Annotated in this window: 83 protein-coding genes, 3 tRNA genes and 1 riboswitch (1 of these 87 cut by a window edge); of the genes, 20 read left to right on the forward strand and 66 right to left on the reverse strand. The window is 66.1% G+C overall.

Annotated features, from left to right (window positions below; all coding sequences use genetic code 11):
- Positions 1–720, reverse strand: the start of a protein-coding gene (locus tag LOC57_RS14570; RefSeq protein WP_229960615.1) for an ATP-binding protein. Its footprint begins 1440 nt before the window's first position; only the first 720 of its 2160 coding nucleotides appear in the window; it begins with the start codon at positions 718–720; its stop codon lies off the left edge, out of view.
- 6 nt (positions 721–726) lie between these two features.
- On the reverse strand, positions 727–2331 hold the full coding sequence (locus LOC57_RS14575; protein ID WP_229960617.1) for a carboxyl transferase domain-containing protein: 1605 nt from the start codon (positions 2329–2331) through the stop codon (positions 727–729).
- A gap of 133 nt (positions 2332–2464) precedes the next feature.
- Here LOC57_RS14575 and LOC57_RS14580 point away from each other — a divergent pair, with 133 nt between their 5' ends.
- Entirely contained in the window at positions 2465–3094 is a 630-nt protein-coding gene (locus tag LOC57_RS14580; protein WP_227913961.1) for a TetR/AcrR family transcriptional regulator, read from the forward strand.
- Positions 3095–3154: 60 nt separating this feature from the next.
- Entirely contained in the window at positions 3155–3622 is a 468-nt protein-coding gene (locus tag LOC57_RS14585; protein ID WP_227913960.1) for a GNAT family N-acetyltransferase, read from the forward strand.
- 93 nt (positions 3623–3715) lie between these two features.
- Here LOC57_RS14585 and LOC57_RS14590 read toward each other — a convergent pair whose 3' ends face one another.
- Genes LOC57_RS14590 through pdhA form a run of 3 tightly spaced genes read right to left on the reverse strand, consistent with a single transcriptional unit; the run spans position 3716 to position 7208 of the window.
- A complete protein-coding gene (locus tag LOC57_RS14590) occupies positions 3716–5041 on the reverse strand; it encodes a dihydrolipoamide acetyltransferase family protein (protein ID WP_229960620.1) in 1326 nt (441 codons plus the stop codon).
- Positions 5041–6066, reverse strand: coding sequence for an alpha-ketoacid dehydrogenase subunit beta (locus tag LOC57_RS14595; protein ID WP_227913958.1), 1026 nt, complete (start codon positions 6064–6066; stop codon positions 5041–5043). Before LOC57_RS14595 ends, LOC57_RS14590 begins: the two co-directional genes overlap by 1 nt.
- The gene (gene pdhA, locus LOC57_RS14600) at positions 6063–7208 is read right to left on the reverse strand and encodes a pyruvate dehydrogenase (acetyl-transferring) E1 component subunit alpha (protein ID WP_442860190.1); all 1146 of its coding nucleotides are present in this window, start codon (positions 7206–7208) and stop codon (positions 6063–6065) included. The genes LOC57_RS14595 and pdhA overlap by 4 nt, the downstream gene beginning before the upstream one ends.
- Before the next feature lie 161 nt (positions 7209–7369).
- Here pdhA and LOC57_RS14605 point away from each other — a divergent pair, with 161 nt between their 5' ends.
- A complete protein-coding gene (locus tag LOC57_RS14605; RefSeq protein WP_227913957.1) occupies positions 7370–7849 on the forward strand; it encodes an Lrp/AsnC family transcriptional regulator in 480 nt (159 codons plus the stop codon).
- 76 nt (positions 7850–7925) lie between these two features.
- On the opposite strand, the gene LOC57_RS14610 is transcribed toward LOC57_RS14605, so the two are convergent.
- Both LOC57_RS14610 and LOC57_RS14615 read right to left on the reverse strand, forming a co-directional pair.
- On the reverse strand, positions 7926–9482 hold the full coding sequence (locus LOC57_RS14610) for a solute symporter family protein (protein ID WP_227914058.1): 1557 nt from the start codon (positions 9480–9482) through the stop codon (positions 7926–7928).
- Between the two features lie 65 nt (positions 9483–9547).
- Complete coding sequence (locus LOC57_RS14615; RefSeq protein WP_227913956.1) at positions 9548–9919, reverse strand: DUF485 domain-containing protein; 372 nt, start codon at positions 9917–9919, stop codon at positions 9548–9550.
- A gap of 278 nt (positions 9920–10197) precedes the next feature.
- Between LOC57_RS14615 and LOC57_RS14620 the strand changes: the two genes are divergently transcribed.
- From LOC57_RS14620 to LOC57_RS14635, 4 genes are read left to right on the forward strand one after another with little or no spacing between them, the layout of a single operon-like run.
- A complete protein-coding gene (locus tag LOC57_RS14620; RefSeq protein WP_227913955.1) occupies positions 10198–11409 on the forward strand; it encodes a sensor histidine kinase in 1212 nt (403 codons plus the stop codon).
- Positions 11410–11419: 10 nt separating this feature from the next.
- The gene (locus LOC57_RS14625; protein ID WP_227913954.1) at positions 11420–12157 is read left to right on the forward strand and encodes a LytR/AlgR family response regulator transcription factor; all 738 of its coding nucleotides are present in this window, start codon (positions 11420–11422) and stop codon (positions 12155–12157) included.
- 26 nt (positions 12158–12183) lie between these two features.
- Entirely contained in the window at positions 12184–12609 is a 426-nt protein-coding gene (locus LOC57_RS14630) for a hypothetical protein (protein WP_227913953.1), read from the forward strand.
- A 20-nt stretch (positions 12610–12629) separates the two neighbouring features.
- Positions 12630–14129 carry a sodium/solute symporter gene (locus LOC57_RS14635; protein WP_227914057.1) on the forward strand — a complete coding sequence of 500 codons (1500 nt, stop codon included), beginning with the start codon at positions 12630–12632 and terminating at the stop codon, positions 14127–14129.
- A gap of 60 nt (positions 14130–14189) precedes the next feature.
- On the opposite strand, the gene LOC57_RS14640 is transcribed toward LOC57_RS14635, so the two are convergent.
- The 6 genes from LOC57_RS14640 to rpsB form a co-directional block, all read right to left on the reverse strand.
- Positions 14190–14768 carry a DivIVA domain-containing protein gene (locus tag LOC57_RS14640; protein ID WP_227913952.1) on the reverse strand — a complete coding sequence of 193 codons (579 nt, stop codon included), beginning with the start codon at positions 14766–14768 and terminating at the stop codon, positions 14190–14192.
- Between the two features lie 234 nt (positions 14769–15002).
- Entirely contained in the window at positions 15003–15890 is an 888-nt protein-coding gene (locus tag LOC57_RS14645; protein ID WP_227913951.1) for a phosphatidate cytidylyltransferase, read from the reverse strand.
- A 77-nt stretch (positions 15891–15967) separates the two neighbouring features.
- Complete coding sequence (frr, locus tag LOC57_RS14650) at positions 15968–16525, reverse strand: ribosome recycling factor (protein ID WP_227913950.1); 558 nt, start codon at positions 16523–16525, stop codon at positions 15968–15970.
- Between the two features lie 532 nt (positions 16526–17057).
- On the reverse strand, positions 17058–17789 hold the full coding sequence (gene pyrH, locus LOC57_RS14655) for a UMP kinase (protein WP_227913949.1): 732 nt from the start codon (positions 17787–17789) through the stop codon (positions 17058–17060).
- Between the two features lie 137 nt (positions 17790–17926).
- Positions 17927–18766, reverse strand: coding sequence for a translation elongation factor Ts (gene tsf / locus LOC57_RS14660; RefSeq protein WP_227913948.1), 840 nt, complete (start codon positions 18764–18766; stop codon positions 17927–17929).
- A 129-nt stretch (positions 18767–18895) separates the two neighbouring features.
- Positions 18896–19765 (reverse strand): 30S ribosomal protein S2, encoded by an 870-nt coding sequence (gene rpsB, locus LOC57_RS14665; protein ID WP_227913945.1) that lies wholly within the window; start codon positions 19763–19765, stop codon positions 18896–18898.
- A 466-nt stretch (positions 19766–20231) separates the two neighbouring features.
- Here rpsB and LOC57_RS14670 point away from each other — a divergent pair, with 466 nt between their 5' ends.
- Positions 20232–20801 carry a M23 family metallopeptidase gene (locus tag LOC57_RS14670; RefSeq protein WP_229960622.1) on the forward strand — a complete coding sequence of 190 codons (570 nt, stop codon included), beginning with the start codon at positions 20232–20234 and terminating at the stop codon, positions 20799–20801.
- Between the two features lie 76 nt (positions 20802–20877).
- Here the strand turns inward: LOC57_RS14670 and LOC57_RS14675 are convergent, their stop codons facing one another.
- The 15 genes from LOC57_RS14675 to dusB form a co-directional block, all read right to left on the reverse strand.
- Positions 20878–22062: an acyl-CoA dehydrogenase family protein gene (locus LOC57_RS14675; protein WP_227927319.1), complete on the reverse strand. Its 1185-nt coding sequence runs from the start codon at positions 22060–22062 to the stop codon at positions 20878–20880.
- A 179-nt stretch (positions 22063–22241) separates the two neighbouring features.
- A tRNA-Ile gene (locus tag LOC57_RS14680) sits at positions 22242–22315 on the reverse strand.
- Positions 22316–22387: 72 nt separating this feature from the next.
- Complete coding sequence (locus LOC57_RS14685; RefSeq protein ID WP_227913942.1) at positions 22388–23584, reverse strand: glycosyltransferase; 1197 nt, start codon at positions 23582–23584, stop codon at positions 22388–22390.
- Entirely contained in the window at positions 23581–24513 is a 933-nt protein-coding gene (locus tag LOC57_RS14690; RefSeq protein WP_227913941.1) for a DMT family transporter, read from the reverse strand. The genes LOC57_RS14685 and LOC57_RS14690 overlap by 4 nt, the downstream gene beginning before the upstream one ends.
- Before the next feature lie 39 nt (positions 24514–24552).
- Positions 24553–25197 carry a CDP-alcohol phosphatidyltransferase family protein gene (locus LOC57_RS14695; protein ID WP_229960624.1) on the reverse strand — a complete coding sequence of 215 codons (645 nt, stop codon included), beginning with the start codon at positions 25195–25197 and terminating at the stop codon, positions 24553–24555.
- A 36-nt stretch (positions 25198–25233) separates the two neighbouring features.
- Positions 25234–26016, reverse strand: a complete 783-nt coding sequence (locus LOC57_RS14700) for a phage holin family protein (RefSeq protein ID WP_227913939.1) — start codon at positions 26014–26016, stop codon at positions 25234–25236.
- A 101-nt stretch (positions 26017–26117) separates the two neighbouring features.
- Positions 26118–27554 (reverse strand): sugar porter family MFS transporter, encoded by a 1437-nt coding sequence (locus LOC57_RS14705; RefSeq protein WP_227913938.1) that lies wholly within the window; start codon positions 27552–27554, stop codon positions 26118–26120.
- A 129-nt stretch (positions 27555–27683) separates the two neighbouring features.
- Entirely contained in the window at positions 27684–29114 is a 1431-nt protein-coding gene (locus LOC57_RS14710) for a sugar porter family MFS transporter (protein ID WP_227913937.1), read from the reverse strand.
- A gap of 152 nt (positions 29115–29266) precedes the next feature.
- Positions 29267–30439, reverse strand: a complete 1173-nt coding sequence (locus LOC57_RS14715; protein ID WP_229960625.1) for an NAD(P)-dependent malic enzyme — start codon at positions 30437–30439, stop codon at positions 29267–29269.
- Positions 30440–30776: 337 nt separating this feature from the next.
- Positions 30777–30852 (reverse strand) — tRNA-Asn (locus LOC57_RS14720).
- A 138-nt stretch (positions 30853–30990) separates the two neighbouring features.
- Positions 30991–31066: transfer RNA gene (locus LOC57_RS14725), tRNA-Asn, on the reverse strand.
- A 72-nt stretch (positions 31067–31138) separates the two neighbouring features.
- Complete coding sequence (dnaG, locus tag LOC57_RS14730) at positions 31139–33130, reverse strand: DNA primase (protein WP_229960627.1); 1992 nt, start codon at positions 33128–33130, stop codon at positions 31139–31141.
- A 150-nt stretch (positions 33131–33280) separates the two neighbouring features.
- On the reverse strand, positions 33281–36670 hold the full coding sequence (locus LOC57_RS14735) for a thioester domain-containing protein (protein WP_229960629.1): 3390 nt from the start codon (positions 36668–36670) through the stop codon (positions 33281–33283).
- A 146-nt stretch (positions 36671–36816) separates the two neighbouring features.
- The gene (locus LOC57_RS14740) at positions 36817–38100 is read right to left on the reverse strand and encodes a deoxyguanosinetriphosphate triphosphohydrolase (protein ID WP_229960631.1); all 1284 of its coding nucleotides are present in this window, start codon (positions 38098–38100) and stop codon (positions 36817–36819) included.
- Positions 38101–38108: 8 nt separating this feature from the next.
- Complete coding sequence (dusB, locus tag LOC57_RS14745) at positions 38109–39281, reverse strand: tRNA dihydrouridine synthase DusB (RefSeq protein WP_227913932.1); 1173 nt, start codon at positions 39279–39281, stop codon at positions 38109–38111.
- A 131-nt stretch (positions 39282–39412) separates the two neighbouring features.
- Here dusB and LOC57_RS14750 point away from each other — a divergent pair, with 131 nt between their 5' ends.
- Entirely contained in the window at positions 39413–39991 is a 579-nt protein-coding gene (locus LOC57_RS14750; RefSeq protein WP_229960633.1) for a TetR/AcrR family transcriptional regulator, read from the forward strand.
- A gap of 101 nt (positions 39992–40092) precedes the next feature.
- Here LOC57_RS14750 and LOC57_RS14755 read toward each other — a convergent pair whose 3' ends face one another.
- The 3 genes from LOC57_RS14755 to LOC57_RS14765 all read right to left on the reverse strand — a co-directional run bounded on the left by LOC57_RS14755 (position 40093) and on the right by LOC57_RS14765 (position 43587).
- Complete coding sequence (locus LOC57_RS14755; RefSeq protein WP_227913930.1) at positions 40093–40998, reverse strand: GNAT family N-acetyltransferase; 906 nt, start codon at positions 40996–40998, stop codon at positions 40093–40095.
- Entirely contained in the window at positions 40998–42386 is a 1389-nt protein-coding gene (locus LOC57_RS14760; protein WP_227913929.1) for a glycine--tRNA ligase, read from the reverse strand. Before LOC57_RS14760 ends, LOC57_RS14755 begins: the two co-directional genes overlap by 1 nt.
- Positions 42387–42573: 187 nt before the next feature.
- Positions 42574–43587, reverse strand: coding sequence for a DMT family transporter (locus tag LOC57_RS14765; RefSeq protein ID WP_442860188.1), 1014 nt, complete (start codon positions 43585–43587; stop codon positions 42574–42576).
- Positions 43588–43662: 75 nt separating this feature from the next.
- Between LOC57_RS14765 and LOC57_RS14770 the strand changes: the two genes are divergently transcribed.
- On the forward strand, positions 43663–43893 hold the full coding sequence (locus tag LOC57_RS14770) for an RNA-binding S4 domain-containing protein (RefSeq protein ID WP_227913928.1): 231 nt from the start codon (positions 43663–43665) through the stop codon (positions 43891–43893).
- Positions 43894–43929: 36 nt separating this feature from the next.
- On the opposite strand, the gene LOC57_RS14775 is transcribed toward LOC57_RS14770, so the two are convergent.
- Positions 43930–44583 carry an alpha/beta hydrolase gene (locus LOC57_RS14775; RefSeq protein WP_229960635.1) on the reverse strand — a complete coding sequence of 218 codons (654 nt, stop codon included), beginning with the start codon at positions 44581–44583 and terminating at the stop codon, positions 43930–43932.
- 74 nt (positions 44584–44657) lie between these two features.
- Here LOC57_RS14775 and LOC57_RS14780 point away from each other — a divergent pair, with 74 nt between their 5' ends.
- Positions 44658–45521 (forward strand): SGNH/GDSL hydrolase family protein, encoded by an 864-nt coding sequence (locus LOC57_RS14780; protein ID WP_442860187.1) that lies wholly within the window; start codon positions 44658–44660, stop codon positions 45519–45521.
- Here the strand turns inward: LOC57_RS14780 and LOC57_RS14785 are convergent.
- On the reverse strand, positions 45518–45838 hold the full coding sequence (locus LOC57_RS14785) for a hypothetical protein (protein ID WP_229960637.1): 321 nt from the start codon (positions 45836–45838) through the stop codon (positions 45518–45520). The two genes, LOC57_RS14780 and LOC57_RS14785, sit on opposite strands and share 4 nt — an antisense overlap.
- A 30-nt stretch (positions 45839–45868) precedes the next feature.
- The gene (locus tag LOC57_RS14790) at positions 45869–46291 is read right to left on the reverse strand and encodes an SRPBCC family protein (protein WP_227927330.1); all 423 of its coding nucleotides are present in this window, start codon (positions 46289–46291) and stop codon (positions 45869–45871) included.
- A 111-nt stretch (positions 46292–46402) separates the two neighbouring features.
- On the opposite strand from LOC57_RS14790, the gene LOC57_RS14795 reads away from it, so the two are divergent.
- Positions 46403–47176 carry a VOC family protein gene (locus LOC57_RS14795; RefSeq protein WP_229960639.1) on the forward strand — a complete coding sequence of 258 codons (774 nt, stop codon included), beginning with the start codon at positions 46403–46405 and terminating at the stop codon, positions 47174–47176.
- A 13-nt stretch (positions 47177–47189) separates the two neighbouring features.
- Here LOC57_RS14795 and metX read toward each other — a convergent pair whose 3' ends face one another.
- Both metX and LOC57_RS14805 read right to left on the reverse strand, forming a co-directional pair.
- Positions 47190–48314, reverse strand: coding sequence for a homoserine O-acetyltransferase MetX (gene metX, locus LOC57_RS14800; RefSeq protein WP_442860733.1), 1125 nt, complete (start codon positions 48312–48314; stop codon positions 47190–47192).
- A gap of 7 nt (positions 48315–48321) precedes the next feature.
- Positions 48322–49638 (reverse strand): bifunctional o-acetylhomoserine/o-acetylserine sulfhydrylase, encoded by a 1317-nt coding sequence (locus LOC57_RS14805; protein ID WP_229960643.1) that lies wholly within the window; start codon positions 49636–49638, stop codon positions 48322–48324.
- A gap of 89 nt (positions 49639–49727) precedes the next feature.
- Positions 49728–49844, reverse strand: a riboswitch (SAM riboswitch).
- 161 nt (positions 49845–50005) lie between these two features.
- Between LOC57_RS14805 and LOC57_RS14810 the strand changes: the two genes are divergently transcribed.
- The 3 genes from LOC57_RS14810 to LOC57_RS14820 all read left to right on the forward strand — a co-directional run bounded on the left by LOC57_RS14810 (position 50006) and on the right by LOC57_RS14820 (position 52742).
- On the forward strand, positions 50006–50656 hold the full coding sequence (locus tag LOC57_RS14810) for a VOC family protein (protein WP_227913921.1): 651 nt from the start codon (positions 50006–50008) through the stop codon (positions 50654–50656).
- Positions 50657–50806: 150 nt separating this feature from the next.
- Complete coding sequence (locus LOC57_RS14815) at positions 50807–51781, forward strand: endonuclease domain-containing protein (RefSeq protein ID WP_229960645.1); 975 nt, start codon at positions 50807–50809, stop codon at positions 51779–51781.
- Positions 51782–51911: 130 nt separating this feature from the next.
- Positions 51912–52742 (forward strand): alpha/beta fold hydrolase, encoded by an 831-nt coding sequence (locus LOC57_RS14820; protein WP_229960647.1) that lies wholly within the window; start codon positions 51912–51914, stop codon positions 52740–52742.
- A 75-nt stretch (positions 52743–52817) separates the two neighbouring features.
- Here the strand turns inward: LOC57_RS14820 and LOC57_RS14825 are convergent, their stop codons facing one another.
- The 7 genes from LOC57_RS14825 to LOC57_RS14855 all read right to left on the reverse strand — a co-directional run bounded on the left by LOC57_RS14825 (position 52818) and on the right by LOC57_RS14855 (position 62038).
- Positions 52818–54659: a glycoside hydrolase family 2 protein gene (locus LOC57_RS14825; RefSeq protein ID WP_229960649.1), complete on the reverse strand. Its 1842-nt coding sequence runs from the start codon at positions 54657–54659 to the stop codon at positions 52818–52820.
- 26 nt (positions 54660–54685) lie between these two features.
- Positions 54686–55474 (reverse strand): CPBP family intramembrane glutamic endopeptidase, encoded by a 789-nt coding sequence (locus LOC57_RS14830; protein ID WP_442860185.1) that lies wholly within the window; start codon positions 55472–55474, stop codon positions 54686–54688.
- Between the two features lie 43 nt (positions 55475–55517).
- Positions 55518–56771 carry an amidohydrolase family protein gene (locus LOC57_RS14835; protein ID WP_229960651.1) on the reverse strand — a complete coding sequence of 418 codons (1254 nt, stop codon included), beginning with the start codon at positions 56769–56771 and terminating at the stop codon, positions 55518–55520.
- Positions 56768–58165: a formimidoylglutamate deiminase gene (locus LOC57_RS14840; protein ID WP_229960653.1), complete on the reverse strand. Its 1398-nt coding sequence runs from the start codon at positions 58163–58165 to the stop codon at positions 56768–56770. Before LOC57_RS14840 ends, LOC57_RS14835 begins: the two co-directional genes overlap by 4 nt.
- On the reverse strand, positions 58162–59388 hold the full coding sequence (locus LOC57_RS14845; protein ID WP_229960654.1) for an allantoate amidohydrolase: 1227 nt from the start codon (positions 59386–59388) through the stop codon (positions 58162–58164). The genes LOC57_RS14840 and LOC57_RS14845 overlap by 4 nt, the downstream gene beginning before the upstream one ends.
- A 9-nt stretch (positions 59389–59397) precedes the next feature.
- Positions 59398–61083, reverse strand: coding sequence for a urocanate hydratase (gene hutU, locus LOC57_RS14850; RefSeq protein WP_229960656.1), 1686 nt, complete (start codon positions 61081–61083; stop codon positions 59398–59400).
- 130 nt (positions 61084–61213) lie between these two features.
- Positions 61214–62038, reverse strand: a complete 825-nt coding sequence (locus tag LOC57_RS14855) for an IclR family transcriptional regulator (protein WP_227913912.1) — start codon at positions 62036–62038, stop codon at positions 61214–61216.
- 181 nt (positions 62039–62219) lie between these two features.
- Between LOC57_RS14855 and hutH the strand changes: the two genes are divergently transcribed.
- Both hutH and LOC57_RS14865 read left to right on the forward strand, forming a co-directional pair.
- Positions 62220–63788, forward strand: coding sequence for a histidine ammonia-lyase (hutH, locus tag LOC57_RS14860; RefSeq protein ID WP_227913911.1), 1569 nt, complete (start codon positions 62220–62222; stop codon positions 63786–63788).
- 28 nt (positions 63789–63816) lie between these two features.
- A complete protein-coding gene (locus LOC57_RS14865; RefSeq protein ID WP_229960658.1) occupies positions 63817–64107 on the forward strand; it encodes an acylphosphatase in 291 nt (96 codons plus the stop codon).
- A gap of 256 nt (positions 64108–64363) precedes the next feature.
- On the opposite strand, the gene LOC57_RS14870 is transcribed toward LOC57_RS14865, so the two are convergent.
- From LOC57_RS14870 to LOC57_RS14910, 9 genes are all read right to left on the reverse strand, one after another.
- Complete coding sequence (locus tag LOC57_RS14870; RefSeq protein ID WP_227913909.1) at positions 64364–65257, reverse strand: hypothetical protein; 894 nt, start codon at positions 65255–65257, stop codon at positions 64364–64366.
- 185 nt (positions 65258–65442) lie between these two features.
- Positions 65443–66546 carry an NAD(P)/FAD-dependent oxidoreductase gene (locus LOC57_RS14875; protein WP_229960660.1) on the reverse strand — a complete coding sequence of 368 codons (1104 nt, stop codon included), beginning with the start codon at positions 66544–66546 and terminating at the stop codon, positions 65443–65445.
- Positions 66543–67349 (reverse strand): hypothetical protein, encoded by an 807-nt coding sequence (locus LOC57_RS14880; RefSeq protein ID WP_229960662.1) that lies wholly within the window; start codon positions 67347–67349, stop codon positions 66543–66545. The genes LOC57_RS14875 and LOC57_RS14880 overlap by 4 nt, the downstream gene beginning before the upstream one ends.
- The gene (locus tag LOC57_RS14885) at positions 67350–68252 is read right to left on the reverse strand and encodes an aminoglycoside phosphotransferase family protein (RefSeq protein WP_227913906.1); all 903 of its coding nucleotides are present in this window, start codon (positions 68250–68252) and stop codon (positions 67350–67352) included.
- A 130-nt stretch (positions 68253–68382) separates the two neighbouring features.
- Positions 68383–69900 carry an Asp-tRNA(Asn)/Glu-tRNA(Gln) amidotransferase subunit GatB gene (gene gatB / locus LOC57_RS14890; protein ID WP_227927348.1) on the reverse strand — a complete coding sequence of 506 codons (1518 nt, stop codon included), beginning with the start codon at positions 69898–69900 and terminating at the stop codon, positions 68383–68385.
- A complete protein-coding gene (gene gatA, locus LOC57_RS14895) occupies positions 69901–71403 on the reverse strand; it encodes an Asp-tRNA(Asn)/Glu-tRNA(Gln) amidotransferase subunit GatA (RefSeq protein WP_227927349.1) in 1503 nt (500 codons plus the stop codon).
- Between the two features lie 8 nt (positions 71404–71411).
- On the reverse strand, positions 71412–71708 hold the full coding sequence (gatC, locus tag LOC57_RS14900; RefSeq protein ID WP_227913903.1) for an Asp-tRNA(Asn)/Glu-tRNA(Gln) amidotransferase subunit GatC: 297 nt from the start codon (positions 71706–71708) through the stop codon (positions 71412–71414).
- 330 nt (positions 71709–72038) lie between these two features.
- The gene (locus LOC57_RS14905) at positions 72039–72533 is read right to left on the reverse strand and encodes a GNAT family N-acetyltransferase (RefSeq protein ID WP_227913902.1); all 495 of its coding nucleotides are present in this window, start codon (positions 72531–72533) and stop codon (positions 72039–72041) included.
- Positions 72534–72692: 159 nt separating this feature from the next.
- Positions 72693–73139: a TraR/DksA family transcriptional regulator gene (locus LOC57_RS14910; RefSeq protein ID WP_227913901.1), complete on the reverse strand. Its 447-nt coding sequence runs from the start codon at positions 73137–73139 to the stop codon at positions 72693–72695.
- Positions 73140–73289: 150 nt separating this feature from the next.
- On the opposite strand from LOC57_RS14910, the gene LOC57_RS14915 reads away from it, so the two are divergent.
- Both LOC57_RS14915 and LOC57_RS14920 read left to right on the forward strand, forming a co-directional pair.
- On the forward strand, positions 73290–73535 hold the full coding sequence (locus tag LOC57_RS14915) for a hypothetical protein (RefSeq protein ID WP_229960664.1): 246 nt from the start codon (positions 73290–73292) through the stop codon (positions 73533–73535).
- 14 nt (positions 73536–73549) lie between these two features.
- Positions 73550–74164: a GNAT family N-acetyltransferase gene (locus tag LOC57_RS14920; RefSeq protein ID WP_229960666.1), complete on the forward strand. Its 615-nt coding sequence runs from the start codon at positions 73550–73552 to the stop codon at positions 74162–74164.
- A gap of 14 nt (positions 74165–74178) precedes the next feature.
- On the opposite strand, the gene LOC57_RS14925 is transcribed toward LOC57_RS14920, so the two are convergent.
- From LOC57_RS14925 to LOC57_RS14975, 12 genes are all read right to left on the reverse strand, one after another.
- On the reverse strand, positions 74179–74973 hold the full coding sequence (locus LOC57_RS14925) for an inositol monophosphatase family protein (protein ID WP_229960668.1): 795 nt from the start codon (positions 74971–74973) through the stop codon (positions 74179–74181).
- A complete protein-coding gene (gene ligA / locus LOC57_RS14930) occupies positions 74970–77159 on the reverse strand; it encodes an NAD-dependent DNA ligase LigA (RefSeq protein ID WP_231700881.1) in 2190 nt (729 codons plus the stop codon). Before ligA ends, LOC57_RS14925 begins: the two co-directional genes overlap by 4 nt.
- Positions 77160–77357: 198 nt before the next feature.
- On the reverse strand, positions 77358–77840 hold the full coding sequence (locus tag LOC57_RS14935) for a hypothetical protein (RefSeq protein WP_229960672.1): 483 nt from the start codon (positions 77838–77840) through the stop codon (positions 77358–77360).
- A 661-nt stretch (positions 77841–78501) separates the two neighbouring features.
- Positions 78502–79005, reverse strand: a complete 504-nt coding sequence (locus tag LOC57_RS14940) for a hypothetical protein (RefSeq protein WP_229960674.1) — start codon at positions 79003–79005, stop codon at positions 78502–78504.
- 106 nt (positions 79006–79111) lie between these two features.
- Positions 79112–79585 carry a hypothetical protein gene (locus LOC57_RS14945; protein ID WP_229960676.1) on the reverse strand — a complete coding sequence of 158 codons (474 nt, stop codon included), beginning with the start codon at positions 79583–79585 and terminating at the stop codon, positions 79112–79114.
- Positions 79586–79594: 9 nt separating this feature from the next.
- The gene (locus LOC57_RS16460) at positions 79595–79729 is read right to left on the reverse strand and encodes a hypothetical protein (protein WP_269439747.1); all 135 of its coding nucleotides are present in this window, start codon (positions 79727–79729) and stop codon (positions 79595–79597) included.
- Between the two features lie 154 nt (positions 79730–79883).
- Complete coding sequence (locus LOC57_RS14950) at positions 79884–80762, reverse strand: hypothetical protein (protein WP_229960678.1); 879 nt, start codon at positions 80760–80762, stop codon at positions 79884–79886.
- A 49-nt stretch (positions 80763–80811) separates the two neighbouring features.
- Positions 80812–81066, reverse strand: a complete 255-nt coding sequence (locus tag LOC57_RS14955; protein WP_229960680.1) for a hypothetical protein — start codon at positions 81064–81066, stop codon at positions 80812–80814.
- A gap of 260 nt (positions 81067–81326) precedes the next feature.
- Complete coding sequence (locus LOC57_RS14960; protein WP_229960682.1) at positions 81327–83675, reverse strand: hypothetical protein; 2349 nt, start codon at positions 83673–83675, stop codon at positions 81327–81329.
- A gap of 84 nt (positions 83676–83759) precedes the next feature.
- Positions 83760–84149: a DUF6507 family protein gene (locus LOC57_RS14965; RefSeq protein ID WP_227927358.1), complete on the reverse strand. Its 390-nt coding sequence runs from the start codon at positions 84147–84149 to the stop codon at positions 83760–83762.
- A 7-nt stretch (positions 84150–84156) separates the two neighbouring features.
- Positions 84157–84462, reverse strand: coding sequence for a pore-forming ESAT-6 family protein (locus LOC57_RS14970; RefSeq protein ID WP_227913888.1), 306 nt, complete (start codon positions 84460–84462; stop codon positions 84157–84159).
- An 80-nt stretch (positions 84463–84542) separates the two neighbouring features.
- A complete protein-coding gene (locus tag LOC57_RS14975) occupies positions 84543–84878 on the reverse strand; it encodes a hypothetical protein (RefSeq protein WP_227913887.1) in 336 nt (111 codons plus the stop codon).
- 250 nt (positions 84879–85128) lie between these two features.
- Between LOC57_RS14975 and LOC57_RS14980 the strand changes: the two genes are divergently transcribed.
- Positions 85129–85908 carry a glycosyltransferase gene (locus tag LOC57_RS14980; RefSeq protein WP_229960685.1) on the forward strand — a complete coding sequence of 260 codons (780 nt, stop codon included), beginning with the start codon at positions 85129–85131 and terminating at the stop codon, positions 85906–85908.
- A gap of 50 nt (positions 85909–85958) precedes the next feature.
- On the opposite strand, the gene LOC57_RS14985 is transcribed toward LOC57_RS14980, so the two are convergent.
- Positions 85959–86264 carry a pore-forming ESAT-6 family protein gene (locus LOC57_RS14985; RefSeq protein WP_227913888.1) on the reverse strand — a complete coding sequence of 102 codons (306 nt, stop codon included), beginning with the start codon at positions 86262–86264 and terminating at the stop codon, positions 85959–85961.
- Positions 86265–86344: 80 nt separating this feature from the next.
- Positions 86345–86680, reverse strand: a complete 336-nt coding sequence (locus LOC57_RS14990) for a hypothetical protein (RefSeq protein ID WP_227913887.1) — start codon at positions 86678–86680, stop codon at positions 86345–86347.
- Between the last annotated feature and the right edge of the window lie 181 nt (positions 86681–86861).

The following is an 86861-nucleotide window of genomic DNA, read 5'->3' on the forward strand; positions in this document are numbered from 1 at the left end:
GCGCTGCAGGGAGCATTCCCGCTCCCCCAGGTGGACCACGTTCCCGTGCGTGTCCGCGAGGACCTGCACCTCGATGTGCCGGGGTGAGGACACCAGGCGCTCAAGGAACAGGGTGTCGTCTCCGAACGCCGAGGCGGCCACGCGCCGGGCGGTCTGCAGTGCCGCAGCGAGGTCTTCTGGCCGTTCGACGGCGTGCATGCCCTTTCCGCCGCCGCCGGCGGAAGGCTTGATCAGGATGGGATAACCGATCCCCTCCGCGGCTGCCTGCAGCCGGGCATCGTCCAGGCCCGGTTCGGCAATGCCCGGCACCACGGGCACCCCGTGGGCCTGGACGTGGTTCTTGGCCCGGATCTTGTCCCCCATCAGGTCCAGGGAGGTTACCCCCGGGCCAATGAAGGTGATGCCGGCGTTGGCCAGAGCACGGGCGAAAGCGGCGTTCTCGCTGAGGAAACCGTACCCGGGGTGCACTGCCTGCGCGCCGGTGCTGCGGCACGCGGCCAGGACGGCGTCCACGGACAGGTAGCTCTGCCTCGCCGGTGCCGGGCCCAGCCGGACGGCGGTGTCGGCTTCGCGCACGTGCCGCGCCCCGGCGTCGTCGTCGCTGTAGACCGCCACCGAGCGGATCCCCAGCTCGCGGAGGGTGCGGATGACCCGGCAGGCGATTTCACCGCGGTTGGCCACCAGCACGGTGTGGAACAGCGGAGCGTCAAAGGGTGTCATGGGGGCTCACATCCGGAACAGGCCGAAGGAGGTCTCCGGCAGGGGTGCGTTGGCGCAGACGTCCAGGGCCAGGCCCAGGACGTTGCGGGTGTCGAGGGGGTCGATGATGCCGTCATCCCACAGCCGGGCGGTGGAATAGTAGGGGCTGCCCTGGGCTTCGTAGGTCTCGCGGATGGGCGCTTTGAAGGCTTCTTCCGCCTCCGCCGGCCACTGCTCGCCGCGGGCCTCCAACTGGTCGCGTTTGACGGTGGCCAGCACCGAGGACGCCTGCGCGCCGCCCATCACGGAGATCCGGGCCGCCGGCCACATCCACAGGAAGCGCGGTGAATAGGCCCGGCCGCACATGGAATAGTTGCCGGCCCCGAAGGAGCCGCCCACCACCACGGTTAGTTTGGGTACCCGGGCGGTGGCGACGGCGGTGACCATCTTCGCGCCGTTCTTGGCGATTCCGCCGGCCTCGTAGTCCCGGCCGACCATAAAGCCGGAGATGTTCTGCAGGAAGACCAGGGGGATGCCTCGCTGGTCGCACAGTTCAATGAAGTGCGCACCCTTGAGCGCCGATTCGCTGAAGAGCACCCCGTTGTTGGCCACAATGCCGATCCGGTGGCCGTGCAGCCGGGCGAACCCGGTGACCAGGGTGGTGCCGTAGTCCTTTTTGAATTCGTGGAATTCGCTGGCATCGATCAGGCGGGCAATGAGTTCGCGGACGTCGTAGGGGGTCTGCAGGTCCGTCGGCACCACGCCGTAGATTTCCGCCGGATCTTCGGCGGGCGGGCGGGTTTCCACCAGGTCAGCCGCGGGCTGCTGCTGCGGAAAGGTCTCCACGATGCTGCGCACTATTTCCAGCGCATGCGCATCATTCTCGGCGAGGTGGTCCGTCACGCCGCTGGTGCGCGAGTGCACCTCGCCGCCACCCAGCTCCTCGGCGGTCACAATTTCGCCGATGGCAGCTTTGACCAGCGGCGGTCCGCCCAGGAAGATCGTGCCCTGGTTGCGGACAATCACGGTCTCGTCGCTCATGGCCGGCACATAGGCGCCGCCGGCGGTGCAGGAGCCCAGGACCGCGGCGACCTGCGGAATTTTGCGGGCGGACATCTGCGCCTGGTTGAAGAAGATCCGGCCAAAGTGCTCACGGTCCGGGAACACTTCGTCCTGGCGTGGCAGGAACGCGCCGCCGGAGTCCACCAGATAAATGCACGGCAACCGGTTCTCGAGCGCGATTTCCTGGGCGCGCAGGTGCTTCTTGACGGTCATCGGATAGTACGTCCCGCCCTTGACCGTCGCATCGTTGGACAGGACCATCACCTGCCGGCCCTGAACCAGGCCGATGCCGGCGATCAGGCCGGCGCCGGGGCACTCGCCGTCGTACATGTCCTCGGCAGCCAGCGGAGCGATCTCCAGGAAGGGACTGCCAACATCGAGCAGGCGGCTCACCCGGTCCCGGGGCAGCAGCTTGCCCCGCGCGGTGTGCCGCTCGCGGGAGCGCTGCGGCCCGCCCTCGGCGGCTGCAGCCAGCCGGTTGCGCAGTTCATCGGCCAGGGCCTGCTGGGCTGCAGTATTGAGCGCAAACGCGTCCGCCGCGGTGTCGAGCCCGGATTTCAGTGTCTCCATGACGTCCTCCTGCCGAGGGGCTAACCGGCCCAAACCCGAGTTAATGACCCCTAACCCAAGTCAGGTTATTGGTTATTAACTGACCTGTCCACCACAATGGGAGAAATGCTCTGTCCGATCAGAAGGGGTGGGTATGGACGCAGCTAAAGACGATGCAACCAACGAGAAGGTCCGGATGACGGGGCGCAGCCTCGCCAAAGCGTCGCGCCGGGCCGCGATGCTCGACGCCGCCGCGGCCCTGTTTGCCGAGCGCGGCTACAACGGGGTCTCCATTGAAGAACTCGGTGCGGCCGCCGGCGTCAGCGGCCCCGCGGTATACCGGCACTTCAGCGGCAAACCGGCCGTGCTCTCCGCCCTGCTGGTGGGAGTCAGCCAGGACCTGCTGGAGGGCGGCAAAGCAGTGGTGGCCGAATCAGCCACGCCCGAAATTGCCCTGCGCGGCCTGGTGGAATTCCAGGTGGACTTCGCCCTGCGGCAGGCAGACGTGATCCGGGTCCAGGACCGGGATCTGGGCAGCCTTCCCGAAGACGACGAACGCCGGGTCCGGTCCCTGCAGCGCCAGTACGTGGGGGTATGGGTGGACGCACTGTCCGCCCTGCATCCCGGCTCCGACCTGCCGCTGCTGCGGCACCGGGCGCAGGGCGTTTTCGGCCTGATCAACTCAACGTCGCACTCGATGCACGGGCGCACCAGCGCCCGGGAGACCGCACGGCTGCGCTCCCTGCTCGATAGAATGGCGTGGGCGGCCCTGAACGCCGAGTAGCTGCCGGACTTTTTTCCTTCCCTCCGAACACTCCCCAAACCCCGAGCAGAAAGACCTGCTGTGATTGAGCTTCGTGCCGTAGTTCCCGCCGATCTGGAGGAATTCTTCTCCCATCAGCTGGATCCCAGCGCCAACCATATGGCGGCCTTCACCGCCAAGAACCCGTCGGACCGCGGCGTCTTTGACCATCACTGGCAGAGCATCCTCAACGATGAATCCATTACGGTGCGCACCATCGTGTCCGACGGCGAGGTAGTCGGCAGCATCCTGGCCTACCGCGACGGCGACGTCCCCGAAATCAGCTACTGGATCGACAAGGCACGCTGGGGCCGCGGCATCACCACCGCCGCCGTCGGCCTGTTCCTGGAAGAGTTCAGCGACCGTCCCGTCCGCGCCCGGGCGGTTGCGGACAATGTGAGTTCCATCCGCATCCTGGAGAAGTACGGCTTCAAGGTAATCGGTGAAACCCAGGGCTTCGCCAACGCGCGCGGCGCCGTGGTCAAGGAACTCGAGCTCGAACTGAACTAGGCAATAGAAGCAGGCAGCGAAAAGCGGACTGTAACAAGGCAGGACCCGTACCGGAGATGATCCGGTACGGGTCCTGCCCGCGTTGAAGGCGGGTCAGGCCATCGCCAAGGCGAGCACCGGCTCGGCCAGCACGTCGCCCACCGCGCGGAGGAACCCGGCTCCCTGTTCTCCGTCCACCAGCCGGTGGTCGAAGGACAGGCTCAGGGTCATCATCGAACGCAGCGCAATATCGCCGTTGTACTCCCAGGGCTGGCGGCGGACCGCACCCAGGGCAAGGATGGCCGCCTCCCCCGGGTTCAGGATGGGTGTGCCCGCATCCACGCCGAACACACCCACGTTGGAGATGGAAATAGTGCCTCCGGCGAGGTCCGCTGGTGCGGTTTTCCCGTCCCGTGCCGTTTGTGCCAGCGCGGTGACGGCGGCCGCGAGGCCGTGCAGGCTCAGCTTCTGGGCTTCCTTGATGTTCGGAACGGTCAGTCCGCGGGGCGTGGCTGCCGCGATGCCGAGGTTCACGTAGTTATAGCGGATGATCTCCCCGGCGTCCGCGTCCCAGCGGGAATTCACTGCCGGGAAACGCCGAAGGCCCAGGCACACTGCCTTCGCCGCCAGGGTCAGCGGTGAAAGCTTCACACCGTCAAAGTCCGGCTGAGCCCGGAGCCGGGCCAGCAGGTCCATGGTGGCTGTGACGTCCACGGTCAGGAACACGGTGGCATGCGGTGCGGTAAAGGCACTGGCCACCATGGCCGCGGCGGTGTGCTTCCGGACCCCAGAAATCCGGATGCGCTCTTCCCGTCCCGGCTGCAGCTCGGATTCCGCGGCCGTCCCGGTGGCCGGCGCTGCCGCCGGGGAGGCGGCGCGTACGACGTCGGCCCGCACCACGAGCCCCTCGGGTCCGGTACCCCGGACCTGGGCCAGGTCGATTCCCATGTCCCGGGCCAGTTTGCGGACCGGAGGCGTGGACCGGGGGCGTTCGGACACGGGCGCTTCGGACACGGGCGCTTCGGACACGGGTGCCGGTTGGGGCGCCGGACGGGGTGCCGGTTCTGCCGCTGCCGACGCCGCTGCCCGGCGTCGTCGGGCGGGCCGGCCGGTGGAATCCGGCACCGCCCCATAGCCCACCAGGTTCGGTTCGCGCCGGGCCGGGGCGTCAGGTGCCTGCTCCGGCTGGGCACCGGCGGCCGCAGCAACCTCGAAGGATACAATCGGCGAGCCGACCTCCACCACGGTTCCGGGCTGCTCGTGCAGGCATGCCACCACGCCTTCGTACGGGGAGGGCAGTTCCACCACTGCCTTGGCGGTTTCCACCTCGGCAATCACCTGGTTCAGCGTTACGGTATCCCCCACGGCAATGTGCCAGTTGACGATCTCGGATTCAGTGAGGCCTTCACCCAGATCCGGAAGCCGGAATTCCCGCAGCATCAGCCCACCGCCGAGACGGTGCGGCCGGGAGCCGGGGCAAGGGAACTGGGGCGGCGCAGGACGCAGTCGACCCCGTCCAGGATCCGGTCCAGGTCCGGAAGGTGGTGGGACTCCAGCCGGGCCGGCGGATACGGAATGTCGAAACCGGTCACCCGGACGGGTGCGTGCTCCAGGTAGTCGAAGCAGCGTTCGGTGATGCTCGCGGCGATTTCCGCACCGAGTCCGCCGAACTGTGCCGCCTCATGGGTAATCACCAGCCGGCCGGTCTTGCGCACCGAAGCCTCCACCGTGGCGAAGTCCACCGGCGCCAGCGAACGCAGGTCAATGACCTCCACGGACACTCCCTCGTCCGAGGCCGCCACGGCCGCGTCGCGGGCGGTGGGAACCAGCGGACCGTAAGCCACCAGGGTGACGTCGCTGCCCGGGGTGACCACGCGGGCCGCTCCCATGGGCAGCTGCGCTTCAGCCGCCTCTTCCACCTCGCCCTTGACGTGGTAGCGGCGCTTCGGCTCGAAGTACAGGACCGGATCGTCGGAAGCGATCGCCTGCTGGATCATGGTGTAGGCGTCCTGGGGGTTGGACACGCTGATCACGCGCAGCCCGGAGGTGTGCGTGAAGTAGGCCTCCGGCGACTCGGAGTGGTGCTCCGGGGAGCCGATCCCGCCGCCGAAAGGCACCCGGATAGTCAGTGGCAGCTTGACCGCTCCCCGGGTCCGGTAATGCATCTTCGCCACCTGGGACACAATCTGGTCGAAAGCCGGATAGATGAACCCGTCAAACTGGATTTCCACCACCGGCCGGTAGCCGCGGAAGGCGAGGCCCACGGCGGTGCCCATAATGCCGGATTCAGCCAGCGGGGTGTCCACCACCCGGTCCGCACCGAAATCCTTCTGGAGTCCGTCCGTGATCCGGAAGACGCCGCCGAGCTTGCCCACGTCTTCCCCCATGATCAGGACCTTGGGGTCGTTTTCCATTGCCCGGCGCAGCCCGGCGGTAATGGCCTTGCCGAAAGTCATGGTGGTCATGAGCGGGTCGCTTCGCCGGCGAAACCGCTGAGGTAACGCGAGTACTGTTCCTGCTGGCGGTCCAGCCAGGAATGCGGCTCCGCGTAGACATGCGCGAAAACGTCGGCGGGCTGCGGGTCCGGCATGCCCAGGCAGGCGGCACGCAGTTCCGCCGCTGCTGCGTCGGTGCGGGCATCGACGTCGGCGGCAAAGGCGGCGTCGAAAAGCCCCATGGTTTCCAGCAGCGCCTGGACCCGGGCCAGCGGATCCTTGCCGCGCCACTGCTCCAGTTCGGCTGCGTCCCGGTACCGGGTGGGATCATCGGCCGTTGTGTGCGGGCCCATCCGATAGGTCACGGCCTCAACGAAGGTGGGGCCGTTGCCGGTGCGGGCACGGTCCAGTGCCTCCCGGGTGGCGGCCATTACCGCCAGTACGTCGTTGCCGTCCACGCGGATAGAGGGGATGCCGAAGCCCGGGGCGCGGTTGGCAATGGGCACCTGGGCCTGCAGGGTGACCGGTTCGGAGATGGCCCACTGGTTGTTGGTGCAGAAAAAGACCACCGGCGCCTGGTAACTGGCAGCGAAAACCATGGCTTCGTTGACGTCGCCCTGGCTGGTGGCGCCGTCACCGAAGTAGCTGATGGCGGCATCGTCGGACCCGTCATAGCTGATGCCCATGGCGTACCCGGCCGCGTGCAGGGCCTGGGCGCCGATGATGACCTGGGTCGGGGCCATGTTGACGCTGTAGGGGTCCCAGCCGGCCGCGGCGTTGCCGCGCCAAACCCGCATCAGGTCTTCCATGCCCACGCCGCGGCAGTAGGCCACGCCGTTTTCGCGGTAGCTGGTGAACGCAAAGTCGGAGCTGCGCAGCGACCGGCCGGAGCCGATCTGGGCGGCTTCCTGGCCCAGCAGCGGGGGCCACAGCCCCAGCTCGCCCTGGCGCTGCAGTGCGGTGGCTTCGGTATCGATCCGGCGGATGACTGCCATGTCCAGGAAGAGTTCCCGGAGCCGGGCGCCGTCGACGTCTTTCACCCAGCGGTCATACAGGGGGTCCGGGACGCGTACGCCCTCCGGTGTGATCAGCTGGACGTAGGGATCGGTGGGTGAGCTGCCGGAGTTTTCCGGGTGCCGCACCGGGGTATGCAGGGACACTGGGATACGCATCCTTCCGTGGTTGGGCCCCAGGGGTGGCGGGGCCTACGCCGGGCTCCATTGCCCGCGTAAATGTGACCCTACTCACACCCGGCATCCAGCACAACCATTAGCGAAAAGACCGAGCATCCTGCCCTATAAGCGGCCGATGGGCCGTGCTAGCGTTGCGCACTATGCAGCCCCTCGACGCCACCGACCGCCGGCTCCTGCTTGCCCTGGCGGAGGATTCCACCCGCACCGCCGTGGCGCTGGCCGCCGTGCTCGGGCTTTCACGGAATACTGTCCAGGCCCGGCTGGCCGGTTTGGAGCGCAAGGGTGCGTTCCTGCCGTTCGAACGCCGGATCAACACGGCCGCACTGGGCTATCCGCTGATGGCCTTCGTCCACGTCCACGTGCATCAGCCGGAACTGTCCCGGATCACCGCCGATCTGGCGGAGCTGCCTGAAGTCATCGAGGCGCACGGGCTCACCGGAGACGCGGATCTGCTGCTGCGCGTGGTGGCCGCGGACGCGGAGGACCTGTTCCGGATCAACAAGCTGATCCTGGCCATCGACGGCGTGCAGCGGTGCGACACCAACCTCGCCATGGGCGAACTAATCCCCCTGCGCGCCACTCCCCTGCTGCGCACAGGGCCGGGGCACGGGGTTTCCTAGCTGCAACGCCGCAGGCAGGCCCCGCCGGAGCGGGACCTGCCTGGGTTACCTGCTTGCGTTATGCGGAAGGACAGTCCTAGTGGTCGACGGCCTTTTCGGCGCCGACGCCGGTCAGGGACCGGACTTCCATTTCCGCCTGCTTGACTGCGGATTCAGTGTTCTTATCCAGCACCGTGCCCAGCCAGCCCAGGAAGAAGGCCAGCGGGATGGACACCAGTCCCGGGTTGCTCAGCGGGAACCAGGAGAAGTCTGCACCCTTGATCATGGATGTTTCCGTTCCGGAAACCACCGGAGAGAAAGCAATCAGCAGGATGGCCGACCCGAGGCCGCCGTACATGCTCCAGATTGCGCCCTGGGTGGAGAACTTCCGCCAGTACAGCGAGTAGATGATGGTGGGCAGGTTGGCGCTGGCAGCCACCGCGAAGGCGAGGGCCACCAGGAAGGCCACGTTCTGGCCCTGGGCCCCGATGCCGCCCAGGATCGAGATGATGCCGATGACCACCACCGTGGTGCGGGCTACCTTGACTTCGCCGTCTGCATCCACCTGGCCCTTGCGGATGACGTTGGCGTAAATGTCATGGGCAAAGGAAGCAGCCGCCGTGATGGTCAGCCCGGCCACCACCGCCAGGATGGTGGCGAACGCGACGGCGGAGATCAGTCCCAGCAGGACCGGCCCGCCGAGGGCGAAGGCCAGCAGCGGTGCTGCCGAGTTCACGCCGCCTGGAGCGCTCTTGATCGCCTCGGAACCGATCATTGCCGCGGCGCCGTAGCCCAGGACCAGGGTGAACAGGTAGAAGATACCGATCAGCCAGATGGCCCAGACCACGGACCGGCGGGCTTCCTTGGCGGTAGGCACCGTGTAGAAGCGCATCAGCACGTGCGGCAGGGCTGCGGTGCCAAGCACCAGGGCCAGGCCCAGCGAGATGAAGTCCAGTTTGGAGGTTTCGGTTTTGCCGTACTGCAGCCCCGGATCCAGGATGGCGGGGTTGCCCGTGGTTTCCACGGCGTGGCCGAGCAGTTCCGAGAGGTTGAAGCCGTGGTTCGCCAGGACCCACACGGTCATCACGGCGGCGCCGGCGATCAGGAGGCAGGCCTTGATGATCTGCACCCACGTGGTGCCTTTCATGCCGCCGATCAGTACGTAGATGATCATCAGGGCGCCCACCACGGTGATCACCAAGGACTGCCCGATCTTGCTGTCGATGCCCATCAGCAGGGACACCAGCCCGCCGGCGCCGGCCATCTGTGCCAGCAGGTAGAAGAAGCAGACTGCCAGGGTAGTGATGGCTGCCGCAATCCGCACCGGACGCTGCTTGAGGCGGAAGGACAGCACGTCGGCCATGGTGAACTTGCCGGTGTTGCGGAGCATTTCCGCCACCAGCAGCAGGGCTACCAGCCAGGCGACGAGGAAGCCGATGGAATACAGGAAGCCGTCATAGCCGTTTACGGCGATGGCGCCGACAATACCCAGGAAGGAGGCAGCGGAGAGGTAGTCGCCGGCAATGGCGGTACCGTTCTGGGGTCCGGTGAAGGATCGGCCGGCTGCGTAGTAGTCCGCGGCGGTCTTGTTGTTGCGGCTTGCGCGGAGCACCACTATCAGGGTGACGGCCACAAACAGGCCGAAGATGACCATGTTCAGCAGCCCGGTGTCCTTGATGGACTCGGCCGTTACCTCCGCGGCCGCGATGTGCACGTTGTTCACTTGGTCTCCTCCGGCCGGCTGACGCCCTTGGCCTCAAGTTCTCCGCGGATCTCCGAGGAAATGGGATCCATCCGGCGGTTGGCATAGCTGACGTACCACATGGTGATGCCGAAGGTGCTGACGAACTGCAGCAGCCCCAGGATCAGGCCCATGTTGATGTTGCCGATTACCGGGGTGGACATAAACCCGTGCGCGTAATCGGCCAGCAGCACATACGCGAAGTACCAGACCAGGAAGGCCACGGCCATCGGGAAAATGAAGCTGCGCTGGCGCTGGCGCAGTTCCCGGAACTCGGGTGAGCTCTGGACTTCCCGGAAGTCCACCTGCTCCGGGTGCGCAGCGTGTGAAACCGGCTGCTCTTCAGCCATTGTTCCTCCTCTGTTGGGGCACGCTCCACGCGTTGACCCGCCAAGAGGCCGGGACACGACGCCGTGCAAGCTGTGACGCTCATCACTTTCCTACAGGCCGGTCCGGATCGTCTGCACGACGCCGCCGGGCGTCGGTGAACGGTGCGTTCCGTGCGGTGAACGGCAGCGTTCGGCGCCGGGTAAGCCGGGTGCGGGGGGCCGGGGGGGCGGGCGGGGGCGCGCGGGCGGCTGGCCGGCTGGCCGGCCGGGTTGACGCCGGGGGCCGCTAGGGTGGGTCCATGCTTAGCCCCGCCGTCGACATTGCCCTGGTCTGCGCCGTCGCCGTCCTGACGGTTGCAGTGGTGGCCGTGCTCGGTTTCCGCCTCAGCCGCTCGGCACGGGACCTGGGTTCGGACGCGGAGCGTGCCACCTACGCCACCCTGCACACGGCGTCGCTCGCCTCTGCACACCTGCGCTCGGGCCTGACTCCGGCCGGTGCCCGCAAGGCGAGCCGGCACCTGCGGGACCTTTTGGACTGCGACACGCTGGTCATTACCGACGCGGTGGCCGTACTGGCCTGGGACGGCGCAGTTGCGGATACTCCGGCCCGCCGCGAACGGCTGCTGTCCGCCGCGCGGCTGGTGCTGGAATCGGGCCGGACCCGGGTGTTCCGCGGGGCGGCGCTGCGCGCGCTGGGCCTGCAGGACTGCGGGCGGGAACTGCTTGTCTCCCCGCTGCCGGTCAACGGAAAGACCGTGGGAACGGTCGCGGTGTTTGCCCCCTCGGTCCGGGCCGGACTGGTCCGGGCGGCCAACGAGGTGGCCGCGTGGCTGGCCACCCAGGTGGAGCTGGCCGAGCTGGACACGTCCCGGGCGCAGCTAATGGAAGCAGAAGTGCGGGCCCTGCGGGCCCAGATCAGCCCCCACTTCATCTATAACTCGCTCAACGCCATCGCCTCCTATATCAACACCGACCCGGCGCGCGCCCGGGAGCTGGTGGTCGAGTTCGCCGACTTCACCCGCTATTCCTTCCGCCGGCACGGGAACTTCACCACCATTGCCGAGGAACTGGAATCCGTGGACCGGTACCTGCTCCTGGAGCGGGCCCGGTTCGGGGAGCGCCTGAAGGTCAGCCTGCAGATTGCCCCGGAGGTATTGGGCACCGTCATTCCGTTCCTGTCCCTGCAGCCGCTGGTGGAAAACTCGGTCCGCCACGGGCTGGAGGCCAAGGACGGGCAGGGCCGCATCACCATTGCCGCCGTCGACGCCGGTGCGGACGCGGTGATCACCATTGAGGACAACGGGGTGGGGATGGACCCGGTCCATCTGCGCTCCGTCCTGGCCGGGCATGCCGACGGGGACCATGTAGGCCTGCGCAACGTTGATGTGCGGCTGCGGCAGGTCTACGGCGGGCAGCACGGCCTGGTCATCGACACGGCGCCCGGCGCCGGCACCCTGATCACCATGCGTGTGCCGAAGTCGCAGCCGGAGAACCGGCCCACCAACGCGTAATCTGTATCGCATGCGCAAACCTCCCCGCCCCCTCAGCGTTGTGGTGGCAGACGACGAAGCCCCCGCCGTCGAGGAGCTCGCCTACCTGCTCGGCCTGGACTCCCGGGTGGGCACGGTCTACCGGGCCGCCAGCGGCGCGGCAGCCCTTCACGAGATCTCCACCCGCGACGTCGACGCCGTGTTCCTCGACATCCATATGCCCGCCCTGTCCGGCCTGGACATTGCCAAAGCGCTGGGCCAGCGGGAACGGCCACCGGCGGTGGTGTTCGTGACGGCCGACGAAGACCAGGCACTGCGGGCCTTTGACCTGGCCGCCCTGGATTACCTGCTCAAGCCGGTGCGGCCGGAACGGCTTGCGGAATCCGTGCGCCGGATCTGCGAATCGGTCACTGAACCGGAGGCCGAGGCCGACATGGTGACCGTGGTCCAGGGCGCTACCACACGGATCATTGCCCGCGCCGACATCCGCTACGTCCAGGCGCAGGGCGATTACGCCCGCCTGCACACCACCGATGCCAGCTACCTGATCCGGGTCCCCCTGGCGGATTTGGAGGAACAGTGGTCGGGGGCGGGCTTCGTGCGGATCCACCGGTCCTATCTGGTGGCCCGGAACCACATCCGCCAGGTGCGGCTGGCCGGCGGCCGGGCCAGTGTGCAGCTGGGCGAGGTGGACCTGCCGGTCAGCCGGCGGCATCTGCCTGCCGTGCGGAACACACTCGACGCCGGCCGGGTCAGGCCCGCCCAGTGACCGCCGGAGCCGCCCCGGACCGGGCTGTGCCTGATGGGTCGGCGCCTGACCGGGCTGCGCCTGACGGCTCGGCACCTGAGCACGCCGACCCTGCCCCGCCGCGGATCCGTGTCACTGCCGCCGGCGCCTCCCCCGGGGCTGCGCCTTTCCCCGTGTCCCGGGAACTGGATGAACAGTCCGAAGTGGGTGAACTGATTATCGGCTCGCTGATCCGCAGCCAGCTGCGGCTGGCCCTGGTGGTGGGCGGAGGGTTCCTGCTGATCCTGCTGGGCGTTCCCGTGCTCCTTGCTTTCCTTCCGGTGAGTGCCGACCTGCATATCGGCGGCATCCCGGCCCCATGGATCCTGCTGGGCGTGGGGGTGTACCCGCTGGTGATCGGCTGCGGGCTGCTCTACATGCTCAGTGCCCAGCGCAACGAAAACCGCTACCGCGATCTGGTGGAGGGCCGGTGAGCTGGGACATCGCCCCGGGCATGAGTCCGGGCATCGGCTACACGGCGCTGGCCGCGGTGGCCGCGGCGACCCTGCTGATCGGGTTCTACGGGCTGCGGATTTCCCGGACCACCAGCGACTTCTACGTTGCCTCCCGCACCGTCAAGCCCTGGTGGAACGCCTCGGCCATTGGCGGCGAGTACCTCTCCGCTGCCAGCTTCCTGGGCGTGGCCGGGCTGATAGTGGCCTCCGGCGTCGACGCCCTGTGGTTTCCCATCGGCTACACCGGCGGATACCTGATGCTCCTGCTGTTTGTGGCCGCACCGCTGCGCCGGTCCGGGGCCTACACGGTCCCGGACTTTGCCTCCGCCCGGCTGGAGTCCCTGCCTGTGCGGCGCCTGACCAGCCTGCTGGTGATCGCCATCGGCTGGCTGTACATCGTCCCGCAGCTGCACGGCGCGGCGCTGACCATCCGGATCACCACCGGACTGCCGGCGGAGATCGGCTGCCTGGCCGTGACCGGCGTCGTCTGCCTGAGCGTGGTGACCGGCGGGATGCGCTCCATCACCTTCGTCCAGGCGTTCCAGTACTGGCTGAAACTGGTGGCGATCGCCGTTCCGGTGCTGTTCATCCTCTTCCGGCTCGCCGGCGACGGGCCGCCCGGCCCGGACGGCGCAGCGGTGCTGGCTGAAGCACTGGACCCGCAGACCCACGCCCCGCTCTACCGGAACATTTCCTTGAGCATCGCCCTGCTGTGCGGCACGCTCGGACTGCCTCATGTGCTGGTGCGCTTCTACACCAACCCCGACGGCGCGTCCGCCCGCCGCACCACCATGATCGTGCTGGGGCTGCTGTCCCTGTTCTACCTTTTTCCCATCACCTTCGGCGTACTGGGGCGGATCTACGCACCGGATCTCGCCGACGCCGGCGCCACGGACGCAGCCGTGCTGCTGCTGCCCGGACGTGTTTTCGACGGAGCCACCGGGGATCTGCTGGCAGCGCTGGTCACGGCCGGTGCGTTTGCCGCGTTCCTGTCCACCAGCAGCGGGCTCACCGTATCCCTCGCCGGGGTGATCAGCCAGGAGTTTTTCCGCGGCAGTGTCCGCGGGTTCCGGCTCTCCGCTGTCCTGGCCGCCGTCGTACCGCTGGCCATTGCCCTGCTCACCGAGTCCTCGGCCCTCGCGGGCAGCATCGGCATGGTGTTCGCCTTCACCGCCTCCACGCTTTGCCCGCTGCTGGTACTGGGGATCTGGTGGCGCCGGCTCACTGCGCCCGGTGCCGGGGCCGGCATGCTGACCGGAGCGCTGCTGTGCGGCGGGTCCATGGCGGCTGCCGCCGTCCTGCCGAGGCTCGAACTGCAGATTCCGGCCTGGATTGAACAACCGGCGGCGTGGACGGTACCCGCGGCCTTCGCGGTCACCGTGGTCGTGTCCCGGATAACGGCCGGCTCGACGCCGGGAGGCGCCGCGAAGTTCTTGGCGCGGCTGCACACCCCCGAGCCGCTGGAGCGTCCCCGCCCGGGCAGTGCGCCTCGAAGCTGAAGGCTCCGCTGCTGAAAGTCCGTTGCTGAAGGATGTCCGCTTTAGAGCCGGGAGGGCTGGTTAGTCGATGGAGGCCATCAGTTCGACAACGCGGTCCAGGAACGCATCCACCTGCGTTTCTTCATATCCCTGGTCGCCTTTGGTTTCGCGGAACACCGCACGGCGGACAACGTCAACGCTCAGCGGACGGTCGTGTTCAAAGTAGCCCAGCAATTCGTTGCACAGGGCATCCACGTCTTTGACGTTGTAGCTGGCCACACGCTTGCGGGCGGGACGGCGGAACCGCTCCCCCGGTTTGCGGTGCAGCCGTGCACGCAGGACGGCGGAGATGCGCCCGATCTGCAGCAGCCAGGCTTCTTCGCCGCGGTCTTCAATCAGCTGGTCCCGCTCACGCTGTGCAAAAACGTCTTCGAGGCGGTCCAGTGCCGCGTCTACGGCCTGCGGCTCGTAACCGCCCTTGGCCGGGTCGAAGGCCATGGAACGCACGTCGGCGCTGGTGACCGGGTTGGATGCCTTCGAATCGGAGTTGTAGTAGTTACGGGCCTTGGTCAGGAACTCATCGACCTGGCGGATGTTGTAGCCGAAGTCCCGCCGTCCCACGCGTTCGAAAGGAGCACTGGCCTGCCGCGCATCGTCCATGAATTTACTGTTCCTCTGTGGTTATTGCCTTACGGAGTTACTGCGCCAGGGCTGGATATCCAGGATCCGGCGCATGGGCAATGTATGAAAAACTCTGAAACATCTTACGACGCCGCCACCCGCGTATGTGTGCAGGCACACCGGACGTTGCCGGACCGTTACGGTATTACGGTCCCGCCGCGGTGATCCGGCTGGTAGGCAGCCGGTCCACCGGCAGGCACTGCCGGAAGGCGGCTAGGACACGCCGGAGAGCAGCACGGAAAGCAGGAAGACCACCGGAGAAGCGAACACCACGGAGTCCAGCCGGTCCATCACACCGCCGTGGCCGGGCAGGAGGTTGGACATGTCCTTCACGCCCAGCTCTCGTTTGACCATGGATTCGGAGAAGTCGCCCGCGGTGGCTGCCGCTACCGTTGCCACGGCCAGCACCACGCCGAACCACCAGGGCTGGTCCAGGAAGAACACGGCCGCTGCAACACCCACGATCGTGGCGCCGCCGGCGGATCCGGCGAAGCCTTCCCAGGACTTCTTGGGGCTGATCTTGGGGGCCATGGGGTGCTTGCCGAAGAAAGCGCCCACCAGATATCCGAAGGTGTCATTGGAGACCACCAGCAGGAGCAGCACGGCGACGCGGATCTGGCCGTCCGGCTCACGCAGGAGCAGCAACGCGAAGCTGAGCAGGAACGGCACCCAGAGCACCACGAAGATTCCCGCGAGAATGCTCTGGATGGCTTCTTCGGCGGTATCGATGCTCCGCCACAGCAGGATCGCGACGGCGGTGGCCACCATTGCGAAGGCCAGGGCTTCAGTGCCGCCGAAGAACGCGGCAAACGGCAGTCCTACGGATCCCACCAGCACCGGCACCAGCGGCACCTTCATGCCGCGCACTTCCAGCGCGCGGCTAACTTCCCATACCCCTACCGCAGCGAAGGCCACGGCAATGACCACAATGGCGAAGGGGAAGAACAGCAGGCCGATCAGCAGGGCACCCAGGAGGATGACCCCGACGGCGATGGCCGCCGGAAGGTTGCGTCCGGCGCGTGAGGCCTTGGCGGGCTTGGCGTCGGCTTTGCGGTTCCGGGTCCGACGGCTCGGCACCCGGCCGGAATCGGCTGCGCTCATATCCGTGGCCTTTGCTGCCGGAACTGTCTCGACGGACGGTGCACCGCCAGCCTGGTTGGAAGGCTGGGCGTCACTCATCAGACCTCGAGAAGCTCGGCTTCCTTGCGCTTGAGAAGATCGTCAATGGAATCGGTGTGCGCCTTGGTCAGGGCGTCAAGGTCCTTTTCCGCGCGGGCGCCGTCATCCTCGCCCACCTCGCTGTCCTTTACCAGGCGGTCGATGCCGTCCTTAGCCTTGCGGCGGATGTTCCGGACTGACACTTTGGCGTCTTCTGCCTTGCCGCGGACAATCTTGACGTATTCCTTGCGGCGGTCCTGGGTCAGTTCGGGCATGATGACCCGGATGACCTTGCCGTCGTTCGACGGGTTGGCGCCCACTTCGGAGTCGCTCAGGGCCCGCTCGATGGCGCGCAGGGCCGTCACGTCGTACGGGGTGATCAGCAGGGTGCGCGCATCAGGGGTAGCGAAGGACGCCAGCTGCTGCAGCTGCGTGGGAGAACCGTAGTAGTCCACCAGCACGCGCGAGAACAGTGCCGGGTTGGCGCGGCCCGTGCGCACGGAGGAGAAGTCCTCCTTGGCAACCTCCACCGCCTTGTCCATCTTGTCGGCGGCCTCTTTCAAGGTGTCTTCGATCACGGTATCTCCTCTAAAAACAGTGTCCACCAAGCACTCTCGCTCAGTGGCCGGACTCTAATATCATCCTAAGCCAAAAGGGTGCGGGTTCCCTGCATCGAGCGAAGCGAGGTGGAGGGGAACCCTTTCGGCGCAAAAGGGTGCGGGTTCCCTGCATCGAGCGAAGCGAGGTGGAGGGGAACCCTTTCGGCGCAAAAGGGTGCGGGTTCCCTGCACCGAGCGAAGCGAGGTGGAGGGAACCCTTTCGGCGCAAAAGGGTGCGGGTTCCCTGCACCGAGCGAAGCGAGGTGGAGGGGAACCCTTTCGGCGCAAAAGGGTGCGGGTTCCCTGCACCGAGCGAAGCCCCACTCTGCGGGCCGCAACGCAAACCGTGACCACCCAGGAAAAGTCACTGGCTGCCGTCCCCCACTGGGAGGACGTGCCGGTCCCGCAGGGACCTGGAGGAAGGCGGCTTTAAATCCCGGAGGCCGCCTGCGGCCGAGGGGATTTCGTTGCCGCCGTTCCAGGTCCCTTCGGGACCCGAGAGCCGCACCCGCTAGTTGGAAACGATGGTGCCGATCTTCTCGCCGCGGATGGCACGGGTTACGTTGCCTTCACCCTCCATGCCGAAGACCACCATGTCCAGGTCATTGTCCTTGCACATGGTCATGGCCGTCTGGTCCATAACGCGGATGTCCTGGCGCAGGGCGTCGTCGTACGTCAGGGTCTCCAGCCGAACAGCCGAAGCATCCTTGTTCGGATCGGCGGTGTAGACGCCGTCCACGCCGCTCTTGGCCATAAGGACCTCATCCGCATGGACCTCGAGGGCACGCTGGGCGGCGACGGTATCCGTGGAGAAGTAAGGCAGCCCGGCACCGGCGCCGAAGATGACCACGCGGCCCTTTTCCAGGTGGCGGATGGCACGCCGCGGGATGTACGCCTCGGCAACCTGGCCCATGGTGATGGCACTCTGCACGCGGGTTTCAACGCCGGCCTGCTCCAGGAAGTCCTGCAGGGCCAGGCAGTTCATGACGGTGCCGAGCATCCCCATGTAATCCGCGCGCGAGCGGTCCATGCCGCTGACGGACAGCTCGGCGCCGCGGAAGAAGTTACCGCCGCCGACGACGATCGCCACTTCCACTTCGCCGACAGTTGCAGCGATCTGCTTGGCCACTGCCCGCACGGTGTCGGGGTCCACGCCGAGCTTGCCGCCGCCGAACACCTCACCCGAGAGTTTGAGCAGGACGCGGCGTCGCGGGGAATCGGATTCTTTGAGTACGTGGGCCATTGTGCCTCCCGGGCATAGGTACTGCTGCTTTTAAAGACTAGTGAGGTGTTCTGGACAGGCAAAAGGGGTGGTCACCCGCGGTGACCACCCCCTCTGTCATGATGACGTATTCGTCGAAACCGTTTGGTCCTAAGTTATTAGGCGCCTACGCGGAAGCGGGCGAAGCCGACCGGTGTGACACCGGCTTCTTCGAGAACCTTACCGACGGTCTTCTTGGCGTCCTTGGCGAACGGCTGGTCCAGCAGGACGATTTCCTTGAAGAAACCGGTCAGGCGGCCTTCGACGATCTTGGTCAGCGCGGCTTCGGGCTTGCCCTCGGCGCGTGCCGTCTCATCGGCGATCCGGCGTTCGTTCTCGACGGTCTCTGCCGGAACTTCCTCGCGGGTCAGGTAGGTCGGAGCGTATGCAGCGGTGTGCACGGCAACGTCGTGTGCGGCGGTGGCAGCTTCTGCGCCTTCGCCGTCGACGGCGAACAGCACGCCAACCTGTGCCGGAAGATCCTTGGAGGTCTTGTGCAGGTAGGCGTCAACGGTCTTGCCCTCGACGCGTGCAACGCGGCGGACAACAACCTTTTCGCCCAGGATGGCGCCTTCTTCGACAACAATCTCGGACAGGGGCTTGCCGTCCACGTTGTAGGCGAGGAGGGTCTCGGCGTCAGCAGCAGCGGACTCAACAGCAGCGGCCAGGACCTTGTCGGCCAGCTCGATGAACTTGGCGGACTTGGCAACAAAGTCGGTCTCGCAGTTGAGTTCGATCATGACGCCGACGGTGCCGTCGATGACCTTGGCAGCAACCAGGCCCTCAGCGGTGGAACGGCCTTCACGCTTGGTAGCGCCCTTCAGGCCCTTGATGCGGATGAGCTCCATGGCCTTGTCGGCATCGCCGTTGGCCTCGTCCAGAGCTTTCTTTACATCCATCATGCCGGCGCCGGTGCGCTCGCGCAGTGCCTTGATGTCAGCAGCGGTGTAGTTCGCCATTTGGACTCCAGTCCTCCCGTAATAAGTATTGGTGCGGTTCCGCCAGTGCGGCTGGCCGGATTACCGGCCAGCCGCACTCGCAGGTACCTGGTCCGGGCGGTGGACCGCCCGGACTAAGGAATTCGTTATTTACTTCTCGGTTACTTCAGCGGCCGGAGCATCCACAACGGCGTCGACGCCGGTTGCTTCGGCAGCGGGAGCTTCTGCAGCAGCGTCGGCTGCCGGGGTCTCTGCAGCACCCTCGAGCAGTTCGCGCTCCCACTCAGCCAGCGGCTCAGCCGGTGCTTCGGTGTTGCCTGCGGCCTTGTTGTTGCGGGCGATGAGGCCTTCGGCAACGGCGTCGGCAATGACGCGGGTCAGCAGGTTCACGGAGCGGATGGCGTCGTCGTTGCCCGGGATCGGGAAGTCGACATCGTCCGGATCGCAGTTGCTGTCCAGGATGGCAACAACGGGGATGTTCAGCTTCTTGGCCTCGTCAATGGCGAGGTGTTCCTTCGGGGTGTCAACAACCCAGAGCACGGACGGTGCCTTGGTCAGGTTGCGGATACCACCGAGGTTGTTCTGCAGCTTGGTCAGTTCACGCTTGAGGAGCAGGAGCTCCTTCTTGGTGTGGCCGGAGGAAGCGACGTCCTCGAAGTTGATCTCTTCGAGTTCCTTCATGCGCTGGATACGCTTGGCAACAGTCTGGAAGTTGGTGAGCATGCCACCGAGCCAGCGCTGGTTGACGTACGGCTGGCCAACACGGGTGGCCTGCTCGGCGATGGCTTCCTGAGCCTGCTTCTTGGTACCGACGAACAGTACGGTACCGCCGTGGGCCACAGTGGCCTTGACGAACTCGTAGGCACGGTCGATGTAGGACAGCGACTGCTGCAGGTCAATGATGTAGATGCCGTTGCGCTCGGTGAAGATGAAGCGCTTCATCTTCGGGTTCCAACGGCGGGTCTGGTGACCAAAGTGAACGCCGCTGTCGAGCAGCTGGCGCATGGTAACGACGGGCATGTCGTCACTCCTTCCGGCAGCAGCCGTGCGCACGGCGCACTGGTCCTACTGCCAATTGACGGTTTTAGCTGTACGCCCGGTCGGGCGGAGCTCCTGGTGTCCATCAGCCGCTGCCCTTTCAGGCATCGACGCGCTCCCCCTGCCGGCGTTGCCGGACCGTTGGAGAAGCACCCCCTTTGACGGGGATAATTGGGACACGCGTAGTCAGATTCCAGTGCCAGTGAATGGGATGCGGGCCGGTATGGTCCGACTCCCAGGCGCGGGACCGGCGGTGGATAAAATACGTCCGGGCAGGTCCCATGGCACAGCAAGCTGCTCCGACAAGTGTACTACAGCCCAGGACTGCCGGCGTCCGCCCGCACCATCCGGGCCCACCCTTCCTCCCCTGCCGGATTCGGGCCCGGATCCATCCACCCGGGGGCCCGCACCGGTCTCTCCGCGCCGGGAAAAGCCCAGGCTGTGCCCCATGCCAAATGGACGCTTCCGCCGTGTTGCCGCGGCACTGCTGGCCGCGGGCCTGGCGGTGCCGGTCCTTGCGCTGCCCACCCCGCCGTCAGCATCGGCTTTGCGTACCCCGCCCGCCGCATACTCCCCGCCGTGGAGCTGGCCGCTGGATCCGGTCCCGGCGCCGGAGCAGATCCGCGGCTTCGATCCCCCGTCCCGGCGCTGGCAGGCCGGGCACCGCGGGGTGGACCTTCCCGCTGTTCCGGGCGTGCTCGTCCTGGCGCCGGCGGATGGCCGCGTGGCCTTCGCCGGTGTGGTGGTCAACCGTCCCCTGATCACGATCGACCACGGCGGTGGCCTCAAGAGCAGCTTCGAATCCGTGGAACCGCTGGTGCCGGCCGGCAGCGCCGTGTCCCGCGGCTCCCCCGTCGGGATGGTGGCATCCGCGTCCGGCGGGGCTGGAGGGGTGCACTGCAGCGGGCAGTGCCTGCACTGGGGCGTCCGACTGCACGGGGCGTACGTGAATCCACTCAACTACGTTGGCGACCGCCGCCCCTCGGTGCTGCTGCCGGTGCCGGATTCCGGCTATTAAACGGAACCGGCCGGAACCCTTGCGGGACTCCGGCCGGTATTCATGTGCCGGCTTTCATCAACCGGACACGGCGTTCCTAGACGAACGCGGCCACGCCGGTGATTGCCCGGGCGGTGACCAGCGTGTTGATTTCGTAGGTGCCTTCGTACGAGTAGATGGCCTCGGCGTCAGCGAAGACCTTGGCCATGCCGTAGTCGGTGACAATGCCGTTGCCGCCCAGGATGCTCCTGCCCATGGCCACGGATTCACGCATCCGTGCAGTGGTGAAGGCCTTGGCCAGCGCTGACTGTTCGTCCTTCGCCTGGCCCAGGTCCTCGAGCTGCGCCAGGCGCACCATCATGCCGAGGGAGCTGACGGTGTTGCCCAGGATCTTCACGAGCTGTTCCTGCACCAGCTGGAACGAGGCCAGCGGCTTGCCGAACTGGTGCCGTTCCACCGCGTACTTGCGGGCAATGTCGAAGGCGGCCATCTGCTGGCCTACGGCCTGCCAGGCGACGGCAAGGCGGGTGACCTTCAGGACCTTGTTGGTGTCGCGGAAGCTGTTGGCGCCCTTGAGGTGGAAGTCGTCGCTGACCACCACGTTGTCCAGCACAATGTCAGCGTTCTGGACGGTGCGCAGGGCGATCTTGTTCTCGATCTTGGTGGCACTGTAGCCGGGGGTCTTGGTGTCCACCATGAAGCCCTTGACCTGATTGTCCTCAACGTCGCGGGCGTAAATGACTACCCAGTCGGAGAACGTCGCATTGCCGATCCAGCGCTTTTCGCCATTCAGGATCCAGTTGTCGCCGTCGCGGCGGGCGGTGGTGCGCGTGCCGCCGGCCACGTCGGACCCGCCGAGCGGCTCGGTCAGGCCGAAGGCGCCGATCTTCTTCATGGCGTAGATGTCCGGCAGCCAGGCAGCCTTCTGCTCCTCGGAGGCCAGCGCCTCGATGGAGCCGGTGAAGAGTCCGTCGTGGACACCCAGGAAGGTGGCGAAGGAGGTGTCGGCGCGGGTGACCTCTGCGTGGCACAGGCCGGCGAACAGGTTGGAGTAGCCCTGGCGGTACACCGGGCTCATGACGTCCAGTTCGGCAATCTTGGGGATCATGTGGTGCGGGAATTCACCGGCGTTCCACCAATCAGCGGCGTGCGGCTTGACCTCTTTGGCGAGCCAGGCACGGATCTCGTGCAGGCGGTCGCGCTCCTTGTCCGTGAGGAGGTCCTCGAATGCGTAGAAGTCGCCGTCCGCGTACGGAAGGTTGTCGACGTCGATAGTTGCCATGGAAATATCCTTCGCTGCTGATCATCGGTGATCACCGGCACCCTTCGGGGACCGGCAGAGCCTATGTTACCCACCAGTAACAACGATCACAATGTTCAGCGCAAAAGAAAACACCCCGGTCCGAAGACCGGGGTGTTGGCGATGCCAAGCCGGAACGCTGTCCCAGCTCTTCACACGGGTAGGGCTGGTGGGGCTTGAACCCACGACCCACGGATTATGAGTCCGCTGCTCTGACCAGCTGAGCTACAGCCCCGTAGCTGCCCGCAGGCAATGAAGCCATCCTAATGCGTGCGGGCGCCGCAGAACCAATTGCCGTCTGCGCCCGCTAGGGCCGTACAGCCTCGGGTTCTGCCTGGCGGTAGAGCTTCTCGAACGTGGCCAGCGTGGCATCAAGGCTGTGCCTGTCCACCATGTCGCGGCTCGCCTCACCCATCTTCTGCCGGTCCTCGGGCGAGAGTTCCAGGATTTCCGTGAGGCGGCCCGCCAGCTCGTCGCTGTTGCCCGGGGTGAAGAGGTAGCCGTTGCGCCCCTTGTCCACCAGGTGCGGCAGCGCCATGGCGTCCGCCAGCAGGACCGGCTTGGACGCGGACATGGCTTCCAGGGTTACCAGGGACTGCAGTTCGGCAGTGCCGGGCATACAGAAAATATCCGCCCGGAGGTAGGCCTCCCGCAGCTCTTCATCACTGACCAGCCCGCGGAACACCACTCGGTCCCCCAGACCAAGCCGCTGAGCCTGGGCCTGCAGCGCCGGCTTCACTTCTCCGCCGCCCACAATTTCGGCACGTACGCCCAGCTCCGCCGGGGTCTTGGCCACGGCGTCGATCAGGACGTCCACGTGTTTCTCTTCGGCGAGCCGGCCGACAAACAGCACGGTGGGGCCCGGGTGCGGAGCTATTTCCTCACCGGGATGCAGCTCGTAGACGGAGGCGTCGATACCGTTGGACAGCGGCATCACCTCGTGCAGGAACGCGTGGCGGTGCATGGCTTCCGCCGCCAGCGGAGTGGGCGTGGTGACGACGGCGGCCTGCCCCATCACCTTGCCCATGTCCTTCCAGGAGTTCTTGGCGACAATCCGCTTGACCCACTTAGGGAACGGCAGGAACGGGTCCAGGTTCTCCGGCATGAAGTGGTTGGTGGCAATAACGCGGATGCCGCGTTTGCGGGCTTCCTGGAGGGTGTAGTCGCCCACCATGTAATGGCACTGGATATGTACGACGTCGGGCTGCACCCGGTCGAACAGCAGGGTGATTTCCTTCTTGATCTCCCACGGCAGGCAGATCCGCCAGTACTCGTGGGTGGGCACTCCGTGCGAGCGGAGGCGGTGGACCGGCCACTGCCCTTCAAGGTCGGAACGGCTGCCGCCGTCGACGTCGTTCGGGGCCAGGACGTGGACATTGTGTCCGCGCCCATGCATCCCGCGCGCCAGCCGGTAGCCGAACTGGGCGGCACCGTTCAGGTGGGGAGGATAGGTGTCACAGGCAATAAGGATCGTCAGCGGTTTGTCTACCGGTGAATCGGTCACGTGAGTGGTCCTGCTTTCGGGGTCTTGGAGGCCAGCTTCTGCCGCCTCCGTTCTTCATTCCGCCTCTGAATGACATCAGGGTGGTACCGCGAGAGGGCAACGACCCCAACAATAGCAATCAGACCTGCCACGGCCATGGCTACGGCAGTCACTGCGGGCACATCGGGACGCAATTCATTCAGCACCCCGATTCCGATCGCGATCCCGACCATTGGATCGATCACCGTCAGTCCGGCGATCACCAGGTCCGGTGGACCGCTGGAGTACGCGTTCTGCACAAACCATGAACCCAAGGCTCCGGCCACCGCAATTCCCAGCAGCGTGTACCAGGGCACGTTCCAAAGGAAGCGCCCGTTGGGGTTGAGCAGGTCCCCGATGATGACCTTGGTCAGCACCGCCACGAAGCCGAACAGGATACCCGCCCCCAGAATGTGCGCGATGGCTTTCAACCGCTTCCCGAAAAGCAGGTTCAAGCCGCCGAAGAACACCACCACAACCGCCAGGATGAGGACAATTGTCACTTCCTGCGCCGAATCCACCGGCTGGCCCGAGCGGGTGGCCGCGATGGCGAGGGACACAAAGAGCATGCTGCCTGCCACGCATGCTGCGATAGCCGCCACTGTAATGCGGTTCAGCCGCAGCCCCTGGTCCCGTGAGTTCACCACCGTGGTGATTACCAGGGCAAGGGACCCGATCGGCTGGACGACGGTCAGCGGGGCCATGGACAGCGCGGCCACGTTCAGGCCCATGCCGATGCCCAGCAGCAGCAGGCCGAACAGCCACCGCGGGTTGCGCAGCAGTCGGGTGAAACCCGACGAGTTCAGGGCCAGCCCGCCGGTGTCGGCGCTCACCGCGCTGCCTTGGCGCTGGGCCCCGAATGCCAGGAAAAAGGCACTGGCAAGGGCACAGGCGACGGCTATTCCTACCATCGGCACTGTCCAAGCCGGGCGCGGGCCGGCGCTGCGGTCCTAGGGTGCATGGCCGGTTCCGGTTCCGGCAGGCACATCCCGGCCGCGCAGGAGGCGGTACTTATCCCATGCCGCCGCCAGGTATCCGGCCGCTGCAGCCACATGTCCGATGCAGCCCATGGCCAGCACCGTGGTGCCGGCGGCAGCCAGCCACTGGAAGTCATAACCCTGCACACGGTCCAGCAGCAGCAGGGGCGCCCCCAGGAGCAGCAGCGCTGTCCGGATTTTGCCGAGCACGCTCACCGGCAGGTCGGGGCTGCCGCGGAAAAGGAGCAGGGAGTTGATGGTCAGCACGGCGTCGGGAACGGCGATGCTGAGGATGAGCCACACCGGGGCAATCCCATCCACCACGAAGGTTGCGGCCACAATGATCAGCGCGAGGCGGTCCGCCACCGGGTCCAGCCATTGCCCGGTCCGGGACACCTGGTTCAGCCGGCGGGCCAGGTAACCGTCAATCCAGTCCGTGCAGCCCACCACCACCAGCGTGATGAAGGCGCTTCCGTACCGGTCCTGGGCCACGAGGCAGACGAAAAGCGGGATCCCGAGAAAGCGAAGGACCGTGACCAGATTCGGTACGGTCCAGAACCCGTCCGTCACGGTTGTTTCCGTGTCAGCACGTGTTCCGGCACCGATGAGTCTGATCACGGTCCGTTCCCCTCGTCAAAGATGTACGAGTACAGCTTACTTTCGAGCCAGCCGGCGGAACATGATGAGCATGGCCAGCAGCGAGGCGCCCATAACCGCAAGCGGCTGCCAGCGTTCCTTGATCATGGCCAGCACGTCATCTGCCGGGGAAGCAGCGGAGCTGCCGTTGCCGCGGGACGCGGCTGCGCGGCGGGACTTCAGCTCCTGGATGCGTGCCTTGACGTCCACCTTTTCGCCAAGTCCGTCACGGACGGCGGCAAGGTGCTCGCGGCGCTGGCGGGCGCGGGTCCGCAGTTCCTCGGGGCTGGGCTGCTTGGGGCCTTCGGGCTTGTCGGCCTTCTCTGCCTTCTTGTCCTTCTTTTCCTTGGGCTCCTTGGGCTTATCCAGCGTGGCCGGATCAAAGCGGCGGCCTTCCTTCAGCACGCCGACATCGTAGCGCAGCCCGCGGATGGCCTCCTCGGGAAGCAGCGGCAGGGTCTTCTTGAACCGGCTGAAGCCAACCAGCCCGGCAACTGCCGCGATCACGAGGAACAATGCCGCCACCAGCAAGGCGGCCAGCCAGGCCGGCATCACCAAGGACAGCGCCATGATGGCCGCAACGATCAGCGCGATGGCCAGCGCGGCTACAAACAGCAGGGCAACAACCATGAAGGCGGCGGCGATGCCGGCCTTGATGCCCTTTTGCTTCATTTCGGCCGTGGCGAGGGCGAACTCGTCATTCAGCTGGCGCGGAGTCAGCCGGGCCATCACCTTCGCCAGCCCCACCAGCGAAGAGCTTCCCGCCGTCCGCTGTGTCCGAGTGCTAGCAGAGCGATTCATGCGCCCAGCCTCCGTCCCCTGTTCACTATTCACCGTAGCCATAACCCCAAATTACCATTCCCCTCATAGTTAACACCTTGCCCATTCGCATCACGTACCGGTCAGGCGGTTTCCAGCCCCTCGCGGTCCTCGAGTTCGCGCCCGGAGAGTTCGGGCAGCTTGGACTTGACGAACCAGAAGGACAGCACGGCGAAGGCGGTGAAGATGGCGTACATAATCCAGACCCCGAAGTTGTCACTGACCCACGGGAAGGCCAGGGTCACGATGAAGTTGAAGATCCAGTTGACCATCGCGCCCAGCCCCAGGGCCAGGGAACGGATGTTGTTCGGGAACACCTCGCCCAGGGTGACCCACATGACCGGGCCCCAGGTGGCGGCAAAGAAGACCACGAACAGGTTCGCTCCTACCAGGGCCACCGGACCCCAGATGTCGGGCAGGGACACTTCGCCGTTGACCGTCTCAGCCTGCAGGAAGGAGATGGTGGCGGCCAGCAGGCCGACGAACATACCCGCGGAACCGATCATCAGCAGCTTGCGCCGGCCGATGCGGTCCACGAAGGCAATGGCGACCAGGGTCATGACCACGTTGACCACGGAGGTGATCACCGACGTCGTGAATGAATCACTTTCACTGAAGCCCACGGACTTCCACAGGGTGGTGGAGTAGTAGAAGATCGCGTTGATGCCCACCAGCTGCTGGAAAGCTGCAATGGCCATGCCCACCCAGAGGATCGGCTGCAGGCCGAACTTGGGGCCGCGCAGGTCGCGGAACGTCGGCTTCGGGCTCTTGAAGCTGTCCCGGATATCGGCGATCTTCCGGTCCGTGTCCGTCACGCCGGAAATGGAGCTGAGCACCTTCGCGGCTTCTTCGTCGCGGTTGCGGCGAACCAGGAACTGCGGCGATTCCGGAATGGTCAGGGCGAGCACGCCGTAAACCACGGCCGGAACAACGCCCACCAGGAGCATCCAGCGCCAGGCGGCGATGCCTCCCCAGAGTTCCCCCAGCGCACTTCCCGCCGAGTTGGCCAGGAAGGCATCGGAGAGCAGAGCAGCAAAGATACCCAGCGTGATGGCCAGTTGCTGGACTGAGCCCAGCGCACCCCGCCATTTTGCCGGCGCCACTTCGGCAATGTAGCCCGGGGCAATAACGGAGGCAGTACCGATGGCCAGGCCGCCGATCAGGCGCCAGAGCATCAGGTCCCACTCGCTGAAGGCGAAGGCCGAACCCACCGAGTTCGCGGCAAACAGCACCGCCGCACCCACCATGACCGTTTTGCGTCCCAACCGGTCTGCGAGCTGGCCGGCAAACCAGGCCCCCACGGCGCAGCCGAGCAGCGTAATGGCCACGGTGAAGCCCAGGATGCCCGGGCTCAGGGTGAATTCTTCACCGATGGCGTCCACCGCACCGTTAATGACGGCGGTGTCAAAGCCGAAGAGCAACCCGCCCACGGCAGCAGCGACGGTGACGCCAATCACCCTTCCGGGGTGGGCAATCCGTTCGGATCCGCCCTTATTTGGTCCTGGCTGAGTCGCGCCCATCGACCGTTCCTCGTTTTCTGTTGGATTACTGAATACATAAGACTGCTGTCAAAACACTTAAGCCTACGCATAACCCTAGGAGTGCTTGTCCGGGCAGGGTAGCCGCAATGGCCAACCGGGGACAGATGGTCACTGAACGATGCGTCCCGATTCCAGGTCCCGGCCCTTGAACTCGGGCAGCGCCAGCTTTACGAACCAGAACGAGGCGAAGGCGAAAAAAGTGAAGGCAGAATAGGCAAATGCCGGGCCCAGCGAGGTGTTAACCCAGGGAAAGGCGAGGGTGATGATGAAGTTGAAAACCCAGTTGACCATGGCGCCGATGCCCAGTCCCAGGGAACGGATCCGGTTGGGAAAGATCTCCCCAAGTGTCACCCACATCACAGGTCCCCAGGACGCACCGTAGAAGACCACAAACAGGTTTGCGCCGATCAGGGCCACAGGTCCCCACCCGCCGGGCAGCGAAACGCCGCCGCCGGTGTCCACGGATTGGGAGAAGGCTATGGCAGTGGCGAGCAAGCCCAGGGTCATTCCAACGGACCCGGCCAGGAGCAGCTTCCGCCGGCCCACTCTGTCCACGAATCCAATGGCCACCAGGGTGGTCAGCACGTTGACCACCGCGGTGATCACCGACGTCGTAAAGGAGTCCTCTGTGCTGAATCCCACTGACTGCCACAGTGTGGTGGAGTAGTAGAAGATCACGTTGATCCCCACCAGCTGCTGCAGGGCGGCCACCGTCATCCCGATCCATAGAATGGGCTGCAGTCCGAAGGCCGGGCCGCGCAGGTCCCGGTAGCGGGCACGGGAAGCGGAGGAGAAGCTCTCCCGGATCTCGGATACCTTGGCGTCTGTGTCATCAACGCCGCTGATGTCCGCCAGGACGTGTTTGGCCTGTTTGTCCCGGTGTTTTCGGATCAGATAGTGCGGGGATTCGGGAATCAGCAGGGCCACTATCCCGTAGAAAACGGCCGGCACCACACCCACCAGCAGCATCCAGCGCCAGGCTTCAAGCCCCCACCACAACTGCTGCAGGGCGCCGCCGCCGGAGGCCAGCAGGGCATCCGAAAGCAGTGCCCCGAAGATGCCCAGCGTGATGGCCAGCTGCTGCACGGAGCCCAGGGCGCCGCGCCATTTCACCGGGGCAATCTCCCCTATGTAGTCCGGCGCAATCACCGACGCCGTGCCGATGGCCAGCCCGCCGATGAACCGCCAGATCATCAGCTCCACGTCGCTGCCGGCCAGTGCGGAACCGATCGAGTTCGCGGTGAACACGATGCCGGAGACCACCATCACGGCCCGCCGGCCCCACAGATCGGCCAGCTGCCCGGCAAACCAGGCGCCAACGGCGCAGCCCAGCAGTGCGATGGCCACCGCGAAGCCCAGGGCACCGCTGCTGAGGCGGAACTCCACGCCGATGGCATCCACTGCGCCGTTGATCGCCGAACTGTCAAAGCCGAAAAGGATCCCGCCCACCGCCGCACCGGCGCAGACTAGGATGGCCTTCACTGGGTGCTTGACCTGGTCCCGGTCCTCCGGGGCTGGGGGTACGGCCTCTGATGACATGCCTGCTCCTCGAGGTCAGCTGTGCCGGTCCCCCACGGCGCCGTCGGGGAGTGTCCCGAGGCCCCTCCACGCGAATTAAAAGCCTACGTCCATGGCGTTCGCCGGGAACCCCTCCCACCGCAAATCGTGCGGGTTCTGTACCGCATTGGCAGCTAGGCCGGGGCCGCGGCAGCGACCGCAGCGGCCACGGCTGGCGCCACGCGCGGATCCAGCGGGCTCGGCACAATGTAGTCCGTCCGCAGCTCCTCCCCCACCAGATTGGCAATCGCCGCTGCAGCGGCAACCTTCATGGCCGGCGTGATCCGGCGGGCACCGCTGTCCAGCGCTCCGCGGAACACCCCGGGGAAGGCCAGGACGTTGTTTATCTGGTTTGGAAAATCGCTGCGGCCGGTGGCGACGACGGCGGCGTACCGGCGGGCGGTGTCCGGGTGCACCTCCGGGTCCGGGTTGGAGAGGGCGAAAATGATCGCATCGGGCGCCATTCCAGCCAGCAGCTCCTCTCCGACGGTTCCGGAAGATACCCCAATGAACGCGTCGGCCCCCTGCAGCGCTTCGGCTGCCCCGCCGTCGACGCCGCGGGGGTTGGTCCTGGCGGCGAGGTCCTCCTTCACGCTGGTCAGGCCTGTGCGTCCGGGGCCGATCACTCCCCGGGAGTCCAGGACTACGACGTCGGTGATGCCGGCTTCCAGCAGGATGTTGGCACAGGCGACTCCGGCGGCACCGGCACCGGAGATCACCACGCGCAGTCCGGCGAGCTCCCGGTCCGTGACCCGGGCGGCGTTCTCCAGGGCGGCAAGGACCACAATGGCGGTACCGTGCTGGTCATCATGCATGACCGGGCAATCCAGGGCCTCGATCAGCCGCTGTTCCAGTTCGAAGCAGCGCGGGGCGGAAATGTCCTCCAGGTTCACGGCGCCGTAGCTGGGACGCAGCCGGACCAGTGTTTCGATGATCTCGTCCACGTTGGTGGTGTCCAGCACCAGCGGAATGGAATTCAGTCCGCCGAAGGTACGGAAGAGGGCCGATTTGCCTTCCATCACCGGCAAAGATGCTGCCGGACCGATGTTTCCCAGCCCCAGCACGGCGGTTCCGTCACTGACCACCACCACCAACCGCGAGGCCCACGTGGTGGTTGCCGCCAGTGCCGGATCGGCCACGATGGCACGGCTGACCTGGGCCACCCCGGGAGTGTAGGCAATGGACAGTGCCCGCTTGGAGTCCAAGGACAGCTTCGTTTCCACGGAAAGCTTGCCGCCCTCGTGCGCCGCGAAGATTTCTTCGACGCTGATGGGCTGGGTGATGTTTTCAGAGGCAGTGGCAGACATAGCGGTTCTCCAACTGTTGGGTCCAGGGAAGGTCCGCCCTGCCGGTCCGGGATGAACGGACATGCAGAGCGGATACCGGAAGCCGTGGGGCTCCGCGCCAGGGGCAACAGGATGGGATGCCTTTACTGCCCGCGGGCGGGGCCCGGTGATGCCGGGCCGAGCCGTGACGGGCGCGATTACGGCCAGTGTAGGCGCATAGCTGTGCCTGCGGGCAAGTATGCTCTTTCGGCGTGCCGGGATGCCGGGCGGCAAGGCCGGAAAACGGGACACGGTAGAGGCAAAACGGGGGATACAAAAAGGGCCTGCACCCGGATGACTCCGGCTACAGACCCTTTGCTGGCTCCCCCGACTGGACTCGAACCAGTAACCCTTCGATTAACAGTCGAATGCTCTGCCAATTGAGCTACGGGGGAAAGCGGCGTCCTCAACTATACAGGAACTTTCGGGTGCCCACGAACCGCGGGGGTGCAGTGGTCTGTGCTGCCCGCCCGGCTTACGAAGCAGGCAAGAAAAAGCCCCCGGCCCATGTAAACACGGGCCGGGGGCTTCATTGGCTCCCCCGACTGGACTCGAACCAGTAACCCTTCGATTAACAGTCGAATGCTCTGCCAATTGAGCTACGGGGGAAAGCGCAGGTTTTACTTTACAGAGGTTTTCCCCGGAAACGAAATCGGCTTCCGGCCCGCAGAATCCGGGCCGTTACTGGTCCCCGCGCAGGGCCCGCCGCTGCATCTCCAGGTCCATCAGCTCGCGGTTGAGCTGGTGGAACAGCTCCGGGTCGGCATTGGGATCCAACCGCTGCAGCTGGCCCAGTTTTTCCGCCTTCAAATGCGTCACCTGCAGCTCAAACAACCGGTTCAGGATGTCCCGGCAGTACAGCGCCAGGGCATCGGCGTCGCGGGCCGGCAGCGGGGTAACGGCCAGTTCACTGACGAAACCGCGCAGCGCGTCCGGCAGTTCCTCCCGCACCCGCTCCACCCAGGCAGCCGGAACCGTTCCGGCGTCGCCGGCGGCACGGATCGCATCATGGACTGCCACGTAGGCCGGCACCGTGAACCGTGCCGCCTTGAACCGCTCCCACTGGCCGGCGTCGAGCAGGCCCGGCTGCTGCAGCGCAACTTCCAGGGCCTGGCGCTCCATCCGGGCGGCGGGATCATTCGGGTCGGGGCGGTTGAAGGCCGGGGCTGCCTCCGGCTCCGGCTGCTGCTGCTGCTGCTGGCCATACTGCTGGCCCTGCGGGTTCCGGTTCTGGCCGTACTGCTGCCGACCCTGCTGGCCGTAGTCCTGCCTGCCCTGCTGCTGGCCGCGGGAGTTCGACGCCGGCGTGTCCGTGTTCTCTGCACCGGAACCTGCCGTGCGGCGCTTGGCGGCCGCGTTCACGGCCCGGGTGACGTCGTCGACGTCGGTGCCCAGCCACCCGGCGAGCTCGCGTGAGTAGGCGGGCCGCATGGCCGGGTCACGGATGTCCGCCACTACCGGTGCGGCGGCCCGCAGGGCGGAGACCCGGCCCTCCACGGTGTTCAGATCGAACTTGCGCAGGGTTGAACGGATTGCGAACTCAAAGAGCGGGCGCCGTGAGGAGATCAGCTCCACCACTGCTGAATCACCGTGCGTCTGCCGGATGTCACAGGGGTCCATCCCGTTGGGATCGACGGCTACGTAGGTCTGCGCCGTGAACCGCTGGTCCTCCTCGAACGCGCGAAGTGCCGCCTTCTGCCCGGCGGCGTCGCCGTCGAACGTGAAGATGACCTCTCCCCCGGTTCCGTCGTCGGAGAGCAGCCGGCGGGCAATCTTGATGTGGTCGGTACCAAAGGCGGTGCCGCAGGTAGCCACCGCGGTGGTGATGCCGGCCAGGTGGCAGGCCATCACGTCCGTGTAGCCTTCCACGACCACGATCTGGCGGGTCTTGGCGATGTCCCGCTTGGCGAGGTCGATGCCGTAAAGCACCTGGGACTTCTTGTACAGCGGTGTTTCCGGGGTGTTCAGGTACTTCGGCCCCTGGTCATCTTCGTAGAGCTTGCGGGCACCGAAGCCGATCACAGAGCCGGTGAGATCGCGGATGGGCCAGATCAGCCGACCGCGGAACCGGTCGTAAAACCTTGACGCGTCCGAGCCGGAAGAGAACATACCGGTTTCGGCCAGTTCGGGACGGGTGAAGCCCTTGGCGGTGAGGTGCTTGAGCAGCGAGTCCCAGCCCTGCGGGGCGTAACCGACGCCGAAATGCTCGGCCGCGGCCGGATCGAAGCCGCGCTCCTGCAGGAAGTTCCGTGCGGCTGCAGCTCCGGGGGTGCCCAGCTGGCTCCGGAAGAACTCGGCAGCCACCTTGTGCGCGTCCAGCAGGCGCTGGCGCTTGCCCACGTCTTCCTTGCGCGGGCCGGTGCCGCCGTCTTCGTAGTGCAGTTCGTACCCGAGCCGGGCGGCAAGCTTTTCCACCGTCTCGGAGAAGGTGCCGTGGTCCATCTTCTGCACAAAGGAGATGACGTCGCCGCTCTCCCCGCAGCCGAAACAGTGGTAGGTGCCCACCTGGGGACGGACATGAAAGGACGGCGAGCGCTCGTCGTGGAAGGGGCACAGCCCCTTGAAGGAGCCGATGCCTGCGGATTTGAGAGTCACATATCCGTCAATCACGGCCTTGATGTCGGTGCGCAGGCGCACCTCATCGATGTCTTCACGCTTGATCAATCCGGCCATGTCTTCAACTTTACTTCCCAAACGCCTGCACAATTCCCGATATAACTTCCCGATCAGGAAGTCCGGGGACCGCACCAAGCGCTGTGCTTCCCCAAGGAGGCCCGGACTCCCCCAGGCGTCCGGGCCTCCCCTCAGGCTTCGCGAGCACCCTTACTCTTCGCGGCGCTCCTCTTCCCGACGCCGGGTCAGGTATATCCCCAGTCCGCCGAGCAGGCAGAGTCCGGCGCCCAGTGCCAGATAGACCCCTGCGGGTATCTCCAGCCCGGTGCTCGGGAGGTTGGGCCGGACCGGGTTAAAGGGCTCCGGCCGCGGCTCGGGTCCGGGGGCTACGGAACTGTAGGTGTTGGTGATAACAGCCGTAACGGTTTCGCTGGCCGGCACCGTAACCGGACCGGGCAGCTCGGACTCCACGGTGACGGACGCAGTGGCCCCGGTGCTGGTCTCCGTGACGGTGCATTCGGCGCCGGCGGTCAAACCTGCAAATTCCGTAGATACGTCCCCCGTGGCGCCAGCGGGAATGCTCACGGTTTCATCCAACGCGGACCCATCGGTGCCGCACCGGACTTCCAGGACAATGTCGCCCTGTGTGCCTGCGGCAGCTCCGGCGATGACCTTGGTGACCACCAGCACGCCGGGATTAAAGCCGTAGGTGTTGGTCACCGTCAGCTCCGCACCGCCCGCCGCGGGGATAGTGACCGGATCAGTGATCACCGTGTCCACCGAGACCGTCGTTGTTGCCCCGCTTTCAGTCTCCGTGACAGTGCATTCCGTGCCCGCGGGCAGCTCCTCGAAATTCCTGGTCACCGTTTCGGCGGTCCCGGCGGGAATGGTCACGGTTTCATCCAGGACCGAACCGTCCGGCCCACAGGTCACCTGCAGCACTACTTCGCCCTGCGCTCCTGCCGCGTCACCGGCAAACTCCTTGGTGACGGCCAGGGTTCCGGGGGTAAAGGTGTACGTGTTGGTTACCGTCGCACTGTCCCTGCCGCCGGGCGCTATGGTGACCGGTGTCGGGAGCTCGGAGCTGACCTGGACAAACTCAGTGGCTCCGGTGACCGGTTCCGTGATGGCACAGGAGGCACCTGCCGGAATGTTCAGGAACTGTGCACCTATCTCTCCGGTCTCTCCGGCAGGGATCTCCGAGGATTCCTCGAAGACCGTTTCCCCGGCCAGAGTGCAAAGCACGGCTACCTCCACCGCGTCCTGGTTTCCGGCTGCCTCACCGGTAATGAGCTTGGTGACGATCAGGGTGCCGGGATTCTCGCTATAGGTGTCCGTCACAGTAGCCGTGGCGGTGGCACCTGCGGCGATGGTCACGGAATCAGGCAGGTCCACCACCACGCCTATTTCAGTACTCTCCCCCGTGACGGGTTCAGTGACGGCGCAGCTCGCGCCTTCCGGGATGCCGGTCAGGGTGCCCGCCGCAACGGTTCCGGTGGCACCGGTTGCGACGGTGAAGGTCCCCTCTGCCACCACCGCGCTCTCCAGGGTGCAGGTTACCTCCAGGGTGACCTCGCCCTGCTCGCCCGCTGCCGGGCCGGCAATGGTCTTGTTCAAAAGAACTGCCCCCGGATTAACTGTGTAGGTATCCGTGACAGTAACCTCCACGCCGTCGCCGGACGGGATGGTTACTGCTCCGCCGGCCGGATCGATCACGGTGCTGACGCTGACCTCTGTGGTCGCACCGTCCGCTGTCTCCGTGACCGTGCAGGTGGTCCCGGCGGGAAGCCCCGTGATTTCCTCCGTTATGGGTTCGGTGGTGCCGGCCGGAATGGTGATGGTTCGGCCTGCACCGGAACTGCAGGTGACCTGCAGTGTCACAACGCCCTGCCGGCCCGCCCCGGACCCGGTGATGTCCTTGCGCACCGCAAGCGTCCCGGGATTGAACGTGTAGGTGTTGGTCAGTGCGGCAGTAACGCTCCCTGTCGGCGGAACGACCACAGTCCCCTCGCCTTCGACAGTGACCGCCACGGCAGTGGTCTCCCCCCTTCCGGTTTCCGTCACCGTGCAGCTGGAGCCTACGGCGATGTTGGGGAATTCTGCTGCCTCCGGCGTAAGCGTCCCTTCAGGGATAGTCACCGTTTCATTCAGTACCGTGGCACCGTCCAGGGTGCAGACCACGGAGATCGTCACCTCGCCCTGCGCGCCGGCTGCCTCCCCCGTATTGGTTTTGGTAACCACCAGTGTCCCGGAGGTGAAGGTGTAGGTGTCCGTGACCGTCGCCGTCGCCGCGGTACCCGAGGGGATCGTCACTGCAGTCGGCACAATGCTTGTGCTCACCGCGACACTTGCATTGGCACCGTTGGTGGGCTCGGTAATGGTACAGACGGAACCTGCCGGGATGTCGGTGAAGGTCTCCGACGGCGCCCCGGTGGATTCGGCGGCGATATTGAACGTGAACTGATATCCGGGTCCGCAGTCGATGCTGATCACGACCTCGCCCTGGCTGCCGGCGGCGGGGCCTTCAATGGACTTGGTGACGGCCAGGGAGCCCACCTCGAAGAACTCCGCCGTGGCACTGGCAGCGGAACTCAGCTCCCGGGTGGCGGCCAGGATCAGCTTCTGCGCGGCATTCACCCCGGGGGTCGCGCCGTCGTAGAGATAGACGTTACCCGTGGGGACGGTAACCGTGGCGCGCGCCGTCACGGTGGCCGGCCCTGTGCCGCCGTCCTCGCTCCGCACCCACACCTGGGTGCCGCTGGCTACGGGATTGGTTAGCGGCACGGTCCCTGCCGCATCTGCGAAGAGCCCAAACCCCTCATCAGCCGTGACGGTGATTTCCGCTGCCTCCGAAGTGACGGTGTAGGGTCCCGCAACCCCTGTGACCGCTGCTTCGGCCGTGGCCGGCATGATGGAGATGTCCGGGGCGTCCGGCTCGGTAAGCGGTCCCGCAGCAATGGTGGCGTTCACAATCGAGGCAACCGCGGAATACAGGTTGTTCGTGGGATTGACCACGTAACCGTCCGTGAAGAACCAGATGGCGGCCTGCACGGCGGCGGCTTTCCGGTTATCGGTAAGTCCGGCGGGCTGATTGGTATTCGGATAATAGGTGTTCAGGATCCGGTTAACGTATCCGATGTTGGGAACGTTGGACTCATCCCATGACCCGTTTTCATACCCGTAGCCGATGCCGGTAGGTGTACGGATATCAATGCAGTACATCTGTGCCGTGGTGGTCCCGTCGACTTCCTGGGTGTTGATGATGCCGGCGAAGCCTACGGTCTCCCTCTCGTATCCGGAGGGAATGCTGGTGGGATAGGCCGTTATCGGCCAGCTGGTTCCCACCGGTGGCAGTGCTCCCGGCACATTGCTGACACCGGCCCCCGTGGAGGTGATGACAATATCGGTGTTGGCGTCCGCGATCGGCGCCTCATTCGGCGGCGGTCCCGGATCGATGACAGCCTGCGCAGGCACCGCGAGCGGAACGACCATCAGCAGCAGGCCCGTCAGGAACACCAAGACGCTGCGGAACCGGGATTGCCGGGTCCATCCAAAGACGTGGCGGCGGGGGCGGGGTACACGGGATTGCTGGGGGCTCATCAGGACCTCGGGTGCGCTCGATCGGCCGACATCTCCCGTCAGTGAATCGGAAGACGCTGAACCACCCCGCGCCAGAGGCTAACTGCCCAAACGGCCGTCCACCAGAGAGCAGCCGCGCAATCCTGCAAAGATCCCAGGGAAAGTCCCTACCAGAGCGCCGGAACCGGTCCTACCAGCCGCTCGTGCAGGGCAAGCGCCGAGCCGTCCGTCAGCGAGGCGACCTGGTCCACCACCACGCGCAGCCGGGCGCCGTCGTCGGCCGCGTCCTGCCAGTCGGCAGCGAACATCGGCTCCAGGTGCTTGTCCCCGGTGGCGGAGAGCTGGGCAACCAGGGCCGTGAGGATCTCCCGCTGGCGCTCATAAAGCGGCTGGCGCTGGTCGGTGGTCATCACGAAGGTGGTGGCCAGGCCCTTCATCACTGCGATTTCCAGTGCGGTGTCCTCGGGGACCACCATCTGGGCGTTGTAGCGCGTCAGCGGGTCCCTGCCGTAAATGCCGCGGGTGGCTTCCAAAGCACTGTTGCAGAACCTGCCGATCAGTTGGCTGGTCATGTCCTTCAGCGCGGCCATGGCGCGGCGGCTGCCATCGGACTCCCGGACCCACACCCGGGTTGCTTCCAGCCGTGCCAGTGCCGCCTCAATGGCAGCGGGGTCGACGCCGGGCAGGTACCACTGCTGCGTGTAGCCGACTACGCGGGCCCGCTGGTCGGGGTTGTCCAGCCACTTGAGCTGCACGTGGCCGGCGACAATGGCGTCCTCGACGTCGTGCACGGAGTAGGAGATGTCATCGGCCAGGTCCATGACCTGGGCCTCAAGGCAGGAGCGTCCGGCGGGAGCGCCGTCGCGCAGCCAGGTGAAGACCGGCAGGTCATCCTCGTACACGCCGAACTTGGTGGTGCGGTGCCCGTTGACCAGCGGGGCGTCGGCGATGGACCACGGGTACTTGGTGGCGGCGTCCAGGCTGGCGCGGGTCAGGTTCAGCCCGGCCGGCGTGCCGTCCGGGGCGATGATCTTCGGTTCCAGCCGGGTCAGCAGCCGCAGTGTCTGGGCGTTGCCCTCGAACCCGCCGATCACGTGCGCTATGTCGTTCAGCGCGGTCTCGCCGTTGTGGCCGAAGGGCGGGTGCCCCAGGTCATGGGAGAGGCAGGCGGCATCGACGACGTCGGGGTCGCAGCCCAGCGCGTTGCCTAGTTCCCGGCCCACCTGGGCCACTTCCAAGCTGTGCGTCAGCCGTGTCCGCACAAAGTCATCCGTATCCGGGGCCACCACCTGGGTTTTGGCCCCGAGCCGGCGCAGCGCGGAAGAATGCAGCACCCGCGCCCGGTCACGGCCGAACTGCGTGCGGTTGGTGTTTTTGGCCGGCTCGGTAACCCAGCGGGCCAGGTCAACGTCGGTATAGCCTGCGGTGGAAACTGCCTGCGGGAAGGTCATGGGTTGCTTTAGCCGCCTGATACGTCGAGTTCAGCTGCCGAAATGATGGCTTTCTGGGAGGCGTTCAGTTCCCGCCCGTCCAGCCAGCCTTCCGGCAGCGCTGTCTTTTTGGGTGTGCCGGCCCGTCCGCGCGGTCCCTCGGCGTCGGCGCCGGGGTACGGAGCTTCGGGATCCAGCTGGTCCAGCAGTTCACGGAGCACCGCCAGGGACGGTACCGTCGCCAGTTTAGCGCGGAGGTCTCCCCCGACCACGTAGCCCTTGAAGTACCAGGCCATGTGCTTGCGGATGTCGCGCAGGGCAATGACTTCGTCCCCGAAGGTCTCCACCAGCAACTCGGCATGCCGGTACACGCTGTCCGAAACCTGCTTCAGTCCGGGCCGGTGCCGTTCGGTGCTGCCCTCGAAGGCGGCCTCCAGGTCACCGAACAGCCAGGGCCGGCCCTGGCAGCCGCGGCCGATGACGACGCCGTCCACACCGGTTTCGCGCACCATGCGGATCGCGTCCTCGGCGGACCAGATGTCGCCGTTGCCCAGGACGTTCATGTCCGGCAGGGCTTCGCGCAGTTCGGCGATGGCAGACCAGTCGGCCTTGCCGGAGTAGAACTGCGAGGCCGTGCGGCCGTGCAGGGTCACCGCGGCCACCCCGGAGTCGCGGGCGATCTTCCCCGCGTCAAGGAAGGTCAGGTGGTCCTCGTCAATGCCCTTGCGCATCTTGATGGTCAGGGGCACGTTGCCGCGGGAAGCTTCCTTCACGGCGGTCTGCACAATGGCGGTGAACAGGTCCAGCTTCCAGGGCAGCGCCGAGCCGCCGCCCTTGCGGGTGACCTTGGGCACCGGGCAGCCGAAGTTCAGGTCGATGTGGTCGGCGCGGTCTTCCTCCACCAGGAGGCGGACGGCTGCACCGACGGTCTTGGGGTCCACACCGTACAGCTGGACGGAGCGGACCTTTTCGTCGTCGTCGTGCTTGATGATGCGCATCGACTCCGGCGAACGTTCCACCAGGGCGCGCGAGGTGACCATTTCGGTCACGTAGAGGCCGCCGCCGTATTCACGGCAGAGCCGGCGGAAGGCCTTGTTGGTAATACCGGCCATGGGAGCCAGAATCACCGGGGTGTCCACAGTGATGGGGCCTAATTGCAGCGGGGGAAGCTCGAGCTTGAGCTCCGGAGATAGAACAGTCACCTGTCTATTCTCGCAAGTGGATGCAAATCCTGCTCAGAACACCGCTGCACCTTCCGGTAAACGCGCCCGGTTGCGCCGCCAACTAAGATCAGTGGAAGAGATGTTTTCCATCGTGAAGGACGTACTGCCGCATGCCACGCGAATCCGGAACCCAGCGCGCCATACTGGATGCCGCGCTGGAACTAGCCGCAGCGAACGGCATCTCCGGCACCACCATGGATGACGTGGCCGAACGGGCCGGTGTGGCCAAGGGCAGCCTCTATTACAACTTCTCCTCCAAGGACAAGCTTTTCGAGAAGCTGACGCTGGAGGGTGTGGGCTCCCTGACTGATTCGCTGCGGACAGCACGGAGCGGCCGTACGGGCTGGCCTGCCATCGAGTCCATGGTCCGGGCCCTCCTGGAACTGCTGTGCGAAAACCGGGCGCTGGCCAAGCTGATGGCCGCCGAAATCCTGCGCACCGATCGCACCTGGCAGCACTCCATGCACCTGCTGCGCCAAGAGGCGCTGGCCGAGTTCGTGGAACCGATCCGTGAGACCGTGCAGGAGAACGGGACCGACGGCCCGGACAATGTGATGCTGATAGCCGGCAGTGTTTTCGGCGCCACCCTGATGGCTGCCCTGGACTGGCTGGTGTTTGACCCCGAACGCCCGCTGGAAAAGGTCACGGACTCAGTGCTGTATGCCCTGTCCGGCCAGCTCAAGTCCTAGCCGCTCTTTCCGGCCGCAGCCGCCGCAAACAGAAAAGCGGCGGCCCCCGGAATCGAAGTAATCCTCGATGCAGGGACCGCCGCTTTCGGCGCCGGTAACGCCTAGTCGCTGAGGATCAGCGTTTCGCTGCCGACCTGCCGGGCCACCCCGGCACGGGTCAGCGGTTCCAGTGCGCGGACCACGGCAGTCATGGACTCGTCGATTTCCAGCTGCACCGGATACTGGTACGCCAGCATGGCGATGAGCGACTCCACGGCGGCCTGCGCCTCGGCGTCGTCCAGCGTGGTGTCATAGCCCACCAGCACGTCCGCAGGCTCGTCAGTGCGTTCCTGCGTGTAGCTCACCGCGAAGGCGGCAATCTTCCCGCCGTCCTTCTTTGGCTTGTCCCGCAGCACAATGGCTCCGGAGGCACCGGTGGCGTCATTGAGCAGCATCTGCTGGGCCCGGCCCAGGTTCATGTCCGCCCGGTCCCAGCCGTGCACCGAGTTGTAGAACTCCGTCACCGCTGAGGTCAGCTCCACCGAACCGGTGGCGGCCTCGTCCAGCTGGGGACCGTCGTCGGTGAACACGGGCAGTTTCAGCTTGCCCGGCTCCACCACAATCACGGCCGAGCGCTGGATGGGTGTCAGCCCGACAGCTTCGGCGAACTTTGCGCCCGGGGTGCCCGGCTCCACCTTCGCGCGCAGCTTCCGCACGCCCGACGGCGCGGATTCGGCTTCCTTGCGAAGCATGCCCAGCAGGGTGCTGCCGAGGCCTGCGCGCCGGTTTTCCCGGGCTACCTCCACGTAGGCCCAGAGCCGGTCCGGGTGCAGGCTGGTCTCGTAGACCACCCCGGCGGCCACGGGGATACCGTCGTCTTCGGCCACAATGCAGCGGCTCCACGGTTCGTTGGAGGACGGGCGGAGCACGGCACGAAACTGGCCGGCCTGCACGCTCTCCGGATCGCCCCAGAGCTGGTTCAGCTTGAGATCGTCGTCTTCACGCCATTCGCGGAATGAAAGAGCCATTACGCGCCGATCAGGCGTTCGGCGAGGTAGCCCTCGACCTTGTCCAGGCTCACCCGCTCCTGGGCCATCGTGTCGCGTTCACGCACGGTGACGGCCTGATCCTCGAGGGTGTCGAAGTCCACGGTGATGCAGAACGGGGTGCCGATCTCGTCCTGGCGGCGGTAGCGGCGGCCAATGGCGCCGGCGTCGTCGAAGTCGATGTTCCAGTTCCGGCGCAGCTGCGCGGCGAGGTCCTTGGCCTTGGGCGAGAGGTCCTCGTTGCGGCTCAGCGGCAGCACGGCGGCCTTGACCGGGGCGAGGCGCGGATCCAGTTTCAGGACGGTGCGCTTGTCCACTCCGCCCTTGGCGTTGGGGGCCTCGTCCTCGGTGTAGGAGTCCACCAGGAACGCCATGAAGGAACGGGTCAGGCCGGCGGCGGGCTCAATCACGTACGGGGTGAAACGCTCGTTGGTGGCCTGGTTGAAGTAGCTCAGGTCCGTGCCGGAGTGCTTGGAGTGCGTGCCGAGGTCGAAGTCGGTGCGGTTGGCAATGCCTTCCAGCTCGCCCCACTCGGAGCCCTGGAAGCCGAAGCGGTATTCGACGTCGGTGGTGCCCTTGGAGTAGTGGCTCAGCTTTTCCAGCGGGTGCTCGAACAGCCGCAGGTTTTCGGGATCGATGCCCAGGCCCACATACCAGTTGAAGCGGTTTTCGATCCAGTACTTGTGCCATTCCTCGTCCGTGCCCGGCTCAACGAAGAACTCCATTTCCATCTGCTCGAACTCGCGGGTGCGGAAGATGAAGTTACCCGGCGTGATTTCGTTGCGGAAGCTCTTGCCGATCTGGCCGATGCCGAACGGCGGCTTCTTCCGCGAGGTGGTCAGCACGTTGTTGAAGTTCACGAAGATGCCCTGCGCGGTTTCCGGGCGCAGGTAGTGCATCCCTTCCTCGTTGGCCACCGGGCCCAGGAAGGTCTTGAGCAGGCCGGAGAATTCCTGCGGTTCGGTCCACTGTCCCTTGGTGCCGCAGTTGGCACAGGCAATATCGGCCAGGCCGTTCTCAGGGGCGTGGCCCTTCTTTTCCTCGTAAGCCTCTTCGAGGTGGTCGGCACGGTAGCGCTTGTGGCAGCTCAGGCACTCGACCAGCGGATCGGAGAAGACCTCCACGTGGCCTGATGCTTCCCAGACCTGGCGCGGCAGGATGACGGCCGAGTCCAGGCCTACGACGTCGTCGCGGCCGCGGACCATGTGCTGCCACCACTGCTTCTTGATGTTTTCCTTGAGCTCGACACCCAGGGGGCCGTAATCCCATGCGGACCGGGAACCGCCGTAAATCTCACCCGACTGGAAAACGAAGCCCCTGCGCTTGGCCAGGGAGATGATCGGATCCAGCTTGGATTTGGTCGAAGCCATGGAATGGTACCGCCGTTCTTTTCGTGTATACAGGGCCGCTGGGTGCGGTCCGCTCGTGGTCCCGGGCCCGTCCGCGCAGCTTCAAAGGGCATGCGGGGACAGTGCCAACAGGCAAAGCTTAACTACCAGCTTAAGGCGAGCAGGGCCCGCCCACCTACCGGAGCCGTTCGGTGCGTCGCTGCCCGTCTCAGCGGGGCGTGCCGGCGGTGTCCGGCCGCGAGGAACGGCGACGGCGGAACGGACCGCCGCCGGGCATGTTCCACGGCAGGGTGGCCAGCACAATGGCGGCCAGGGTCAGCAGGGTGCCGAGCACCGTGGCTGCCACCACTGTGGTTCCCGGGGCCGGGAAGACAATATCGAGCAGCAGGGAGCCGATCAGCTGTCCGCCGATCAGGCCGAGGCTCGTCAGCAGCACTCCCAGGCTGCGCACCAGCAGCGCTGCCAGGCCAATAAAGACGCACCCCATCGGGCCGCCCAGGTACAGCCACCATTCTCCCGGCAGCGGGTTGCCCAGACCGGACACAGCCACCTTGATGCCCCACATCACGGCCAGCAGGACGGTGCCCGAGATGAAGTTCACCAGCGTGGCCGTGATGGGAGTGCCGTAGTGCATGCCCGTAGTGCCGTTCATGGCCTGCTGGAAACTCATCAGCATGCCGGCCGTCAGCGGCAGCAGCACCGGCAACAACCAGGCGGACGGATCCTGCCCGCCGGTCAGCTTCGGGCTGACAGCCCAGGCCACCGCGGCAATGGTCAGCACCGCTCCCACCACGCGCATCACGGTCAGCGCCTTCTTACCGGCGGGGCCGATCCCGAGCCGGTCCACCACCAGTCCGGTCAGGGTCTGCCCGGCGACTGCGGCCACCGTGAACACGGCGACGCCCAGCACGGCGACGGTAAGGGTCTGGGAAAGAACAAAATAGCCGCCGATCATGCCGGCCAGTACGTAGTAGCGCGGAAAGCGCCGTTCGCGCAGGGCAGGCAGCAACTGGGAGGCGCCGGCGCGCCCGCGCGGAAGGACGACGCTGATGGCGCTCATCACTACCAAGCCAACGGTAAAGCTGACCAGTGCAGCGGCCAGGCCGTCGTCAAGCCGCTGTCCGAGGGTTCCGTTCACGCGCGTCTGGACCGGCATGGCGACGCCGGCGAGGAGGGACAGGGGCAGACCGATCAGCGGGGACATCCGCACAGCATTTGGCACGCGTCCACCCTACCGCCGCCCGCGTGCCCGCCGTTCCCTGCGTCCGGCGTCGTCGTCATCGGGCAGAATGGAAGGATGAGTTCCCCCGATGCCCAAGACCTGCCCATCCGCGACGAAATGATCCGCCTCGGCCAGCTGCTCAAACTCGCGAACCTGGCCGAAGACGGCATCCATGCCAAGCAACTGATCGAAGACGGCCTGGTGAAGGTCAACGGCGACATCGAGGAGCGGCGCGGCCGGCAGCTGCACGCCGGTGACGAAGTAACCGTGAACGGTGAAACTGTCCGGATTGTCCGCGAAGGCTGACCTTTCGGCCCGGACGGCGGCGCTGGGACGTCCGGATTAGGACGTCCGGGCGCCGCGCAGCACCGTATGCGTGAGGAATTCCTTCACGTGCCCCAGCTCCTGCATGTTAATGCCGTGGCCCATGTTCGAGTACAGGATCTTGGTCAGCGCAGTGTGCGTATTGAGCCAGGCGTGCGTGTATTCGATCCGGGCTGCGTCGATCACCGGGTCGGCCTGGTCCCGCCCCCAGAAGAACGGCACCTTGTGCTCCGCCAGCTCGCCGTCAGAAAAGAACGCGTGGTCCTGCGAGGGCACTACAAAACCGGACAGCCCGACGACGGCGGCGAAGTCCCGGGGGCGGTGGCGCAGCAGCGAGGTGGCAACGGCCATCCCCATGGAAAAGCCCAGCATGCTCACGCTGCTGTGCCCGGTGCTGATGCCGTCCAGCCAGTCGGACACGGCGGATACTGAGTCCACCACGGCCTCCACGGAGTAGTCGGCGTCAGCCGTCAGCGGGAACCAGGTGTAGCCGGGGCCCATTGCCTGCGGGGCCCGCACCGAGGCGATGGTGAACTCTGCCGGGAGGTAGTCGGTGAGGCCCATGAGGTCCTCCTCGTTGGCCAGGTGACCGTGAAAAAGGACGAGCAGCGGAGTGCCGGCGCGTTCGGCTTCAGGCTTGGACCACAGGACAACGGGATTCTCGAAAGTCATGGGTCCAATTCTGGCACGCCCTTATTTACAACCTACGGTCGCGTAGCCTGCGGGCCGTTTGCAAGAATTGACCGGTGAGTACAAATTACCTGTCCCAAGCCGCTCCCGCCCCCGAGTCCGGACGACAGCAGCCGCCGGCTCACCTCTGGTCCCGGATGGTTGCCATGGGCGATTCCTTCACCGAAGGCATTGGCGATCCCGACCCGAACAGTCCGGGCGGCAACCGCGGGTGGGCGGACCGCGTGGCCGAGGAACTCGCGTCAGGCCAGCCCGACTTCGCTTACGCGAACCTGGCTATCCGCGGACGGCTGCTCAACCAGATTGTCGACGAGCAGCTGGAACCGGCCCTGGCACTGAAGCCGGACCTGGTGACCATCTGCGCCGGCGGAAACGACGTCATCCGTCCCGGCGGCGATCCGGACCGGCTGGCCGAACGCATGGACGGAGCCGTGGCCCAGCTGCGCGCCGCCGGTGCCGGAGTGGTCCTCTTTACCGGCCCGGACCTCGGGAACACTCCGGTGCTGAGCAGCGTCCGGGGCCGTGCCGCCATCTACAACGAGAACCTGCGGACCGTGGCCAAGCGGCACGGCGCCGTCGTTGCGGACATGTGGGCGCTGCGCGAACTGAACGATCCGCGGATGTGGGCTCCGGACCGGCTGCATTTCTCGCCGCTGGGCCATCACACCATTGCGGCCATGGTGCTGGACACCCTCAATGTCCCGCACACCCTGGAACCGCTGGAAACCAAACCCCTGCAGGCCAAGAAATGGCGTGCCGCCCGGTCCGAGGACCTGGTCTGGGCCCGGGAATTCCTCCTACCCTGGGTGGTCCGCCGGGTGCGCCACCAGTCCTCCGGCGACGGTATTTCCGCCAAGCGGCCCGAGGCCGGCCCCATGTTCGGGGCACCGATGCCGCAGGGCGCCGGCGAAGCCGACTAGCGGCCCTGCGCGGCCGGCTGGCCGGTGCGCCCGCGCCGGCCCAGCCGGAACCCGCCCCAGAAGGCACCGGCAAGCAGTCCCGCCGCCACAAGCAGATACCCCAACTGCATTCGGCCGGTGAGCATCAGCAGCTTCCCCGGCCCGGTGCCTTCCTCCAGCGGCCCGTAGGCAAACCAGCCGAAGGACTCCACCGGTGCGGTGGCGGCCAGGACGACGCCGGCAACCACCAGCGCCGCTGCCGCCAGCGGGACCATTGAGGCCTTGAGGATCCTGGCTGCCGGGCTGCGGCGGCCGGACACATCTGCTGCATTGCTCATGGCGGCAAGACTAACCCGCGCCGCGCCTGCTCACTTCTCTGCCTGCTCGATCAGGTTCGCCAGATGGAAGGCCCAGCCCTCACGGTGCGCCTCGGATAATGCCGGCCCAGATTTCAGTGCGGCGAACCCGCTCTCGGTGACGGCGACGTCGGTCGCGCTGCCCTCCCCGCCGTCGTCGTCCGCCGGCGTGAGTTCAAAGCTGACCACTGTGTGCGCCTCCCAGTCCGGAGCTGTCCAGCGGAAGGAAAAAAGGCGGCCCGGGGCCACGGCCAGGACCGTGCCGCTGGCCGTATGCTCCACCCCGTCCTCCATCCAGCGCTCCTGCAGCGGAGAGCCGGGATGCGGCGAGAAATCCATGTCCGGCCACCACGCCGCCCGGTTGTCAACGAGTGCATGCCAAAGGGCCTGCGGCGAGCACTGGGCCCGCCCCTGCAGATGGATCCGGTCAGTCATGGCATTGTTTTCGCACGGATAGGCCCTGCTGGCAAGGGCACCGCCCTGTTGCCCGGCGGGCCCAGTTGATATAGCTGGGACTCCCGGCCCCCACCCGAGAGCAGGACTGCCATGCCCGAAGTGTCCGCCCCGTTTCCCGCCGGCGCCCCGTGCTGGGCGGACCTGGCCAGCTCCGACCCGCAGCGGGCCAGGGAGTTTTACGCCGGGTTGCTGGGGTGGGAGGCTGCTGTGTCCGAACCGGACGGGTATGCCGACTTCCTCCATCGGGGCTCGGCGGTGGCCGGACTGATGCCCAACTCCCCCGAAACCGCCTACCCGGATACCTGGACGGTGTACCTGGCTTTCGGGGATGCCGCCGGTTCAGCGGATGCGGCTGCCGAGGCCGGCGGGCAGGTGATGCTGGATCCGCAGCAGGTGGGGAGCAAGGGATCAATGGCCCTGCTCGGTGACCCGTCCGGAGGAACCATCGGCATCTGGCAGCCGGCGGACCATCCCGGATTCGCGCGGATCGACGAGGTGGGGGCACCGGTCTGGTACGAGCTGCTGACCAGCGACTATCCGGCCGCCCTGCGGTTCTACCGGGACGTCTTCGGGTGGGAGACCGAAGTCCTCTCCGATACCGCCGACTTCCGGTACACCACCGTCCAGAGCAACGGCCGGCCAGTAGCCGGCGTGATGGACGGCGCCGCGGACCTGCCCGACGGGATCCCCTCGCACTGGGAGCTTTACTTCGGGCACACCGACGTCGACGCCGCTGCCGACCTGGCCGAGGAACTGGGCGGGGCGGTGCTCACCCCGCCCGAAGACTCCCCTTACGGCCGGATGGTCCAGCTGGCTGATCCCACCGGTGCAGCCTTCTGGCTGATGGAGGCCGAGGCAGACTAACCCGCCCCGCGGCTCACGCGAAAAACGCCACCCGGAGCGGGCCGGCAATCTCCTGCGCGTTGGTCAGGAAACCGTCATGCCCAATCGGTGCCCGGATCAGGTGCACGGAGGTACCCCGGGGCAGGGCCGCGGCCAGGTCGGCTGACTGCTGTGGAAAGTACAGCCGGTCCGACTCGACCGCCGCGATGAAGAACTCGGCACCGGTCCCCCGCAGTGCCTCGCGCAGGGATCCTCGTCCGCGCGCGACGTCGTGCCCCGCGAGCGCTTCGGCGAGCACCAGATAGGTGTTGGCGTCAAAGCGGTCCACGAGTTTTTCCGCCTGGTGGTCCAGGTAGCTTTCCACCGCGTAGCGGCCCCTCTGAGCAGGGAGCGGGGCACCGAACGGGTCCTCGGTTCCCTGCGGACTGCGCCCGAACCGGTACTCCAGCTCCGGCTCGGACCGGTAGGTGATGTGGGCTATCCGCCGCGCCAGCCCGAGCCCGGCCAGCGGCGGGGCACCGTTGTAGTAGTCCCCGCCGTTGAACGCCGGGTCCAGCCGGATCGCGGCCAGCTGCGCCTGGGCAAAAGCGATCTGCTCCGCGGTGCTGGCCGCCGTCGCCGCAATGACGGCGCAGCGTTTCACCCGCCCGGGTTCGGTAACCGCCCATTCCAAGGCCCGTGCTCCCCCGAGCGAACCGCCCAGCACGGTGTGCCAGGCCCGGATCCCGAGCAGGTCGGCCAGCCGTGCCTCGGCGCGCACCGAGTCGCGGACGGTGACAAACGGGAACCGGGATCCCCAGGGCAGTCCCTGCGGATCCGGGGACGAGGGACCGGTGGAACCGTAGCAACCGCCCAGCATGTTCGCCGCCACCACATAGAACCGGTTGGTGTCCACGGTTTTGCCCGGCCCCACCAGGTCATCCCACCAGCCCGGTTCATCCGTATCGCCCCGAGCCACATGGGTGCTGCCGGTCAGCGCATGGGCAATAAACACTGCGTTGCCGGCGTCGGCGTCGAGCCGTCCCCACGTTTCGTAACCGAGGACGACGTCGGGCAGGTAACCGCCCGTTTCCAGGTCGAGTCCGCCAATGGAGGCGAACTGCAGCACCCCGTCCCGGTCGGTGACGGGGTGCTGCAGAGCGGGGTGCCGGATCGCCACGGAAGGCTCAGGCTCCCTTGGCGGCCCGGAAGCCGGCATCGAGGTCCGCCAGGATGTCATCGATGTGTTCAATGCCCACGGACAGCCGCACCAGCCCCGGGCTGACCCCGGCGGCCAGCTGCGCCTCGGCACCGAGCTGGCTGTGTGTGGTCGACGCCGGGTGGATGACCAGCGAGCGCACGTCCCCCACGTTGGCCACGTGGGAATGCAGTTCCAGTCCGTCGACAAACCGCTTCCCGGCGTCCACCCCGCCGTCGATCTCAAAGGACACAATCGCGCCGGTGCCGCGTGGACCATACTTGCGTCCGCGCTCAAACCAGGGACTGGATTCCAGACCCGCGTACGCCACCGAGACGACGTCGTCGTGCCCCTCGAGCCAGTTGGCGACGGCGACTGCGTTGGCGACGTGCCGCTCCACCCGCAGGCTCAGGGTTTCCAGTCCCTGCGCAATGAGGAACGCGTTGAACGGGGACACCGCCGAACCGAGGTCGCGCAGCAGCTGCACCCGGGCCTTGAGGATATAGGCCAGGTTGGCGCCCAGCGCACCGTTCACGCCCAGGTCCCGGGCATAGACCAGGCCGTTGTAGCTCTCATCGGGGGTGTTGAAGCCGGGGAACTTCTCCGGGTCGGCGGCGAAGTCGAAGTTGCCCGAATCCACGATCACCCCGGCAATGGAAGTCCCGTGCCCGCCCAGATACTTGGTGGCCGAATGCACCACAATGTCCGCACCCCACTCAATCGGCCGGATCAGGTACGGCGTGGCGAGGGTGTTGTCCACAATCAGGGGAACGCCGGCGTCGTGCGCGACGGCGCTGATGCCCTCCAGGTCCAGCACGTCCTGCCGCGGGTTGGAGACCACCTCGCCGAAGAACGCCTTGGTGTTGGGCTGCACCGCTGCCCGCCACTGCTGAAGGTCATCCGGGTCCTGCACAAACGTGGTGTCGATCCCGAACTTCTTCAACGTGTGCCGAAGCAGGTTGTAGGTGCCGCCGTACAGGCTGGGACTGGCCACGATGTGGTCACCGGCATGGGCTACGTTGAGCAGCGCAAAGGTTTCCGCTGCCTGCCCCGAGGCCAGCAGCAGCGCGCCGACGCCGCCCTCCAGGGAAGCGATCCGGTTTTCCACCGCTTCCTGGGTCGGGTTGCCGATCCGGGTATAGATGGGTTCCAGTTCGGCCAGCGCGAACCGGTTCGCGGCGGCCTCAGCGCTGGGAAACACAAAGGACGACGTCTGATAGATCGGCAGGGCACGCGCACCGGTGACGGCGTCGGGCTCCTGGCCTACGTGGATCTGGCGGGTTTCAAAAGACCAATCTGCACTCATGATGCTCCCTCATACCAGGGGCCGCACAACGCCGTCGTTCCGGTTTTGGGTACACGAACGTGCACACCGGAATTCCGGTAGGGCTGCGGGGCCCGCGCTTGCCGGACGCCCTCTTGGCGTACGGCCAGGTCTTCACCCGGGGCACCCCACCGCGGTTGGAGGGTTGCCGGCCAGCAAGCCGGGGCTATCTGCTGGCACTCATGACCTGCACCTATGAAAACCGATAGCCGGGCCCAGCGCAACCTTCATGACTTTGCGTGAAACCCGGTGGCGCCCCGATCCGCCGTTTCGCTTCCGCCGGCACTGAAATTGGCGGTAAGGAGGTCCTAAGTCGAGACGGTGGTCACAACGTGCCACAATGAGCCGCATGCGCTTGGATCATGTTTCTTACGCCTGTGAATCTGACGGTCTTTTGGCCACCACCGAGAGGATTGCTGCTGCCCTCGGCGCCGACTTCGTTAAGGGTGGCGTCCACCCCCGATTCGGTACCCGCAATATGATCCTCCCCCTGGCCAACAACCAGTACGTCGAGGTTGTGGAGGTGCTCAACCACCCGGCATCGGACAAGGCCCCCTTCGGCCAGGCCGTGCGCCAGCGCTCCGAATCCGGCGGCGGCTGGATGGGCTGGTGTGTTGCGGTGGATGACCTCTCACCCTTCGAAGAGCGGCTGGGCCGTTCCTCCGTGCCGGGCAACCGGAAGTTTCCGGACGGCCAGGAGCTGACCTGGCAGCAGATCGGCATCAACGGCCTGATTGCCGATCCGCAGGTGCCCTACCTGCTGCGCTGGGATGACGGGACCGAGGCACTGCACCCGTCCAACGCCATTCCCGGCATGCCCGGCTCCGTGAAGCTGAGCTCGCTGACCATTGCCGGTTCCGCCGCCCGGGTCAGTGACTGGCTGGGCACCCGTGTCGAGGAGCCGCTGGACGGCCTGGGAGTCACCTGGATCGCTCCGGCCGGCACACCGGGCGTTATGTCGGTAACCTTCGACACCAGCAAGGGTCCCGTCGAGATCTAGGGTCGGGTTTTCCTGCCGGGTTGGGTTTCTGCTGCCGGTTGGAAGCGGCAGCAGCAACCCAAACCGGTCGATTCCTCTAACCTGCCAAACTTTCCACAGTGCGCAACGGCACGCTCGCCGGAAAACCGTGCACGCCGTATGCCTGTATCCATGGATCAGGAACTTCTCTTTGCGGCCGACACCGCGAACGCCCTGGCTAAACCACTGGCGCTGCGCTGCGCCGCAGGCGAATTGGTGCGGATACGGCGGGGTGTCTACGTCGGTGCTGCTGCCTGGGCCCACATGCCCCGCTGGGAACGGGACCGCTTGCGGATTGTTGCGGCGCTGGAGAGCGGATCAGGGCCAAGGGTGCTGCTCCAGGAATCAGCGGCAGCAATGTGGGGGATTCCCGTCATCGGTTCCCCACCGGAAGTGCTGTTGCTTGCATCCGACAGCTCCCACGGCCGGCGCCGCGGCGGCCTGCGATGGACCAGACGGAAGCTCTTGGAACCACTGGCGTGCCGGGACGGTGTGCAGCTCACGTCCCGCGCCCAGACGGTCATCGATATGGCTGCCTATCTTCCTTTTGAGCAGGCCGTCCCGGCCATGGACCATGTGCTGCGGCCCGACCCGACCCGAGAGTTTCCGTCGCTCAGCAAGGACTACCTGCACGCCGTTGCGTCACGGCTTCCGGACCGGGCGAAGCACTCTCGAGCGGTGAGGGTCATAGATTTCGCCGATGCGCGGTCTGAATCCCCTGGCGAGTCTTTCTCTCGTGCAATTCTTCACAAGCACGGTTTTCCGGCTCCCGAGTTGCAGCACGAGTTCCGTTCCGCCGGTGGGCGCTTCCTTGGCCGTACCGATTTCTATTGGCCGGAGCAAAAGCTCGTGGGCGAATTTGACGGTGCTGTGAAATACGGGCGAGGCACTATGGCGTTTCCGGGTGGAAAGAGTATGCCGCCTTCCTGGGAGACGCTGACACGCGAGAAACAGCGTGAAGACGCAATCCGGGCGCGAGGCGTGCGGTTCATCCGCTGGTCCTGGAACGACGTCACAGGATCCCCTCAGGATCCGGAGGGGTTGGTCCAATGCCTGGTTCGTGCAGGTCTGCCACGGAAACGGGGCGGCAAATCTGCTGCCGGTTAGCGATTCTGCCCGCGCTTTACATATCTGCTGCCAGCTGTATACGGCAGTAGAAACGTCAACCGGTTGAATTTTCCCAAACCGGAGCGACTCCGGCGCAGGAGGGAGATACCGCACCGGTAAGTTGGTCCGAATGGAAAGAATCACGGCACCGGATGGTGTGCAGCTATGCGTGCAACTCGAAGGCGCCGGTGACCAGCCGCCTGTTCTGGTGCTTCCGGGCGGACCGTGCCGCGACCCCGCTTACCTTGTGGGCCTGGCGGGGCTGGCCGCCGTGCGTCCGCTTGCCGTTCTCCATCCCCGGGGAACCCCCGCGACCGGTGGACTGTCCCGCGGTTGGTGGAATGACGCGGCGGACGCCATCGCGGTTGCCGATGCGCTGGGCCTGCCCGGCTTCGATATCCTCGCCCACTCTGCAGGGACGCGCCTGGCCCTGGCGGCCGCTGCGCAGTTCCCCGGACGCGTCCGCTCAATGGCCCTGGTCACTCCAGCCGCAGCCTGGCTAACCGGCGCGGTGCACGACGGCCCTGATCTTGCCGCCCGCCGGTCCGAGCCGCTGGTCGACGCAGCCCTCACCTCGATGTCCGGGGTGCAGCCCGGCACGGAGGATGAGTTCCAGCATGCCCTGAAGGTGGAGGCCCCCGCCGGATATGCCCGCTGGGCAGCACCGGAGCGGCAGCACTCCGGCGTCGGGACGATGACCCTCGCCGCAGCATCGGCCTGGTTCAACCGGATCCCCGGCGACGCCGCCGCCCGGATCCTTGCCTCGCCGCAGCCGCCCACCTTGGTGGTGGGCGGCCAAGAGGACATCCTCTCCGGCGTCGGACCCGTCCGCGCGTATGCCAATGCCCTCGGCGCCGAGCTCGCATTCCTGCCCGACTGCGGACACTACCCCTGGATCGAGCAACCTGAAGCCTTCGTCCGGATCATGGAGGGCTGGCTGCGGATTCCCGCTGCCGGTTAGGGATTCTCCTGCCGGTTTGGGAAATCCCTCCGCTGCGCCGTGGCAGGGATTTCCCAAACCGGTCGATTTCTCTAACTAGGAACCGGCGGCGCGGATCAGCCGGGCGTTGAGCTCCCGCACCGTGCCGGCATCGATCTTCAGCACGGCCCGGTCATAGGTGAGCAGGCCGTTGTCCTCGTCCTCGACGTCCGTCAGCTGGGTGTAGACCGTAGCCGCCAGGCCGCGGGCAACCGCGGGTTCCATCTGCCGCAGCATCAGCCGCCGGTACGCCCGTTTCAGAGCCGCGCGGCTCCGGAAGCTGCGGTAACCGTGCTCCTTGGCGTTGAACGTGTGGCCCGGGATGCGCAGGCTGTAGCCGCCGTATTCGGACAGTACGACGGCGCGGCCGCCCCGCAGCCAGCCCTTCCGCAGCCGGAACGGCACCACGTAGACGTGCACGCTCTTCAGGTCTCCCCCGCCCTGGTCATGCCAGCCGCTGGCGTGGTCGATGGTGCGGGTGGGGTCCAGCCGGCGCAGCAGGTGAGCGGCGGCATTGGCGTCAAACTGGCCCCAGCCCTCGTTGAACGGAACCCAGACGGCCAGGGATACCGCGTTTTGCAGCAGTTCCACGGTGCCGCGCAGTTCGGCCAGAAACTCTTGGCGCCCCTGCTCGTCGTCCCGTCCGAAGACCAGGTACGCGTCGTCGCTGCGGTGCGGCGCCCCGGCCGCCGGCGGCCTGATCACCGAGTTCCGGTAGGTGCTGCCGCCGTTGACCAGGTCCTGCCAGACCAGGATCCCCAGCCGGTCGCAGTGGTAATACCAGCGCAGCGGCTCAATCTTGATGTGCTTGCGCAGCATGGTGAAGCCCAGGTCCTTGGCGCGGCGGATGTCTGAGGCGAGCGCCGCGTCCGACGGCGCCGTGTAGAGCCCGTCCGGCCAGTAGCCCTGGTCCAGCAGCCCGGCATGGAAGTACGGACGGCCGTTGAGCAGCAGCCGCTGCCGCCCCTTCGCGTCGGGTCCCATGCCGACGGTCCGCAGCCCGGTGTAGCTTTGCACCCGGTCCACTTCGCGGCCGCCGTCGAGCAGCCGCACCTCAACGTCGTACAGGAACGGGTCATCGGGGGTCCACAGGTGCGGGTCCGGCACGCGGATACGCGAGGGCACACCGGGTACGACGGCGGCCTCGGCCACGGTGCGTCCGCCGGCGGAGAGGGTAACGAGGGCGGTCAGGTCCGGGCCTCGGCCTTCCGAAACGTCCACCGATCCGCCTTCCCCTGCACCCGGCCCGGCACCGCCGTCGAGCAGCACCTTGATGTCCACAGACTCGAGGTCGGGGACCAGCGCCAGCCGCCCAACGCTGATCCGCGGCACCGATTCCAGCCACACGGTCTGCCAGATGCCGGACTGGGCGGTGTACCAGATCCCGCCGCGGTCCAGCTTTTGCTTGCCGCGGCTGTGGTGACCGGTGTCGCTGATATCCCGGACCCGGACCACAATTTCCTGCCCGGAATCCCCGGACTGCCCGTCCAGGACCAGGGCGTCGGTGACGTCCAGCGTGAACGGCAGGTACCCGCCCACGTGGCCGCCCACCGGTGTCCCGTTAACCGTTACCGTGCAGCTTTGGTCCACGGCGCCGAAGTGCAGCAGCACCCGCTCGCCGGCGAACCCCTCGGGCAGCCGGACCGTCCGGCGGTACCATAGCGCCTGGTCGGGCTGCAGCTGGCGGCCGACGCCGGACAGCGGGGCCTCCGGAGAGAAGGGCACCAGGATTTGCCCCTCCCATGTGTCCGGCGGCTGTTGCACCGCGGCGGGGGTTACGGCGTACTGCCAGTACCCGTTGAGGTTGAGGTAGCTCTCCCGGACCAGCTGCGGGCGCGGGTATTCCTGGAGCACCGCGTCCGGGTCCAGGGCCGATCCCCAGGCGGTCAGCAGTGTCACAGTGTCTCCATCTCCAGATGCCATTCTCAGTTGCCGATGCCGATGGCCGGGCCGAACAGCGCAAACCCGACAAAGCCCGTGATGTCCACCAGTGCGTGGGCAATGACCAGCGGCATCACGCGCCGGGTTTTGACATAGACCGCACCGAACAGCAGGCCCATCAGGAAATTGCCTATCCCGGGGCCGATGCCCTGGTACAGGTGGTAGCTGCCGCGGATCAGGGCGCTGGTGAGGATGATCGCCGGGGCACCCCAGCCCAGCTGCCGCAGCCGGGTGAACAGGTAGCCCACCACAACCACCTCTTCGAGCACCGCGTGCCGCACGGCGGAGAGGATGAGCACCGGCAGCGTCCACCAGTAAGTGTCCAGCGCAGCGGGAACCAGCGCGGTGGTGATCCCCAGCGCCCGGCCGGCCGCATACACGCCCAGGGTTCCGACGCAGATCACTGCCGCCAGCCCCACCCCCAGCAGGAAATCGCGCAGCGGCTTCTCGAAGGTGAACCCGATCCGGCGGAAAGCCGACTTACCGGGTTCAGTCAGCAGGAAGAGCACCAGCGCCACCGGAACCAGGGAGAAGAAGATCCCCAGCAGCTGGTACACCAGATCGAACCAGGGCTGCTCGTCCAGCACCGGATTCAAGGTGGTGGTCTGCCCGCCCAGGGGCGCTTCAGTCGCCTTTTCGATCAGCTCGACGACGGCGTAAACCCCGGACCTGCCCAGGGACAGTCCGAGCACAATCAGGATTTCGAAGACCAGCATCCGCCGGGCCCGGGGATCCAGTGAACCGGCCGGGGCGGAAGGGGAGGCAGCACGCATGGTGTCCATTCTGCCGGACGGAGTGCATGCTCCGCCCCGTGGCTCAGCGCACCTGCTGCCCGGCCCGCCACACCGCTCCCGTGAGCGGCATGCCGGGCCGGTAGGCCAGGTGAGCTGCGGAGGGCGCGTTCAGCAGCTGCAAGTCCGCACGGTGCCCGACGGCGAGCGACCCCACCGCCCGCTGCCCGTCCCGGTCTTTCCCGGTGTGCATCCGAAGGGCCAGGGCTCCGCCGAAGGTGGCGGCCCGGAGCGCTTCCTGAACGGTGAGGCCCATTTGCAGCACGGCCGTGGCCACGCAGAAGTTCATCGAGCTGGTGTAGGAAGTGCCCGGATTGCAGTTGGAGGCGAGTGCCACCTGCACGCCGGCATCCAGCAGCTGCCGTGCCGGAGCCAGTGGTGCACGGGTGGACAGGTCGCACGCGGGCAGGCAGGTGGCCACCGTTCCGGGGACACCGGGAGCACCAAGCCCAACGCCGTTCCATTGTGCCCACGTCCCGGCAAGGGCATCGATGTCCTCGTTCGTCAGGTAATTCACGTGATCCACGCTTGCCGCCCCGAACTCGACGGCCAGGCGCACCCCAGCACCGTGGCCCAGCTGGTTGCCGTGCACCCGCAGCCCCAGGCCGGCGTCGCGGCAGGCCTGCAGCACCCGGCGGGACTGGTCCTCGGTAAAGGCGCCCACCTCGCAAAAGACATCGGCCCACTGCACATACGGCAGCACGGCTTCGAGCATGCCGGTGCAGACCAGGTCCGTGTATTCCTCTGCATCAGCGCCGGCCGGAACCAGATGCGCGCCCAGGTAGGTCACCTGGTTCGCAACCGTGGACGCAATCCGGGCGTGCCGCCGCTCTTCCTCCACACCCAGCCCGTAGCCGGTCTTGGTTTCCAAATATGTAGTGCCGCCGGCTGCGGCCTCGGCAACGCGTGCCAGCAGCAGCCTGGTCAGCTCGTAATCCGAGGCGTCCCGGGTGGCGCCGGTGGTGACGGCGATGCCGCCGGCGGCGTAGGCCTCTCCCGCCATACGCGCCTCGAACTCCGCGCCGCGGTCCCCTGCAAAAACCAGGTGCGTGTGGGAGTCCACCCATCCCGGCAACCCCGCCCGTCCGCCGGCGTCGACCACCACATCAGCGGCCGGCGCCGCCGAGGCCGCACCGATCCAGCTGATCCGTTCTCCCTCAAACACCACGGCGGCATCCCGCAGCACGGAACCGTCCGCTCCTCGGGACTGGTCCTGGGTGGAGAGCTCGCCGATGTTGTTGATCAGTGTTGCTGCCGTGGGCTGGGTGGATGCGCTCATGAGTCTTTCGTGGTTGCGGCGGGTGGCGTGCGGTGCCGGGACGAGTCCACGGCGGCGACGGCGGCTGACAGCAGAACGGCCGGGTCGCCCAGGCGGGTGTGCAGCCCGTTCCGGGCCAGGATGCGGCCGCCGACGACGACGGTGTGCACATCCGCGGCCGTAGCGGTAAGTGCCAGCTGGCCCGCCTCCGAACCGGCGGTACGGATGGTTCGGAGATCCACTGACATCAGATCACAGGTTTGTCCGACGGCCAGCCCGGGCGACGGCCGTCCCTGCGCTTCTGCTCCGGCACGGGAAGCGGCAGTGTGCAAATCCGCCGGGGCAAAGCGGCCGCGTTTCCCGGAACGGAGGCGTTCCCCGTGTTCCAGCGCCCGCATCTCCAGCCAGGGATCCACGACGGCGTGCTGGTCGGTGCCCAGCGCGATCCGGGCACCCGCATCGCGCAGCTGTGCCGCGGGGCCGATCCCGTCAGCCAGGTCCGCCTCCGTAGTGGGACACAGAACCACAGTTGCGCCGGCATTGCCGAGGACCGTGATGTCTTCGGCACCCAGATGGGTGGCATGAACCGCCGATAGCCGCCGGGTCACCAGTCCGTGCTTGGCCAGCAGCAGTGCCGGGGTGAGTCCGGTGGCTTCTACACAGGCTTCGTTCTCGGCTGGCTGTTCGGAGAGGTGGATGTGCAGCGGCAGGTCCGCGGGAAGGTTCCGGGAGATCAGTTCCAGTTCCTCCTCCGGAACACCGCGCACGGAGTGCAGCGCAGCGGCAACGCTGACCTGTGCGGGATCGAATTCTTCCGCGAACGCTTCCCGGAGGGAGGCCAGCCGCTGCAGCCAGGCGGCGCCGTCGCGGTCACCGAACCGCAGCTGGCCCCGGGTGAGCGGCGCGCCGAACCCGCCGGCCAGATAACAGGTATCCAGAAGCGTCAGCCGGATGCCTGCGGCGACGGCTGCCCGTGCCAGGGCACGCTCCATGGCATGCGCCTGCCCGTAGGGGCTGCCGTCCGGCCGGTGGTGGACATAGTGGAACTCGGCCACCGAGGTCCAGCCGGTGACCACCATTTCCGTGAACACCGCCGTAGCAAGCTGCCCGTACAGGTCCGGGGTCAGTGTGGCGGCGGCCTCGTACATCTGCTCGCGCCAGGTCCAGAAGCTGCCCGTGCCGGCGTCGTGCGTGCGGCCGCGCAGGATCCGGTGGAAGGCATGGGAGTGGGCATTCGACGCCGCCGGGAACGTCACTCCGGCCAGCCGGCAGTCACCCGCGCGGGCCGGGACGCCGGTTTCGGAACGTGTCACTGTTCCCAAGGCATCGACCTCCAGCCGGACACCGCCAACAACGCCCCCGTTGATCCAGCCCTGCTCGCACCAGAAGGACGCCTGCCGGTCCGGCGCACTCACAGCAGGTCCTGCAGCACATCCGCCAGGGCCGCCGCTCCGGCGTCGGCGTCGGCCTCCTCCACGTACTCCTCCGGCGAGTGGCTGATCCCGGTGGGATTGCGGACAAACAGCATGCCGGCGGGCACGTGCCCGGCAAGGATCCCGGCGTCGTGCCCGGCGCCGGTGGGCAGCACGGGCGCCCCCGGCAGCGACAGCTCCAGGCTGCGCCGCAGTTCGGCGTCGAAGTCCGTGGTCCCGGTCCAGGATTCCCGGGACAGGGAAACGGTGCAGCCCTCGAACGCGGCGATCTTCTGCGCCTTGCCGTGGATGGTATCCACCAGGTCCAGCGCGGCGGCGTCCTGCGGGTGCCGGGCGTCCAGCCACAGATCCACCCGGGAGGCGATGACGTTGGTGCCGCCGGGCACGGGTTCGATCCGTCCCACCGTGGCCCGGGCGCCTTCCACGCCGGACGCGGCCTGCTGCACCGCGAGGATGATCTGCGCGGCGGCCACCATGGGATCTGCGCGGTCCGCCATCGCAGTGGTTCCGGCGTGGTTGCCCTGCCCGGTTATGCTCATCCGCCAGCGGCCGTGGCCCAGGACGGACCCGCCGACGGCGACTCCCGGACCGCCGTCGCCCAGCCCCCTGCCCTGCTCCACATGCAGTTCCACAAAGTCCCCGATGCGGGCAAGGGCCTGCCCGTCCCTGCCCAGCAGCTCCGGGTCCAGCCCGTTGGCGCGGGCTGCTTCGGCGAATGTGGTGCCGTCTGCGTCGCGCAGGTTCCGTGCCTTGTCGGGGTCGATCGCGCCGGTGAGCAGGCGCGAACCCAGGCAGGCCACACCGAAGCGGGACCCTTCCTCTTCCGGGAACACGGCAATGGCCAGGGACCGGCGGGGCTCGACGCCGCGGCTGCGCAGGATGTCGACGGCGGCGAGCGCCGAGGCCACTCCCAGTGGTCCGTCGAAGGCTCCGCCGCCGGGCACGGAATCCAGGTGGCTGCCGGTAACCAGGGCGCCTTCCTGCGGTTGCCCCCACCAGGCCCAGAGGATCCCGTTGCGGTCGGTTTCCACCGGCAGGCCGCGCCGTTCCGCCTCCACGGCAAACCACCCGCGCAGGTCCAGCTCCGCGGTGGAAAACACGGGGCGCGAGTAGCCGCCCCGGCGGGGGTCCCGGCCAACGTCCTGAATGGACCCAAGCAGGGAACTGACGCTGGGGATGTTCTTGTCCGTGTACCTATCCCTCATCGGCCCGGCCTATTCGTTCATGGGGATCCGGATACCGCGCTCCTCGGCAACCCGGTTCGCCTGGTCGTACCCGGCGTCGGCGTGGCGGATCACCCCGGTACCCGGATCATTGGTCAGCAGCGTTTCCAGCTTCCGGGCGGCCAACTCGGTGCCGTCGGCCACGCCCACCTGGCCGGCGTGGATGGACCGGCCGATGCCCACGCCGCCGCCGTGGTGCAGTGACACCCAGGTGGCCCCGGAGGCCGTGTTGAGCAGGGCGTTGAGCAGGGGCCAGTCCGCGACGGCGTCTGACCCGTCCGCCATGGCCTCGGTCTCCCGGTATGGGGACGCAACCGAACCGGAATCCAGGTGGTCGCGGCCAATGACGATCGGGGCGCTGACCTTGCCTTCGGCGACCAGGGAGTTGAACAGCAATCCGGCCTTGGCCCGGTCCCCGTAGCCCAGCCAGCAGATGCGGGCGGGCAGCCCTTCGAACTCGACGTGCTCCGCGGCGGCGTCGAGCCAGCGGTGCAGGCGGGTGTTCTCCGGGAAGAGCTCCTTCATGGCCGCGTCCGTGACCGCAATGTCCTGCGGATCACCGGAGAGCGCCACCCAGCGGAACGGTCCCATCCCCTCGCAGAAGAGCGGGCGGATGTAGGCGGGAACGAAGCCCGGAAACTCAAACGCACGGGCATAACCGCCCTGGCGTGCCTCGTCGCGGATGGAGTTGCCGTAGTCGAACACCTCGGCACCGGCGTCTTGGAAACCGACCATGGCAGCAACATGGCGGGCCATGGATTCGCGGGCCTTCTTGGTGAAGCCCTCGGGGTCCGCAGCAGCCTCCGCGGCCCAGTGTTCCACTGGCATTCCGGCCGGCAGGTAGCTCAGCGGATCGTGTGCGGAGGTCTGGTCCGTGACGATGTCCACGCTGATCTCCCCGGCCTGCTGCCGGCGCAGCAGTTCTTCGAAGACTTCCGCGGCGTTTCCCACCAGCCCCACGGACAGCGCCCGCTTCTCCGCCTTGGCTGCCATCACCTTGGCGACGGCGGTGTCCAGGTCCGTCTCCACCTCCTGCAGGTACCGCTTGCCGGCCCGGCGGCGGAGGCGGGTTTCGTCGACGTCGACAATCAGCACCGCTCCCCCGTTCAGGGTCACTGCCAGCGGCTGGGCACCGCCCATGCCGCCGCAGCCGGCGGTCAGGGTCAGGGTGCCGGCCAGGGTGGCGTTTTCATCCTTGAACAGTTTGCGGGCGACGGCGCCGAAGGTCTCGTAGGTGCCCTGCAGGATGCCCTGGGTGCCGATGTAGATCCAGGATCCGGCAGTCATCTGCCCGTACATCATGAGCCCCTCTGCCTCCAGCCGGCGGAACTCTGGCCAGGTGGCCCAGTCCCCCACCAGGTTGGAGTTGGCAATCAGGACCCGCGGCGCCCACTCGTGCGTGCGGAACACGCCTACGGGTTTGCCGGACTGGACCAGCATGGTCTCGTCATCCGCCAGCGTGGCCAGGGTGCGGATGATCGCGTCATAGGCTTCCCAGCTGCGCGCTGCCCGGCCGGTGCCGCCGTAGACCACCAGGTCTGCAGGCCGTTCGGCCACTTCGGGGTCCAGGTTGTTCATCAGCATGCGCAGGGGCGCCTCGGTCTGCCAGCTCTTGGCCGTCAGTGCGGTGCCGCGCGGTGCCCGGATCAGCCGGGTCGGATCGGAGGTGGTTGCCATAGCCCCGACCGTAACCGAGGGGGCCCGGACCGGGCGCTGCTCCGGCGGCAATGTCTGGGATACCAGACCTGTCCCGGCTGGACCATCGGCCGGTCCCGGCAGCTAGGTCCCGGCAGCTAGGTCCCGGCAGCTAGGCCCTGGCGGTGCCGCCCAGCCGCCGGGAAATTTCGGCAGCGCAGCGGGTTAGGCCCGGCAGGTGGCGTTCGGCCAGAACGGCCAGGCTGCCACCGGTTCCCTCCGCCGTTTCCCCGTCCGTCCGGCCAGCCGGAGCGTGGTCCCGGTTGTCTGCGGTCACGGTAACGCTGGCAACGGCGTGTCCGGCCCGGTCCAGCACCGGCACGGCAAGGGAGGAGAATCCCTCCGTAACCTCGTTCTCTTCCCAGGCATAACCGCGCTCCCGCATCTGTGCCAGCAGGCCGGGCAGGCCCGTTCCACCGGCGCGGGAGGAACGCACCGCCGCAGGATCCGGATACAGCGCCCTGAGCTGGGCACCGGTCATCTGCCCCAGCAGCGCCCTGCCGCTGGCGGTGCGGTGGGCCGGAAGCCGCACACCGGCGTCGGTCACGAGCGGTGGCTGCCGGGGCGCCCGTTCTTCGACCACATAGATCACATCGGTGCCCTGCAGCACCGCCAGATGCGCTGTAGCGCGGCACTGCGCGGCCAGTTTCCGCAGCGGAAACCGTCCGATACGCTGCAGCGGTGCCTGCCTGGCATAGCCGGTCCCCAACTCGTGGGCGGTGGCACCCAGGGCGTACTTACGTTCCTCGGGCAGGTGGACGGCGAAACCGTCCGCGGCCAGGGCGGCGAGCAGGTGGTACGTGGTGGACCGCGGCAGGGACAGGTCCCGGGCGACGGCGGCGGCGCTCACCGGCCCGGCCTGGGTACCCAGATAACGGAGGATGGCCAGGACCTGGGCCGCAGCGGGAACCTGGACGCGCGAATAGCTGGCGGACATGCGCCGAGTCTAGGGCAGCGTCTGGTATCCCAGAAACACAATCCTGCCCGGAGGTAGGCTCGGCACCGAACTGGTGCTGGGATAGAGGTGCCGGTACAGGCATGCTGGAACAGAGGTGCCGGGACAGGAATGCACCGGCAATGTGGATGACGGAGAGTTTTCTCCGCGAGGACGGAGATACATGGACATCATTTCCCGGGCGGCCGTTGAACTGGGGGCCGGTCCGCTGAGCGGCGGCGACATCGTGGCCGTGGCCCGCGGGGGCGCAGAGGTTGCCCTCTCCCCCGAGGCCCTGGCCGCGATGGCATCCTCACGCGGTGTGATTGAAAGCCTCGCCGCAGACGAGAAACCGCATTACGGGGTATCCACCGGTTTTGGCGCCCTGGCGGTCAAGCAGATCCCGCCGGAGCAGCGCACCCAGCTGCAGCGCTCCCTGATCCGCAGCCATGCGGCGTCGTCCGGTGCGGAAGTGGACCGCGAGGTCATCCGGGCCTTGATGCTCAACCGCCTCTCCACCTTGGCCACCGGCCGCACCGGCGTCCGCCCGGAGGTGGCGCTCGCCTATGCCGGTCTCCTGAATGCCGGGATCACCCCCGTGGTGGGTGAGTACGGCTCACTGGGATGCTCCGGCGACCTGGCGCCCCTGTCCCACTGCGCCCTGGCGCTGATGGGCGAGGGCGAGGTCCGCACCCGGGACGGCCGCCTGGTTCCCGCAGCCGCGGGTTTGGCCGAGGCCGGCCTGGAACCGGTCCTGCTGCAGGAAAAGGAAGGCCTGGCGCTGATCAACGGCACCGACGGCATGCTGGGGATGCTGACGCTGGCTATTGCGGACCTGCACCGGCTGCTGGCCATCGCGGACCTGGCGGCGGCAATGAGCGTTGAGGGGTTGCTGGGCAGCGATGCCGTGTTCGCTGCGGACCTCCAGGCGCTGCGGCCCCAGTCCGGACAGGGCGAGTCCGCCGCGAACATCCGGGCGGTCCTGGCCGGGTCGGCCCTGATCGAAGAACAGAAGACCGGCGGCTTCACCCGGGTGCAGGATGCCTACTCGCTGCGCTGCGCCCCGCAGGTGCACGGCGCGGCCCGGTCCACCCTGGGCCACGCCGAATCGGTGGCTGGCGCGGAGCGTGCCTCGGCCATCGACAACCCCGTGGTGACCGTGGACGGACGGCTGGAATCGAACGGCAACTTCCACGGCGCCCCGGTAGCCTATGTGCTGGATTTCCTGGCCATCGCCGTTGCGGACGTGGCGTCCATGAGCGAGCGGCGCACCGACCGTTTCCTGGACCGGTCCCGCAGCCACGGCCTCAACGCCTTCCTGGCCCATGATCCGGGAGTGGATTCCGGCCACATGATCGCCCAGTACACGCAGGCCGGCATCGTGTCCGAACTCAAGCGCCTGGCCGTGCCCGCGTCGGTTGACTCCATTCCTTCCTCCGCCATGCAGGAGGACCACGTGTCCATGGGCTGGGCGGCCGGCCTGAAGCTGCGCCGCTCCCTGGACGGACTGACCCGGGTGCTGGCCATCGAACTGCTGACCTCGGCCCGGGCCCTGGACATGCGCGATGGCGGCCTGGCCGCCCCTCGTTCGGCTCCTGCCGTTACGGCCGTGCGCTCTGCCATCCGTGCCGTGGTTCCGGGGCCGGGCCCGGACCGTTATCTGGCACCCGAGATTGAAGCGGTGCGGGTCCTGGTCGACGACGGCTCTTTGCTGGCCGCCGCGGAGGAACGGATCGGAGCCGGCCTGCTGTGAGCTGCTCCGCCGGGACTACGCTGGGCGGATGAATCAGGAACAGGAACAGACCCGCCGGCTTACCGCCCTCGTCACCGGTGAGGTGCAGGGAGTGGGATTCCGCTACCGGACCATGCAGCAGGCCACGCGGCTTGGCCTCACGGGAGTGGTGTCCAATAACCGGGACGGCTCGGTACTGGTGATTGCCGAGGGCAGCGGCCCGGCCCTGGACGGGCTGCGGGCATTCCTTCAGGGTCCCGAGGCGCCCGGGGCGGTAACCGGGGTGGAAGAACGGTTTTCCGAGGCCACCGCGGAATTCCGGGAGTTCCGGGCACAATAGGTTCCCGGCACCGGGCCTGCCCCCCCATAGGTAAGCCCAGGGAACCAAAAGTTAAAAGGAAAACGCCGGCAGACTTGGGGTTGGTTGGGGGAAACAACCCTAGTCTGCCGGCGTCCGGACCGGTCACTACTCGGTCCATTCATCACTCGCACCCTTATGAGGTACTAATTACGATAAGCGGCCCGTCTGGGTAGGTGCTGAAGAGAACCTGACAACTACCTGAGTATCCGAAGGGGTCCGGGACTGTGCTGCGCGCTTAGGCCGCCGAAACCAATTCGCGGAGCCGGGCCACTGTGGCGGCACGGTCCGGGGCTGCCGTGAGCCCGCAGGCCGGGGCGCCGGAAAGGCGCGGCAATACATCCTGCTGGGCGGTACGGATTCCCGGAACGTTCATCAGCGGCGCCTTCCCTGCGGCGGTTCCTGCGGAGCCGGTTGCCCCTCCTTTTACCGGAGAAGGCGCAGCGGACGCTTTGGCGTTTCCTGCAGCGGCACCGGATCCAGCACCTTTGCCGGCCGAACCGGACTTCTTGCCTCCGGTGGTCTTCTTCGGTGCAGTGTTTGCCGGGCTTCCGGCAGCGCGCGAAGCGGCGGGGCGGGACTTGCCTGCCTGGGCTTTCTGCGGCTGGGCGGGCTGCTTCGGGCCAGACTTCTTTTTGGTAGCGGACTTGTTGACCGCCGATTTGGTTGCGGTCTTGGCCGGCGCAACCATGGCAGCGGCGGCGACAGCGGACTTCTCTGCCACGGCGGCTGCGGTCAGGGCAGCGGTTCGTGCCGCGAGGGCTGCGGCCACGTCCAGGGCGTCTACATTCTGCGGCATGCGCACGGCGGGGCGGCCGGCAGGAGCTGCAGGCCGCAGCGCGGCCATGATTTCCTCGGTGGCAGACCGGGTGGTGTCAACGAAAACGGCTGCGGCGTTGTCTTCGGGAACGGTTTCAACGCGCTGGCGTGCCGCCCGGGTGACGAACCGGTAGATTGCCGAGACCACTACGAGCAGGGCACCGCCGGTGGTGTAGAGCAGGATCAGTGAGAAGGCCAGGGAGGTGGTGCCGCCGGAAAAGAACCCCAGCCCGATGACGGCCGCAATCAGCCACAGCGTACTAAGAATTGTCAGGATGGAACGGACCCGGATGTAGAGCGGACGCTGCTGCACACCAACGACTTTTGGCGGCAAGAATTCTGGCACTGAGACTGACCTTTCGGGCACTGATTTTGGAGATGTTCCGGAGTTTCGGCCGGAGAAGCTTGGTACTACAACTCTAGGCATCGATCGGCCGCCTAAAGACCATACGGGCGGCCCTTGGCTGATTCGTTACGTGCCAAGCAGTGAGATCTTCGTCACACTTTGTGCCGGGCGGGGCTGAGGGCCCGGGAGGCACTGTTTTCCCCGGCCGCAGCGCTGATGATTCCGGCTGCCAATTCGGCAATAGCGGACGATGTTTGGAAGCCGTAACCGCCCTGGCCGGCCAGCCAGAACAACCCCGGAACCGCAGCATCCCAGCCGACTACGGGCACGCCGTCGGCCGCTTCCGTCCGCAGCCCGGTCCAGGCCCGGAACACGGCCGAGATACCCATGGTGGTGACGCTGTTCACCAAGTCGATCAGGGCCTGCACGTCCTCCGGACGGTGCCGGGCGTCCTCCGGAACGCTGGGCTCGCTTTCCGACGGCGAGATCAGCACCCGGGTGCCTTCGGGCCGGTAGTAGAAGCGGTCAGCGGCGTCGGCCACCATGGGCGCTCCCGGCTCCAGCGGCCGTTCGACGTCGACGACGGCGGCCGTCCTCCGGTAGGGAGTGAGCCCCTGGGGGCGGGCCCCGAAAAGACCGGCGACGCCGTCGGCCCATGCTCCGGCTGAGTTGACCACCACAGGCGCGGTGAACCGTGTCTCCTCGGCCGAAACCATCCAGGCCCCGTCGGCCGCCCGGCGTGCGGCATCGACCCGCCGGCCGGTGACCACCTGTCCGCCGGCTGCCAGCAGGCGGGCGCGGTGGTACTCCAGCAGGGCATCTGTATTGCAGGCCACCGAGGTGGTGTCCAGACCTGCGGCCGTGAAGGATCCGGGCTTCAATTCCGGTGCCAGGGCCAGTGCCTCGGCGGGCATCACGGGATGCATGTGCGAGCTGGCCCGGTCCCGCACAGCTTCTTCATCGCCCACCAGCAGGAAGCTCCGGGGCGTGAGGATGGGCTGCGGCAGTCCGGCTTCGGCCGCCCGGATCAGCGCAAGCGTACGCAGGGTCAGGTCCTGGACCACCTGCGGTCCGTAGCTGGGGATCAGCTGCCGCGCCGAGCGGGAGGACGTGTGGTAGCCCAACGTGGGTTCAGCCTCTGCCAGCACCACGGCCGCACCGTGGCCGGCAGCAAGTTCTGCTGCCAACGAGAGGCCGGCGATCCCGCCGCCAATAACCAGGATGTCGGAGGTGAGGTGTTCTGCCGCTGCGGTCACGGGAGCCTTTCTGCTGCGTCGATCCGTTCCACGGTAATAAGGGTTGCGTCGTCCGCGCTCTCGCCGGTTTCACGCTGCCGGCGGCGCAGCTCCAGCAGCATCTCCTGCGCGGCGACGGCGGAGCGGCAGGCATGCAGGAAGCCGCCCGCACCGTCCACTATGCCCAGGTCCACTGCCCGCCACGCGCCGTCGGAGGCCAGGACAACGCGCCGGGGTGCGGGCAGCTGCACTGTGCGGGCATGCCGGGCCGCTTCCGGCTCCCGGCGGGCCACCCACAGCCGTCCGGGAGTGTTGCGCAGTTCCCTGTCCCGGATCAACTGCTCCCGTTCGCCTGCGGCATCGTCAAAGTGCAGCACCCGCAGGTCGGCGGGCTCGTGGGTGACGTGGACCAGGGAGTCGTCCTCGAGTTCCACCACCGCATGGCAGTCCGCCAAGGCCACGATCTCCACGCCGTCCTCGGTCAGCTGCGCCAGACAGATGGCTGCGGACGGGAACCGGGCCCGCTCCTCCCCTGCCACCTCCTGCGCCAGGGCATCCATCCGGGCCAGTGCATCGGCCAGCACCTGCTGCCCCGATCCGGCGCCGTGCCCGGCCTCCGGAGCCGCGGCGGCTTCGGTCAGCAGCAGATCCAGCCGGCGCGAATACCAGGAGGGGTCCGACGGTCCGGGCAGTCCGAGCTGCGGCAGCAGCGGCGTCGCACCGTCCACCACCCAGGCACTCGCTCCGGCATAACCGCAGATATCTTCCTGCACATGGCCGTCGCCCTCAATCGAAATGCGGACCGCGTTCCGCCAGGTCGCCATCTAGTCCGTCTCTTCGCGGTCGCCGGTGAGGATTTCCATCAGGGTTTCCGAGCCCACCAGGTTCAGGCCCGGGGCGTCGTCGGAGTTGGCCAGCAGGATGGTGGCAATGCAGATCGCCCAGCCCCGGGCGCGGTCCCAGATGTAAGGATCGGCTGCGTACTGCCGGCCCAGGGCGTTGCGGAACGCGGACCGGCCATCGGCGTCGAACACCAGCCAGGCGGTGGCCAGGTCGGTGGCCGGGTCCCCGGCGGTCATGTCCCCGAAATCAATGACCGCCTGCAGCGCCTCGTCTTTGGAGACGAGATTCGCGGCATGCAGGTCACCGTGCAACCACAGCGGCGGGCCTGGCCAGGCCGGGATCTGCTGTGCCTCGTCCCATAGCTCCCGGACCCGGGCCGCATGCGGGACCATACCGGAGTCCAGCCGCTGCAGCACCGACTCATACCGGCTGGAAAGCGGGCCGCCGCGGTACGGATTGCGCGGGTAGTCCGCCGGCGCCGGCCGGTGGAACGCGTTGAGGAAGCCGGCGAGCCCGGTGGCCAGGGCAACGTTGCGGTCCCGCGGCTGCAGGGAGACGTCCTGTCCGTCGAACCAGCGGGTGATGCTCCACGGCCACGGGTACAGCTCGCACGCCGTGCCGCAGAAGACGGGGGCCGACGTCGGCACCGGAACGTCCGCCGTCAGTTCCGGCAGCCAGCGCTGTTCGTTGGCGGTCAGTCCGACTGCGGACCGCCGGCGCGGGAGCCGGATGGCGTAGTCGGTGCCGAGCCGGTAGATGTGGTTGTCCCAGCCGCTGCCCTCCTGCCGGAGTTCCAGACCGGAGAGATCCGGACGCTGTTCCTGCACCAGCTGCCGGACCAGGGCGGGGTCGGCTGCAATATCGGCAGCGGGAAGGTTGGCCATGCCGCCAGAGTACCCGGCAGCTGTGTCGACGGTCACGTTGGTGACGCGGCCGCCGCATTCCTCCCGTTAACAAGACGGACCCCGGCAGGCGGGATGCCTGCCGGGGTCCGGAACGGATGGATACCGGGTGTTAGCCCTGTACGCCCAGGCGTTCCAGGATCAGTTCGCGCACCCGGCCTGCGTCGGCCTGGCCGCGGGTGGCCTTCATGACTCCGCCCACGATGGCGCCGACGGCCTGGACCTTGCCGCCGCGGATCTTGTCCGCGACGTCGGGCTGGGCCGCGAGGGCAGCGTCGATGGCTTCGAGCAGGGGGCCGTCGTCGGAAACGACGGCGAGGCCGCGCTTTTCGATGACTTCCTCCGGGGTGCCTTCTCCGGCGAGGACGCCGTCGAGCACCTGGCGGGCCAGCTTGTCGTTGATCTTGCCGGCCTGGACCAGGCGGTCCAGTTCAACGATCAGTTCCGGCGTGACGCCTACGTCCACCGGATCCACTTCGGCTTCCTTGGCCCGGCGGGCCACTTCACCCATCCACCATTTGCGGGCCACCTGTGCGGAGGCTCCGGCGGCGATGGTTTCCTCGATGGCCTCCATGACGCCGGCATTGACGACGTCGCGGAACTCGGCGTCGGAGTAGCCCCACTCTTCCTTGAGCCGCTTGCGGCGCTCGGCCGGCGGCTCGGGCAGCTGCGCCCGCAGCTCTTCGATCCATTCCTTGGACGTGACCACGGGAACCAGATCGGGCTCCGGGAAGTAGCGGTAGTCATCGGCGTCGGACTTCGGCCGGCCCGAGGTGGTGGAGCGGGTGTCCTCGTGCCAGTGCCGGGTTTCCTGGACAATCGTGTTGCCGGAGTCCAGGACGGCGGCGTGGCGCTGGATTTCGAAGCGGACAGCGCGTTCGACGGCGCGCAGCGAGTTCACGTTCTTTGTTTCGGAGCGTGTGCCGAACTTTTCCTGGCCGTACGGGCGCAGCGAGACGTTGGCATCGCAGCGCACGTTGCCGCGTTCCATCTTGGCGTCGGAAACGCCCAGGTTCTTCACGATTTCCCGGATGGCGGCCACGTAGGCCTTCGCCAGCTCGGGGGCCCGGGAACCGGCGCCTTCAATCGGCTTGGTGACAATCTCCACCAGCGGCACACCGGCGCGGTTGTAGTCCACCAGCGAGAAGTCCGCGCCCTGGATGCGGCCTGCAGCGCCGCCCATGTGGGTCAGCTTGCCGGCGTCCTCTTCCATGTGGGCACGCTCAATCTCGACCCGGAAGACGGTGCCGTCCTCCAGCTCAATGTCCAGGTAGCCGTCGTACGCAATGGGATCTTCGTACTGCGAGGTCTGGAAGTTCTTGGGCGTGTCCGGGTAGAAGTACTGCTTCCGGGCGAAGGTGCAGGATTCGGCGATCTTGCAGTTCAGCGCCAGGCCGATCAGGATCGAGTACTCAACGGCCTTTTTGTTCACGACCGGCAGCACACCGGGCATGCCCAGGTCCACCGGGGTGACGGCCGTGTTGGGCTCGTCGCCGAAGATGTTCGGGGCATCGGAGAACATTTTGGTTTTGGTGTTCAGCTCCACGTGGACCTCGAACCCCAGCACCGGATCGTACTTCTGAATGGCCTCTTCGAAGGACAGGGTTTCATCCTGGATGTGGACGGACATTTACTTCACTCCTCCGAGTACGGGTGCCTGGGCCAGCAGCGGACCGCCCCACTTCTGCTCCAGCATGCCCTCAAGGGCGGCGCCGGCGCGGTAGAGGCGGATGTCTTCACGGGCGGGGGCCAGGAACTGGATACCGACGGGCAGTCCGTCGGACAGGCCGCCGGGAATCGAGATGCCCGGGACGCCGGCCATGTTGGCCGGGATGGTGGCGACGTCGTTCAGGTACATGGCCAGCGGATCGTCCAGCTTTTCGCCGAGCCGGAAGGCCGTGTTGGGCGAGGTGGGGGAAATCAGCACGTCGGCCTGCGCGAACGCGGCGTCGAAGTCGCGCTGGATCAGGGTGCGCACCTTCTGGGCCGAACCGTAGTAGGCGTCGTAGTAGCCTGCGGACAGGGCGTAGGTGCCCAGGATGATGCGGCGCTTGACTTCGTCGCCGAAGCCGGCGGCGCGGGTGGCACCCATAACGCGTTCAATGGTCAGCGGCGGCTCGGCGGGCAGCTCGCGCATGCCGTACCGGACGCCGTCGTACTTGGCCAGGTTCGAAGAAGCCTCGGACGGCATGATCAGGTAGTAGGCGCCCAGTGCGTACTTGAAGTTGGGGCAGGAAACCTCGACGATTTCCGCTCCCGCGTCCCGAAGCATGTCCAGCGATTCGTTGAAGCGGGCCTGGATGCCTGCCTCGTAGCCTTCACCCTGCAGTTCCTTGATGACGCCGATGCGCATTCCGGCGACGTTGCCGTTGCGGGCGGCGTCGGCCAGGGAACCCACGGGGTCCGTCAGGGATGTGGAGTCGCGGGGGTCGTGGCCGCCGATGACCTCCTGCAGCAGGGCGGCGTCAAGCACGGTGCGGGATACCGGGCCGATCTGGTCCAGCGAGGAGGCCATGGCGATCGCCCCGTAGCGGGAGACGCCGCCGTAGGTGGGCTTGACGCCCACGGAGCCGGTGACGGCGGCCGGCTGGCGGATGGATCCGCCGGTGTCGGTGCCCAGCGCCAGCGGTGCTTCGAAGGCGGCGACAGCGGCTGCGGATCCGCCGCCGGATCCGCCGGGGATCCGGTCCAGGTCCCACGGGTTGCGGGTGGGGCCGTAGGCGGAGTGCTCCGTGGAGGAGCCCATCGCGAACTCGTCCAGGTTGGTCTTGCCGAGCATCGGCATCCGCGCGGCACGGATCTTCGAGATGACCGTGGCGTCGTACGGGCTCATCCAGCCCTCGAGCATCTTGGAACCGGCCGTGGTGGGCTGGCCCTTGGTGACAATCAGGTCCTTGATGGCAATGGGCACGCCGGCAAGTTCGTGCAGCTGCTCGCCGGCGGCGCGGGCCTTGTCGACGTCGGCGGCTACCTGCAGTGCCTCGTCCGTGTTGACGTGCAGGAAGGCGTTGACGGCACCGTCCACCTCGCTGATGCGGTCCAGGTGCGCCTGGGTGACCTCGACTGCGGTGACCTCGCGGGCGGCCAGCTTAGCGGCCAGCTGCGCGGCGCTCGATGTAATCAGTTCACTCATGGAAGCTTTTACTCCTCATCCAGGATGGCAGGGACCTTGAAGCGGCCGGCGGCATTGTCGGGAGCGCCGGACAGGGCTTCGTCATTGGTCAGCGTCTGCCCCACAACGTCCTCGCGGAAGACGTTGGTCAGCGGGATGGGGTGGGAGGTTGCCGGGATGTCTTCGCCGGCAACTTCGCTTACGGATTTGATCGAATCCACGATGACATCGAGTTCGCCGGCCATCTTGTCCAGCTCGTCGTTGGTCATCTCAATGTGGGCCAGCCGCGCCAGATGCGCCACAGCCTCACGATTGATCTCAGACATGAGTCTCCCATGCGTCTTCTAAAGGAACGTTTCGGTATGAAACCGGTATCCGTTCCAGTCTACGGCGTTCGGCGGCCGCCCATGGAGGCCGCCGCCACACACTCCCGTACAGCCGATGCTGGGTCGGGCTCATCTCCCGTACAGCAGATGCTGCGTCGGGCTCATCTCCCGTACAGCAGATGCTGCCTGGCGGGGCCGTAGCCCGCATCAGCTGTACACAAGGCACCGCATCCGGCACCGCCCGTCCGCCCGTCCGCCCGTCCACCGGATACGCGAAAGCCGCCCCCCGCCGTCGGGCGCTGGAGCGGCTGGCCCCGCGGGCAAGGACGGTTAGACAGCCTTGCGGAAGACCCAGAGAATGTAGTCTTCGCCGGGAACGGTCCAGTCCCGCTCCGGCACCCGGACAAAGCCCAGGGACAGGTAGAGGGCGTGGGCGTTCAGCATGGTGGTCATGCTGGTCAGGCTCACTGCCTCGATGCCGTCCTTGTTCCGGGCGTAGTCGATGATGGCGTTAACCAGGGCGCGGCCCACTCCTCCGCGCTGCACGGCGGGGTCGACGGCGAGCATCCGGAATTCCAGCTCGCCCTCAATGGCGATGTCGGTGTAGGGCTGGCCGGCGTAGGTGATGGCCGCGGAGGCTGCCACCTTTCCGTCCCGTTCCGCCACCCACAGTTCGGTGTGCTTGGCGCGGTCCTCGACGTTTTCGAGTTCCTTGACGTAGGGGTTGTCGGCCTCGATGTGATTGCCGTGCAGGTAAGCCTCACGGGTGATCCGGCGGATATCTTCAAAATCAGCCTCGGTGGCAAGCCGGATGGTGATGCTCATGCGCGTTACGAATCCTTACGTCTCTAGTTGAAGTGCACGTAGATTCTACCCTCACCCCGCTTCGTTTCCGGACCGGGGTGAGGGCACGCACATCACTGGAAAACGCCTGTATCCGTTAGCGCGGGTTTACCGGTTGCTCGCCGGTTGCTTACCGGTTGCTCACCGGCGGCGGGCGGCGGCGCAACTGACGCAGAAACGCGTTTCCGGACGGATCTCCAGCCGGGCCGCCGGTATGGGATTTCCGCAGCGTTCGCAGATACCGTAGGCGCCGGCGTCCAGCCGAACCCTGGCATCGAGCAGTTCGATCAGCGACGTTTCCGCTGCGGCCAGCAGGGCCACTTCGTTGGCGCGTTCCACCGAAACGGTGGTGCCTTCGGGGTCATGTTCGTCGTCGGCAGGGATGTCCTTTGCCGCCAACGTCACTTCCCGGATGACCGCGTTCAAGGTGTCGATCTGTTCACGCGTCCGGTCGATGCGTTCATCGATCAGGGTCGCGAAATAGGCGGTGTCCAGCTCCGGCGGTGTTTGCACCCGAGGCAGTGCCGGGGCGGACACGGGCTCCGTCCGCACGGTTTTCCGCGGAGCGGTGGTTGTTTTGCGGGGCACGGGGTACCTCCTGTGAGTCGATGCTGCACGGGATGCGTCGCATAGATTATCCGCGCTTCGGCTGGGAAACCCGGCCTGGGGAGAGTGGTCTTTCCTCAGGGCTTAATCCCGGTAGGCTTCCGGCTATCCGGAGGAGGAACAAGGGGATCCATGGTTGACGCACACTACAACGAGCCGCGCCTCGTTGCGCTTTACGACGAGGACAATGCCGGCCTCAAATTCCCGCCCGCGGATCTCCTGGAACGGCTGCTGCAGGAAGCCGGCTTCAGCTCCGCGGACTGGTACGGGGACTGGGACGGCAGCCCCTTTATGGAAGCGACGAGCCGGGAGACCATCATCGCAGCCCGGTGCCAGACGGCTGCCGAAACCACTAAGCGCGTCCGGGGAACCGGATAGGCCATCATGGTGCCATGACCGCGACTCCCTCCGGCCCCCGCTGGCCCGTCATCACACCCCGCCTCACCATCCGACCCGCCGAAGCCGAAGACCTGCCGCGCATGTTTGACTACCGGCGGAAACCCGAGGTCGCCCAATGGATGACAGCCCAGCCCACGGACGTGGACGCCTTCGTGGAGCGACTCCGGCAGCCGGAACATTTGGCAGCCACCTTCGCCGTGGAACAGGCCGGAACCCTGATCGGTGACCTTTATCTTGCCCGCCAGGACGCATGGGCGCAGCAGGAAGTCGAGGAGTTGGCGCGCAACACACAGGCGGAGATCGGCTACGTCATTGCACCGGAGTTCGCCGGGCGGGGGTATGGGAGCGAAGCCGTGGCCGCACTACTGCGCGTCTGCTTTGAGGACCTGGGCCTGCGCCGGGTGGTGGCGGAGTGTTTCGCCGACAACACCGCGTCCTGGCGGGTCATGGAAAAAGCGGGAATGCGGCGTGAGGGGTGGTCCCGCCAGGGGTCCCTCCACCGTTCGGGGCGCTGGCTGGATGACCTCCGCTACGCGCTCCTGGCCGATGAATGGCGCGCATCCCGGTCCGGCGGAAGTGCCGTGGCGGAGCCACCCCGCCGCACTTAGCCGCCCCGCCACACTTAGCCCAGCAGCGCAGCTCCGGCCGTCGTGAAGGCAGCCTCGCGTTCGGCATCGTTGCTCGGCTTCGCGGGCCGCTGCACCGGCACACCGGCTTCCTCGGCGACCAGCGCCCCGGCGGCGTAGTCGTATTCATTCAATCCGCGCTCGGTGTAGGCATCCAGCGTCCCGTCGGCAACCATGCACAGGTCCAGCGCCGCGGAACCGAGACGGCGCACGTCCGCGAACTGTCCGGCCAGGCCCGGCAACGCGGCATACTGCTCGTCGCGCACAGAGGCGTTGTAGGAAAACCCGGTACCCAGCAGCTTTCCAACCCGCTCCGGATCCGGTCCGGTGAGTTTCCGGACGGTGCCGTGCTCAGCGAGCCATGCACCGTGCCCACGGGCGGCATAATAGACGCGCACCAGCGCAGGGGCGTGGACGACGCCGGCCAGCCACTCGCCGTCGTCGTTCACCGCTGCCACGGAGGTGGCGTAGTAGACGATGTTCCGGATGAAGTTGGTGGTGCCGTCCAGCGGATCGATGGACCACCGGATGCCGGAGGAATGGACCGGGACCGCTGCTTCCAGCTCCTCCCCCGTCACCACATCCTGCGGGCGCAGGCGGGCCAAAACCTCGCGGACGGCCACCTCGGCGGCGGTATCGAAGTCCGTGACCCAGTCGCCGTCGGCGCTTTTGTTCACCGGGTTCAGCCCCGCCGCGGAACGCCGGGCCAGCACCGCAGCTCCGGCAGCGGCGGCCTCGCGGGCCACTTCCAGCAGTTCCAGCGGATCAGCGTCGTCCGGCAGCGGGCTCATTCGGACCCTTCCTCCAGTGCTTCGGCGGCGTTCCCGTCACCGGGCTCTGAACCGTCCAGCGGCACGGAGCCTTCGGCCAGCAGCGTCCGGAAACCGTCTTCGTCAATTACCCGCACACCCAGGGCTTCGGCTTTCTCCAGCTTGGTGCCGGCGTTTTCCCCGGCGACCACGTAGTCGGTTTTCTTCGAGACCGAGCCGGAGGCCTTTCCGCCGCGGGTCAGGATGGCTTCCTTGGCCTCGTCGCGGCTGAAGTTCGGCAGGGTGCCGGTGACGACGACGGTCAGGCCCTCCAGCGTGCGGGGCATCGATTCGTCGCGCTCGTCGGCCATCCGCACCCCGGCTGCGGCCCAGGCGTCCACGATCTCGCGGTGCCAGTCCTCGGCGAACCACTCCGTTAGCGCGGCGGCGATGGTGGGGCCGACGCCGTCGACGTGTGCCAGCTGCTCTTCGGTGGCAGCGCGGATCGCCTCCATGGACCCGAAGGCCCCGGCGAGCGCACGTGCCGCCGTCGGGCCCACATGCCGGATGGACAGCGCCACCAGAACTCGCCACAGCGGCTGGGTCTTGGCCTTTTCCAGCTCCTCGAACAGCTTGCGGGTAGTGGCAGAAGGAACAGACGGTTTCTTGGCGGTGCCCTTGGTGTAGAAGTACGGGACCAGTTCGGTGCCGTTCACCACGCCCTTGACCCGCTTTGGCCGTTCGATCCGCACGTCCGCCAGGTCCTCGACTTTCAAGTCGAACAGGCCGGCCTCACTGGTCAGCGGCGGGTTTTCCGGCTCGGCGGGCGAGGTGAGCGCAATCGCCGCCTCCCAACCGAGCGCCTCTATGTCGAAGGCACCGCGGCCGGCCAGGTGGAACACCCGTTCGCGCAGCTGCGAGGGGCAGGACTTGGCGTTGGGGCAGCGGATGTCCACGTCCCCTTCCTTGGCCGGCTTCAGCTCGGTTCCGCAGGAAGGGCAGTGCGTGGGCATCACGAAGTCGCGAACCGGCGGATCCTGCGCGTCGCGGAGGGCGACGACGGGGCCAACGATTTCGGGGATCACGTCGCCGGCCTTGCGCAGCACCACAATGTCGCCGATCTTCACGCCCTTGGCCTTCACCACGTCCTGGTTGTGCAGAGTGGCCATCTCCACGGTGGAGCCGGAGACGAGCACCGGCGTCATGATCCCGTACGGGGTGACGCGTCCGGTGCGGCCCACGTTGACGCGGATGTCCAGCAGCTTGGTGTTCACTTCCTCCGGCGGGTACTTGTAGGCCACGGACCAGCGCGGCACCCGGGAGGTGTTGCCCAGCGCGCGCTGCAGTCCGAAGTCGTCCACCTTGACCACAATGCCGTCAATCTCGTGCGAGAGATCGTGCCGATGCTCGCCGTTCTCGGCAATGTACTTGAGCACTTCTTCGTAGGTGTCCAGCACCTTGTAATAGGGCGACGTCGGCAGGCCCCACTGCTTGAGCAGCTCATAGGTTTCGGACTGGCTGGCCGCACTGAGGCCTTCGCGGGCGCCGATACCGTGCACGTACATGCTCAGCGGGCGGCGGGCCGTGACTTCGGGGTCCTTCTGCCGCAGGGAACCGGCGGCGGCGTTGCGCGGGTTGGCGAACGGTGCCTTGCCCGCTTCCACCATGGTTTCGTTCAGGGCCGCGAATTCCTTTGAGGGGATGAAGACCTCGCCGCGGATTTCCATTTCCGCCGGCAGGTTTTCGCCCTTCAGCGTGCGCGGGATGGACGCGATGGTGAGCACGTTGTGGGTGATGTCCTCACCGGTGGTTCCGTCGCCGCGAGTGGCGGCGCGGACCAGTTCGCCGTTGCGGTAGAGCAGGTTGACGGCCAGGCCGTCGATCTTCAGCTCGGTGAGCCACTTGATCTTGGCGTCCGGGGCAATGTTGGCGACCGACGCTTCCGCCTTGCGGACCCAGGCGTCCAGCTCGTCGAGGGAGAAGACATCTTCGAGGCTGTACATCCGCTGCAGGTGTTCCACCGGGGCGAAGGCCGCGGATACCTCGCCGCCCACTTCCTGGGTGGGTGAATCGTTGGTGACCAGCTCCGGGTGCAGCGCCTCGATTTCCTCCAGGCGGCGGTAGAGCGTGTCGAACTCAGCGTCTGAAACCAGGGGCGCGTCTTCGTTGTAATACGCGAACCGGTAGCGGCGCACCTGCTCTGCGAGCGCCTGGTATTCCTCGCGCAGGTCCCCGGCGGGCGGGGTGTCGGTGCTGACCGACTCGACGGCGGCTTCGGTGTCCGTGGTTTCCGGGGATGTCTTGGCTGTGCTCACCTAACCAATCTTGCCGTATACCGTCCGGTTGCGGGAGTTGCGTTGCACGCCGTCGTTGGCTGGCGACGTCTGTGTCGCAGCGAGTCCGGACTTGCCAGCTACGGGACATTCTCAGGTTGGAGCGTTCTTCCGCCACGAGACTTCAGACCTAATGCCGTGGACCTTCTCAGCCGGGAGCCATCCAAACACACTGGATCTCTCAACCGGCTCATCATAGAAAGTGGTAAACCCGTAAGCGCTCACCAGCCGGCGCCGCTCCTCCGGCGGCAGCGACTCACCGGAGATGGCAGCAAAATTCCCGTCAGGGTCCTCAGCGAGAAGCTCAATCTCCCGCCCGAGACCCAAGTCCCCCATCGCCCGAACGGAATGAATATCCGTGACCTCGTCAGCGGGAACCTCAAGCGAGTGTCGAACACCGGGTGTTGGGAAACTTCCCCTGTCGTAGATCGTCAGCCAACCCGCACCAGGGGCATCACCGCCATACTTTATGAGGAAGAGCATTCCGTCATCCGGATCCGGTGAATCTAGTTCAACTTCCTGCCCTTGCCACGTACCGTACGACCCGGACAGCTTCTTTCCGCTGGAGCTCCACATAGGACCGAGGCTACTTTATTGTTCGATGGACCGGCCCACGGGTCCCACCGTGTCGGCCGTCATCCGCCGTTTCCACGGTCCAGGAGCTTTACCCGCCGCGTCCGTCCTTTGCCGAGCGGGATATTCCGCTCCGTCCAAGGAACCAGTATCTGGGTTGGCCGGATTCATCAAATTGCGGCGAGGGAGACCATTCCGGACCTGTCGGAGCCCACTTGTAGGGTGAGCTCCATCTGCACCAGTTGCAGGGGCACCAACGCGGAGGTGAAACATGGGTAAATCATCAAAGCCGTCAAAAGAATGCGCTTGCTAAGGCCGGATGCCAACATTCGGACCCACTCAGCGACCGGACCTTATCAATGTGTGGGACAGTAATTGCCGACCGAGTGACCGGGGAGATTTAAGGAGTCATGAGCACATTTACTCGTGTCCCTTGATTTTTCGTTTTCTCGCTTTGGCCATGGTTATCGGAGTTCTTAGGTCCTGGAACGGTTTGCAGGACCGGGAAGGGTATTTTGCCTTGCTCCGTTCATCGACGAACAGAAGAAAACCGGCCCTATGCCCAATCTCAAGCGACGACTAAAGAACCTCCGGGAACCCACGAATGCCATCATTGGCCTCATACGGCTGATTCTTGAATGGTGTAACCTATCGAATTGCTCTCCTACGAACATGGGATTCGTCGTAAGTCATCGTCTTTGGGCCACACCACTTCAGATTTAAAATCGTGGACCAGCTCGACGGGAAGCCATCCCAGGACACTTGTACGCTCCACCGGATCACCCGGACGGACCTCGAATCCATATTGCGATAGCAACCTCTTCTTATCCGAGACCAGGTTTGCCGCACTCGCCTCAACAGCAAGATTTCCCTTACCATCTTCGGCGAGGACAAATACCCGGCACCGGGAACCGAAAATTCCCTCCGCGGAGACGGCATGGATATCCTTGACCTCATCGGCCGGAACGAACCGTATATGCGCCACGGGCGGCCTCCCGAAGGAGTGGGCCCCGGCCTGAGTCACCCATTCAGGACCCGGGGAGTCCCCGCCCGCACGCTCAAGAATCAACGTTCCATCCGCAAGAGGCGCTGTCTGGCGCAGTTCAAATATTTTCCCTTTCCAAGTGCCGTAAGATCCGGTCAGTTCTCTCCCATCGGAAAGCCACATGTTTAGAGACTAATCCAACGGTTACCCGCAAGAGAGTAGATTGCCGCCAGCACCTCATTGCCATTCCGGTCTATCCGCGACATCTCCGCACGGTCCTGGAAGGTCCTTATGAGTCATTGTCCTTCCGCCACGAAACCGAGGATTTGATATTGCTAACAAGGGCTGCCGGAAGCCACCCAAACGCCGATGACCGGGTAACCGGCTCATCAAAATAGGTGTGGAAGCCGCATTCCATAATGAGCCACTCTTTTAATCCAAGGTCGTTGGCAGAAGCTGCGAGTCTTCCGTCCCTGGCCTCGGCAAGGATTGTCACAGTGCCCCGCGAGCCCAATTCGCCGGTAGTTGTTACGGCATGAATATTCGAAACCTCGTCGACCGGGACCTCGAGCGCGTGCCTTATGCCCGAGATTGGGAACCGGTTCCCAAGGTCGATGGTCATCCACTCCGGCCCTGGCGCTTGTCCGCCGTACTTGACTAGCAGCAACATCCCGTCGACAGGGGCAGTCGAATGTAATTCAGCTTCCTGGCCGTTCCAAGTGCCATACTTGCCGGTAATTTTCAGGCCGCTAGAACTCCACATAATTACAAGTTAATTCATCGAGGACCGACCCGGGGTTTCCACGTCGGTGTGTCCGGGCGCCGTCTGGCCAGGCGCCGAAGTGCCGTCGTCGGGCAGGGTCTTGGGGTTGTCGCCCTTGGGGTCGGCACCGGCAGGTGGGCCCAAGGGACCTTGCCCTTCGTGGACGCGGTCTTTAGCGAGTCGCGTGAATGAAAGCGGTCCCGGATCAGGCCGAAGCGTCCCATATCAGCGTCTGTGTCGGCCTCCAACAGTGCCGAACACATCCATGAGGAAGACCGAATCGATCCCTGTCCTACCCCTAGCCCACCGCCGGCTTGAGCCGGTTCTGGAACATCTCCACATCGGTCACCGCAGACTCCGGCTGGACGGTCCAGTACACGCCGGCGTCGGCCTTGTTCAGGCCCAGCGACTCCGCAACATCGGCGTTGTGCCCGGTGTAGAAGAGACGGAAAACCCGGCCCCCGCCGTCGTGCGCCACATCCGTGATCCGGAACGGCTGCCCCTGCCACCGGCACACCGCATTGACCTCGAACAAGTCATTCAATTCCGAGAGCGGCACCTCGCGACTCCAGCACCCGCGCATCGTATGCCGGAATCCGGTAATCTCGGCCGGCGGTTCCGACGCCGCGGCCAGCACCGCCTTGTCACCCACCACATCGGCCGGGAACTGGAAACCGTCCCAGACCGCCACCCAGCCGATCACGGTCTGCGGGGAGGTGTGCCGGGGAGTCGAGATGTCCGACCCGTCCAAGACACCCCACCCCGAAGCGACATCTATATACATGGCCAGCAACTGCTCCTGCTGCCCCTCCCGGATCCGCCACAACTGCGCACGCGGCGGAATCCGGCACTCATCCAGGAACCACACCGGGGCCACTCCCCCGCCCCAGCGGGCAAACCCGGTCCCGGTAAACGGCGGCCGGTCCACAAACTCCGGGGCCATCGCCGAATGCACGTACACCGACGGCGGCGCCTCGAAGCGCAGCACGTCCAAGTAGTCCGCCGCCGGGTCCCACGGAGAGCCGGGGAAACCCAGCCCGTGCGCTTCATACAGTTCCCGGGGCGACTTCACCTGCGCGACGTCGGCGGCATTCAGGACAAACCCGGCGATCGAGTCGCGGTTGGCCTCCACCATCGTGCGCACATGCGCCGGGCTGAGCGGTTTCTGAAAAATCACGAGACTCTGCTTCCTGCTGCCCTCGGGCAGCGATAAGTGCCGACGAAACCTACTTCTTCAAGTCCTTTTCAACCATCTGGACATCTTCCAGATCCTCCCAGCGGAAAGTCCCGTGATACTCGATCCGGTCAGCCTTGACAATCTCTGGGATATCTCCCCGGTCAATCCTGGCCTGCTGAGCCGGATGCGGCGCCACCCGGGCGTGAACGACACCGTCGGCATACTGGACGATGCCAAGCTCGTTGCCCTTCCACTTGGCCGTCACCGTGACTTTGACCAAGCGGTCAAGCTCGTCTTCGGGCACATCCAGGAACCAGTACCTGGGGTGGCCGGATTCATCCGTGTGCCGTGAGGGAGACCACTCTGCGCTCGGCGGCTGCAGATCATACGACGTGAGCGATGCAACCTCACGAGTGAGCTGGGCGGAGAACCATTCTCCCCGCCATACCCCGTAATACTGCGGGACACGCATCCCATTAGGCAGTCTCTCCGTCGGACGATGCTGTGCCACTCTTTGCACCCTTTCGCGCCTTTATTGCTATGGATTCCAACAGCATTCTTAAATTAGCCACCGGAACCCGCGACTCTTCGCCACATCCCTCTCGCTCCATTTGCGCCCGGCATGTCCTTATCGAAAATGGCAACCAGGACGCGTTCCCCGGTTTCATTGATTTCCCATATTACGTCGCCATGGTTATATGGCACCCCTGTTCCCTGTCGGACTGCGTACTCCGGAATGATCTTGGAGTGATCGACCGTGCTCCCGGTCCATCCATGGCCGGTATTGGGCCACGGATCCTGCTTTTCGTGAGGCTCGGGGTAAGGTCGTCCAGTGGGGTCGGCAGCCTCGAGGCCATGGCGCCGCAACTCATCCTGGCCTCTGCCGTCCGGAATCTGAATGTCATCCAATCCCTTGCCTGCTCGGAACTGGACGGCGTACACCGGTTTGTCATTGTTGGGAAGATACTTTGTGTTCTTGTAGTCAAGCCGCAAAGCGTTGTAGACGTCTTCCGGTGTGCGCAGGTCCGCAGCGTCTGACGCCCTCGTTATGAAGCCGCCCGCAGAGTTCCCATAAAGGTCCGAACCGTCCAGCAGCGCTTCAAAAGACTTGCCGTCAATCACTTTCTGCATCACGGTATCCGCATCCAGTGAGGGAATCGAATGCCGCAATTCCATCAGTGCCTGCAACTCGTCTTCGGAAAGGGACTCCACTTCCTGCTCGACGACGTTGCGCAACCAGGCTTCGTCCTTGCCAATGGACTCCAATGCTGGACCAAGTTCCCGGATTATGTCGTTGCGGGGAGTCTCTATTGGGTAATCGACCGAAATCCTCGTTCCGTCCGGGAACTCTACCTCGGTCGGCTGGCCTGCGGCATCGGCGGTAACCGTGGGCAGGTCATCCGGCTTCCCCGGCCCCTTGGTCCCGCCGTCCAGTCCCCCATCACCGGCATGGGGACCGTTGTCTCCGGGTGCGGGTGCCTTCGGACCGGCGGCGTCGTCGGGCAGCTTGCTGCCGGCGTTCCCCGTGTCGGGGTCGGCTTTGGAAGGAACGGTCCCCTCTGGCACGTGCGGACCGCGGGCGGGCCCGCCCGGAGTGTCCACGCCGGGGGCTTTTGGTTGCGTTTCGGGTGCCCTTGTCACCGTATCGGGGGCGGCTGCCCGGGTGTCCGGCGCAGCGTGCTTTGCGTCGTGGCCGGAGCCTAGGCGCCCGAGATCGGTTTTCGGAGATTCCGAAATTGTTTGGACAGCGGTGGTCTTGATTTCACCGATTTTGACGCTGATTTCCTCTACGGCCCGCACACCTTTGGCAATACCGGTGGTCTCCGCGATGTGTGCCATTCGGCCCCCGGCGGCAGCCGCTTCGCCCGCCTTGGCCAGCTTCCCCGCATCACCGGCGGCATCGGCCGCTTTGCCTGCTACCGAGACTCCTTTTACGCCTGCGGCGGCACCTCCCGTTCCGATCGTCGTCACCACGTCGAAGGCGGTCGCCCCCAGCGCACTGGCAGGATCCGTCTTCCACTCGTCCAGGTGAATGGTGTCCTTGGCAATTTCCAGCAGGTTCCCGGCCGAGTCTTTTACCTTCTGTTCCTGCCCCGTCGCCATCATGAATGGCATGCCCGCACCGGTCACGATGAACAGGTCGTGCGCCAGTGTGCCCACTCCCTTCCAGCTCTGGACAAATGCGTCCTTACCGCCCAAACCGGCAAGAGCCGCCAGGCCGAGAACGGTGTCCAGCCCGGTTCCGAAAAAGGCTTTGGTGTAGGCCCAGTAGGCGTCTCCGGCGTCCCGGTACCAGGGTTTGTCAAACTCCTGGGGGTGAGCCCACGGCACCTGGCCCTCGGCCGCTGCCGCGTTCAGTACATCGCGGGGAATGCCGTGCTCAAACTGCCCTTCTGCGGGACCGTTCTCCGAGTACTCGACATATTCGTTGCCGTTGTACAAGTCGCTGATGGACTGGGCGAAGGCGCGCTCGTGGCCGCTGAGCTCAGCGCTGATGGTATTGAGCTCATTGGTGATCCAATCCTGCTCGGCGATGAGGTCCTTGTCCTTGGTCCATTCGTCATCAGCGGCAGCCTCCTGGTTGAGGGCAGCCGCCCGGGCCTTCACATCCGCAAGGCGGGCCCTGAGATCCACCACCGCGTCGGCGAACACGTTCGCTGCCGCATCAAGCGTCCCGAAATCATCCGCAAAGTCCCGCGAAGCACGCTGAATCGGCCGGTAGGCAGAGAAAACCACCTCCGCGCCGTCAATCACGTACACGTCCTGGGCTTGGAGCTTGCCCCATGACTGGGCTGCGTTTTCCGTAATGGACTGGATGGCGGCGGCGCTTGTGAGCAGGGACTTAGCTGCCGCCCGGATCCCTTCCGGCTCAGGCATGATCGCCTCCAGCGCGGATACGTCAAACACGGGCATGGCGTTTCACTTTCGGTTCAGGGCAACGAATCGTTGACTCGGTGGTGGCAGGCACTGCCGCCGGCAGCGCGGCGGGAGGGGAGGCTATGCCTGAGCGATGGAAGCACCGCGGGTGGGCCTGTGCAGGGGAACAGGCGCGTAGGAACCGCCGGAGGTGCTCTGGGCCAGCTGGACTGCGGCGGTCTGGGCGTCGGTAGCCATCTGGCCGTCCGCCGCCCCTACGATCTTCAGGACATTGTTTACGGCTTCGGTTGCGGCGAGGGTCCGCCCGGAAATGGTGTTCATTCCCGGTGTAATGACCCTTTCGTTGAACCCGTTCAACGCGTCCGCCACTGCCCCGCTGTTTTTGGCGGCGGCCAGGAGGTCGTTGAGCCCGCCCTGAAAGGAAACCGCGTGCCCCTCATACTGGGCGACGTGGTTCACCACTTCCTGCAGGACGGCGCTCACCTCCACGGGCTGGATGGAGTACGTCACCGCGGTCCTAGCCGATGTTGGCGACGGCGGACTTCGCCCGCGCACCCGCGCCGGCAGCCGTCTCATCATTCTGCGACAGCGTCTGCTTCACCAGGGCAATAATGTTCCGCGTCTCATTAGCCGCATTCCGGAAACGGTTCTCCACCGCCTGGTACTCCTCCGACACACCATCAGCCTGGAAATCCGACATCGCCGCGTTCACGGCCTTCTCACGCTCACCGATCAACGACTCCAACCGGGCAACAATCGACTGGATATCCCCCTGCACGGCAGAAGACGTATCAGTGTCATAGCTCAAACGATCCTGGGACATAACAAATCCTTTCAACACCGGCACCAGCCGGAACAAACAACCGAAAAAGAAAAGGAAGAAAAGAAGAAGCTCAACCCGCGCTAGCGCGAGGAACCGAACCGTGCGGCGTCGAACGCCGCCGAGCCCTGCTGCTGCGCCGCGTTATCCGCAGCCTCCTGGTCACCGGTCTGGAACGACCGGTCCATCTCCGACTGGCCCGTCAGAATCGCCGACAGGGAACTGTTCAGCTCATTGGCCACCTCATCAGTGCGGGCCTTGAACTCATCAAACTTCACCCGGCCGGCACCGTTGAACTTGCCCTCCAGCGGAGCAGCAGCCTCCATCAGGTTCCGCACCAGCTGACCCAAATCCTCATTCGAGGAACCGGTCTGCTGCGTCAGCGTACCCAGGGTAGAAGAACCCATATCGAATTTCATGAAAAAACTCCCTATTGGCACCCCACGGCGCCCTCGTCCGAAACTGTTCCCCCGTCAGCCGGACGAATTCACCCCAACAGGTAAATCCCTTTCCGCTTGCCGGTAACCCCTATCAAACCCACCAAAACAAAACCGGTCAAGGAAAACACATGGGCAGAACTACCCATCCCCCGCCCATCCCACATAGCGCAAACCATCCCGTTCAGGTTCAATTGACCGGGTTAGCTTCCTTATCCAGACAGGGGAAAAGGTGGACCCGGACTCGAACCAGGCCGAAGCAACCCGCGTAAGCGTCTGCATGGCGGCCTACAACGGCGCCGAACACATTCGGGAACAGATCGACTCGATCCTGTCCGAACTGGGCCCCGGCGATGAGCTGGTAGTGGTGGACGATGCGTCCACCGACAAAACCCGGGACGTGGTGTCCGGCGTCGGCGACTCCCGCATCCGGCTCATCCCCTCTTCCGTCAACCGGGGGTACGTGAGGACCTTCGAGGCGGCACTGGCCCACAGCCGGGGTGAGTATGTGTTCCTGTCGGACCAGGACGACGTCTGGATCCCTGGCCGGGTCCAGCGAATGGTCGATGCCCTGCAGGATGCGGAGGTTGTCGCGAGCAATTTCAGTTTCTTCGGCCAGCAGCCGCGAGCCATAGAATCCATCCGCCTGCGGTCCGCGGACAGCGGACGGCGGTGGGCAAACCTGTTCGCCCTGTGGGTGGGATACCGCCCCTATTACGGCTGTTCCATGGCCATGCGCCGAAGTGCCCTGTCCTTGGTACTGCCGTTTCCGGGGTTCCTCACCGAAACGCACGACCAGTGGATAGCGATGGTGGCCAACCTCGCCGGCACCATGCACCACGTCGAAGAGGACACGCTGCGGCGCCGTCTGCATGAGGCCAACACCTCACCCAAGCAGTGGCGGTCGCTGCGGCGGATCCTGGCAGCGCGACTGATGCTGCTGCGCGCGTTCCTGGTGGCGGTCCGAAGGATCCGGCGGGGCTCTCCCGCCGGCACTGATCGACCCGCTTAAGCACAAACAAGCGGCGCCGGCAGGTTGCCGGCGCCGCTTGCCAAAGCGTCCTAGCCGATATTGGCGACGGCGGACTTCGCCCGCGCACCCGCGCCGGCAGCCGTCTCATCATTCTGCGACAGCGTCTGCTTCACCAGGGCAATAATGTTCCGCGTCTCATTAGCCGCATTCCGGAAACGGTTCTCCACCGCCTGGTACTCCTCCGACACACCATCAGCCTGGAAATCCGACATCGCCGCGTTCACGGCCTTCTCACGCTCACCGATCAACGACTCCAACCGGGCAACAATCGACTGGATATCCCCCTGCACGGCAGAAGACGTATCAGTGTCATAGCTCAAACGATCCTGGGACATAACAAATCCTTTCAACACCGGCACCAGCCGGAACAAACAACCGAAAAAGAAAAGGAAGAAAAGAAGAAGCTCAACCCGCGCTAGCGCGAGGAACCGAACCGTGCGGCGTCGAACGCCGCCGAGCCCTGCTGCTGCGCCGCGTTATCCGCAGCCTCCTGGTCACCGGTCTGGAACGACCGGTCCATCTCCGACTGGCCCGTCAGAATCGCCGACAGGGAACTGTTCAGCTCATTGGCCACCTCATCAGTGCGGGCCTTGAACTCATCAAACTTCACCCGGCCGGCACCGTTGAACTTGCCCTCCAGCGGAGCAGCAGCCTCCATCAGGTTCCGCACCAGCTGACCCAAATCCTCATTCGAGGAACCGGTCTGCTGCGTCAGCGTACCCAGGGTAGAAGAACCCATATCGAATTTCATGAAAAAACTCCCTATTGGCACCCCACGGCGCCCTCGTCCGAAACTGTTCCCCCGTCAGCCGGACGAATTCACCCCAACAGGTAAATCCCTTTCCGCTTGCCGGTAACCCCTATCAAACCCACCAAAACAAAACCGGTCAAGGAAAACACATGGGCAGAACTACCCATCCCCCGCCCATCCC

Source organism: Arthrobacter sp. zg-Y750 (assembly GCF_020907365.1).
GTDB lineage: Bacteria > Actinomycetota > Actinomycetes > Actinomycetales > Micrococcaceae > Arthrobacter_B.

What these genes read in the sequence shown, in the direction of transcription:
- LOC57_RS14640 (WP_227913952.1), bottom strand. Translation starts at nt 14,768, where the DNA reads ATGGACGATGCGCGGCAGGCCAGTGCTCCTTTCGAACGCGTGGGACGG.
- hutU (WP_229960656.1), bottom strand. Translation starts at nt 61,083, where the DNA reads ATGGCAACCACCTCCGATCCGACCCGGCTGATCCGGGCACCGCGCGGC.
- LOC57_RS14815 (WP_229960645.1), top strand. Translation starts at nt 50,807, where the DNA reads ATGGATCAGGAACTTCTCTTTGCGGCCGACACCGCGAACGCCCTGGCT.
- LOC57_RS14795 (WP_229960639.1), top strand. Translation starts at nt 46,403, where the DNA reads ATGCCCGAAGTGTCCGCCCCGTTTCCCGCCGGCGCCCCGTGCTGGGCG.
- LOC57_RS14820 (WP_229960647.1), top strand. Translation starts at nt 51,912, where the DNA reads ATGGAAAGAATCACGGCACCGGATGGTGTGCAGCTATGCGTGCAACTC.
- LOC57_RS14830 (WP_442860185.1), bottom strand. Translation starts at nt 55,474, where the DNA reads ATGCGTGCTGCCTCCCCTTCCGCCCCGGCCGGTTCACTGGATCCCCGG.
- LOC57_RS14595 (WP_227913958.1), bottom strand. Translation starts at nt 6,066, where the DNA reads ATGACCACCATGACTTTCGGCAAGGCCATTACCGCCGGGCTGCGCCGG.
- LOC57_RS14925 (WP_229960668.1), bottom strand. Translation starts at nt 74,973, where the DNA reads ATGAGCCCGCTGCCGGACGACGCTGATCCGCTGGAACTGCTGGAAGTG.
- LOC57_RS14580 (WP_227913961.1), top strand. Translation starts at nt 2,465, where the DNA reads ATGGACGCAGCTAAAGACGATGCAACCAACGAGAAGGTCCGGATGACG.
- LOC57_RS14940 (WP_229960674.1), bottom strand. Translation starts at nt 79,005, where the DNA reads ATGTGGCTTTCCGATGGGAGAGAACTGACCGGATCTTACGGCACTTGG.
- LOC57_RS14635 (WP_227914057.1), top strand. Translation starts at nt 12,630, where the DNA reads ATGAGTCCGGGCATCGGCTACACGGCGCTGGCCGCGGTGGCCGCGGCG.
- LOC57_RS14945 (WP_229960676.1), bottom strand. Translation starts at nt 79,585, where the DNA reads ATGTGGAGTTCTAGCGGCCTGAAAATTACCGGCAAGTATGGCACTTGG.
- LOC57_RS14880 (WP_229960662.1), bottom strand. Translation starts at nt 67,349, where the DNA reads ATGGCGACCTGGCGGAACGCGGTCCGCATTTCGATTGAGGGCGACGGC.
- LOC57_RS14575 (WP_229960617.1), bottom strand. Translation starts at nt 2,331, where the DNA reads ATGGAGACACTGAAATCCGGGCTCGACACCGCGGCGGACGCGTTTGCG.
- LOC57_RS14675 (WP_227927319.1), bottom strand. Translation starts at nt 22,062, where the DNA reads ATGGCAACTATCGACGTCGACAACCTTCCGTACGCGGACGGCGACTTC.
- LOC57_RS14610 (WP_227914058.1), bottom strand. Translation starts at nt 9,482, where the DNA reads ATGGTCATCTTCGGCCTGTTTGTGGCCGTCACCCTGATAGTGGTGCTC.
- LOC57_RS14645 (WP_227913951.1), bottom strand. Translation starts at nt 15,890, where the DNA reads ATGAGCGCAGCCGATTCCGGCCGGGTGCCGAGCCGTCGGACCCGGAAC.
- LOC57_RS14935 (WP_229960672.1), bottom strand. Translation starts at nt 77,840, where the DNA reads ATGTGGAGCTCCAGCGGAAAGAAGCTGTCCGGGTCGTACGGTACGTGG.
- LOC57_RS14810 (WP_227913921.1), top strand. Translation starts at nt 50,006, where the DNA reads ATGCGCTTGGATCATGTTTCTTACGCCTGTGAATCTGACGGTCTTTTG.
- gatA (WP_227927349.1), bottom strand. Translation starts at nt 71,403, where the DNA reads ATGAGTGAACTGATTACATCGAGCGCCGCGCAGCTGGCCGCTAAGCTG.
- LOC57_RS14845 (WP_229960654.1), bottom strand. Translation starts at nt 59,388, where the DNA reads ATGAGGGATAGGTACACGGACAAGAACATCCCCAGCGTCAGTTCCCTG.
- LOC57_RS14770 (WP_227913928.1), top strand. Translation starts at nt 43,663, where the DNA reads ATGAGTTCCCCCGATGCCCAAGACCTGCCCATCCGCGACGAAATGATC.
- LOC57_RS14705 (WP_227913938.1), bottom strand. Translation starts at nt 27,554, where the DNA reads ATGGGCGCGACTCAGCCAGGACCAAATAAGGGCGGATCCGAACGGATT.
- dnaG (WP_229960627.1), bottom strand. Translation starts at nt 33,130, where the DNA reads ATGGCCGGATTGATCAAGCGTGAAGACATCGATGAGGTGCGCCTGCGC.
- LOC57_RS14775 (WP_229960635.1), bottom strand. Translation starts at nt 44,583, where the DNA reads ATGACTTTCGAGAATCCCGTTGTCCTGTGGTCCAAGCCTGAAGCCGAA.
- LOC57_RS14715 (WP_229960625.1), bottom strand. Translation starts at nt 30,439, where the DNA reads ATGTCTGCCACTGCCTCTGAAAACATCACCCAGCCCATCAGCGTCGAA.
- LOC57_RS14885 (WP_227913906.1), bottom strand. Translation starts at nt 68,252, where the DNA reads ATGGCCAACCTTCCCGCTGCCGATATTGCAGCCGACCCCGCCCTGGTC.
- LOC57_RS14785 (WP_229960637.1), bottom strand. Translation starts at nt 45,838, where the DNA reads ATGAGCAATGCAGCAGATGTGTCCGGCCGCCGCAGCCCGGCAGCCAGG.
- LOC57_RS14835 (WP_229960651.1), bottom strand. Translation starts at nt 56,771, where the DNA reads ATGAGCGCATCCACCCAGCCCACGGCAGCAACACTGATCAACAACATC.
- LOC57_RS14755 (WP_227913930.1), bottom strand. Translation starts at nt 40,998, where the DNA reads ATGGCTCTTTCATTCCGCGAATGGCGTGAAGACGACGATCTCAAGCTG.
- LOC57_RS14915 (WP_229960664.1), top strand. Translation starts at nt 73,290, where the DNA reads ATGGTTGACGCACACTACAACGAGCCGCGCCTCGTTGCGCTTTACGAC.
- LOC57_RS14960 (WP_229960682.1), bottom strand. Translation starts at nt 83,675, where the DNA reads ATGCCCGTGTTTGACGTATCCGCGCTGGAGGCGATCATGCCTGAGCCG.
- LOC57_RS14750 (WP_229960633.1), top strand. Translation starts at nt 39,413, where the DNA reads ATGCCACGCGAATCCGGAACCCAGCGCGCCATACTGGATGCCGCGCTG.
- pdhA (WP_442860190.1), bottom strand. Translation starts at nt 7,208, where the DNA reads ATGCGTATCCCAGTGTCCCTGCATACCCCGGTGCGGCACCCGGAAAAC.
- LOC57_RS14735 (WP_229960629.1), bottom strand. Translation starts at nt 36,670, where the DNA reads ATGAGCCCCCAGCAATCCCGTGTACCCCGCCCCCGCCGCCACGTCTTT.
- LOC57_RS14990 (WP_227913887.1), bottom strand. Translation starts at nt 86,680, where the DNA reads ATGAAATTCGATATGGGTTCTTCTACCCTGGGTACGCTGACGCAGCAG.
- LOC57_RS14615 (WP_227913956.1), bottom strand. Translation starts at nt 9,919, where the DNA reads ATGGCTGAAGAGCAGCCGGTTTCACACGCTGCGCACCCGGAGCAGGTG.
- LOC57_RS14905 (WP_227913902.1), bottom strand. Translation starts at nt 72,533, where the DNA reads ATGAGCATCACCATCCGGCTTGCCACCGAGGCTGATTTTGAAGATATC.
- pyrH (WP_227913949.1), bottom strand. Translation starts at nt 17,789, where the DNA reads ATGGCCCACGTACTCAAAGAATCCGATTCCCCGCGACGCCGCGTCCTG.
- LOC57_RS14605 (WP_227913957.1), top strand. Translation starts at nt 7,370, where the DNA reads ATGCAGCCCCTCGACGCCACCGACCGCCGGCTCCTGCTTGCCCTGGCG.
- LOC57_RS14670 (WP_229960622.1), top strand. Translation starts at nt 20,232, where the DNA reads ATGCCAAATGGACGCTTCCGCCGTGTTGCCGCGGCACTGCTGGCCGCG.
- LOC57_RS14690 (WP_227913941.1), bottom strand. Translation starts at nt 24,513, where the DNA reads ATGGTAGGAATAGCCGTCGCCTGTGCCCTTGCCAGTGCCTTTTTCCTG.
- LOC57_RS14855 (WP_227913912.1), bottom strand. Translation starts at nt 62,038, where the DNA reads ATGTCCGCCAGCTATTCGCGCGTCCAGGTTCCCGCTGCGGCCCAGGTC.
- rpsB (WP_227913945.1), bottom strand. Translation starts at nt 19,765, where the DNA reads ATGCCCGTCGTTACCATGCGCCAGCTGCTCGACAGCGGCGTTCACTTT.
- LOC57_RS14970 (WP_227913888.1), bottom strand. Translation starts at nt 84,462, where the DNA reads ATGTCCCAGGATCGTTTGAGCTATGACACTGATACGTCTTCTGCCGTG.
- gatC (WP_227913903.1), bottom strand. Translation starts at nt 71,708, where the DNA reads ATGTCTGAGATCAATCGTGAGGCTGTGGCGCATCTGGCGCGGCTGGCC.
- LOC57_RS14625 (WP_227913954.1), top strand. Translation starts at nt 11,420, where the DNA reads ATGCGCAAACCTCCCCGCCCCCTCAGCGTTGTGGTGGCAGACGACGAA.
- LOC57_RS14805 (WP_229960643.1), bottom strand. Translation starts at nt 49,638, where the DNA reads ATGAGTGCAGATTGGTCTTTTGAAACCCGCCAGATCCACGTAGGCCAG.
- LOC57_RS14590 (WP_229960620.1), bottom strand. Translation starts at nt 5,041, where the DNA reads ATGCTGCGGGAATTCCGGCTTCCGGATCTGGGTGAAGGCCTCACTGAA.
- LOC57_RS14865 (WP_229960658.1), top strand. Translation starts at nt 63,817, where the DNA reads ATGAATCAGGAACAGGAACAGACCCGCCGGCTTACCGCCCTCGTCACC.
- hutH (WP_227913911.1), top strand. Translation starts at nt 62,220, where the DNA reads ATGGACATCATTTCCCGGGCGGCCGTTGAACTGGGGGCCGGTCCGCTG.
- LOC57_RS14620 (WP_227913955.1), top strand. Translation starts at nt 10,198, where the DNA reads ATGCTTAGCCCCGCCGTCGACATTGCCCTGGTCTGCGCCGTCGCCGTC.
- LOC57_RS14790 (WP_227927330.1), bottom strand. Translation starts at nt 46,291, where the DNA reads ATGACTGACCGGATCCATCTGCAGGGGCGGGCCCAGTGCTCGCCGCAG.
- LOC57_RS14985 (WP_227913888.1), bottom strand. Translation starts at nt 86,264, where the DNA reads ATGTCCCAGGATCGTTTGAGCTATGACACTGATACGTCTTCTGCCGTG.
- LOC57_RS14760 (WP_227913929.1), bottom strand. Translation starts at nt 42,386, where the DNA reads ATGGCTTCGACCAAATCCAAGCTGGATCCGATCATCTCCCTGGCCAAG.
- LOC57_RS14710 (WP_227913937.1), bottom strand. Translation starts at nt 29,114, where the DNA reads ATGTCATCAGAGGCCGTACCCCCAGCCCCGGAGGACCGGGACCAGGTC.
- gatB (WP_227927348.1), bottom strand. Translation starts at nt 69,900, where the DNA reads ATGTCCGTCCACATCCAGGATGAAACCCTGTCCTTCGAAGAGGCCATT.
- LOC57_RS14700 (WP_227913939.1), bottom strand. Translation starts at nt 26,016, where the DNA reads ATGAATCGCTCTGCTAGCACTCGGACACAGCGGACGGCGGGAAGCTCT.
- tsf (WP_227913948.1), bottom strand. Translation starts at nt 18,766, where the DNA reads ATGGCGAACTACACCGCTGCTGACATCAAGGCACTGCGCGAGCGCACC.
- LOC57_RS14975 (WP_227913887.1), bottom strand. Translation starts at nt 84,878, where the DNA reads ATGAAATTCGATATGGGTTCTTCTACCCTGGGTACGCTGACGCAGCAG.
- LOC57_RS14740 (WP_229960631.1), bottom strand. Translation starts at nt 38,100, where the DNA reads ATGACCTTCCCGCAGGCAGTTTCCACCGCAGGCTATACCGACGTTGAC.
- LOC57_RS14920 (WP_229960666.1), top strand. Translation starts at nt 73,550, where the DNA reads ATGACCGCGACTCCCTCCGGCCCCCGCTGGCCCGTCATCACACCCCGC.